This is a genomic window from Flavobacterium sp. GNP010, assembly GCF_056428945.1.
In genome coordinates this window covers 1-114544 of the sequence record NZ_JBWJVK010000010.1, presented here as the reverse complement: position 1 = coordinate 114544, position 114544 = coordinate 1, and the positions used below count along the sequence as shown (strand labels likewise).

Here is a 114544-nt window from a genome sequence, read left to right as displayed (position 1 = left end):
CCTTTTTTTATTTGTTAGGTAGTGAACTTATTATTTGAACATTCTGAAATACAATTGCACCTTTTACAACACCAGCTATTGTACTCCGTAGCGCATCAATAATCTGAATTTTTAATTCGCTTTTTGGAAAAACAAGACTTATTTCTCTTGCAGGTTTTGGTTCCTTAAAGTGACGTAGTTTTAATTTGTCTTTCTCTTTTAGATCTAATGTATGTAAATAGGGTAACAGTGTAGTTCCTAAACCTTCGTCTGCCAATTTTATAAGTGTTTCAAAACTTCCGCTTTCAATCTGAAAGCGACTGGTTTCATTTTTACTCACGTTTTTACATAGATTTAAAATTCCATCGCGAAAGCAATGTCCGTCTTGCAACAACAAAATTTCATCTATGTTGAGATCTTCTATTTCGATTTCTTCTTTTTGAAAATGATGATGACTTTCTGGAATGTATGCCACAAAAGGTTCGTAGTACAAAACGACTTCCTTTATTTTATCTTCCAATAAAGGCGTTGCAGCAATGGCTGCATCCAAATGGCCATTGTTTAGTTTTACAATAATTTCGTCGGTATTCAATTCCTCGATAATGAGTTTTACTTTGGGATATTTTTTGATAAAATTAGTCAAAAACATGGGCAATAGCGTAGGCATTATTGTAGGAATTATACCTAATCTAAATTCACCACCAATAAATCCTTTTTGCTGTTCTACAATATCTTGAATGCGATCAGCTTCGATAACGATATTTTTTGCCTGATTTACAATTTTTTGACCTATGTCAGTTAATTGAATTGGTTTTTTGGTTCTGTCAAAGATCTGAATACTTAATTCTTCTTCTATTTTTTGAATTTGCATACTCAAAGTAGGTTGAGTTACAAAACATTTCTCAGCAGCCAATGTGAAATTTTTGTGTTCGGCTACCGCCAAAACATATTTTAGTTGAGTGATTGTCATTTTTTATAGTAATATCTAATGCAAATATAAAAACAATCAATTTAAGGTACTCTATAACGGTAGTTTAATTGTATATTTTTGTTGAAATATAAAACTATGAAAACTAATATCTTAGGGTTACCCGTAAAGGAATCAGAATTGATTGGCAATGAATTAAACATTTTGTTATCAAATTTTCAAGTGTATTATCAAAATTTAAGAGGAATTCATTGGAATATTAGAGGCAAAAGATTTTTTGATTTACATGTAAAATTCGAAGAGTTATACACTGATGCCCAGATAAAAATTGATTTAATTGCCGAAAGAGTTCTTACTGTTGGTGGAACACCGCTACATACCTTTGAAGATTACTTAAATAAAAATCAGTTGATTGTGGGTAAAAATATATCAAACGATGAAAAAGCGGTACACTTAATTGTTACGTCATTGACTCATTTGTTAAAAATTGAAAGAACCATTTTAGCGCAATCAGCAGCTATTCATGATGAAGGTACTAATTCTATGATGGGTGATTTTATATCAGAACAAGAAAAAACAATTTGGATGATGCAGGCATGGCTTGAAGAAAGTTTGTAGTAAATAGAGAGCATTTGTATCTCTAATAATTCAATAAAAGTATTTTTACAGTGTTAATTATTTAAAAAATTTACACTTGTGTGTATTTTTGTTTAACACATTTTATATATTTTTGCGACAATGAAAACAGTTGCAAAAATATTCTTAATTCTTTTTATTGCCTTTCTCACCACACCAACAATAGTTACTGTGATTGAGAAAAGTTCGGATATTTCTGTTTTTTTCAATATGTCTGAGGAAGAACATTTTCACAAAGAAATTATAGCAGCAGTTTCACTAGAACATTTTTTGCATGTTCATACTATCTCAGAAGCGTTATCAACGATCATACTTTCGGAGAAGTTATCCAAACATGATAAAATAAGTGAATCCATATTTATACCTCCGCCTAACGCATTGTAATACAGTTTCTTGTATTCTTCATAACGAATTCCAGCACAATAGTATGTGCAACATTTTGTATTCAATTTTTAGTTAGGTATTATGACAAAAAAAGTTAATCTTTTTGCTAATCTAAAATCTGATTTCGCATCAGGTTTAGTAGTATTTCTAGTAGCGTTGCCGCTCTGTCTTGGCATCGCTTTGGCCAGCGGTGCGCCACCATTGGCTGGTGTTATTTCGGGTATTGTTGGTGGTATTGTTGTTGGCTATTTGAGCCAATCCCATATTAGTGTTTCGGGACCTGCAGCAGGCTTAACAGCAATTGTCCTAACAGCAATTACTGAATTGGGTTCTTTTGACTCTTTTTTGTTAGCAGTTTTAATAGCTGGTGCTATTCAATTAGCATTGGGATATTTAAAAGCGGGTAGTATTTCCAATTACTTTCCAAACAATGTAATTGAAGGGATGCTGGCAGGTATTGGTGTTATTATAATTTTGAAACAAATCCCGCATGCTTTTGGTTACGATCCAGATTTTATTGGGGATTTGTCATTTGCACAGCCTGATGGTAAAAATACGTTTTCTGAAATATTTAATATTGTAAACCATGTACAATTGGGTTCTATACTGATAGCTCTCATTTCGTTAGTGATTTTGATTTTTTGGAATAAAGTTAAGTTTTTACAAAAAATTAAATTGGTTCCACCTGCTCTAGTTGCAGTGGTTGTAAGCATCGTGTTGAATGAATTTTTCATACAATCTGGAAGTACTTTGGCAATTGCCAGCGAGCATCTAGTGCGATTGCCAGTTCCAACAAATTTGCAAGAGTTTAAAAATATAATTGTCACACCAAATTTTTATGCTATTACCAATTCAAAGGTTTGGATTGTAGGTGTTACCATTGCAATTGTGGCATCAATTGAAACGTTATTGTGTATTGAAGCATCAGACAGAATGGACGCCTTGAAGCGATATTCCAATACTAATGTAGAGCTAAAAGCGCAGGGAATTGGTAATATAATTAGTTCACTTCTAGGTGGATTGCCTATGACATCAGTTGTAGTAAGAACAACTGCAAATAATGCAGCTGGAGCAAAGTCGAAGATGTCTGCTATTATTCATGGTGTTCTCTTACTGGTAAGTGTGTTGGCAATCCCCGCAGTTTTGAATCGAATACCATTAGCAACTTTGGCTGCCGTACTACTTCTAGTTGGTTATAAATTAGCCAATCCTAAAACAATTATCCATTTTTGGAAAAAAGATAAAATATATCAATTTATACCTTTTATTGCTACTTTTGTTGCTGTAGTTGCTACTGATTTGCTAAGAGGTGTAGCGCTAGGAATGATAATTAATATTATTTTTATTTTAATTGGAAATTCAAAAAGAGCCTATAATTTTAATATCGAAGACTATCGAGACGGCGATGTTATAAAAATAGATCTTGCGCAGGAAGTTTCATTTTTAAATAAAGCAGCAATTAAAGATACATTGAATAAAATTCCACAAAATTCAAAAGTAGAAATAAATGCAAGTTCAACAGTTTATATTTCGCACGATGTTTTAGATTTGATTACCGAATTTAAAGAAATTAAAGCAAAAGATTTAAATTTGAAAGTAAAATTATCTGGTTTTAAAGATGGTTATGATATTGAAAATTCCGAAGGATATCAAAACGCAATAACAATTGAACATGTTTACAATCCACTTAAAAGAAAAATAGAAAAGAAAGTAATCGAAAAAAATAATTAGAAAATAAAGATAATATGAGTTCAGATTTTTATAAAAAAATATTAGACAACAACAAGCTTTGGGTTGAATCTCAATTGGCAATTGATAAAGAGTATTTCAAGGATTTGGCTAAAGGACAGCAACCCCCATTGCTTTGGATTGGATGTTCTGATAGTCGTGTTCCTGCAAATGAAATTATTGGCGCAAAACCTGGAGAAGTTTTTGTTCACAGAAACATTGCTAATATGGTTATTCATAGCGATATGAACATGTTGAGTGTTTTGGACTATGCAGTAAATGTTTTAAAAGTAAAACATGTTATTGTTTGCGGACATTATGGATGTGGTGGTGTCAAAGCCGCCATGGGCAATCAATCGATAGGATTAATTGATAACTGGATAAGACATATCAAAGATGTGTATCGATTACACGAACACTATTTAAATACTTTCGAAGATGAAGAGGAACGTTTCAATAAATTTGTTGAAGTGAATGCGCAAGAGCAAGTATTCGATTTAGCCAAAACATCTATTGTTCAAAATGCTTGGAGAAACGGACAAGATCTTACGCTTCACGGTTGGACTTATGGTTTAAACTCAGGATATGTAACTGATTTAGGGGTTAACATGGGATCAAATTCAGAGTTAGACGAAGTGTACAGACTAAAATTCTCTAACTAAAATTAGCAATACATTATTATCGAAATATAAATTGGCATTCCTAAAGTAATATTAAAGGGAAAAGTTACTGCTAAGGCCATTGGTAGGAACAAACCTGGATTTGCTTTAGGAACGGCAATTTTCATTGCCGCTGGAACCGCAATATAAGAGGCACTAGCAGCAAGAATGGCCAGTATAAATCGGTTACCAATGTCAGTAGTTACCAATTGGCTTGCAAATGCGACTAAACAACCGTTGAACAAAGGTATTGCCAGAGCAAAGATTACGGCAAACCAACCACTTTTTACAAAATCGCCAAGTTTTCGGCCGCTTACAATTCCCATGTCTAAAAGGAATATGGCTAGAAATCCCTTGAATAAATCATTCGTAAAAGGTTTAATTCCAAGTGCTTGTTCATCACTTGCTAGCATACCTATTATTAAACTTCCTAAGATCAAAAGTACACTTCCGTTTGTAAAGGAATGTTGGATCAGAGATCCCAAAGACGTTTTTGACTCTTGTTTTTTGTCGAACATTCGAATTAGAATAACTCCTACAATGATAGCTGGTGCTTCCATTAAGGCCATAACGGCAACCATGTGTCCGCTGAATTTTAAGTGTTGAATTTCTAAAAAGGACGCAGCCGTCACAAAAGTTACGGCACTTACGGATCCATATGCCGCTGCTATTGCTCCAGAATCAAAAATATTGAACTTTCTGCGTAAGATAAAAAAACAATATACCGGAATAATGATGGCAATAAGCACCCCAAAGATGACAGACCAGACGATTTCGAGTGTAAAATGACTGTGTGCTAATTCTTGCCCACCTTTAAACCCTATTGAAAAAAGTAAATAAAGTGAAATAAATTTTGAGGAATTTGGAGGTATTTCTAAATCGCTTTTTAGTTTAACAGCTATAACGCCCAACAGAAAAAATAATAAAGCTGGATTGGTAAGGTTTTCAAGTAGTAAATCAATATTCATTTGGAATTATTTTTTAGTTGCGCGTTCTAGGCGATCATTAATTGATGTTCCCAGTTCTGTATCAGGAAATCGTTGGGCAATAATTAAGTCTAATTTTTGGTTGTCTAGTCGGTGCATTGCAGCATATAAATGAGCAGTTGCCTCTTTTAAATCTCCTTTTTTTGAAAGGACCTCGGTCACAACATGTTGTAAATTGGTTATAGTATCTTGAAATACTAAGAGGCCAACTTTTGCATTTGGATATTTTTTCAATTCTAATTCAGCATCATCAACAAGTATTGTTTTTGTCTTTGGAGCATAATGTCGTGAGAGCATTCCAGGCGCATTGGGTGCACTTTCTTTGTTGTTTCTTATTTGAATAGGCCCTATTACTCTCTCAATTTCTTCTATTGAAATAGAACCTAAACGATACAATACCGCTTCATTATTTTCAAAACCAATAATGGTTGATTCAATACCATTTTTACAAGCACCACCTTGTAGAACCAGTTCTAAATCAAGAGGAAAGTAGTTTGCTACGTGTTCAGCAGTTGTAGGACTAATCGATCCAAAAGGATTTGCACTTGGTGCTGCCAGAGGAAAATCTAATGACCGTAACAGTTTTAAAGTTAAATCATGATTGGGCACACGAACTGCTACAGTATCTTTTCCAGCAGTAATACTATCAGGAATATGAGCATTCTTTTTTAAGACCAATGTTAAGGAACCAGGCCAGAATGAATCTGCCAATTGTTGTGCTTTTTCAGGTATTTCTGATGCTATTTCTTTTAGCTTATCTGTAGAAGCAATGTGTACAATTAAGGGATTAAATAAGGGTCTTTTTTTTGTTTCAAATATTTTTTGAATGGCTTTTTCACTATAAATATTTCCCGCTAAGCCATAGACGGTTTCTGTAGGGATTGCCACTAATTCTTCATTTTCAAGAATTTGTTTGGCTTTTAATATATCGGTTGTAATGTGTATCATAAATTAAGGATTACAATTGTCGCAATAGGTAGGATCTTCAAATTGAATTCCGCGTGGATACAATTTATTTTCGGTATGATTGCATTTTTTACATTGATACAAATAACTTAAAGTAGATCGAGTGGGCAAGGAGCAATTTTCGCAGGGCAAGCCAGCTTGTGCTGTAACAATATCAAATCCAGGTGTACTGCAATTAGGACATAAGTGTTTTATTTTTTCAATTAGATTTTGTGTAGCTTTTTCGATTACTTTCATCCGTGTAGGATTGAATAGTGCTCTCATATCGGTTTCTGCATAAACGGAGACAAACTCAGCTTTTAATTCCCTATAATGCTGAAGCAATAGCTCATGAGTTACAATTCCTTTGTGCATTTTTGTGTACACTTTTTCAGCGGGACGCAATATGATACCATGAGAGGGAAATTGTATTTGTTCTGCAAACGCTAGTAATTCATATTCAGAAGTTATTGTTTTTCCATTAAAATTGGTTTCCATGCTGATTTCTCGTGCTACAATTTCAATATCATCTTTAAAATCTTTAAGCATTACTAATTCAACATTTGCATTTGCAAAAAAAATCGAAGGATGCGCGCCAAAAGATCCTTCACTAGCGAGTATTAAATCACAATTATTTGCAATCGATGCACCAATGCACTTATTTCTTAATGTAGTCAATGCATCATCTTTTCTTTGTAATTCTCCAGAAAAAGTACCTAGTAAATCAGTATCAAAAACATCAGAAGTATAGCATTTAACTGCCAATTCTTTTTCAAGAATAGGCGCTATTGTCATCTCCTTCTGATGTTTGGTAGCAATAAGAAGCTTTCTCCCTGTAAACATATTATTTCTCTAAACGGATGGTAATGTTACTATTTATAATTAGATTGTATCCTTCTTTTTTCGATTCTTGAATCATTTTTTTAATATCATCTTTAGTACTATTGAGTTCTTGGATTCGTTTTTTAGAATGCTCGATGCTTTGATTAAACCGAATGTGGTTGCTGAAATCCTCTCTGTTATGATAATCGATTTTGTAATTTAGTAAAGTTGTAAGAACTTTTTCTGCTTCTTCAGCAGTGAAAATTCCATCTATTAATTTAAAATTTTGATCTTGTTCCATATTTATTTTTTTTGAAGTTTCATAATGCTATAAGTGCTAATAAAAACGCAAATTCCTAAAATTCCATTGTTCAGTATAGAATTGTCAAAAAAGGTCACACAAAGTGCTACCAAAGAAATTACTAGCGAAAAAGTTAAGCGTTTGTTAGAAATTAAATTTAAATTATTGTTCTCTCTCATCTTTTTTCCTATTGGCCTTGACCTAATGAATAGCCCGATTTCCCATCAAATTCATATAAGTTTTCTGTTTTTATTACATCTATTTTAGCTTCTATCGCAAGAGATAACAAATTAATAATGTCTTCTTTGCAGAGAATTTTGTCTTGTGATGGTTTGAATCTGCAACGCCAATGGTCTGTGCAATAGGTTTCATTAAATCCATCAGGCCACACTTTAATCCCACGATTTGTGATCATTGTTAAGTGCTTATTTTCTAAATTGATGCTTTGCATGATAGCTGCCAATTCATTCGGATCTGTTCCATTCCAGTGAACAAAAATGTCTATGCCAACTAATTCTTTGTTTTTAGCTGGTTTTTTTACATACTTCGGTAGATTTAAAACAGCGTCTTTTGCATATGATACTGATTTTAATTGCGATGGCTTTTTATCTAAATTTGAAATAACAGCCTCAGCAAATTCTTTTGTTCCTACTTTCTCTTTACTAATGCCTTCATTATAAATATCGTAGGTATGAATTCCGTCTTCGATAGTTTTTAACCAAGCGTTTTGTACTTTTTCTGCTATTACTGTTTGTCCAATATGATTAAGCATCATCACTGCACCTTCTAATAATCCGGATGGGTTTGCTAAGTTTTGACCTGCACGTCTCGGCGCCGAACCATGAATGGCCTCAAACATTGCACATTCTTCACCAATATTAGCAGATCCTGCTAATCCTACGGATCCTGCTATTTGTGCCGCAATATCAGAAAGAATGTCACCATATAGATTTAGTGTAACGATGACATCAAAAATTTCTGGAGTATCTGCCATTTTTGCTGCACCAATATCGATAATCCAATGTTCATTTTCTATTTCGGGATATTCCAAGGCAATTTCATCAAAAACTTGGTGAAACAATCCGTCAGTTTGCTTCATGATGTTGTCCTTTGTAAAGCAGGTCACTTTTTTTCTACCATACACTTTGGCATATTCAAATGCATAGCGTACAATTTTTTCACAACCAGGTCTACTGATCAATTTTAAACATTGAATTACTTCGTCCGTTTGTTGGTGCTCGATACCTGCATACAAGTCTTCTTCATTTTCGCGGATAATCACGATATCCATTTTAGGATGTTTAGTCTCAACAAAGGGATGTAAACTCATACAGGGTCTTACATTAGAATAGAGTCCAAGGAATTTTCTGGTAGTTACATTTAAGCTTTTGTAACCTCCACCTTGAGGAGTTGTAATGGGTGCTTTTAGAAAAATTTTGTTAGTTCTAATAATGTCCCAAGATTCTGAAGTGATACCAGATGTATTGCCGGATAAATAAACTTTTTCTCCTACTTCTATTTCATCAATTTCTAATTGAGCACCAGCTGCCAAAATTATTCTAAGAGTTGCATCCATGATTTCAGGACCAATACCGTCTCCTTTTGCTACTGTAATTCGAGTCATGTTTTTGTTTTATAAGTTGATGGTGCAAATTTGGAATTTTTAATTAATAAATTTTTATTTATATATTTAATGAAAAACATAAAAAATATTAATTAATAATAAAACAGTAATTCTTTAAAAAATTTTGGATTGAACACAGCCTTTAATAAAATACTTGAAGTTCAAGCTTTGAGTGATTTTTAGTATTCTTTTAGCCTAGTAAAACATAAAGATGCTTCAAATGTTAGATTATAAAAAGCAGCTAAAATTTTATTTTCACTTCTAAATTTTAAAGAAAATGCTATTAATCAATGAGTGTTTAAAAGAAGTTGTTTTTTTAAAAATAGGATATAAGATCCTTCTTCACAAAAAGGAATCGCTTAATAAAACGGGAGTAAGTTTATAAAATTCGTGCTTTTAATTAGTCAAATCCTTCGTAAAGTAAAAGATACTTTGATGGTATTTTTTTAATGCAAGGAAAAAACTATGCACTCGCTTCGTTGAAGTATTGTAAAGGGATTTTATTCTTCTAAATTTTCATTAAAAGCAGAAGGAAGTAGAGTTGGAATAAATTTAATTAAAATAGGAAGCAATAAACTGCCGCCTGGAAGCAAAAAAATAGTAAGTGAAGGAATGGTTTTACAAATTTCTAAGAGTTGTTTTTTTACTTTTTTCTTTTCTTTTTCATCTAGATCTCTAAGCGTAGAATGGGCCAAAAGTACCATCAACTCTTTGCTTTGCATTATTTCCTTAAGTAAGCGATTTTTGTTACGACTTACTAGTGTTGCTACACTTTGGGTCGTGTGATCGTAAAAATGCTTTACGGGATTCGAATAATTGAAATAAGGAATCTCTTTTTTATGTTTTGCAATAAACGCATCTGTACTTAGGATACTTTCTTTTACAAAGGCATCTGGAACTGAAATAATGTCAGCAAGAGAATGTAAAAAGTAAGCTTCATTATTTTCGATTTTTCCATCGCTCCATAATGCCATTCCGGCAATATCTACAAAATAATAATGTTCCAATTCATGCGTAAAATAATCGAGTTGCAGCGTTTCCAAACTTGGTAATGAGATTCTCGAGAATTTACTGTACCGAATGGATGCCTCAAAAAGTTTAATCAATAAATCATCGTATTGCGATTTTTCAGATTTAATTTTTAGAGCTAGTGTAACAATATTGACAATAGTTTCTTCAATTTTTTTTAAATATTTTTCGGGTATTGCGCCATTCAATAAGTACTGTCGAAAAGCCAAAACATCTATAAATAGTAGTGCGTTAGTTACTAAATGGGAAAAATTTTTGCTAATTATACCATCGTTTGTTTGAACGCGCTCGTCAATTATTTTTTCTAAAGTTAAAGAAATAGAATTTTTTGGAAGAATTTTTTTTAACAAACTGAAACCTTCAGGATTCATTTGGTTGTAAAAGTTTACGACTTGCTTAATGAAATTTTCCGGACTACTATCATCACAAGTAATACAAAAAATTCCATATAAAGTATTTAACAGTGCCACTTTAGAAATTTCTTCTTTGAACCAACCTTTGGTTTCAACCGCATTTGCAGTATCAAATGAAATGATATGACCATATATAAAACCTGTTTCTCTAAGTTTTTGATAAAAAGTATCTGTAGTTTTAGGAAACGTTTTTTCTAAAGGTTTTTGTTCATTAAAAAATTTATCAATCCAACCAGATGCCGAGGGGTTAATCATTACTTTTCTTTAAAGGTACAAAGCTATATTTTTTTATGGTTTTCACGTTGAATTTAAAATTAAAAAACCATCTCGTTAGTATTAAGAGACGGCTATTTGAACGGATTTAAACATTATCGTATTAATGCAGAACAAGCAACTCTAGCTCCTGCATTTCCTGCTGGTTGTGAAACATAATCATCTGCGCCCTGATGCACAATTAATCCTTTACCAATAATATTTTTGGTTTCATCTGCAGAACTAATTCCCCATTCACTTGTTGTAAATGTGATCGAACCATTACCTTTTGAATCAGCCGTAAAATTACCAATATCGCCTTTATGTGCTTCGCCTTCACCTAATTTTCCGTGTTTCTTGAAAGTTGGATTCCAATGACCTCCCGCTGAACTACCATCTGCTGCAGTACAATCTGATTTTTCATGAATGTGTATGGCGTGAACTCCTGGAGTTAATCCTTTAAGTTTTGCAACCATGGTAACAAAACCATCATTTTCAATGAAGGTAGCGGTACCAATAACGGTGCTATTGCTTTTTGGTTCGAAAACAACTACTACTATTTTATCATTACTTAGTATAGTACCAGTCTTACAACCAATTAAAACAGCCAAAACAATTCCGAATAGTACAACTAATTTTTTCATAGTAGGTTTTATTTCAAAGATAAGACTTTTTGAATTGTAGATAATTAGATTTTTATGTGAATCATAACAAAATGTAGGAATTATATAAATTACATTTTTTATTGGTATTAAATAACTTTGTAATTTTAATTCTTCAACCTATGCATTAATGGATATAGCTTTATGTTGTTTTTAAACATTAGATTATCCAGATAAATAGGTTTATCCTAAATCTCAGATTTGTAAAATGAAACATAAAGAAATTGCCTTAACTACTTGGACTCTTTTAAAACGTACCTATCACGAATTTGATGACGATAATGCCATAAAATTAAGTGCATCACTTTCCTATTATACTATCTTTTCTCTTCCGCCATTATTAATTATAATTCTTTCTATTTTTAGTTTTTTCTTCGGTAGAGAAGCGGTTACAGGTCGATTTTTCGGACAAATTAATGGTATGGTTGGGAATCAAGCAGCGATTCAAATTCAAGAAACAATCAAGAATATCGAACTAAGCGATAGTAATACCTTTGCTGCTATTTTTGGGGGAATTATGCTTTTAATAGGTGCCTCAGGTGTCTTTGCAGAAATACAAAGTTCGATTAATTTTATTTGGGGTTTAAAAGCCAAACCCAATAAAGGCATTATGAAGTTTATCAAAAACCGATTGATGTCATTTTCTATGATAGCTTCTGTTGGGTTTTTACTAATGGTGAGTTTAATGGTAAATACAGTAATGGATGTTATTAATACGCGCTTACTTGTTTATTTTCCCAATACAACAGTTTACATATTTTATATTTTTAATATCATCATCTTGTTTTTAACCACTACAATTTTATTTGCTATTATTTTCAAAACCTTGCCCGATGGCGATATTGATTGGAAAGATGCGCTTATAGGATCGAGTTTTACTTCATTTTTCTTTATGATCGGTAAATTTGGAATTGGTTTTTACTTGGGAAGTTCCACTGTGGCTACAGTTTATGGTGCTGCAGGATCTGTAGTTATTATTTTAATTTGGGTCTATTACTCAGCGATCATACTGTATTTTGGTGCAGAATTCACTAAAGTGTATGCTAATGCTCATGGTAATAAAATAATCCCAAACGGATATGCAGTTGCAATAAAGGTTGAAGTCGTTGAGTTGAAAAAAAATGCTAAGGCAAAGGCAATCGAACAAAGCGAAAAAGAATAGTTTACGATTCAATGAAATAAAATATCCGACTAAGTTGTGAACGATCTTTTGAATTTGCAATGACGAAAATAGTAAAAGGATATTGCATAAAAAAACCGTCTCGTTTTGAACTTGACGGTTTTTTAACAACTAAAATACTAAAAACAAAATTTTCTACAATTAGAAACAGTATGTATTTTCTGCTACTAATTTTGTTGTAATTACTTCTCTTAACGCTACAATATTTGGCATATTGGTGTATTTTGTAAAACGACGTAAACCCATTAGCATCATGCGTTGTTCATCTCCTTCAGCAAAAGAAATTACACTTTCTTTCCCTTTTTGAGTTACAATGTCAACTGCTTTGTACAAGTATAATTTAGCCATTGCTATTTGCTCTTGTACTTTTGCTTCTCCTTCTTTTTTAGCCATTTTTTCAGTTCTAAGGATTGTGCTTTCAGCCATGTAGATTTCAATTAAGATATCGGAGGCAGCCATAAGCAACTGTTGGTGTGCATCTAAATCTGGACCATATTTTTGAACCGCTCCACCTGCTACCATTAAGAACGCTTTTTTCAATTTGCCAATCATTTCTTTTTCTTCTGCAAACAATTCAGAATAATCAGGAGTTTCAAAAGATGGAATTCCCATTAATTCTTCTTGAACTTTTGAAGCTGGTCCTAGTAAATCTACGTGACCTTTCATAGCTTTTTTGATCAACATTCCTACAGATAACATTCTGTTGATTTCATTGGTGCCTTCATAGATACGAGCAATTCTAGCATCTCTCCAAGCGCTTTCCATCGGTGTATCCTCTGAGAAGCCCATTCCTCCAAAAATTTGAATCCCTTCATCAGCACAATTTTGTACATCTTCAGAGACCGCTACTTTCAATACGGAACATTCGATAGCATATTCTTCAACCCCTTTTAATTCTGCTTCTTGATGAGAAATTCCTTCTGCTTCACGAGCAATAATACGATCTTCAATATCTTTAGCAGCACGGTAAGAAGCACTTTCTCCTGCATAACAGCTAGTTGCCATTTCAGCTAATTTAGAACGAACTGCACCAAATTGAGCAATGGCTGTATTGAACTGGATTCTTTCATTAGCATATTGCACTGCACCAGAAATCACTCTTCGTTGTGCATCCAAGCAAGCAGCAGCCAATTTGATACGACCTACGTTCAAAGCATTCATGGCAATTTTGAAACCATTTCCTCTTTCAGATAACATGTTTTCAACAGGCACTTTAGTTTCATTAAAGAAAACTTGTCGTGTAGAGGAAGCACGAATACCTAATTTATGCTCTTCTTCACCCATTGAAATTCCATTGTCTGAAGTGTTTTCTACAATGAAACCGGTAATATTTTTGTCATCTCCAATACGAGCAAAAACGATAAATACGCTACAGAAACCTGCATTCGAAATCCACATTTTTTGCCCTGTGATGGTATAGTATTTTCCATCTTCAGATAAAACAGCTTTTGTTTTTCCCGAATTTGCGTCAGATCCAGCACCTGGCTCTGTCAAACAATACGCACCAAACCACTCACCTGAAGCAAGTTTTGGAACATATTTTTGTTTTTGTTCTTCCGAACCATACAAAGTAATTGGCATAGTTCCAATTCCAGTGTGTGCACCAAAAGCAGTCGAGAATGAACCTGTTGCCCCAGAAATATAGTCGCAAACTAACATTGTCGATACGAATCCCATTCCTAATCCGCCATAAGCCTCTGGAACTGCAACTCCTAAAAGTCCAAGCTCACCAGCTTTTCTCATGGATTCTTCCGTGTAAGCATAATCCTTTTTTTCAAAACGATCTTTGTGTGCCCACAACTCTTTGTCTACAAACTCTTTTACAGAGTCACGCATCATTAATTGCTCTTCTGTGAAATCTTCAGGTGTGAAAATATCTTCACATTTTGTTTCTTTAACTAAAAACTGACCACCACGGGTTACGTTTTTTTCAATTGTATCTGCCATTTTTTTATTTTTTAATATGTTTTTTATTTAAAATCTAAGCTTACAAAAGTTCGTAAACACCTGCAGAGCCTTGTCCAGTACCTACACACATACTTACAATTCCGTACTTACTTCCTCTACGTTTCATTTCGTCGAATAACTGAACAGATAATTTAGCTCCAGTACAACCCAGTGGGTGACCTAATGCGATTGCTCCACCATTTACATTGATAATATCTGGATTCAAGTTCAACTCACGAGTTACTGCTAACGCTTGTGAAGCAAAAGCTTCGTTTAACTCAATTAAATCGATGTCATTCAAAGTTAATCCAGCTTGTTTTAATGCTTTTGGAATTGCTTTTACGGGACCAATTCCCATGATTCTTGGCTCCACTCCTGCAGAGGCGAAGTTTACCAAACGTGCTATTGGTGCCAAGTTTAATTCTTTTACCATTTCTTCGCTCATCACTAGAACAAATGCGGCTCCATCACTCATTTGCGAAGAGTTTCCAGCTGTAACACTACCATCAGCAGCAAAAACTGGTCTTAAACCCGCCAATGCTTCAAGTGAAGTTCCAGCTCTAGGACCTTCATCTTTAGTTACAACATATGATTTGGTTTCTTTTTTACCATTTTCATTGATAAAAGTTTGCTCTACTGTAATAGGTACAATTTGTTTATCAAATTTTCCTTCTGCTTGTGCTTTCAAGGCCTTATTGTGTGATTGAAAAGCAAATTCATCTTGATCTACACGCGAGATGTTAAATTGCTTCGCCACTGCTTCGGATGTTAATCCCATTCCCCAGTAGTAATCCTCGTTTCCAGCTTTTGCGACAGCATAATCCGGAGTTGGTTTGTAGCCTCCCATTGGAATAAAACTCATGCTTTCAGCTCCACCAGCAATGATGCAGTGTGCCATTCCAGATTGAATTTTTGCAGTTGCCATTCCAATAGTTTCTAGCCCTGAAGCGCAATATCTATTCACGGTAACTCCTGGTACATCATCTACTTTCAATCCCATTAAAGAGATTAATCGTCCTACGTTCAAACCTTGTTCTGCCTCCGGCATGGCATTTCCTACCATAACGTCGTCAATACGGGTTTTATCAAAATCAGGCAATTCATTCATCATGAATTCGATGGTTTCGGCAGCCAATTCATCAGGTCTTTTAAACCTAAAAACTCCTTTTGGTGCTTTACCTACGGCTGTTCTGTATGCTTTTACGATATATGCTGTTTTCATAATTATTATTTTGAATTTTGAATTTTAAATCCTGAAATAATTGAAAGGCATTTAAAATTCATAATTTATAATTTAAAATTAATTGCGAAGTGGTTTCCCTTTGGTTAACATAAACTGGATACGCTCTAGTGTTTTTCTTTCGGTACAAAGTGACAAGAATGCCTCGCGCTCAATGTCTAATAAATATTGTTCAGATACCAAAGTGTGTTCTGATAGATCTCCACCAGCCATTACATACGCCAATTTGTTTGCAATTTTTAGATCGTGTTCCGAGATGTATTTACCAGCAACCATTTGATTGGTTCCTACTAAGAACATTCCTAAGGCTTGCTTACCCAAAACTTTCACATCCGTTCTTCTAATTGGTTGTGTATAGCCTGCTTCGGCCATTAATAAGGCATGTTTCTTAGCTTCGGCAATTTGACGGTCTTTATTTACCACTACAATATCTTTACCGTGTTGTAAAAGTCCAGTATCAAATGCTTCGTAAGCCGAAGTCGATACTTTTGCCATAGCGATAGTCATGAAATATTCTTGTAAAACATTCAATTCCACATCATTTTTACGGAATAAATCAGATGCACGCATCGCCAATTCTTTCGAACCTCCGCCGCCAGGAATAACCCCAACACCAAATTCAACTAGACCCATATAGGTTTCGGCTGCAGCAACCACTTTATCTGCATGTAAGCTCATTTCGCAACCTCCACCAAAAGTCATTCCGTGTGGAGCAACTACTACTGGAATTCCAGAATAACGCACTCGCATCATCGTGTCTTGGAACATTTTGATGGCCATATTCAACTCATCATATTCTTGCTCTACTGCCATCATGAAAATCATTCCGATATTGGCTCCAACAGAGAAATTTGCTGCTTGATTTCCAATAACCAAACCTTGATATTCTTTTTCGGACAAATCGATCGCTTTATTGATAGCAACCAAAACATCACCTCCAATGGTATTCATTTTAGATTGGAATTCTAAATTCAAAATTCCATCTCCCAAATCTTGGATGATAGCACCGCTATTGCTCCAAACTTTTTTCGTTTCGCGAATGTTGTTCAGGATGATAAAAGCATCTTGACCCGGAACTTTAGTTTGTGATTTAGTTGGAATATTGTAGAAATAGGTAGCTCCTTCTTTAATAGTGTAAAAACTTTTACTTCCAGAAGCAATCATTTCAGTAACCCAAGCAGCAGGCTCAAGACCTTCGGCTTTCATGATTTCAATTCCTTTTTCAACACCAATAGCATCCCAAATTTCGAATGGTCCATTTTCCCATCCAAAACCAGCTTTCATGGCATCGTCTATTTTGTATAATTCATCAGATATTTCAGGAATACGGTTCGAAACATAAGCAAACATTCCAGAGAAACTTTTTCTGTAGAATTCTCCTGCTTTGTCTTTCCCTTTTACAAGAACTTTAAATCTATTGATGGGTTTATCAATAGTTTTAGTTAACTCTAAAGTTGCAAATGAAGCTCTTTTGGCTGCTCTATATTCTAAAGTGTCTAAATCTAAAGTAAGAATATCTTTTCCTTCTTTTTTGTAGAAACCTTGATTTGTTTTGCTTCCCAACCATTTGTTTTCCATCATTTTATTGACAAATTCTGGAAGTTTAAACAACTCGTGTTGTTCGTCATTTGGACAATTTTCGTAAATTCCATTGGCAACATGTACCAAAGTATCCAATCCAACTACATCTACAGTTCTAAAAGTAGCCGATTTTGGACGACCAATAACTGGGCCAGTCAATTTATCAACTTCTTCAATCGTTAATCCCAACTCTTTTACCAAGTGAAACAAACTTTGAATTCCGTAAATACCAATACGGTTCCCAATAAATGCTGGAGTATCCTTCGCAACAACCGAAGTTTTTCCCAAGAATTTTTCTCCGTATATAGTTAAGAAATCCAAAACCTCTGTTGAAGTTTGTGGACCAGGGATGATTTCGAATAATTTTAAGTAACGCGCTGGGTTAAAAAAGTGTGTCCCGCAAAAGTGTTTTTGGAAATCTTCACTGCGTCCTTCGCTCATAAAGTGAATTGGAATCCCAGAAGTGTTTGATGTTACCAAAGTTCCTGGCTTTCTAAATTTTTCAATTTGTTCAAAAACCAATTTTTTAATATCCAAACGCTCCACAACTACCTCGATAATCCAATCTACATTAGCAATCTTAGCCATATCATCCGTTGTGTTTCCAGTAGTAATTCGGCTAGCAAATTTTTGACTGTAAATAGGAGAGGGCTTCGATTTTAAAGAGTTGGATAAATGCTCATTCACTAATCGGTTTCTTACTACTTTGCTTTCCAGCGTAAGACCTTTTTTTGCTTCTGCATCTTTCAATTCTCTCGGAACAATGTCCAATAATAGGACTTCTACCCCAATATTGGCAAAATGGCAAGCAATTCCTGAGCCCATAATTCCGGATCCAATCACTGCAACTTTTTTAATTGTGCGTTTCATACTTTGTTATATTTGTTTGGTATTTGAAAAGATTTCGTTCAAAAGCATCACTACTTTATATTATGAGATTTCGTTTTCTATTTTCTCTGTTAATTCGTTGACACTTGTAGGATTAAAAATATTTTTATCTATAATTAATTCATTAATGGTATCTGCAACTTCTATAAAGTGTTGCAGTTTCTCTTCTGAAATATGCTGCTTAACCGTTTCATTAAATTTCAAAACGGTATTTTTAGATAATTCTCTTTTTTCTTTACCAAAATCAGTAAGGTAAATCAATACACCGCGACCATCTTCCGGGTTTTTCTTTCGAATAATTAGACCTTTTTCCTCCATTGATTTTAAGGTTCTTGTCAAGCTTGTTGCTTCCATCCCCATCTTTGGACCTAAAGAAGTCGATGGCGTTCCACCTTCCTTGTCTATACTCAATAAAGCAAATCCGGTAGCCATACTCGCATCGTATTTCGACGCTTCCTCATTATACATTCTAGCCACAGCTTGCCAAGTGGCACGTAAAATATAATCTATCGTTTTATCTTTCATAAGTAACTATATCGATTTCAAATATAATAAAAAATACTATGCACGCATAATATATTCGACTATTTTTTTGTTAAAAGATATTAAATATAAAAAAACTACACTGAAATAGAGTTCTTTAAACTAATTTTTCGAATTATTTTTTTTGGGCGTATCCCTGCGGGTCGGGCGCTCCGTTATATCTTTTATAAAATCCCAAAAAAAAATGGGATTTTATAAAAGGATACCACTTCGGTCCCTTACGCAAATAAAAAGGAAGAAATAATCCAAAATGAGTTCAACTACAGACTTTTTTTATGATAAGTAGTAATAGTTTAGCAATGTTGGGAATCGCTATTTTTTAGATAGTAAGTAAACCGTTTTATAGTTTTTATTCTCTTAGTAAAATCAAAAAACCACGAAGGCTTTTCGTGGTTTTCAATTGAAATTATTTTTAAGATGTTTTAAAACTTCCATTGTCCACATCTTTTAAAAACTTGATTACTCCTGGAAAATAGGTTTTGGGATCATCATACTGCGAAAGGTGACTTCCGTTAGGGCAAAACAAGAAACGTCCGTTTTGAACTTCGTTAGCAATCCATTTCATGTGTTCGGGATCCATCGTGTCGTATTTAGAGCCAATACTTAAGGTAGGAACTGTTAGGGTTTTCAGTCTGGCTTTTACATCCCAATTTTTAAGGGTTGCATTACCGGTGATACCAAATTCACTGTGACCTTGCATATACACATATACATTAGGATTAATGTGCTTGAAACAACGGTTGATGGATTCTGGCCATTTCTCGAGTGGCATTCTCAAAATATGTTCGGTGTAGTAATATTTGAATAGTAATTGACTGTATTTTGGATTATCAAAATCATTATTATTCTCGATATCCTGCAATTGTTTTTGGATTTTTGGATCCATTTGCGGAGCCAGAACGTCTTTTGCGTAAGCATTATATTCCGCTGCACTCGCCATCATATTAGAGATAATCAAGCCTTTTAGGTTTTTTTGATATTTCAAAGCGTATTCCATTGCGAGGATTCCGCCCCAAGATTGTCCCATCAGGTAAAAATTAGAACTGTCTAAGCCTAATGCGATGCGTACTTGCTCTACTTCATCTACAAAACGTTCATTGGTCCATAAACTGTTATCTTTCGGTTGGTCACTGTAATACGAACCCAATTGGTCGTAATAGATGTATTCAATGCTTTCGTTAGGAAAATACCCATCAAAAGATTCATAGAGTTCGTGCGTCAATCCCGGCCCACCGTGTAATAGCAACACTTTTATTTTTGGATTGTTGCCCACTCGTTTTGTCCAAACGTTGAATGTGCCTTTAGGCGTTTTAATCGGAATCATTTTGATGCCACCAGTTAGCTGGTCGTCCCGTTTAGAAAAGTCTAAATAATTGTCCTTTATGGAATCTTGCTTTTGTTTTTCTTGACAATTAGAAAAAAAGAACACACTTATAACGGAGCAAATCAAGACTTTTAGTTTCATAGCGGAACGGTTTTATTAAAGGCTAATTATAGATTTTATGGAACAAATCAATATATTTCTCCATCACTATTTTTCGTTTCAGTTTTAGAGTTGGAGTGAGCTGTCCGCCTTCAATAGACCACACGTCAGGTGTAAGTTCAAAACGTTTTATCTTCTCCCAATTTCCAAATTTTTCATTGAGACTCTCAATTTCTTCCTGAATTCTGGCAATAACTTTTTCATTAGAAACAATTTCTTCATTGCTTTTTCCAACATCAATTCCATGGATAACGCCCCATTCTTTGATGAACTCAAAACTTGGTTGAATGAAAGCTGCTGGCATTTTTTGACCATCACCAATCACCATAATTTGTTCAATAAAACGAGATTGTTTCATTGTATTTTCAATTAATTGCGGTGCAATGTATTTTCCTCCTGAGGTTTTGAACATTTCTTTTTTACGATCGGTGATCTTCAAGAAGCCTTGATCGTCAAAAATTCCAATATCTCCTGTATGGAAGAATCCGTTCGTAATTACTTCGCTAGTTAATTTTTCGTCTTTGTAATATCCCATCATCACATTAGGTCCTTTACAAAGAATTTCGCCGTCTTCTGCAATTAGCACTTCGACATTATCAATTACTTTCCCTACGGTACCAACCTTGAAACCGTTATTTCTAATATCGTTAACGGATATTACAGGAGAAGTCTCGGTTAAACCATATCCTTCCATTACTGGAATTTCTGCTGCTGCAAATATTCGAGCCAATCGTGGTTGTAAAGCGGCACTACCTGAAACCATTAGATCAAGATTGCCACCCAAACCTTCTTTCCATTTGCTAAAAATAAGTTTGCGAGCAATTTTTAGTTGGAACTCATACCAAAAACCATTTTTGCCGTAAGGTTCATAACGCAGTCCTAAATCTATTGCCCAAAAGAATAAACTCTTTTTGATGCCTGTTAACTCAGTTCCTTTGGCGTAAATTTTATCGTATACTTTTTCTAAAAGTCTTGGAACAGCCGTAATGACAGTTGGTCTAACTTCTTTTAGATTGTCACTAATTTTATCAATTGATTCACCAAAATATATTGAAACTCCATAGTATTGGTATAAATATAATATCATTCTTTCAAAGATATGGCAAATAGGTAGAAAGCTTAGTGCACGGGTTTTTCCTGCTTCAAAAGGAATTCTGGAAGCACTGTCCAATACGTTTGAAACAATATTTTGATGTGATAGCATCACTCCTTTTGGTCTTCCTGTTGTGCCAGAAGTATATATGATAGTGGCCAAATCTTTGGATTGCACATTGTTTTTTCGATCCTCAACTTCGCTTTGATTTCCAGTATCAACACCTAAAATTAGTAAGTCGTTCCAGTTTTTACAGCCTTCAATTTCGTTGAAAGAATAGACTTCTTTCACATTTGGAATTTTATCACGAATTAAATTTATCTTCCTTAAAATTTCTGCATCTGATACAAAACAGTAGATTGCGCCAGAGTGATTCAGGATATATTCGTAATCATCTTCAGAAATTGTTGGGTAAATGGGAACAGTTTGCGCACCAGTTTGCAACACACCAATATCCATAATATTCCATTCGGTTCTATTATTAGTAGAAATAATGGCAATTTTATCGTCTTTTTGAACATTCATTTTCAAAAGTGCTCTCGAAACAGCATTTGCTTTTGCAATGTATTCTTGTGTAGAAGTTTTTATCCAAACTCCATTTTGCTTTGTTGTTAAAGCATCTGGAATTGAAGTGTATTTATTTTGTTGATAATAGGGAAAATCAAAAAGTCTGGTGATTGAAGTCATTATGCGAAAATTGAATTGACGCGCAAATTAAATAAAATTTAATAAAAATTGTTAAATTTCAAAAATTAAATGAAAAATTAAACTAGAAATGACACTTTTTACGAAATCGTTTTCTTTGAATTAAGTGTAAAAAGTTGATAGTAAACTACGAATTTGATTTTCATAGGTTTTCTAAATGAATTCGTTACCAAGATGACTTCTTACTTTTTTACAGAAAAGTAAACAGCTATTTTTATAAAATCTTCTAAGTAGCTGATGATATTTCGATTTTAGGTGTCTGTGCCACCTTAAATATTGCTGGGTATTTATGGCAACGTTTATTCTTAAGAACTTAATTTTTTGTATTTGGAGATTAAATAGTACCCTATTTATTGGATTTAAAGTATGAAGTTTTGAACTTTAAAAGGGAATGATAATTGAGTGCTAGTGTCGCAATTATAATGTGGTTAAAGTTTTGAAATACGAAAGGGAATAAATGCTGGTTTTGAAGTTTTCTTAATTGGTTTTAACCAAAAATTAGACTTCGAAGCAATGCAAAAAAAATAAATGAAGGTAGTAAGTAATTATTTAAAAAACCATTTCTAGGTTTGAATTTACTTTTTGAATCATAAAAAAGAATTATTCGCTTAACTGAATATAATTTTCAGTTAAGCGAATATAATAAACTTCTCCATGCAAAATCATTATCTTAGTATTTGGCTACTAATTCAAAATATTAGAAAATGTAATGATAGAGAGTTTGTTTATGGCACACTTGGTGCGGTAGTTCTGTTTATTTTAGCTATTTACTTAAAAAGATAAATATAATTATATAATATTAAATTTATTCAAATAAAAAATTAAATAATTAACAATAAAGATAGTTATTCTTTTTGGTTGTTTTTTATTTACATTTGTAATAGTTATCATTAAATTAATCTATGAATTATACTTTACATCAACTTCAGATATTTTTAAAAGTTGTTAAAACGCAGAGTGTCACTAAGGCCTCAGAGGAACTTCACTTAACGCAACCAGCTGTTTCTATTCAACTTAAAAATTTTCAGGATCAATTTGATATTCCATTAACTGAAGTGGTTGGTAGAAGATTGTATGTAACTGAGTTTGGAATTGAAATTGCTGAGGTTGCTCAAAACATAATCGATCAGGTAGAGACTATCAATTTCAAAACCATGGCCTATAAGGGGCAATTAACAGGACGATTAAAAGTATCTATTGTTTCAACTGGCAAATATGTAATGCCATATTTTCTAGCTGATTTTATGAAAGTAAATTCTGGAATTGAATTGCAAATGGATGTTACCAATAAGAGTCGTGTAATCAGTAGTTTGGAGAAAAATGAAATTGATTTTGCACTAGTATCGGTATTGCCTGCTTCTTTAAATATTGAAAAATTAGATTTATTGCAAAACAAATTGTTTTTGGTTGCCAATAGCAAAACAGATTCTAAAAGGCTTGAAAATTCAAAAGACATATTTACAGAAATACCACTTATTTATAGAGAGAAGGGTTCTGGAACACGTCAAATGATGGAAAATTTTATTGAGAGAAATACTGTTTTAATTCGAAAAAAAATGGAGCTCACTTCAAATGAAGCGGTTAAACAGGCAGTTATTGCAGGTTTAGGATGTTCTATTATGCCATTAATAGGAATAAAAAACGAACTCATAAACAAGGAATTACAAATCATTCCCTTTAAGGGTTTGCCAATTAAAACTACTTGGAGTTTGATATGGCTCAAAGGGAAAAAACACTCTCCTGCAGCTGGTGCACTATTAGACTATATTAAAAAGGAAAAAAGTAATATTGTAAAAGAAAAATTCAATTGGTCTGAAGATTACTAATTTTTAATATCGTTGTGCATATGTTGTTTTAATTATGTAAAAAAAGCGCTCCCTTTCGAAAGCACTTTGCATATTATAATTAAATTAATTTTTCTCAACCCATTTTCTAGCATTTACAAAAGCTTCATGCCAAGGCGAAACTTCATCATTCCTATCTTTTGGATAATTTGCCCAGTTCCATTGAAAAGTAGAACGCTCAATATGCGGCATCATCACCAAATGGCGACCAGATTTGTCACATAGCATAGCCGCATTAAAATCAGAGCCATTAGGATTTGCTGGATAACTATTGTAAGCATATTTAGAGACAATAGTATAATTTTCCTCTGGCTCAGGTAAATTGAACTTTCCTTCCCCGTGCGAAACCCAAACACCTAAAGTGCTTCCCGCTAAGGTAGACAACATTACCGAATTGTTTTCTTGAACCGTTACTGATGTAAAAATGCTTTCGTGTTTTTGACTGTCGTTGTGCAACATTTTCCCATGAACTTTATGTTCTGGATTGATTAATTCCAATTCCATAAACAACTGGCACCCATTACAAATTCCAACCGATATCGTATCTTCTCTTTTAAAGAAATTCTTCAAAGCTGTATTTGCTTTTTCATTATATTTAAATGCTCCAGCCCATCCTTTGGCAGAGCCTAAAACATCAGAGTTAGAGAAACCTCCAACGGCTCCAATGAACTGAATGTCTTCCAGGGTTTCGCGACCAGAAATTAAATCGGTCATGTGAACGTCTTTAACATCAAAACCGGCCAAATACATAGCATTTGCCATTTCACGTTCCGAATTACTTCCTTTTTCACGAATAATTGCCGCTTTTGGTCTATCTCCCATCTCCTTTGGAGAGGGGCTGGGGGTGAGGATTCCGTCAAAATGTAATGGGAAAGTAAACTGTAAAGGTTGATTCGCGAAATTTTCATAACGCTCTAATGATTTGCCATTTTTGGTTTGTTTCTGATCTAATAAGAAGGATGTTTCATACCAAATTTCTCTATATTTTTTTGAAGAAAATTTAAATGTATCTTCATGATTCACAATAGAAATAGTATCCGAATTAGTAACCGTTCCAATATTGAAAATTTCAACGCCATTCGCTTTAAATATGGCTTCTACTTCCGCATCTGCTTGGAAAACTACTGCAATATTTTCTGAAAATAATAATTTAGTAGAATCGATTTCATTAATAGAAGTTAAGTCGAAATTTGCCCCTAAATTCACATCGGCAAAACACATTTCTAATAAAGTTGTGATTAATCCACCGCTTCCAATATCGTGTCCGGCTTTGATTTTTCTTTCTTTAATTAAATCTTGTAACGTATTAAATGCTGTTTTAAAGAACGCAGCATTTTTGATAGTAGGCGTTTCATTACCTATTTTATTTTGTGTTTGATTGAATGACGAACCTCCCAATTTAAAAGCATCTTGAGATAAGTTTAAGTAGTAAATATTTCCGCCATTATGTTGTAAAACTGGCTCTACAACTTTCGTAATATTTGAACAATTTCCAGCAGCTGAAATAATAACCGTTCCTGGTGCAATTACTTCATCATTCGGATATTTTTGTTTCATCGAAAGCGAATCTTTTCCGGTTGGAATATTAATTCCTAATTCGATAGCGAAATCAGAACAACTTTGAACCGCTTCATATAAACGAGCATCTTCACCTTCATTTTTACAAGCCCACATCCAGTTTGCAGATAAAGAAACTGAATCTAATCCATCTTTCAATGGTGCCCAAACTAAGTTAGAAAGTGACTCAGCAATAGCATTTCTTGTACCAGCAACTGGATCAATTAAAGACGAAATAGGAGCGTGCCCAATGGATGTGGCAATTCCTTCTTTTCCTTTGAAGTCTAAAGCCATTACACCTACATTATTTAAAGGTAATTGTAACGGTCCAGCACATTGTTGTTTGGCTACTTTTCCACCTACACAACGGTCGACTTTGTTCGTTAACCAATCTTTACAAGCCACAGCTTCAAGTTGTAAAACTTGCTCTAAATAGGTTGGAATTTCTTTCGAGTTATATTCTGAATTGCTATAATTTCTAGCAATTGTTTTGTCATTCATAATTGTTTTTGGGGAACTTCCGAAAAAGTCTTCCAAAGCATAATCCATAGGTTTTAAACCTGTAGATTCGGATTGGAAGGTAAATCTATGATCATTAGTAACCACGCCCACTTCATACATTGGAGAGCGTTCTCTATCGGCAATTCGTTGTAAGATGTCCATGTCTTTCTCACCAATCACTAATCCCATTCTTTCTTGAGATTCGTTCCCTATGATTTCTTTGGCAGAAAGTGTAGGATCTCCAACTGGCAATTTATCTAAATCGATTAATCCTCCTGTTTCTTCAACTAATTCAGATAAACAATTCAAATGTCCACCTGCACCATGATCGTGAATAGAAACAATTGGGTTGTAATCACTTTCCACTAAACCACGAATGGCATTAGCGGCACGTTTTTGCATTTCTGGATTCGATCGTTGGATCGCATTTAATTCAATTCCAGAACCAAAAGCTCCTGTATCTGCAGATGAAACGGCAGCTCCACCCATTCCAATTCTATAATTCTCTCCACCAAGAATGACAATTTTATCACCTTCTTGTGGTTTCTTTTTAATCGCTTGATCTAATTTTCCGTACCCAATTCCACCTGCTTGCATGATTACTTTGTCATAACCTAACTTGCGGTTTTTTAATTCCCCTTCTTTGGAGGGGTTAGGGGTGGTTTCTTCGTGTTCGAAAGTTAAAACCGAACCTGTAATTAATGGTTGTCCGAATTTGTTTCCGAAATCTGAAGCTCCATTTGAGGCTTTAATCAAAATATCCATTGGTGTTTGATACAACCAAGGACGTTCCGCCATAGCTTCTTCGTGTTTACGATTGTTGGTCAATCTCGAATAGGAAGTCATGTAAACCGCTGTTCCTGCTAATGGTAATGAACCTTGTCCACCAGCCAATCGGTCACGAATTTCTCCTCCAGAACCTGTTGCAGCTCCGTTGAAAGGTTCCACAGTTGTTGGGAAATTGTGTGTTTCTGCTTTTAATGACAATACCGATTCAAATTCTTTTTCTTCGTAAAAATCTGGTTTGTCAGCACTTTTTGGTGCGAATTGTGTGGCTTTCGGACCTTTAACAAAAGCTACGTTGTCTTTATAAGCTGAAACAATATCTCTAGGATTTTGTTCCGATGTTTTTTTGATTAATTTGAATAATGAAGTTGGTTTTTCTTCGCCATCCACTACAAAAGTTCCATTAAAAATTTTATGACGACAGTGTTCAGAATTGGCTTGTGAGAAAGCAAAAATTTCAGAATCCGTAAGTTTTCTGCTTAATTTGGTTGCCAAATTATCTAAGTATTCAACTTCTTCTAAACTTAAAGCTAAACCTTCTTGTTTGTTATAGGCATCAATATCATCAATTTCTAAAATAGCTTCAGGTTCAATATTTACAGTAAATATATCTTGATGTAATTCCGAGTATTTTTGAAGTAACATTGGATCAAAATCAGTAAACTCAGCTGCTACCTTTTCGAATTCTTCAATTCTAATAATTCCAGAAATCCCCATGTTTTGAGTGATTTCTACTGCATTAGTGCTCCATGGTGTAACCATAGCGGCACGAGGTCCAACAAAAAAATCCGTGAGTACGGATTTTTCTAGAATATGTGCGTCGGCAAAAAGCCAATTGAGTTTTGAAATGTCTTGAGCTGAGATTTCGTTTTGCGTTTGTACTGCAAAAACGGTTTTACTTTGGTTTTCAAAGAAATGAATCATTGTTGTGTAGTTTGTTGTATTGCGGTGCAAATTTAATCAATTTTGATTACATTTTGAGCAAAAAAAAAGCGGCAATTTGCCGCTTTTTAATTTAGTTGATTATTAATTTCTTTATGACTGATTCCTGATTGGTACTGATGCGAACCAAGTAGGTTCCTCGAGCAATATTTGGAATTGTAATTTCAGATTTGGTAGTGTTTTCTGCACTGAAAATTTTCTGACCGATTATGGAGTAAACTTCGATAGAATACATTTGGTTCGAATTGTTGATAGTAAAAGTTCCATTGGATGGATTTGGATAAATAACAATGGCATCAAGAGCAACATCAAGAGTAGTTTTTGGCTCCTTTGCAAGCACACGACTTCCTAAGTTATTACAAGTGTCTAATGCAAAGACATCCCATTGAGTAGCTTTGTTAAAAGTGGTTGAAGGCGCCATTACAGTCGCTTTTCTGCGGATGGTTTCATCAATTGAGAAGTTTGCAGTTCCGCCATTGAATGTACCAATGATATCAATCAGAATTCCGTTTTTGAACAGACCCACGGCATCATTTCCATTAAATGCCATTTCGGTAGCAGATGTAGAAAGATTGGCAGCGCTAGTAGCATAACAGGAAGAGGACATTAGACTATTTACGATAGTGAATTTACTACCAGAACTCAAGGTTCCAGATAAAGGTAAGCCTGCGCTCCACGCTCCAGCGCCATTGCTTTGTTTTTTGATGCTGTAGATGGATAAGTTGACTGCTACACCAGTAGCATTTGAAATTTCTAACGCTTTATTATTTGAAGAACCTTCTATGTACTCCGAAAATAATAAATCAGTTGCTGTGTTGTTCGAATTAGTAACTACAGTCAAAGAATTACTCGTTGCAGATAAATTTCCTGCTGCATCTTTTGCTCGCACAGTAAAGGTATAGCTAGTGGCTGCTGTCAAGCTACCCACAACAGTGTTCAAAGTGGTAACCGTTGTTCTCAAAACACCATTTACATATACATTATAGCCTGTTACGCCTACGTTATCAGTAGATGCATTCCATGCAAGTGTTACTGATGTTGTCGTTTTAGATGTTGATGTTAGCGATGTTGGTGTACTAGGAACCGTAGTGTCGGTTGTTCCACCTCCTGTAGTTCCACCCCAAATAGCGCTTACATAAGCGGGATTGTCAATAAAAGGATTTCTATTTCCTTGGCGTGCATAAATAGCATTATTTCTCTCAATTTCTCTTGCACTCACCGGGTCATTGGCATGCCATGAAAGTAACAAATTTAAAAATGCGGTCGTGAATACTTGGTTGCTGCTACCATTAAACATGGCAAAAGGATAGCCAGCTACCGTATTTTCATAACGTGTTGCAAAATAAAAATACATTCGGGCTATATCGCCTTTAAAAGCCGGCGCTGGTTCAAAAACAGTTCCAGTATATCCAGAAACAGCACTTGTGCCTAATTTACTTCCGTTTAAAGTTGTTATTGATGCCGTTGCTACGTTACCATGTGGAAAACTAGAACGTATGCCGTTTACTTTTCCATCAGTTGGCGGAATAAAATGTGCGTCAGATACCATTGGTGCTGCAGAGTTAAAAGTAGATTGTGGAATTACGTGCTCTCTATTGTAGCAATCGCCCTCAACTGAATAAGTACCACATTGTTCTGTTGTAAGAATAAAAGTGTATGGATCGGCTCCGTTTTGATTCTCAGAATACAGGTCGAAAATAGTGTTGTCATTTTCATTTTGATGGTCCCTATCCGATGTAGCATAGGTAGTCCAGAGTCCAGCATACCCTTGATCAGTATGCCCTTTTATTACATTGTATAGTTGGGTTTTTAAAGTGTATCCGGTTCCTGTTGCTGTACTGTAATAGCCGCTCGGTGCTTGTGCTGATGCAACAGATAAGAATAAGAATAATAATGCAGAGTAAATTTTTTTCATTGTTTAAAGTTGTTATGGTTTTTGTAGTTAACTTCAATATTTAAAAACTTGATTCTCAAGTTTAAAATAGTTAAGTCGCACAAATTTATAACTTTAAAGCTGTTTCATGTTAACAAATTGTAAAGGTATTTAAGATTTTTTTAACAAAACTATTAACATTTAAGCTATCATAAGCGAAGTCTTACTTAAATAGAATGAATTCTAATTTTAAACGCTGTAGCAGCATATTTTGGATTACTATTATTTAAAAATACTGCAGCAATTTTTTAATTAGGGAATAAAAAAAGCGGCATAAAAATGCCGCTTTAAATTTCATTATGTTATTAAATATTAGTTCACAATTAGTTTTTTAGTAACCGATTGCGAGTTATTAGTTATTTTAACAAAGTAAATACCTTTTTGTAAGTTGTTAATAGCTGCAGAAGGAATTTCACGAAATGACTTTTCAAACACTTTTTGTCCTAAAACCGAAAATATTTGAACATCATAATTCTCATTGGCATTTTCAAAATTGATTTTTACGCTTCCATGGGATGGATTTGGGTAAATTGTAACTTTTGATTCTTCTAAATCAACAGTAGATAAAGTTGCTAATGCGTGACTTCCTAGGCCATTACAAGTATCTTTAGCATATAAATCCCATTCGGCTGCTTTGTTAAAAGTTACATTTGGTGCAGAAATGCTTGGTTTTCTTCGTAAGGTTTCGTCAGCTGCAAAATTCGCAGTACCACCATTGAAAGTTCCAATTACATCAATAAGGACGCCATTTTTAAACAAGCCCATTGCATCATTTCCATTAAAAGCTTCTTGTGCAGAAGATAAGTTTGCGCTGGAAGCTGCATAGCAGGATAATGCTATTTGCGGATCAACTAAAATGAATACAGCTCCATTATTTAATGTACCCGTTAAATTTAAACCTGCACTCCAAGCTCCGGCGCCATTGGACTGTTTTCTTATGGAATAAACAGATAAGTCAACCGCTGCTCCTGTAAAATTAGCTATTTCTAAAGCCTTGTTAAAACTACTTCCTTCTACATATTCCGAGAAGAATATTTCTGAAGCTGTCGTTCCACCAGTAGGGGCTGCAGTTGTTGTTCCAACTACTGTAGTACTTGCTGGAGACGAATTTCTTTCTGCATCTCGCGCTATTAAATAAAATGAATACGAAGTTGAAGGATTTAATCCAGACACAGTAGCAGTTAAACCAGTTTCTGTAGATTTTAAAGTTCCATTTACATATAAATCATACCCTGTTACTGCAACATTATCTGTAGCTGCTGACCATGATACCGACGCAGTGTTTGATGTAGTTGTTGTTACCATCAAATTAGTAGGCGCAGTTGGTGCCTGCGTATCAACTGGTTCTGTTGTCCAAACAGATGCAACATATTCAGGATGATCAATATAAGGATTTCTATTATTTTGGCGAGCATAAATGGCATTATTACGAGCAATTTCTCTAGCACTTACTGGATCTTGATTGTGCCATGCCAGCAATTGATTTAAAAATGCTGTTGTAAATACTTTATTAGTCGTATTATTGAACATTGCGTAATTGTAGGTTGAAACTGTATTTTCATAACGTGTGGCAAAATAAAAATACATTCTAGCTATATCACCTTTAAATTCATTGATTGGTTCAAAAACGGGCCCTGTATAACCAGTCGTAGTACTAGCTCCCAATTTACTTCCATTTCTTGTAGTCTCTGTAGGTGTTACTACAACAGAATGCGGGTAGTTAGAACGGATCGCATTTACTTTTCCGTCTGTTGGAGTAATAAAATGAGCATCAGAAACCATTGGTGATGCTGAATTAAAAATGGATTGTGGTATAATATGCTCTCGATTGTAACAATCGCCTTCAGCAACGTAATTTCCACATCGCTGGGTAGCAGTTATAGCATAAGTATACGGATCTACTCCTGCAGGATTTTCAGAATACATATCTAAGACAGTGCCATCTTTTTCAAAAAAATTATCGATATCAGAGGTTTCGTAAGTAATGTAAAGGCCCGCGTAATCCTGAACTGTGTGACCTTTAATAATATTGTAAAGTTGCGTTTTTAAGGTATATCCCGTGCCGGTCGCCGTTGTATAGTAGTTTGCCGGTGCCTGACCAAAAGCTACTGTGAAAAGTAATAAAAAGAGCAAGGAGTAAATTTGTTTCATAATTTGATAATTGGTTGAAATTGTTTAAAATTAATTTTGCTTGAGGTGTTAAATTTTGGCAAAACTACTGTTTATTTCCCTATATCAAGTTATTAAATGTTTAATTAAATCAAGCTTAATTTTTGAATTTCAATTCGGTACGCGTTCTTTTATAGTGAGTTATTTAGGAAAAGTCTTATTTTGGTAAGCTCCCAAATCAGGGGGTACAGTTCTAGTATTTCCTAAAATGTCTAATGGAATTAAATACATCGAATTCCCTTTTGCAAAAGCGGCAGAAGTTTCATCGATATTGAACTTATTCTGAGATTGATTAAAATAGTTGGGATCTTTATTCAGAATGATTGCGTTGTAATGTGCTGTGTCGGTACTAAATTGATACAGCGGATTTGTACTAAATTGGTTCGAAATATTATCAAATTTAATTAAACAATTATTGAATTGGTATTCAAAAGCAGCTCCTGTTTTTTTATTTAAACTCATTTCATTGGCGTAGGAACCATAAATGATACAGTTATTGAAGGTTGCAGCACTCAAATCTTTCACTTCAGGAATAGCTCCAGTGATAAAGTTGCTTATTGCAACTGCTACCTGCTGAGAACTGTTCCAATTATTATTGAAGGTACAGTGGGTAAATAAATAAGTACCTCCATAAGAGCACGCTAAACTTGCCAAACCAGCTTTGTTGATGACTAAATTTTCTCCATTAATTTTTGCGGTCTGCGCCAAGATACCGTAGGTACTGCTATTGTAAATTTGGGTATTTTTTATAGCAACTGTAGTATTGTCATTGTTTTGAATTAGCAAGCCGATACTAGCATTTTTGATTGTAAGATGATTCAGTTTATTATTAGCACTTCCATCAGTAAGCCAAATAGTTCCCCATTGTCCCGGTACATCTGAGAAATCAGTTTCTAAACGATCGCCTTCAAAAACAACTTCATTTTCCAACTTGCCTGTAGTTGAGGGTGCTCCATTCACTTGAATCGAAGCTTTGTTGGCTACAATAAGACCAGAATTAGCATGAAAATGAACTCTTGTTCCTGCTTCAAAAGTAGCTGTTTTATTGGAAGGAATGGCGGCATATCCATAGATGACATACGGTTTGTTGTTGTTAAACTGCAACTCATTTCCGTTTACAGGATCATTTTCATCCAAATAAAAACCTTCAATTTTTTGTTCTCCAATAGGTAGCGTCTCTTTTGTTCCGTCAGCAAAGCGCTGTGGATAAAGGAAAACTGCATCTTGGATAAGAGTTACTAATTCAATATTTTGTTGATTGGCACCGCTATCAAACTGAATTTGATCTGTGTACAAAAAATCAGCTGGATTTGCATCAGCGATGTTAGCCGTGGTTTCAATAAAAACATACAAACTGTCTCTTGCTAACAACGCTACATTTGTAAAAATTTTCCCTGCTGTTCCTTGCATGCCATCAATTGTCATGCGGTATTTAGAACTCAATCCTTTACCTAATTTTATACTTGGTATGGTGATGTCATTTTTACTTTTGTTGTATACTTTAAGTCGGTAGGTACTCGACCCTATATTCGAAAAAACGGTATCAAGGTATATAGTATCCTTGGAAAACGCTAAATCGCCTGTGCTTGCTACTGTCTCAAAATCAGAACGGCAGGAACAAAGCGCAAGTGCTATTCCGATAAAAAGTAAAAGTATTTTGGGAGGCATCGAATTGTTTTTTTTGTAAAAATAGGGAAAATCTATTTTCAAAATAAGAATAACAATTGTAATTCCTATTTTGTAAGTCATCTTTTCTTTAATTTTACATTTTTTAAAGCAAATAATATGACATTCGACAAAGAAAAAATACTTCAGTATTGCAATCATGTTTCTAAGAATACTTTAATGCAAACGCTGAATATTGAATATACTGACGCAGGAGAAGATTTTTTAGTAGCCACGATGCCCGTGAATTCTGCAGTGCATCAGCCTATGGGATTGCTGCATGGAGGAGCTACGGTAGCTTTGGCAGAGAGTGTGGGTAGTGCCGCATCGATGCTTTTTGTAAATTCAGATGTGAGTGAAGTACGCGGGATCGAGATCGCAGCCAATCATTTGAAAGCCAAACGCGACGGAATCGTTACGGCAACAGCTAAAATAGTTCACAAAGGAAGAAGCATTCACTTGTGGGAAATTAGAATTACCGATGAAAGAAACAACTTGATTTCACTGTGTAAGCTTACCAATATGATTTTACCAAAAAGGAAAAGCGAAGATAAATAATGGAATCACTTGTAGCGAAAGCAAAAAAACACTTGCAGGAAGAACTTCCTTTTGTTCTGTATTGCAAACCCAATACTCCTGAGGTTGTTGGTTTTTTTCAGCGGGATGCTTCACTTTTTCAAGTTGATGATTTTACAGAAAAAGGATTTGTTATTTCGTCTTTTGATGGAAAAAACACCTTTTTGATTCCTGAAAATGAATCTGAAATTATGCGAGTTTCTTTCGAAAGTAATCAAGATTTATTTTTTTCTGAGAAGCAAACGACCATCGATGAATTGGCTAAAAAGGATTTTAAAGATTTGGTAGCCAAAGGAATTGAATCGATAAGTAAAAGTGATTTTAAAAAGGTTGTGTTGTCTCGAAAAGAAACTATTCCAGTACCTAATTTTGATTTAATAGCAACTTTCCGAAAATTACTCCAACTGTATCCTAGTACTTTTGTCTATTGTTTTTATCATCCTAAAATTGGGATTTGGTTAGGCGCCACACCAGAACAGTTATTGAAAGTTAATGCTGGTGTTTTTGAAACGATTTCTTTAGCAGGAACACAAAAAGACAGCGGAAGTACAGCAATTATTTGGCAGAAAAAAGAACAGGAAGAACAGCAATTTGTAACAGATTACATTGTTAATGAGTTAACTGCTGTTGCATCAGAAGTTTTGGTAACCCAACCTTACAGCATCAAAGCGGGTGAGATCTGGCATATTAAAACGGATATTTCTGGACGTTTGAATGTTCATGAGAGTTTAAAAAAAATCATTGAAATGCTCCATCCTACACCAGCGGTTTGCGGGTTACCTAAAAACAATGCTAAAGCTTTTATCATTCAAAATGAAGATTATGACCGGAGTTTTTACACGGGTTATTTGGGAGAATTGAATAGTAGCATGACTCCAAATGTTGTAAACTCAGATTTGTTTGTAAATTTACGTTGCATGCAAATTGGGGATACTTTAATCAATACTCCAAATACCACTGATATAGTGACTAAGGTTCATGTATACATGGGTTGCGGAATCACCAAGGATAGTATTCCCGAAAAAGAGTGGGAGGAAAGCGTTAATAAATCTATGACGATGAAAAAGGTATTGTAATTAAGAAAGAGACTGTTTTTTGTTCTGCTAAAAAATAATAAAAAAAATGATGAAATTAGACATACTAGCCTTTGGTGCGCATCCAGATGATGTAGAATTAGGTTGTGCAGGAACCATTTTAAAAGAAATTTCTTTGGGTAAAACCGTGGGAATAATCGATTTGACACGAGGGGAATTAGGCACGCGCGGATCGGCAGAAATTAGAGATCAAGAAGCAACTGCCGCTGCTGCTATTTTAGGTGTTTCTGCGCGAGAAAATCTAGAGATGAGAGATGGCTTTTTTGTTAATGACGAAAAACACCAATTGGAAATCATAAAAATGATTCGCAAATACCGACCCGAAATTGTCTTGTGTAATGCTATCGACGACCGCCATATTGATCATGAAAAAGGAAGTAAACTAGTGTCTGATGCCTGTTTTTTGTCAGGTTTAGTAAAGGTCGAGACAGCGATAGATGGAGAGGCGCAACACCCTTGGCGTCCTAAACTAGTATATCATTACATTCAATGGAAAAATATAGTTCCAGATTTTGTAGTTGACATTACAGGTTTTACAGATAAAAAAACTGAAGCGATTTTGGCCTACAGTTCTCAATTTTATGACGCCAACTCTAAGGAGCCTGAGTCGCCAATAACGAGTAAAAATTTCCTGGAAAGCTTAAATTACCGTTCCAGAGATTTAGGAAGACTTACTGGTGTAGATCATGCTGAAGGTTTTACTGTAGAAAGATATTTGGCAGTCAATAGCTTAGGCGATTTGATATAAATTTCACGTTATTTTTTAAAAAAAATATTTGCAAAAGTAAACTTATGTCGTATCTTTGCCACCGCTAAGCAAATGGTGGTTGTAGCTCAGTTGGTTAGAGCATCGGTTTGTGGTACCGAGGGTCGCGGGTTCGAGCCCCGTCTTCCACCCAGAAAGCAAAAGCCTCTCAGTAATGAGAGGCTTTTTTTGTGGGATAAAAAGATCTACATTAGTTCCTTTTATAATTGATTTATTCTAAGCAGGATAAATACTAATTACACAATAAACAGGTTGGCAATATTTACAGCTTGCAAAGTTGTCAAAGGCTCATCATAAGCTTCAGATCCCGCTGCTGCGCCAAAAAGCGTTGCGGTATTATAACCCGCTTGCATGGTAACTTCTTCACCATCATAAACCGCTTGAGTTGCTGCAGGCATTCCCGCACCTCTTTCGTTTCCAGTAATCCATCCTTTTAGTCCTCGCAATCTTCTTACTTCTGAGGCATGTCGTGCTTCTACAGAATGAATTTGCAATGCCGCAGTTAATAAATCTGGAGTAGAAATTAAATTAGCTGCTTGTCCTTTGTAGGCACGAACCCCAGTATCTTCAAAAGCTTGTGCTAGTGCAAGAAATTGCGCGTACGCCGCCGTAGTTCCAATTCCTGTTTTATTGAAAGGATCAAATGCCCCATTAACGGTAAAATCAAAGGTTGGTTTTGCAACAAAATTAGCACTTCCTGCACCACCCAATCCTGCAATTAGGAATGTTACGTGATCGGTTTCATGTGCAGAAATTTGCATAAATACTTTTTCATCTCTTCCGCCAGGTGGAATAACACCTGACGCTAGTCCCATAATATAGAATTCTTTCTCTAAATATTCTAAGACTAACGCAAGTTGCAAGGCGCCTATTGGTGTAGAAGGAGTTGGATTAATATCGGCTGCAAATGCTTTAGTAGAAGTCAAACCTGCAATTCCAAACGGAACTGCGGCTAAAGCAGCATTTTTACCTAAATGTCCAAATAAATTGAAACTATCTCTCCTGGAGGCTTTACCATTCATTAGATTTTCATTGGTAAACGGCTCTAAAAATTTTAATATATTCATAATGATACGTTTTAAGTGTTATTTACGGTAAAAATTTTGCTGTAAAAGCTGTTGTAATAAAGCCAGCAGCGATAGGAATCACCTGTGAAGGAGTTTTTACTACGTCAAGACCAGTTGAAGTATTAATCACATCATCTCCTGCAAAATCAGCTGAATTTGGGTTTATAAGGCTTCGTATAGCAGAGGCATGTCTTGCTTCTACAGAAACTATTTTCCCAGCTAATAACAAATAATCAGGATTAGTCAATAGTCTTCCAGCGCCGTTATATGCAGCAACTCCTGTGTCTTCTAGTGCTTTAGCTGTTGCTAGAACTTCATTACGGCTGTTGAAATTTAGGGTTCCGTAATTGAAAGCTAAATTTGGAAGAAGCTGTTTACTTGGATCTGGTAATGCTCCTGTTAACGCTGCTTTAAAAAACTCTCTGTGAATTACCTCATGATTGTATAAATCTGTCAGAATGGTTTGCTCTGTAGCATTAAACGTGATTCTAAAATTAGTTGCATTGACTACTTTAGTATAAAAGTCAGCTTCTAATTGCTCTAAAGCATAAGCATAACTCAGTACACCAAAATCATTTCCACCTAAATCAAATTTACCATCACGTACGCCTGGTAATTTTTGATCGGTAGCAGGACCGTCATCATCGTTACATCCCATCAAGATCAGTCCCGTGCTGGCGGCAACTAAACCACTGATTTTAAGAAATTCTCGACGGCCTTTCAGGGTCGCAGAACTTACTTCATGAATTTTAACTTCATTTTTCATAATTTAACAATTAAAATTAATACTAGTATTTAACACTTGGTCATAGCGAAAGAGTATTCCCCCAGAACCTAGATTTTTTTAAAAGCAAATAGAACAGAAGTCTTATCCACTTTTTTGTTTTTTAAGCTGTTGTAAAATATTTGCAGTAGCAGAATTAATAGTAGCTGTTATTTTTAAATTTTATATTGAAAGTATTACACTACACAAAATTTGATTTAATAGTTTTCTAACAAAAATTATGGAGAAGCCGCTATTTTTTGATCGCTGCCGAAATCGATTTTTAGTACAATTAGTAAATAATTTATTTCTTTTATTTATTCAAAATTAAGTTTTGTTGAAACAAGAAATTTATATAATTTTTATATTAACTTGTATAATTTATTACCTTTCAGTGGGTTGGCGAATATATTTAGTCTGGATAAAAAAATAATAGCTCAAAATTTAACTTGATGATTAATTTTTAAAAACATTTTCATTCCGTTTTAAATGAATGATAAAGATTTTTGCTCCTTCATTGTTAAATGAATTATTTGGTGATTTTTAAATTAATAGCGGTTTTTCATGCTATGGTTCAATTTTCCATGAACCAGGATGAAAACTATTACTCCTTTCCTTACAGGTTATGTACGAAGTTTTTATAAAGGTGGTTTTGCAGACCTTTTATTAATGAGTCTTAAATAATTACATATTCTTTTGTGTACATTTGTAAGCATTGATTAAACAATTCAAGCAAAAATTAACTTTCATAATTTCAAATAGTAGTTGCAAAATTTAATGAAAAACGATAATACTGTTCCTAAAATTCTTAGAAGTAACTATATTCCCACCGCAGAGTTTTACAGCCAAGTAATAGATAGCTTACAAGATTATTCCATTTTTACTCTTGATAATGATTTTATAATTAATAGCTGGAGTTCTGGATCAACAAGAATATTTGGATATGAACCAGATGAAATTATTGGTAAACATTTTGATATCATTTTCACAGAAGAGGATATACAAAACGGTATTCCGAAAACAGAAATTAATGCTGCATTAATAGAAGGTAGAGCAACAGACAATCGCTGGCATATTTGTAAAGACCGAAGCTCGTTTTATGCTTACGGTCTAGTATTTCCGCTTATTGGAATGGAAGGGGAGATGTTGGGGTACGTTAAAATTCTTCGAGACTTGACCGAGCGAAAAAAATCAGAAGATGCAATCAAAAAATATGTAAAAGAATTAGAAGATCTCAATGCGCATAAAGAGAACGTTTTGGCTATTGTTTCACACGATCTTCGAAGTCCTTTGTCTGGGATAATTGGTACTGCAGAATATTTGAAAGCCAATTTAAATCGACTGGAACCTCATGTAGTTAAAGAAATGCTTGATTTGCTTCATCAAACCGCTGTTGATGAGTTAAACATGTTAGATAACTTAGTAGAATGGGCTCGAATAAAGTATGCTTCAGAAGCTTTTTCACCTACTAAAATTGCGCCTTTTCAATATGTACAAAAGGTTTTTGAATCCCTTGAAAAATCAGCATCGCTAAATGAAATTCATCTTCAAAACGATATTGAAATAAACACTAGTGTATTTGCTGATGAAAAAATGTTTCTTTCTATTATTCAAAATATTATTTCTAATGCTATTAAGCATTCATTTATTGGAGGAACAATTGTAGTCTCTGCAACAGTTGAATCTGAAAAGATAATTATTCAGATAAAAGATTTTGGTATGGGGATGTCTCAGGATGTTCAAGATAAACTTTTTACACCTCAAATGAGTACGTTGTCTAAAGCTAGAAAAGACAATAAAGGAGCCGGAATTGGGTTGTTATTGGTGAAAGGATTTGTAGAAAAAAATGATGGTGAGATATGGGTTGAAAGTAAAGAGGGTATAGGTTCTACTTTTTGTTTTACACTTCCGCTTAATGAGCCTTTATTTAAAATCGATAGTCTTGATTCAATTGAATTTGATAAAAGGGTGTAATTTATTTTTTAAAAAAATCTTGCAGCTTCCTTTAAGAGCCACTAAATTAGTTGTTTCTATTGCATTCAATTGAAAACATAACTATTTGTAAATCCATAATCATTTTTTTTTGTAACAAATAGCAAAACTTTTATGTAGACTATTGCTATTTAATTATAGAATGTTCTACATCTAAATGTTCTCTAAACTACTACTTTAGTATAAAAACAGGTATTGATATTCCAAATATGAATTTGAAACTAGATGAGGTTTTTTTAATTATTTATGTACTTTTTTATCAGTCTATCTCTACTTAACAACAATTCCTTTTAGGTCTATTCACCATTGTTTTTTTACTAAAACGGTCAAAAATGGTAAAAACCCTTTCTAATTTATTCCATTCGAGTGTATATAAAGACTGTGTACCACTCAGTTTTCTACAAATCAAATTTTCGTTGAGTAAATCTTTTAAATGCTTCGAAACCGTAGATTGCGACAACGGCAATTCGGCTACAATTTCTTTACAGGTTCGGTCTTTGTGTTTTGATAATATAGAAATAATTTGAATTCTGGCTGGATGTGCCAAACATTTAGCCATTTGGGATAATTCTAATTCAAAAGAATGAAAATCGATAGTTTCTTTCATATTAATCGTAATTTATAGATGAAATAAAAATTTAAATATTAAACTAGGGTTTTTTAGTAAATTATTAAATACTAGTACTTTGTAATGTTTTCAGTTCAAATTAATCGTAAAAATACGATAAATTTATAAAACCAAAATACAATTAGTTGCGTAGATTTATAAATCTAAACGCAACCAAATAATGAAATTACAAATTACACTTTTTTTTCTTTTGTGCACGGGATTTATTTTTGCGCAAGAAACTACAGGAATTTTAAAGGGAAATATTGTTGATGACCAAAACAACCCCATTCCATTTGCTACTATTTCGATCGTACAAAAATCTACAGGAATAAAATATACAACTCAATCTCAGGCTGATGGATATTATGAGTTTAATCAATTGAAACCAGCTGATGATTATGAAACGCGAATTACGTACGAAGGATTTAGTCCATTGGTTTTGGATGCTATTCAGATTCAATTGGGGAAAACCACAAAACTAGATTTCTCCCTTTTTTCTAAAGTACAAGAACTGGCTGGAGTTGAAGTAATAAACAATTCTACTACTAAAAAAGGGAACGAAAAACGACTGAAAATAGATGTTATAAACAGCCTTCCTAGTGCAAACCGAAGTATTCAAGATGCCACACGTTTGCTTCCTGAAGCTAATTTAAATTCTTTTGGTGGGGCCAATTATAGGTTTAATAATCTATCTATTGATGGTAGTGCCACTAATGATGTTTTAGGATTTCAGGAGCCAGCTAGTGGTGCTACAGGGTCTACAGCATCAGGAACTCCGGGTGGTTTGGCGGGTACACAACCCATCGGTTTTGGTGCCATCAGTGCTTTGTCAGTAAAAACGGCTCCGTTTGATGTTACTTTCGGAAATTTTACAGGAGCAAGTATAAATGCTGTTACTAAAAGCGGTTCAAACGAGACATCTGGTGCACTATACACTTTCGCAAAAAATAGAAATTTGATTGGTCGTTATTCCGATGGATTGAAACAAGAAGCAGCTGCATTTAATGATTACACGTATGGCGTGAGTATTGGTGGTGCGATTGTAAAAAACAAATTATTCTATTTTTTTAATGCTGAATTGGCTGATAGAAATGAAGCTGTTTTAAATGCTCCAGGTAGTTCAACTTCCAATATTTCGCAGAAAACGGTTACTTTAATTGCTGATAGACTTAAATCAAAATACAATTATGATCCAGGTATTTCGTCAAATGCGCAATTAGAGCGCAAGAATACTAAACTTTTTTTGAGATTGGATTATAATATTTCAGATGATCACAAATTAACACTCCGAAATAACTTTGTAAAAGGCTTTGCCGATAATTTAGAGTGGACACCCACGGTTTTTAATTTTGGGAATCAAGGATACCGTCACAATTCAACTACCAATAGTATTGTTGCCGAGTTAAAAAGTAAATTCACAAATACCCTTTCTAACAAACTCACTTTGTCATTATCAACAGTGAATGATGATAGAAGTTATAATGGTCGTGTTTTTCCGCATATAGAAATCACTGATAATACCTCAAATGCAATATTTGCAGGAACGTATCGGGAAGCTTCTGTTTATGGATTGAGTTTGAACACTATTCAATTTACAGACAACATTACGTATTACCACAACAATCATAAGTTTACAATAGGTACTTCTTCAGAAATTAATGCGATCGAATACCGATTCCTAACAGCTTTTAATGGAAGATGGCAGTATAGTTCTGTTGCGAATTTTCTGGCTGACAGACCAAATAGAGTTCGTGGGGTGTACAATATTGAGAATAATGATTTTGAATACAATAAGAAAACACCTTCTGCTGATTACTCGGTGTTATTATCAAGCGTTTATTTTCAGGATGAGATTCGATTTTCTAAAAAGTTTAATCTATTAGCTGGTTTCCGTGTCGATTGGCAAAATACACCTACTGATTTCCCAATTTCTGACCAAATAAAAAGTACACCTGAATTTGCAGGCTATAAAAACAAAATCAACAACATACCAATATTTAACCCACGAATTGGCTTTAATTATACTATAGATGAAGCTGGGAAGTATACTTTAAAAGGAGGATCTGGTTTATTTACTGGAAGAATGCCTTTTGTTTGGTATGCTTATGAATATTATATTTCTGGCACTAAGTACTTTAATATTGATTACAGACCTACTGGTGTTTTACCCTTAAATGAGGATTTGAGCCAATTAGAATCGTTACAAAGCCGTAAATTGACTGAAGTTAATTTAATTGATAATAATTTCAATTTACCTCGTGACTGGAAAAGTAACCTATCTCTTGATGTACAACTCAAAAATAATTTTTCTTTTAATTTTGAAGCTACGTATACCAAAACGTTAGATGGATTATTATTCCAGTCTATTAACCGAAAAGAAGATCAAAAAAGCAATTTTACTGGTGCTGACAACCGACCGTATTACAACACTTCGGCAGAAAGCATTAAAATAAATCCCAATTTTACTAATGTTTTCTTATTAACCAATACATCAAAAGGATATCGCTACAATCTAACTTTTGGTCTAACTAAAACAGAGGATCATTACAACGGATTTTTGGGCTACACCTATGGCGTGAGTAAAGATATTTCGAGCACGAATAGGAATTCCCATGCTGCTAATTTTGAGTGGAATCAAGCCTTGGTTGCTAATTCACCAGAGTTAACCGCTTCTAATTTTGATTTGCGACACAAAATAGTTACCTATCATTTTTACGATACTAAAATAAAATCTAACGATTTGAAATTCGGGTTAATTTACAACGGAAAATCAGGAAGTCCATTTTCATTTGTCTATGAAGGGGATATCAATCGCGATGGATCTGCAAAAAATGATATTTTATACATTCCAAGAAATCAATCTGAAATTAAATTACAAAATATTGTCGATGGTAATAATACAGTACTAGTTTCGGCGGCTGAACAATGGAATCAGTTGGATGCTTACATCAATAATAGCGACTACTTAAATGCGCATCGCGGGGAATATGCTAAGCGAAATGCAGCACGAACGCCTTGGAACCATCAAGTAGATTTAAAAGTCATTTTTGACACAAAATTTTTTAAAAACAAGTTGGAATTTGCTGTTGATATTTTTAATATTGGCAATCTAATTTCTAAAAATTGGGGTACACAAGTCTACGTTCCTAACATCAATAATTCAGGTTATGCACTACTTGATTTTGTACGAATAGAAAATCAACAACCGGTTTTTCAATTCAAAAATCCAAAAGGAAATCCATGGTTGGTAGACAATTTAAACTCCAAGTGGCAAGGACAGGTAAGTGTGAGTTACTTTTTTAATTAATCTATTTGGCCTTTGTAATTAGGATCAAAATCCACCATCCATTCAATTCCAAATTGGTCTCTGAACATACCAAAATAAGAATTCCAAGGACTCTCGCCAATAGGAACTTCAATGGTTCCGCCAGCCGAGAGTCCTTTAAATAGTTGATCGGCTTCTTCACGACTTTCAGCACTAATAGAAATTTTAGATCTGTTTTCATTTTCATTTACTCGCCCCATACTTTCGGGGACATCATTCCCCATCAAAATGTTTTTCCCAATAGGTAAAGCAATGTGCATTATTTTATTGGCTTCATGTGCCGGTATCGGAAATTCATCATTGGCCATGTCTTTGAAACGCAGGACCATTGCGAACTCTCCGCCAAAAACTGATTTATAAAAATGAAATGCATCTTCGGCATTACCATTAAAATTAATATAAGGATTGATAAGTGCCATAGTTTTTGTTTTTAAATTATTTTATCTTTTTCCTAATTGTTTGTATTCAAGTTATTGCACATATTACAGTATAGCATGACGTTAATGTACTCAAAAAAAAGATATGAAGCAGGATTAGCTTTCATAATATAACTTCTTATGATGTATTATGACAATATGAAATGTCATGTTGTCAGATAAAATGGTGTCAATTTTAACATAAACTGACAATTTAATAGAGGGTTTTGTATTGGCACAAAGATTGACTATTTGTGAAAGAGTCATAAAAAACGAACATACATTAAAATTAAATATAGTAAAAATGGGTAAAATAATCGGAATTGATTTAGGTACGACCAACTCTTGTGTTTCTGTAATGGAAGGTAATGAAGCAGTTGTTATTCCTAATGCAGAAGGAAAAAGAACAACACCATCTATCATCGCTTTTGTTGAAGGTGGAGAAATTAAAGTAGGAGATCCTGCTAAGAGACAAGCGGTAACTAATCCAACTAAGACTATTGCTTCTATCAAACGTTTTATGGGACAAGGTTTTGGTGAAGTTTCGGCTGAAGCAAAAAGAGTTTCATACAAAATTGTTAAAGGGGACAACAATACACCACGTGTGGACATTGATGGTCGTTTATACTCTGCACAAGAATTGTCAGCGATGACTCTTCAAAAAATGAAAAAAACTGCTGAAGACTATTTGGGTCAAACTGTAACTGAAGCGGTTATTACTGTTCCTGCTTACTTTAATGATGCACAACGTCAAGCTACTAAAGAAGCTGGTGAAATTGCAGGTCTTAAAGTAATGCGTATCATCAACGAGCCTACAGCAGCTGCACTTGCTTACGGTTTAGATAAAAAAGGTACAGATCAAAAAATTGCTGTTTACGATTTAGGTGGAGGTACATTTGATATTTCTGTTCTTGAATTAGGAGACGGAGTTTTCGAAGTATTGTCAACAAATGGAGATACGCACTTAGGTGGAGATGATTTTGATCATGAAATCATTGACTGGTTAGCTGACGAATTTAAAACGGAAGAAGGAATTGACTTGCGTCTAGATCCAATGTCTTTGCAACGTTTAAAAGAAGCTGCTGAGAAAGCAAAAATTGAATTGTCATCTTCTTCAGAGACTGAAATCAATTTGCCATACGTAACAGCTACAGCTTCAGGACCAAAGCACTTAGTTAAAAAATTAACTAGAGCACAGTTCGAAAAATTAACTGACACATTAGTAAAGCGTTCTATGGCACCAGTGGCTAGAGCGTTGAAAGATGCAGGTTTATCAGTTTCTGATATTGATGAAGTAATCTTAGTAGGAGGTTCAACTCGTATGCCAAGAATTGCTGAAGAAGTAGAGAAATTCTTTGGTAAAAAAGCGTCTAAAGGAGTAAATCCTGATGAGGTTGTTGCTATTGGAGCAGCTATTCAAGGAGGAGTTCTTTCTGGAGATGTAAAAGATGTATTGTTACTTGACGTTACACCTTTATCTTTAGGTATCGAAACTATGGGTGGTGTTATGACTACATTAATTGAGTCTAATACTACTATTCCAACTAAAAAATCGCAAGTTTTCTCTACAGCTGCAGATTCTCAACCAACTGTTGAACTACACGTTCTTCAAGGTGCTAGAGCAATGGCTGCTGACAACAAAACTATCGGTCGTTTCAACTTAGATGGTATTCCACCAGCACCAAGAGGAGTTCCTCAAATTGAAGTTACTTTTGATATTGATGCTAATGGTATCATCAAAGTTTCTGCAACTGACAAAGGAACAGGAAAATCTCACGATATCCGTATCGAAGCTTCTTCTGGATTAACTTCTGAAGAAATCGAAAGAATGAAACAAGATGCTGAAGCTAACGCTGAGTCTGATAAAGTTTTAAGAGCTAAAGCGGAGAAAATCAATGAGGCTGACTCTATGATTTTCCAAACTGAAACTCAACTGAAAGAACTTGGAGCTAAATTAGCTGATGATCATAAAGTGGCGGTAGAATATGCATTAACTGAATTGAGAATGGCGCACCAATCTCAAGATGTTCCAGCAATTCAAACAGCGCTTGATAACATTAACGCAGCTTGGAAAACAGCTACTGAAGCGATGTACGCTCAAGGAGAACAAGGTCAAGGAGAAGCACAACCACAAGGTGAAACTGCTCAAGGTGACAATGTTGAAGACGTTGAATTCGAAGAAGTAAAATAAGCTAATAACTAATTTTGTATATCAAAATTATGTGAATCGTTTATCCGCTTTCTAGCGAAATTTAAAAAACTAAAACCGAGCCAGCAATGGCTCGGTTTTTTTATGCATCTTTATTTTTCGGTTGTTTTTTTTCACCTTGAAACATTCTCGTTATTACGGCTGCATGAGGAAAGGTAATCGCTGCTAAAAACGAGAAAAATAACGCATTAAAGAGTTGCTCTTCTTTTTTACAGATAAAATATATCAAAGCGATTCCTATAACAGAAGCGAGCCAATAGAAACCTGCATTTTTGCAATAGGTTATAAAATGTGGAAATGAGAAAGATCCATTCAAGAATTTAATCTGATCAATTATAGAGGGAATGCTGTGCCAAATCACAAAGTATATAGCAAAGCCCCAAATTAAACTAGAGGATTTAAATAGGATGGTAAATAATATTAAGTAAAAACATTCTAAAAGGAGTTTACTTCTTATTTTTTCAGTTTTCCAATAGGCATACCCGCATAAACTAATAAAAAGTCCAGCTGAAATTTGAAGAAGTCCCAAAAAATAGGGCAGAGGAACCGTTAAGTTTGCAATTTTTGAAATAATATGTTGAACTTGATCGGTATGAAACACAAATAGCAACAATAAAACTACAAAACCATATAAAAACTGAAATAATACCAGCAGCCATTTGGGAAAGGTCTGATTTAAATTTTGCCATTGCTGCTCTCCAAAGTGGTAGCTACTAACAATAATGAATAATAGGAGCGCCATTTGCGGAATTAAATAGAATAAAAGTACTCCCGTTAAAACAATCACCACATAGTATCCCAGAATCATAATCCATGAACGGCTATTTTTTTCTGGATTTATATTTTTTATTAGTAGTAAATCATTGGCCCCGTGCAAGATTCCAAAGGTAAAAATTAAGAAAAATCCAGATATTATTTGAAAGGTTGTAGGTAGGAAGGAATCCATCCATAGCCCGAAAAAGCTCGCCACTATTGCGATATTGGGATAATTTTTCATAAAATTTAATTATTGTTTAAAAATAGGTAAAAAAAAATAAACAAAAATATTTTTTTATCGTTTAACTTTTACTATATTTGATTAAACAAAACCATTTAAAATTTTTTAATTATGACAAATTTTATGTTCATTTCAGGATTAATCGGGAAATTATCCCCAACCGATTACGTAGGGTTTACTTTTTTTGTAGGCTGTATGGCTATGATGGCCGCATCGGCGTTTTTCTTTTTATCCTTAAGCCAGTTTGATAAAAAGTGGCGTACTTCAGTTTTAGTTTCAGGTTTAATTACCTTTATTGCCGCAGTACATTATTTCTACATGAGAGATTATTGGGCTTCATTTGGTGAGTCTCCAACATTCTTTCGTTACGTTGACTGGGTACTAACAGTGCCATTAATGTGTTTAGAGTTCTACCTAATACTAAAAGTTGCTGGAGCGAAACAATCATTACTATGGAAAATGATTATTTATTCAGTAATCATGTTAGTTACAGGTTACTTTGGTGAAGTAGTTGCACCAGAAAGTGCTGCATTGTGGGGAGCTTTGTCTGGAGCTGCTTATTTCTTGATCGTGTATGAAATCTGGTTAGGAGAAGCGTCTAAATTAGCTGCTGCAGCTGGTGGAGAAGTACAAAAAGCGCACAAAATCTTATGTTGGTTCGTACTTGTAGGATGGGCAATTTACCCATTAGGATACATGATGGGAACTACTGGATGGTACAACGGATTAATTCCAGCAGGTAACATTGATGTAGCTTACAACATTGCAGATGCAATTAACAAAATTGGATTTGGATTAGTAATTTATACATTAGCAGTGAAATCTTCAAAAGACTAATTACTTTTTATAATAAATTTAAAACCGAACTAGCGATAGTTCGGTTTTTTTGTGGCTTAAAGTAAGATATAATTTTACAGAGATTTTAATTACTGTAGTACGTTTATAAAATAGAGTCTTGTTAGGTAGGGGTCACTAAGCAATAAGAATGAAACAAACTCGCATTTTTCAAGATATAAGTCATGTGAGTTGACAATTTATTTGTGCTGATAGTATGCTATTCAGCTAAGAACAAGACTATTTAAGGTTCAATGCTTAGATGACTTAAAGGTTAATCAATATTGTTAGATTGTTTAAAGTTTACATATAAATAAAGCAAACTATTTACATTTAAAGCTTAACATACTTTACATGTTCTATTGTTCTTTTAATCAGACTTTTATTATGGTCAATTCAGAAAAAAGCAACATGATTGAGACGCTTCCAGCGTGACAAATAGCAAGAATGATAGCGTGCCTATTTTATCAATATTGAAAACAAAGTGTTTAGATGTTCAATAATCCATGTAACTGATTAATGAAACTCTAAATCTGCGAATCTGTGGCTGTGATTAAAATTTATTAGTCTCAAAAATAGTTAAAACTATGTATTTTAGTGCATTTCCCTTTCAGGTTCTAAAAATATTTACCGCAAATTCGCAAATTATTTTTTACGTTGCAAGTCTTTAAATTTGCGAATTTGCGGTGGATTTTACATTTTAACCTCGCAGACTTTCAGTCTGCCAAACAAAATCTATGGACTTTAAGTCCATAGTGGTTTAGTTTAGTGGTTTATTTCAAAAAAAAAGGGAAAATGTTGTTACACATTTTCCCTTTTCAATCTAGTTTGGTTTGGTATTTATTTAGGATTTAAAGCGTCACCAATTCTAGAAATTAAATCTTGTAAGTGGTATTTACTCATTCGATCTGTCATTCTGGTTGAGGCTAATTTCATCTCATTTTTTAAGCTATTCAATTGACCTCTTGCAATAGAAGGCAAGTCAGTTTGTGCTAGATTTACTCTACGTGTTGTAAAACCATACGTTACTCCAACAGGAACTGATCTTACTACAGTTGTGCCAGGTTTTAGCAATTCAATCATTTTATCAACGTATATCTTTTGAATATTTCTGCGGAAAACATCAATAGAAGTACTTCCATTTAATTCAGAAAAAATTCCATTCTTAAGATCATTAACCAATTCATCAACAGTATAGTTACTTTTATTCATTGAAGAAGTTTCAATAAGGCGAACCATTCTGTCTCCAGCTAATAAACTTGATAAGGTTGCGTCTTGCATTCCTTTGATAGCTTCAACTCCATTATCTGGGTTTATTTTTGAAAGTACATTTTGATCCAATAACCATTTTGGTGTATTGAATAATTGAGTATTCAAGAATAAAACAGCATCTTTTTGTATCGCTCTTGGTACTACCTCAAATTGATTTCCAGTCATGTCATATGTTTTTGGAGAATCATAGATTCCACCCACATTTTTAGTAACATGTCCCATATATCTTCTAAATTGTCCTGTTAGAGCGCCATACAATTCATCTAACTCAGCATAGCTTTCTCCGTTTTCTTTGGTCCAGTCCAATAAATTAGGTAAAATTCTCTTTAAATTTTTAATTCCGTACTCAGAAGCTCTCATTGCGTTATCGCCAATATCTTCTGTTTGGTATCTCGGATCATAAGGACTTGACTCGGTACCAAACCATAAGCGACTATTTTTGTACGCTTCTTTGGTCATCTCATTCAACTTCACTTTTTCTTCCGTTTCCGTTTTAGCTCCGTCAAAATAGGAGTATCCCCATTTGATAGCCCATTTGTCATAATCTCCAATTCTAGGAAATAATGCAGTTACGCCATCCTCTGGTTGTGCTACATAATTAAAACGGGCATAATCCATTATAGAGGAAGTGTGTCCATTTTTAGCTTGATAGTCTTTGTCTCTCAATTTTTCAACCGGTGTTGCAGAACTCGCTCCCATATTATGACGTAGTCCTAAAGTGTGTCCCACTTCGTGTGAAGAAACGAAACGAATCAATTCTCCCATTAGTTTATCATCAAACTTTTTAGTACGAGCAGCAGGATCTACAGCTGCAGTTTGAATCAAGTACCAATTTCTTAATAGACTCATGATGTTGTGGTACCAACCGATATGACTTTCTAAAATTTCGCCACTTCTTGGGTCATGTACATTAGGTCCGTATGCATTTTGAATTTCAGCTGCAAAATATCTCAATACAGAGAAACGTGCATCTTCTAGACTCATCGTCGGGTCGTTTTCTGGCCAATATTCTCCACGGATAGCATTTTTCCATCCAGCTGCTTCAAAGGCGACTTGCCAATCATCAATACCTTGCTTGATGAATTTTTTCCATTTCTCTGGAGTGGCAGGATCTATGTAATATACAATTGGTTTTAAGGGCTCAATTAATTCTCCTTTTTTTTGTTTTTGGGCATCTTCATCTGATTTTGGCTCCAAACGCCATCTCACAGCAAAAACTTTAGTTTCTGATTTTTGAGATTCTTCTTCAAAAACGCCGTATTCATTTGCAAAATAACCTACACGTGCATCAAACTCTCTTTTTCGCATCGGAGTTTTTGGCAGTAAAATCATCGAAGTATTCAACTCTACAGTTACTACTCCAGCATCTAATGCAGATGGTAAATTAACTCCAATTTGTGGTGTTGGCGTTACTGAAATACGAGGCGGTGTAGTTGTAAATGTTTTTACGCTTCTAATTTCAGTGTTAATAGGATAACTGCTAATTTTTGAAAGAAATGATTTGTCTTTTTGAAAAGCTACGATGTTTAATAACTGTTTTTTAATTGGATCTAATGAAAAAGTTTGAATATCACCATCAAAAGTACTCGTTAAATCGATTACGTAACCCGTATTATTCTTTCCAGTCGAATCTTTTTTGAAAGCTAAAATATCATAGTTTCCAATAATTGGGTCTGAGGTAGAATTTTTAACTGCTTGAGCCATTGGTTTATCAGTATCTGGCGACATGATAACATAAGTAACAGATCTTAACAGAATGTTGTTGTTTAATCCTTTTTCCCAACGAACAACTTGTCTGTTTATTTCTTCTCCTCCAAAAATTCCTCCTCCTGCTGGAGTTTTAGAATATCGGGTAATAGTCATTATTTCACTTCCTAAAAGGGAGTCAGGAATTTCAAAAAGATATTTGTCATTGATTTTATGAATGTCAATTAATCCTTTTTGTGTTACTGCGGTAGAATCAATAACTTTTTTATACGGTTTTGGTTCTTTTTTCCCGTCTTTAGATTCGGGTGCTTTAGCTTCTACTTTAGCTGGAGCATTTTTGTCTGCTCTTCTCTTTTTTTTACTTTGTGCAAATGTGCCTTGCGCAAAACAAAATAGCAAACAGGTAATAATTAGAGTTAGTTTTTTTTTTACCATTTAGTTAATTCGTTTATTCAGTTTATAATTTGTTAATACTACTTTGTCGTTCGTAATTGCGATACGTTACGACTTTAAACCAAATTTATTCATATAATTTCATATTAACGTCATTTTGAGGTCTAATTTTACAGAATTAATACTTTTTAACAATTTTGAACAGTTTTGTTTCAATACCAAAATAATTTTATAAGTCAAGGAGTTATTATTTACACGTACCTTTATTTTTAGGTAGTAGAAAGTTGGCAGTTTTTCATAAGTTTTGAATGCATCAAAAGCAATTGAAAACAATTTTTTTCAAAATTTTTCGTAATATTACTACATAAATGTGTTGGCATGAGAAAAATAAAATACAAGAAAGGAAAAAAAATGCAACCCTATTCTTTAGAATATACTGGTGTTCATAAAAGTAAGGAATCAGAGTTGCAATTATTTGTTTATGATGATTTGAATCTTATCGAATATGAGGATTTTAAGGTTTCAGATTTAGATAAATATATTGAGGTTCAAAAAACAAATTGGATTAATATTCACGGTTTAAATAATGTGGAATGGTTAAAATCAATTGGTCATTATTTCGAAATCGATAATTTCATTTTGGCGGATATTTTAAATACCACACGAAGAACTAAACTGGAAGAGTCTCATGATTTTTTGTTTTTTAATATAAAATCGCTTTTACCAACAGAGCATTCAGATAATATAAGTGTAGAACAAATTAGTTTTTTGTTAAAAGACGGAATTCTAATTTCTTTTCAAGAAAAGCGAAGTGATTTTTTTACGCACATACGAGAGCGCATCAGAACGCATTCTGGACTAGTAAGAACCAAAAAAGCGGATTATTTGTTATACATTTTACTTGACGCTATTATAGAGAATTTTTACGTTACGATTGAGAACGAAGAGGATAAAGTAGAGGAATTAATCAATCTTACAAAGCAAAATCCGGATCCCGTTATTTTAGAGCGTATAGAAAAACACAGAGATAATTTTAATTTCTTAAAGCGTTCCATCATTCCGTTGCGGGATTCGTTGTATGATATCAAAAGCATCAAGGATGATACTATTTTTAACGCTGTAGAAGCTGATACATTCAGTTTGTTTTCGCGTTTGCATCAAAAGACTTTGGAGTTATTGGAACAAATAGAATCGGATATGAGTTCCTTAGAAAGTGCTTCTAATTTCTTTTTTTCGGCGCAAACTCATAAGATGAATGAGATTATGAAAACGCTTACTATTGTATCGGCAATATTTATTCCGCTCACGTTTATAGTAGGTGTGTACGGAATGAATTTTGATTACATGCCAGAACTCAAACGTCATTATGGCTATCATACCGTTATGGGGGCTATGTTTTTAATAGTGATTGGAATGATTATTTATTTTAAAAAACGCCGTTGGTTTTGAAAGTAATGAAGAATACAATCAATTGATTTTGAATTAAATTAAAAAATAAAAAAATGAACAAGGCCATATACATTGCAACAAGCGAGCAAAATAGTGGAAAGTCAATTATTACGTTGGGATTGATGAGTATGCTTATTGGTAAAATGGCCAAAGTAGGTTATTTTAGACCCATTATTGAAGATTTTGAAGAAGGAGGTTTTGACAATCATATAGAAACCGTGATAGGACATTTTGGAATGGACATCGAGTTTGAAGATGCGTACGCCATTACTAAAAGTAAATTAATTAAAAAGAAAAATAAGGGAAAAATAGGAGAGGTTCTCGATTTAATTATTGAAAAATATAAAAAATTGGAAGAACGCTTCGACTTTGTTTTGGTTGAAGGAACTAGTTTTACAGGAGAAGGTACAGTCATCGAGTTAGATATGAATGTACTGATTGCTAAAAATCTAGGAATCCCAACGATTATTGTTGGCTCTGGAGTAGGGAAAACATTGGAGGAATTACTCGATAGTCTTTATCTTGCGTACGATTCATTCAAAGTAAAAGATGTAGAAGTTTTGGCCGTTATTGCTAATAAAGTGCAACCTGAGAATATAGAATTAGTAACCAACGGTTTAAAGAAAAGCTTGCCGAAAAGCATATTAGTAAATTCGATTCCTTTAATTCATAATCTAAACAATCCAACTGTACAGGAAATTGTAAAAGAGTTGGATGCCAAAGTTTTATTTGGATCGGCTCACTTGAACAATCAAACCGGAAACTTTAGCGTGGGTGCCATGCAATTGTGTAATTATTTGTTGCATCTAAAAGAGAATAGCTTGGTGATTACTCCCGGAGACCGCGCTGATATTATTCTAGGTGCCTTGCAAGCCAATGAATCTCTGAATTATCCTACTATTTCTGGAATTGTTCTAACAGGAAATATTTTGCCGGAGATTAGCATTTTAAAGTTGATCGAAGGACTTTCTCCCATAGTTCCAATTATTGCCGTCGAAGAAGGGACGTATTATATTACCAATAAAATAGGATCCATAAAATCTAAAATTTACGCGAATAACAAACAGAAGATTGAAATTTCGATTACTACTTTCGAAAAATATGTAGACTTAGACAACTTGGCTGAAAAGCTGATCACTTTTGAAGCTGAAGGAATGACGCCAAAAATGTTTCAATATAATTTGGTTAAAAGAGCCAGAAAACACCGGAAACATATCGTATTACCAGAAGGAAATGACGATAGAATTATTATGGCTGCAGCCCGCTTAATTGAAATGGATGTGGTTGACATTTCGATCATTGGCAACAAGAAACAAATAGAAAGTAAAGTTGCAGAGCTGGGACTTGCTTTAGATTTTTCTAAAATACAAATCATAAATCCGATAGAATCGGAGCATTATGATGAGTATGTAAACACCTATTATGAGTTGCGTAAAGCAAAAAATGTAACTATAGGAATGGCTAAGGATTTAATGGAGGACGTTTCCTATTTTGGAACAATGATGGTGTACAAAGACCACGCTGACGGAATGGTTTCTGGAGCGGCTCATACTACGCAACACACTATTTTGCCTGCCTTGCAGTTCATTAAAACAAAACCGAATTCCTCTGTAGTTTCTTCTATATTTTTTATGTGTTTAGAGGACAGAGTTTCGGTTTTTGGAGATTGTGCTATTAATCCAAATCCTACTGCGGAGCAATTAGCAGAAATAGCAATTTCCTCTGCCGATTCTAGTTTGGCTTTTGGTATTGAACCAAAAATCGCCATGCTTTCATATTCATCTGGTTCGTCAGGAAAAGGAGATGAAGTCGATAAAGTAAGAGCTGCAACTGAAATAGTGCGACAAAAACGCCCCGATTTAAAAATCGAAGGCCCTATTCAATATGATGCTGCGGTTGATATGGCTGTTGGAAAAAGTAAAATGCCAAATTCAGAAGTGGCAGGACAGGCCAGCGTTTTGATTTTTCCGGATTTAAATACAGGAAACAATACCTATAAAGCAGTACAAAGGGAAACAGGTGCCTTAGCAATTGGTCCGATGTTACAAGGATTGAACAAGCCGGTTAATGATTTAAGCCGCGGTTGTACCGTTGATGATATTATAAACACAGTCGTGATTACGGCGATTCAAGCACAAGGATTATAAATCAATTATGAATGGTGAATTATTAATTATCAATTTTGCTTCTTTAAGCCTTTAGCAAAAAAAAATAGCAACTTAGCAACTTAGTACCTTAGAATCTTAAAAAAAAATGAAAATAGTAATTATAAACTCAGGTAGTTCCTCCATAAAATACCAATTAATCAACATGCCGGCGAATGAAGTTATTTGTTCGGGAATGATTGATAGAATAGGATTGGAAACTTCGAATCTAACGTATGTAACGGCTACTACTAAGTTAGAAGAAACCTTGCCTATTGCCAACCATAAAATTGGGTTAGAAAAAATCGCACAACTTTTGATGGATGAAAAATTTGGTGTTATAAAAAGTACGGATGAAATTGAAGCTGTTGGGCATCGTGTGGTGCATGGCGGAAGCGCTTTTTCAAATACGGTAATCATAACGAGTGAAGTAAAAGATAAAATCAGGCAACTTTTTGATTTGGCACCTTTGCACAATCCTGCCAATTTAGAAGGGATAAATGTTGCAGAAGAAATTTTCAGTTCAGCAAAACAAGTAGCAGTTTTTGATACGGCTTTTCACCAAACAATTCCAGTTGTTGCACACAAATATGCGGTACCCAATTACCTTTTGACTGAAATTAAGATTCGTGTTTATGGTTTTCATGGAACAAGCCACAAATATGTTTCGGAAAATGCGATTCATTATTTGGAGCAAAACTCGAAGAATAAAGGTTCAAAAATCATTACCATACATTTAGGGAATGGTTGCAGTATGACCGCTATAAAAGATGGAAAAAGTATCGATCATACGTTGGGTTTTGGTCCAATGAACGGATTGATTATGGGAACCAGAAGCGGTGATGTAGATCAATCTGTGATTTTTTATCTAGTTAATACGTTGGGGTATTCCCTGGAAGCTGTCAATACCATGTTACAAAAACAAAGTGGTATGCTTGGTCTTACCGGTTACAGCGATTTAAGAGACATAGAAGCGAATGCAGAAAACGGAAATGCCAATTGTCAATTGGCTTTAGCCATGAATGCGTATCGAATAAAAAAATATATTGGTTCTTACGCGGCTGTTTTAAATGGCTTGGATGCTATTATTTTTACAGCAGGAATTGGAGAAAATTCGACTTATATTCGGAAATTAGTTTGCACTGATATGAGTTATTTTGGAATTGAACTGGATGCATCCAAAAATGAAATTCGTTCGAAAGCAATTAGAGAAATCAACACCGATGATTCTAAGACTAAAATATTGGTTATTCCTACCAATGAGGAAATAGAAATTGCCAATCAAGTCTTTGAGTTATTAACAAATGCATAAAATAGTAACTATTGATTTTGCATTTAAAAAACGCATAATATTATTTGAAATGAATCATCATATATTCTCAAAGAATTACGAAATTGCTCAATCTACTGAAACCTAGAAAACCTAATTATTACTGTTTAAATTATGAAAAAATCAATTGTTTTAGTCGCACTTTTATTTGGTGGAATAACAGTATTCGCACAAACTAAAGATGAGCTAGCTTTAAAAGAAATTTATAAATCTTCCTTAACCAATGCTAAATGTTATCCTTGGTTGGAGCATTTGTCCAATACGATTGGTTCTCGATTATCTGGTTCAACTGGAGCTGAAAAAGCAGTTTTATACACTAAAGCACAATTGGAAACGCTCGGATTAGATAAAGTGTATTTGCAGGAAGTTATGGTACCAAAGTGGGTGAGAGGAGATAAAGAAATTGGGTATTTACAAGTGGGAAAACAAAAAATGACATTTCCGATTTGTGCGCTTGGTGGTTCTGTAGCAACCCCTAAAACGGGTATTAAAGCAACTGTTATTGAAGTAAAGAGTTTAGAAGAATTAACGGCGCTAGGCGAAGCAAAAGTCAAAGGAAATATTATTTTTTTTAATAGACCTATGAATCCAGAATTTGTAGAAACTTTTAAAGCCTACAGCAGTTGCGTAGATCAAAGATCATCAGGTGCTAAAGAGGCAGGAAAACTAGGTGCTTTAGCCGTAATCGTACGGTCGATGAATTTGCGTTTAGATGATCTGCCACATACTGGCGCTACTAATTATGGAGATATTGCTATTAGTCAACGAATTCCGGCAGCTGCTATCAGTACAAACGGTGCGGAACTTTTGAGTAAAAGTTTAAAAACAAATCCTAATGCTACTTTTTATTTAAAACAATCGTGTCAAACCTATGATGATGTATTGTCCTATAATGTTGTTGGAGAATTAACAGGAACGGAGCATCCAGAACGAATAATGGTTGTGGGAGGTCATCTTGATTCTTGGGATTTAGGAGACGGATCTCATGACGATGGAACGGGATGTGTACAAAGTATGGAAGTATTGAATATTTTTAAAAACATGGGCTACAAGCCAAAAAACACAATACGTGTTGTGTTGTTTATGAATGAAGAAAACGGGGTACGTGGCGGAAAAGAGTATGAAAATCAGTCTAACAAAAATAAAGAAAACCATATTTTTGCTTTAGAGAGTGACTCGGGTGGTTTTTCACCAAGGGGTTTTTCAATCGAAGCTGACGAAGCCAATTTTAATAAAATTAGTAGTTGGGCTTCTTTATTTGAACCGTACTTAATTCACAAATTTGTAAAAGGACACTCTGGAGTTGATATCGGACCTTTAAAATCCAATTCTATTGTGAAAGTTGGGTTACAACCTGATTCACAGCGCTATTTTGATTACCACCACGCGGCTAATGACACTTTTGATGCCGTTAATAAAAGAGAATTAGAATTGGGAGCAGCAACTATGGCTTCTTTGATGTATTTGATAGATCAAAATGGTATAGCTAAGTAAAAAAAGCAATAGTTTTTGGTTTTAAGCAATACGAATAAAACAATGTCGATTTTTTTTTACCATATAAGTCATAAAAGTTTAAGTTTTACTTATGTTGAGCTTATATAACTTATGTAGCAATAAGGTCATTTAAGTTTTAATACTTACATGACTTATATGTTAAAAATTATTTCAATCTTTATAGTGCGACATTAAATATTTTCAACTTATTACAATCATTATTTTTTAATATCTAAAAGAAATAGTGAATGTAGCACCTTCATTTATTTTACTCTCGACCGCAATGCGACCTCCCAAACTGGTAATATGATTGTACACTAAATACAATCCGATACCAGTGCTTTCTTGATTATCATGAAACTTCTCATACAACCCAAAAATCTTATTTTTTACTTTATCCAAATCAAAACCTAAACCTTGATCAGAAAAAATGAGCTGGTGAATGCCATCTGTTACTTTTGATTGGATATCGATCATAGGTGGACTATCTGCTTTAGCGTATTTTATTGAATTAGTGACCAAATTCAAAAAAATACTTTTCATATACGCTTTATTAAAGTCAATAACTTTAAAAGCGTCAAAACATACTTTAATAATTGCTTTTGAATCAAAAACCAGTGAATTAATGGAAATTAGAACTTCATCAAGTGATTCTTGTAAATTGATGGTTTCAATTTGAGTATTTATATTTTCATTTTCAATCAATTGGTCAATCGAGTCATTCAAAGTGTTTTTTAAATTTTCACTAGTCAACTTTAGTAGATTTACTAATTCTAATGTTTCTGGATCAATGATTTTAGAAACATCAATAAGATTAAAAACCGATAGCATATTATTAATTGGAGATTTTAAATCATGGGATGTCTTGTGGGATAATACAGTGAGTTCTTTATTAATTTGTGTCAGATTGGATAATAATAAATTTCGCTCTTTGTCCACTCGTTTACTGTGAGTTATATTTTTAGCAATAGCATAAACCAGTTTTTCAGATTCCATAGGCATAGAGGTCCATGATAACCAAATAATCTCCCCCGTTTTTGTAACATAGCGATTTTCAAAGTTTAACAGTGGATTGTTTTTGTATATCTGTTCCCTCGTTTCAATGGTAATTTTTAGATCGGGCTGGTAAACAAAACTACTTATTGGTCGCGCGTACAATTCCTCTTCGGTGTACCCTAACGCTTTAGAAACAGCAGGATTTATTCTTTTGAAATAACCATCAAATCCAGCAATACAAATAAAATCAGCGGAAATATTAAAGAAATTATCAAAGTGATAAATTCCTTCAGGATCAGGATTAATTTTGTTTTGAGTCATTTGAGGAATGAACTAATTAGTTTTGTGTATAAAAAATAATTTTATGAATTGTTTGATTTATAGCTTGTTAACATTGAGCTACAAAATCAAATTTAGCTATTAAATACCGATTAATATCAAAAACGAGTACAAATTTTAATTTAAATGTCGTTAAACAAAAAAGGCTGTCGTATTACAACAGCCTTATCTTAAGTATTTAAAAAAAAATTAAATGCTGAATTTTCCTCCGAAAGAAATAATACGTTGAAAAAAGAAAAAGTCTTGAGCGGCACTATCCTCTACACTGTTTGTAGTTCGAATGTTCTGCATGTTGATGTAACCTCCTTTTAATTCTCCTTGAATGTAAAAGTGCTTAAAAAAAGTAATATCTAAACCTGCTTTTAATGATGTTCCATAACCAGCAACATTATAATCATCATGGCGGTCTTTTCCTAATAATGTAGAATTGGTTTTTGGGTATAAAAATCCCGCACCAGCGCCTTCCGTTAAGTTTACTTGGATCTTATCGGTATTTTTAATTTTGAACAAGAAAGAAATATCATCATGTCTTGAAAATTCAGTATTTACATAATTCAAACCATCTGTATGTTCGAATCTTAAAAACGCTTCTGTAAGTACAATTGGAGAATTATTGTAAACCCCATCATAAGGAGTGCCTCCCGCAATTGTTCCCGTAATATTGGCAGTTTGATCTTGTGTTACAACATATTTCATATGGTCTGCACCTAAAGCTATGCTGTAATGATCATTAATAAAATACCCCATTCTAAAATTAGTTTGAGGAATAGTCATTTTAGCAGGATTAATGTAATCTACATGCCAACCTTTTGGTTTATCGTGTGATGCAACATTGTCTAAAGTAAAGTTGTAGTCTTTACCTTTAAAAGTCAAATCTGACTTGGTATAACTATCTCTATTTCCTCCCCATGAAACAAAGAATTTTCCTTTATTGTGAGCAGTGTATTTATCTTGAATCTTAATATCTCCTTGTGCACTTACAGTATTTATTAACCCAAACGCAAAAAATGCTGCATATAATAGTTTATTTTTCAATGGACTCTTTATCTAGTTAAAATTTATTTACAGTTTGTCTAATAGCTACTAATTTGTTCATCAACCCTTCGAAATAATCTAAATGAAGCATGTTGGCACCGTCACTTTTGGCATTAGCTGGATCAAAATGGGTTTCGATAAAAATACCATCCACACCTACAGCAATTCCTGCTTTGGCAATGGTTTCAATCATGTCTGGTCTTCCGCCTGTAACACCAGCCGTTTGGTTGGGTTGCTGCAAGGAGTGCGTTACATCCAGCACCGTCGATGCGTAGTGTTGCATGGTTGGAATTCCTCTAAAATCAACAATCATGTCTTGATATCCAAACATTGTGCCTCTATCAGTCACCATTACATTTGTATTATTGCAATCCAACACTTTCTGAACGGCATGTTTCATGCTTTCAGGACTCATAAATTGACCTTTTTTTAAGTTGACAACTTTTCCAGTATTGGCAGCAGCCACTACTAAATCAGTTTGACGCACTAAAAAAGCTGGGATTTGAAGCACATCTACATATTGAGCAGCCATTGCAGCATCTTCATTAGTATGAATATCAGTCACGGTTGGAACACCAAAAGCCTCCGACACTTTTCTCAAAATTTTTAATGCTTTTTCGTCACCAATTCCTGAAAAACTATCAATTCTAGAACGGTTTGCTTTCTTGAAAGATCCTTTAAAAACAAAAGGTATTTGTAAAGCATCAGTAATACCCACTAATTTTTCAGCAATTCGCATTGCCATTTCTTCTCCTTCAATAGCGCAAGGGCCTGCCAATAGGAAAAAATTACCGCTTTCAGTGTGCTTGATTAAAGGAATATCGTGTATGTTCATAATGTGTTGTTTTTTAAAAGTGCAAAGATAGTTAGGATTTACGAGTTACCTTTTAATTTTATTTTTTTTGGGAGCTATTTCCTGCTATTCGTTACAATCTTTTCCTTTTAAAAAAAAAGGAAAAGGATTTCCACTGCTATCAGGGCTAAAGCTTCCGTTAACAAATCCTACTTTTTTACTGTAAGACCAACCGGAACCATCAAAATTCCTTTTTCATAAATATTTAAGTAAAGTAGCGTAGGTTTTTTTTGACCGTTCCACTTCAATTCATAAACGTCTAAAAATCCTGCGCCCATCTCGCTCCTTTTAGTAGGGAACGGACAACAGCTTTCGAGTTTTGTAAAACTTATTTTTTCACCTTTTGGCCCAGCCAAAGCATTCAAAAAGCGTTCTTGATTTATGGTTTCGTTTGCTGTATTATTAAAAAAAATATTAACAGGATAATCTTTGTCGTACCCATACTTTTTGTCAGTACTATATTGTTGTATTACAAAAGTATTGTTAGCAGAGAGTAAAAGATCAGGAGCATTATCATCGGTATTTTGTAAAGTAGATTTTGTACTTGTACAAGCAGTAATACTCAATAGCATGGTAATATAAAGAATTGATTTTTTCATGATTTAGATGCGTTTTAAAAGGATATAATTCACAGATGATGTGGTATGTTACAGCGGTACAAATATAAACAGAACTTTAAACCTTTGCTTTGTTCTTAGGTGAATTAATCCCATTTTTTCTGATTTTTAAATAATGGAAGGTATCTCATAAAATGCTTCTTATCTTTGCACAAAAATAATAGTATGGAAATAATTTTTCAAACGTGGTCTTGGTACGTTTCTGGTTTTTTAATTGGTATGATCATGCTGGCACTTACTTATTTCGGAAAAGCGTTCGGAATGTCTTCTAATTTGCGTTCGCTTTGTTCTATGGCAGGCTTGGGAAAACGTGTTGCTTTTTTCGATTTTGATTGGAAAGCACAGCGTTGGAACTTAGTGGTTGTTTTGGGTGCTATGATAGGCGGGTTTGTTGCCGTTCATTTTATGAGTGATGTTTCAAATGTGGCCATTAATCCTAAAACTATTGCACAATTAGCCCAACTCGGTATTGAAGCTCCTAATGGGAAACTAATGCCAGATGCACTTTTTGGAACAGCTATTTTAACATCGCCTAAAAGTATTCTTATTCTTTTAATTGGCGGAATCTTAATTGGTTTCGGTTCTCGTTATGCAGGTGGTTGTACTTCGGGTCACGCGATTTCAGGATTAAGTAATTTGCAACTACCATCATTAAAAGCCGTGATTGGCTTTTTTATTGGCGGACTGATAATGGCGCATTTTTTATTGCCATTGATAGTTAATTAGCACTCCATTTTTTGAAATAGTATAGAATTTAAAATAAAAAATATGAAAAACATATTAAAATATCTATTAGTTGGATTTGTTTTCGGAATCGTACTTACTAAATCGGAAGCCGTTTCTTGGTATCGCATTTATGAAATGTTCCAGTTTCAATCCTTTCACATGTATGGCATTATAGGTGTAGCCATTTTTACTGGTGTTGTTGGAATCCAAATCATAAAACGAAACAATATAAAGGATATAAAAGGTAACGCCATCGCAATTCCGGATAAAGAAAAAGGATCTGCTCGCTACTGGATTGGCGGATTGATTTTTGGATTGGGTTGGGCTTTAGTCGGTTCTTGTCCCGGACCAATCTTTATTTTATTAGGAGCTGGTTTTTGGACTGTATTGATTGTTCTTTTTGGAGCACTTTTAGGAACATATCTCTACGGATTATTGAAAAATAAATTGCCTCATTAATAATTTAAAGTTTATAAAAAGTAGCATTTTCAAACGGGAATGCTACTTTTTTTATTCAACTCTAAAATGCCAACAACAATTAAAAATTGTGCAACCAAATAAGTAGACATAATCAACAGTGCACTATGTTGTAAGGGTGCATAAAATTTATCAAACGCCAAAATGCTATCTGAGGCAATAAATACAATAGCTCCAATTAAGATATGACCGTTAGAAGGTCGGTGCCAATTCAGGTACCCTTTGAACGCAAATAATAACATAATCGAAATTGTTAGCGCATACACAAAAACAGGGATTTTCAGGTCGCCTAAACTTGGTAATAAAACGAGCATCACCACCATAAGGTACATCGTGATTGCTGTAACTCCTACCCAATAAAGGAACTTACTTTTCTTTAAATATACCTTTAACTGCTTGCTAAATAGTATAATGTAGCACACATGCGAAATCAGAAAAGCAATCAGTCCAGCAATGAAATACAATTTTCCTTTATCCGCAAACAGTAAAATAATATCTCCAATCCAAGACATCGTTAAAGCAGCTAATAATATATTTTTGGTGCTAAATTTTTTATGAAAATGAACTGCTAATAGTAGGAAAGGCAAGAGGAATGGTTTTAAAAACCAAGCAATTTCATCTTTCCCTAAAAGAATTAGTAGAAGATAAACTAAACAGAAACCGATAAAAATTTTAAGAATAGTATTGCTTTTCATTTTCTATATGTGTTTAAGCTACAATTAAGGTCTCTTTTTCAAAATTTGTGCTAACAAAATAGATAGTCACTACCAATGATAAAATGAGATAACTAGCAATAATAATACTAGCAAACGAAAAGAACTGATTCATTCCAAACCAATCTCCAAAATACAAAAGCAGGCCAATTCCAAACACAAATCGAGTGCTTTCCCAGAACACAGAGATTTTTCGGGTATCCATTAATTCAGTATAACTATAAACCGTTAGAAAAATAAAGGCACCATAAATAAAAACATTTGGCAAGCCTATTAATGCTATAGAATTATACAAATAACTAATGAGTAGCAATGTTACAATAGCTTGAAAAAGGGACCAATACATGAGTTTGTTAGAATGTTGTGTACTGTATTTTTCAAAATTATACACATTTTTAATCTTGGTTACAGGATATTTTTCTTCAAAATTTTCTGGACGCCATCCTGTTGGTTTAAACCAAATAGTAAATTTATCTTGCCATTTTTCTGCGCGCCAAGCATCGGAAATTAGCAATGATAAATGTTGAAAATTAATCCGAATGGGATTCCACGTTCTAGCTGGTCTGGTAATTCCAAAAACAGGAGGAACCGAATCTAATTCCGCTTGGAAAGTACCAAAAAGTTTATCCCAAAAAATAAATATTTGCGAATGGTTTTTGTCCATATATTCGGGATTGAGAGCATGATGCACACGGTGATGCGAGGGAGAAACCAGAATATTTTCTAGGAAACCAATTTTTTTTATATGCTTGGTATGATACCAAAATTGTAAAAATAAATGAATAGGAAGTGTTATTGCTATGACTTTGGCGGGAACGCCCAATAATGCTGCCGGAATTAACAAAAAAGTAAAAAGATTGACAAAACTTGAAATCGGTTGGCGCAAACCACACGCAAGATTAAATTCTTCACTGCTGTGATGAATCGCGTGTTTGTTCCACAAAAAATTGATTTGATGTGATAAGCGGTGACTCCAATACCCATAAAAATCAATAGCAATAAAACCGATAAGATAGGTTAATACAGTTGCTTCTAATTCGAATAGAGCAATCTTAGAGGCAATCCAATCATACGAAATCAGTGTGATACTCAGTCCCAAGACATCTTTTAGAGAATTTACCATTCCAGAGCTCACGCTAGAAACTGCATCCATGTTTGGAGCAGTATCTTCGCCTTTGTAATGCCCGTATAGTTTTTCGATAATAATCAATATCAAAAATACAGGCATAACAAAAACTAAAATTTTACCATACTCTTCCATAAAAACATTCTTTTACTCAAATATAGAATAAAAGAGGTTGTTTTTGAATTATTTACATGGATTTGTTTTAGGAAGTAACTATACTGTATTATATAATTTCGGCATTAATCCCAGCCTCTAATAACTGGGTGCATTGTGGTTTTAATTTATCGTATGGACCCGTTTTTACGGTACACTTCCCATTATAATGAACAATTAAAGAACATTGTTCTGCTTGCTCTGGGGTGTGATTACAAACGCGAATCAAAGTTTCAATAACGTGATCAAAAGTATTTACATCATCGTTGTAAACAACTATTTCATTGTCTAAACTTATAGCTTCTTTAATACTTACTCTTTCTCTTACTTTTTCTTTAGTACTCATTTTGTAGGTTTTTGTACTTTCGTAGTTAATGAAAATTTGTATTACTAATTTACGTATTTTAAAGATACCCAATTGTTTCTTTCCAGTTTTTTAACATAAGTTAAACCCTTTTCAATACATGATGAATCAATAAAAGGAATGTCTTCTTGGTAGAAACCACTTAAAAGTAATGTTCCGTTTGGGTTGAGACAATCTACATAGCTTTGCATATCATTCAATAATATATTTCTATTGATGTTAGCAATAATTAAATCGTATTTTTTACCTTTTAATAATGCTGCTTCACCTTCATAAACTGTAATGTGTTTACAATTATTGCGTTGTGCATTTTCAATTGAATTCAGATAACACCAATTATCAATATCAATTGCGTCAATGGGTTGTGCTCCTTTCATCTCGGCAAGTATTGCTAAAATGGCAGTTCCGCATCCCATATCCAGTGTTTTCATTCCAGTAACATCTATCTCCAGTAAATGTTGAATCATCATATGAGTGGTTTCGTGATGTCCTGTACCAAAACTCATTTTTGGTTCGATAACAATATCAAATTCGGCATCAGTTTTAGGGTGAAAAGGGGCGCGAACATGACAATTCCCATCTACATCAATCGCCTCAAAATTCTTCTCCCATTCTTCGTTCCAATTTACTTGCTCGATTTCTTCGAATGTATAATCAATCTTAAATTCCTCTGATTGTAAAATATGTATGTCCTCTAAAATAGTTTCATCCCATAAATCCTTTTGTACAAAAGCTGAAATTCCAGTTTCCGTTTCGGTAAAACTTTCAAATGCTTTTTCCCCTAATTCAGCAATTAGTATTTCTGATCCTAATTGCTTTGCCTCTTCGCTATTGCTTGTACCTTTTGGAGTGATAGTAAAGTGATACCCTATATAAATGTTTGACATGTTCCTTTTTTTTGCAAAGGTAGCAATCACTATTTAAACCGCATTTATAAATCAAATTTTATTTTACATTTGCAGCACTTAGATACAATTTCACAATGAAAAAAATCATTTTATTTTATGTTTTTTTGCTTAGTATTGGTAGCAATGCTCAAGTTACTATAAAACAAAATAAACAAGATAATGACTTAAAATTATCTGCACTTCCTTATTATAGCTTTGGTAAAGGAATTGGAATAACGTCTCCGGACAGTTTATACCAATTAAATATTCGTTTCCGAATGCAAAACAGAGTTACTTATCTAGAGAATGAAGGAGAAGATGGCAGCTATGATGGACAAATCAGACGCCTTCGTTTGCGATTAGATGGATATGTAGGAACTCCAAAGCTATTGTATGCGATCCAATTATCATTTGCTCCTGGCGATGTGGGTGAGTTTAGAGAAGGCGAAAACATAAATATTATTCGGGATGCAGTAGTTTTTTACAGACCTAATAAACATTGGAATATCAGTTTTGGTCAAACCAAATTACCCGGAAATCGACAGCGTGTGAATTCTTCAGGAGGCCTTCAATTAACGGATCGCTCGATTAATAATACCAGATTTACAATAGATAGGGATTTTGGCTTTCAAGTGCATAACATGAACGAATTTAAAGACAAATTTTCCTATAATTTCAAAACTGCAATTTCAACTGGTGAAGGTCGTAATGTTACAGGAAATGCGGATGCCGGCGTTGCAATAACAGGAAAAGTAGAGTTGTTGCCTTTTGGCGCTTTCTCTAGGGACGGGACCTATTTTGAAGGAGATATTGTAAGAGAAAAAAAGCCAAAACTGATGCTCTCAGGAGCTTTTCAGCAAAATAATCATGCCAAAAGAACGCAAGGGCAATTGGGTAATGATTTGTTTGAACAACGCACTATGAAATCAGTTTTGCTAGATGCTATGCTAAAATATAATGGTTGGGCTGCCATGTCGAGTTACATGTCCAGAACTACTTCTAGCAATGCTGTTACGGTAAATCCAATCGATAGCTCACAATCAAATTATGCATTTGTAGGGAATGGATTTGACCATCAGTTGAGTTATAATTTTCCTTCAAACTATGAAATTATCGCTAGGTATTCTACTCAAAAAGTAGGAGAGGATATTAGGGCTTTGGCTGCAAATTCTAAACAATATACTGTTGGTGTAACCAAATATATTTGGGAACATACTTTTAAATTACAAAGTGAATTGACATTTGATACTTTAAATTATTTTGATGGAAGTACTAAGAACAATTGGTATTTGCGTTTTCAAGTCGAAATAGGAATTTAAAAAAAAGCGGTAAAATAAATCACCGCATTTTTTATAAAGTTTAAATTTGAAATTTAGATAGCATTTACAATTGCTACAAAATCGTCTGCTTTTAGTGCAGCACCACCAATAAGACCACCGTCTACATCTGGTTTTGAGAATATTTCTTTGGCATTATCAGGTTTTACGCTTCCGCCGTAAAGGATAGATACGCTTTCAGCAATGTCACTTCCAAAAGCTTTTCGAACGGTTTCTCTGATGAATTCATGCATTTCCTGTGCTTGTTCCGGAGAAGCTGTTTCTCCTGTCCCAATTGCCCAAACTGGCTCGTAAGCCAAAACAATACTTTCCCAATCTTTTGATTCGATATGAAACAATCCATCTCGCAATTGGTTTTCTACCACATTAAAATGATTTTCTGATTGGCGGTCTTTTAATTCTTCTCCAAAACAAAAAATAACTGTCATGTCATGTTCCAAAGCTGTATTTACCTTATTAGCAATTAAAGCATCGGTTTCATTAAAAATCGCTCTGCGTTCTGAATGTCCTAAAATTACGATGTCTACTCCAACACTTTTTAACATATCTGCAGAAATTTCGCCAGTAAAGGCGCCACTTTCCGCTTCATGTACGTTCTGTGCAGCTACATCTATAGTAGTGAATTCTAAATGATCAACAGCAGAGGCTAAATTCACAAAGGTAGGAGCAACAATAACTTGGGCTTTTGTATCCGTAGGTATTTTTGCAATTAATTCATTTAACAAATCTTCAGTTTGCTCTGAATTTTTATGCATTTTCCAGTTTCCAGCAACAATCTTCTTTCTCATTGTAGTGATCTTTAATTTAATATTTTATATTTTAAATATTGTTTTTTATACCTGTTATTGTAATTTTTTCAAAGTTTCATTAATCTTGTCAAAATCAGTTTCAATGGCGCGGTACAAGACAATTTTACCATTTTTATCTACGATAATGTATCTTGGAATCCAATCTACGTCTATAGCTTTTGCAAATACACCTTTCATTTGATCATTGGCCATAAAGTGATCTCCTTTTAATTCGTGTTTTTCAATACCTGCTTTCCATTTTTCTGCCGTTTTATCCATAGAAAGAAATAGGTAGGATACGTTAGGGTTGTTAGCTTGTAAATCCTTAAGTTTTGGCATTGCTTTTACACAATCGCCGCACCAAGAAGCCCAAACTTCAATAACCAAAGTTTTTCCTTTGTATTTTTTTAAAATATTTTTGAATGAAACTTGGCTTCCATCTGTAGCTAATAATGTTGTCGAAAGCGCTTTTTTGGAGAATTCTGTTTTTTGTGCATTTGAAGTGCAGGAAAATGTTGCAAATGCAACCAGTAGTGCTATTATTCTTTTCATTTTAGATATGTTTTTAACAAAGTTAAACAAACAATTTGAATGCGGTATAAAGAACAAGAAATTTTGAAAACATTATTCGAAAATGATAATGCAATATCGTTATAGTTTGTTAATACTGTAATGATTTTGATTCTCTGGTTGTGTGTTGAAAGTATCTTGCTATTTATACAAATCAAAAGTCGTAAAGTTTCAAAAAAGAGACTTTACGACTTTAAATTTTGAAAGTCTATTTTTTAAAATTTTAAATCAGCGCTATCGTTATGATGTACTTTTTGTACTATAGTTCCTTTTTCGAGTAAAACAAGACTTGGATTGGCTCTTTCGATCGTTTTTACAGTTATTGCATCGCAAAAATAGAAGTCAAATGTCAATCCGAATTGTTTTTTTGAAGCACCTATTTCTTCTGGTGAAGAGGCAGTCATTCCAACCACCTTGTATCCTTTGGCTGAAGCATCTTTATTTAGTTGCTCTAATTTTGCCATTCCATTTTGATCAGCATGCGCTAAATCATAAGCGGTGATCAATAAGACTTTTGGAGCCTCAAGAAATTCCTCTTTAAAGTCAGAACCGTCTTTTTCCATTGTAAAATCATGAATAGGAGGAACGTACCCTTCTGTGATTACTTTGTCTTTTCGGTCAACGAAAACAGCCCCTTCTGGAATTGCCATCAAGTCTTTTTCAGTAAATTCTTTATCGACACCACCAACTTTGTAAATAAAGACCATTTCTACCACTGATTTTTCTGCTCCGTCAGGAATTCGCATTCCTTTTTGAATATTATTCCCCACTTTGTACGGTCTAAAATCTATTAACGGCAAATGATTTAAAACCCAAACGCCCATCAGAGAGGACAAAACGATACTGGCATAAATAACTATGTTTTGTACATTATTGGTAAACAATGGTTGTACCAACTTTTGATTGAAAAACAAGATTAAAATAAAGAAAAGTAAAACGATGTCCTTGGTAAACGATTGCCAAGGTGTCAGTTTTAAAGCATCACCAAAACAACCACAATCTTTTACCACATTAAAATAAGCAGAGTAAAAGGTTAGGAAAGTAAACAATACAATCAGGACTAATAAACTCCAAATCGTGAATTTAGTTTTGTAACCAATGAGTAACATAATACCCAGAACCACTTCAAGAATTACCAGAAATAAGGCTGTCCCGAGTGCAAAGGGTACAAAAATCGGCATGTTGAAAACGGGTTCACTGAAATATTCGGCCAGTTTATAGGAAAACCCGATTGGGTCATTTAGTTTAATTAATCCTGAGATAATGAATAGGATTCCAACGAAAATTCTAGAAAATTGAGTACTTATATTTTTCATAATGCGTTATTGCTTTTTTTATTTAGTTCCAAAACCCATTAGAATCAATGCGAAAATTGAATAATTAATCATGTCTTGATAATTAGCATCGATTCCTTCAGAGACGAGAGTTTTTCCTTTATTGTCTTCAATTTGTTTAACACGAAGTAGTTTTTGTAAAATCAAATCAGTTAGTGAACTTACACGCATTTCGCGCCAAGCTTCTCCATAATCATGATTTTTATCTTCCATTAAATCTTTGGTCAGTTTGACTTTGGCATCGTATAATTCAGTTGCTTTCGCCACCTCTAAATCAGGTTGATCTACAACTCCAAGTTCCAATTGTATCAAAGCCATAATCGAATAATTAATAATCCCTATGAATTCACCCGTTTCATCTTCATCAATTTTACGAACCTCGTTTTCTTGTAAGCTTCTAATTCTTTGTGCTTTGATATAGATTTGATCCGTCAAGGAAGGCAGTCTTAAAATACGCCAAGCACATCCGTAATCTTTCATTTTATTAATAAACAGTGCACGACAAGTCGCAATTACTGAATCGTATTCTTTTGAAGTATTCTTCATTATTGGTGTATATTTGTATTCAAATTTTTTCAAAAATAAGATAATTTTTTTTAATGTAGATTCTTGATGTATTTAAAACTGTAAACGAATGACGATTAACTGCAAAGGTATACTTGTTGATCTTGTTACCCCAAAAATAATGGGTATTTTGAATGTAACACCCAACTCTTTTTTTGATGGTGGTAAATATAAAAATGAAACTGAAATTCTATCTCAAGTAGAAAAAATGCTGCTCGATGGCGCTACTTTCATAGATGTTGGAGCCTATTCCAGCAAACCAAATGCAGAATTTGTATCGGAACAAGAAGAAATTTCGAGAATTGTTCCAGTAGTAAATTTAATCCTAAAACATTTTCCCGAAACCATAATTTCGATTGACACCTTTAGAAGTGAAGTGGCAAAAGCTTCTATTGAAAGTGGTGCAGCTATCATAAACGATATTTCAGCCGGAAATTTGGACGATAAAATGCTGGAAATAATAGCAAAATATAATGTTCCTTATATTATGATGCACATGCGTGGCAATCCGCAAACGATGCAAACATTGACAAATTATGAGGATATTGTAAAAGAAATGTTGTTTTATTTTTCGGAGAAAGTGGCTATGGCAAGAAGTTTTGGAATTAATGATTTGATAATCGATCCGGGCTTTGGCTTTGCCAAAACAATAGCTCAAAATTACGAAGTTTTTCAAAAGATGGAATTGTTTAATATGCTTGAACTTCCACTTCTTATTGGAGTCTCCAGAAAATCCATGATATATAAAACGCTAGATACTTCTATTGAAAATGCGTTAAACGGAACAACGGTTTTAAATACTTTGGCATTGACCAAAGGAGCCAAAATTTTAAGGGTTCACGATGTAAAAGAAGCCATGGAGTGTGTTACATTGTTTAATAAAATCAATTTGTAAAAATGAAATATTATACTCTGATTGTTCTTTTTGCTTTGTTTAGCTGTGGAAATAAAGAAGATGTTTTATTGCCAAAAGCCGCTGTAACAATTGTCAAAAATGTAGATGATCTCTCTCCAATTTATATATTTTTTAGAACAAAAGGAAGAGATACGCTGGCTGAAGTAAACCGGAAGAACAGTATTATTTCGACTAATTGGATTCTGAATGTAGATAAGCGTTTGCCGTTGCGACTTGTTATTCCAGAAATTATGAAGTTGCAACAAAAAAAGCGCGAAGAAAAAGCACACAAGAATGAGAATGCCGAGAATTATTATTCCTACGCAGATACGATTGGTAAAAACCTAGCTTTTTTGCCATTCACGAAAGTGTATTATACAATTGGAGAACCTGCAGCTGGTAATATGATAATTAGATTTAAAAAAAGAAATGATTTAGTGAAAGTTGGTGATAAAGAGATTCAAAAGAGTGAACTTGTGAATTATGTTTATAGTATAGATCATATAGTTCAGCCTATAATATTCTTGGTTTTTGATAAAAATATGTCTTATAAAGAATATATTCAGACTAAAATTTTAGTTAGAAAATTTGATTCCTATAATGATGAAGTTCCAAAAGAATTCATCTACTAAAATTTTAAAACGTACCTTTTACTATCTCAACTAATGATTACTAAAAACTGACCACTGACAACTTTTACTGATGGTGATACGGTTCGTTTCTCAAAATTGTGAAGCCGCGGTACAATTGTTCGATAAAAAACAACCTCACCATTTGATGGGAGAACGTCATTAAAGACAATGATATTTTTCCTTGTGCTTTGTCATAAACGGTATCCGAAAAACCATAAGGACCGCCAATAACAAAAACTAAAGTCTTTACTCCAGAGTTCATTTTCTTTTGTAACTCTTCTGAAAAACCTACACTAGAAAATTTTTTTCCGTTTTCGTCCAATAAAATCAATTGGTCTGTTGGCGTGATTTTAGCTAAAATCAATTCACCTTCTTTTTCTTTTTGTTGACTTTCAGATAAGTTTTTTACGTTTTTGATATCGGGAATAATATCCAAATCAAATTTGATATAAAACGATAAACGCTTGGTATAATCATCAATCAATGATTGAAGGGATTTATTATCAGTTTTACCAATAGCAATCAATTTGATGTTCATATTTGATATGTTTCAGAATCGCAAATATAAGGAACTTCAGCATTTTATTAAATGAAAAAAAATATTTGGGTTCCTCTTTTATTCTACAACAATAGCATCAATTAGTAATTCAAAAGATTCTTCTTTTTTGTTACCAATTAAAAAAGTGATTTCTGATACAATTGTACCTTCGAAATTTGGTAAGTCTAAATTTTGGCCTCTAAATACTGGAGACAATTTTGAAAATGGAATTTTAATAGTTTGCCAGTGAGTATCCGTCTTGAAGGGAAAAACATAAGAATGGGAATCATTTTTATTAGACTTCATTCGAAATTGATAAGTAGTTCCATCGCCTTTGATGCGGATAGAAAAATGAGTTGTTCCTATTAATTCAATTGGTTCAAGAACATATTTTACGGCACAAAAACCGCCGTTATTTGCTAATGAAACCTCACCTTCAAAAGCTCCCTCTCCGCTAGAATTCAAATAGAATTTGCTTTTGGAAATGCCTCCCATGACAGAATCATTTACGATTTTCCAGTTTTGTAGGTTGCTTTTTAAATCAAAATCAAAGATGACAACAGGATACATTAGATTGGTTTTATATAAATTTATGATTTAGGTAAGGGCGCACCTACAGCAATATCGCATCTGTGGTTCGTTTGACCATGTGGCGGATTCATACCCTCAGGAGCTGGAGTTGTTGCAACCGCAGGTGCAGCTGGGACTACGTTAGGAACCGTTATTGATTGCGTATGTTGTTGTTGTACTGCAGGTTTAGGTGTTGTTGTGGCTGGTGGAGAATTTAAAGGTGCGCCTACGGGAATATCGCAACGATGTGATGGTTGTCCATGTGCCGGATTTTTTCCATCTGCTACTGTAGCAGTAGTTGTGGGCATTACATTTGTTGAATTTACCTTGTTTGTTGGTTGTTGTGCCTGATTTGCTATGGCTTCATTTTTCATTTGGTTACCAACTTCAGTAAAGGGAACCACGTTTGTTGGTGTTGCGCTATTTTGCGCCTCTGTTTCTTTTTTACAAGAGGTTAATACAATCGATGATGCAAAAAGAAGTGTTAAAAAGGATTTCATGCTCTGTTTTTTAGTTTCACAATCAAATATAAGGATTTAATTAATAAACTACTCTAAGGAATAATTGATTTTATACAGCTGAAGAAAGTGAATTTGATTGTATGTTTAAAAATAATAGTTTTAAACATTACTTGTAAAAATGATTCTTTGTTGTAAGTCATTGAATTCCCCCTTTTTTTAAAATAACCAAGCATTCCTGTTTTCAAATCCACAAAATATATCATACTTTAGCATTCTATAAATTTCTTATAAAATGATTAGCGATATACAGTTCAAAAATGAGTTAAATCTAGTAATACAAAATGCCATTCGGGAAGATGTAGGTCCTGGTGATTTTAGTTCTTTGGCTTGCATCCCATCGACAGCAAAGGGGAAAGCGAAGTTATTGGTTAAGGAAAATGGTATTATTGCAGGTGTAGCTTTTGCCAAAATGATCTTTGAATTCGTTGACCCTACTTTGCAAATAGAAATTTTTATTGAGGACGGGAGTTTGGTGCAAAAAGGAGATGTCGTTTTTCATGTTTCTGGAAGTTCCCAATCTATCTTGAAAGCAGAACGGGTAGTTCTTAATTCCATGCAAAGAATGTCTGCAATAGCTACCAAAACGCAAGAATATGTTCAATTGTTAGAAGGAACTAAAGCTAAAATTCTTGATACACGCAAAACCACACCGGGATTTAGAGCTTGTGAAAAATGGGCAGTAAAAATTGGTGGTGGTGAAAATCATCGTTTTGCTTTGTATGACATGATTATGCTAAAAGACAATCACAATGATTTTGCTGGAGGTATAACGTTGGCCATTACCAAAACTAAAGCTTTTCTAAAAGCAAATAACCTCGATTTAAAAATTATAGTCGAAGCAAGAAATCTCGATGAAATAGCCGAAATATTAGAAAACGAAGGTGTTTTTAGAATTTTAATTGATAATTTTAATTTTGAAGATACTAAAAAAGCAGTAGCTTTGATAGGCGATAAGTGCCTGACTGAATCTTCTGGAAATATTAATGAAAATACCATTCGTCATTATGCAGAATGTGGTGTAGATTATATTTCTTCAGGAGCTTTAACACACTCTGTCTATAACATGGATTTGAGTTTAAAAGCGATATGAGTACAGAAATAGAGATTAAATTGCAAAGAATTCCAATAATTCGGAATTTAGTAAATGTGCTAAAAAAAGTTGAGCTTCCATGGTTGCAAGGTTTGTCATTGTATGATTTGCTGGAACTGTACGGACTTGGAATTGTAGAAAGCGCTTTAACGTATCATGCTAGTGCTATTGCATTTAGTTTTTTTATGGCCTTATTTCCCTTTGCATTATTCATTTTAAATCTCATTCCATTTATACCTATTGAAGGTTTTCAGGAAGATTTTTTGTTGTTTGTAAAAGATGGCGTTCCGCCCAATACATACGATGCAATTTATAAAATCATTAGTGATATTCTAAACAATAGTGATTCTGGTTTGTTATCTTCTGGGTTTATATTGTCTATATTTTTGATGGCAAATGGATTAAACGGAATTTTAGGTGGTTTTGAAACCTCTAGGCACGTTCTAATTAAAAGAGGTTTTATTCGGCAGTATATAGTAGCATTAGGAATGTCCTTATTATTGTCACTTTTACTAATAGTTACAGTATCGATAATTGTTGTTTTTGAAGTACTTATACAAAAAACAGTGTTTAGTGATCAAGTACAACTTATCGTTTTAGGACGTTATGCATTTGTTATTTTGATGATTTTAATAACTACATCTGTATTGTTCAAGTTTGGCACAAAACACGATAAAAACAGAGCATTTATATCAATAGGTTCGGTCTTTACAACTATATTGATACTTTTAGATTCGTATGCTTTTGGGATATGGGTTATAAAATTTTCAAAATACAATGAATTATATGGTTCGATAGGTACATTATTGATTTTGATGTTTTACATTTGGATCAATTGTATGATTTTACTTTTGGGTTTTGAATTGAATGCAACAATAAATAAGTTAAAGGTTAAAAATAAATAAATTATTAAAATTAAAAAAGGCTTCATAATAAGATGCTATTTACTGATCCCGACATAAGAATACTTTTAAATCTGATCTACCTTTAGAGTAACAGAGAAAAATATTTTTACTAGAATCAGGGCTAAAAATTAAAAAATGAAAAACACTATTACAATTCTCGCTTTATTTATTTCAATGGCTTTTTATGCGCAAAGCCACAGTGTTATTGGTAAATGGAAGACCATTGATGATGAAACGGGCAAAGCAAAATCAGTTGTGGAAATTTACGAGCGTTCTGGTAAAATCTATGGCAAAATTGTCGATATAGTAGATGCCGAAAAGAGAAAAAGTTTATGTACTGCATGCTCTGGCGAGGAAAAAAACAAACCAGTAATGGGACTCGTTATTATCAAAGGACTCAAAAAAGACGGTAAAGAGTACAACGATGGAAAAATTTTAGATCCAACAACAGGAAAACTATACAAATGTTTTCTAGCGCTTGAAGGACATGACAAATTAAAAGTCCGCGGTTATATTGGCGTGTCATTATTTGGTAGAACACAAATCTGGAATAGAGTAAAATAATTATAAGTATTGAGGTATTGATGCAAAGCATTATAACTACTAGAAATTTATAACCAATACTAAAGTACAAATGCATTTCGTTGATGTAATTTTACCACTTTCACTAGCTAAAACCTTTACTTATAGCGTCTCTGAAGCAGAATTTCATTTTATAAAAATTGGAATGCGGCTAGCAGTTCCTTTTGGTAAAAGTAAAATCTATACGGCATTAGTAATTGATATACATCAAAACAAACCCGCTTTGTACGATGCCAAGGAAATTCATCAAATTTTAGAGGAACAACCAATCGTTACTGAAATTCAAATTGCACATTGGAAATGGATTGCTTCCTATTATATGTGTTCCATTGGCGATGTGTATCGAGGAGCTATGCCGAGTGCGCTTTTGCTAGAAAGTGAAACGGTAATTTCTCAAAAAACGAATACTATTGCAGATACTAGTCTGCTTTCTGATGATGAATTTTTAGTTTACGAAGCTTTGCAACAGCAAAGTGCTCTAAAAATTCTGGATATTATTTCTATTTTGAACAAGAAGAATATCTTTCCTGTCATTCAAAAATTAATCGATAAAAATTTAGTTGTTTTACAAGAAGAAATTCAAGAAACGTACAAACCGAAAGTAGTACGTTATATTCGTTTGCATTCTAAATATGAATCAAATGCAGGATTAGGTGATTTGTTAGAGTTACTCAAAAATGCCAATAAACAAAAAGAAATTGTACTACACTATTTTCAATTAACTGCTATTGAAAAGACCCGAGGGGAAGCCGAACGTAGCGGAGCTAAACCAATCTCGGTAAAAAAACTTCTTGAAACGTCTAATTCTTCTGCAGCCATTATTAAAGCATTAATTGAAAAAGAGATATTCGAAGATTATTTTATTCAAGAAGATCGCGTGCATTTTAACGGAAAAATTCGGGAAGATCAATTGCTACTCAGCACGGCTCAACAAATAGCGTTTGAAGGGATTAAAGCAAGTTTTATTCAAAAAGATGTTTCTTTATTGCATGGCGTTACTTCGAGCGGAAAAACAGAAATTTATATTAAGTTAATCCAAGAATATTTACAAACTGGAAAACAAATCTTGTATTTGTTACCTGAAATTGCTTTAACGACACAGTTAGTTGGTCGTTTGCGAACTTATTTTGGAAATAAAGTAGCCGTTTTTCATTCTAAATACAGCAACAACGAACGGGTTGAAGTTTGGAACCAAGTTCTGATCAATTCTGAGAAAGCTCAAGTGGTAATTGGAGCAAGGTCGTCATTATTTTTGCCTTTTTACAACCTCGGATTCATAATTGTTGATGAGGAACACGAACAAACTTTTAAACAAGTCGATCCCGCACCGCGGTATCATGCAAGGGACGCTGCTATTGTTTTGGCGCAATCGCATCAAGCAAAAGTACTTTTGGGTTCGGCTACGCCAAGTATTGAAACCTATTTTAATGCCAAATCAGATAAATTTGGTCTAATAGAAATAACGGAACGTTTTGGAAACGTATTGATGCCTACAATTGAATTGGTAGATTTAAAAGACAAGTACTTTCGTAAAAAAATGATAGGACATTTTAGTGATGTTTTAATTGAAGCAATAAATACTGCATTATCATTAGGAGAGCAAGTGATTTTATTTCAAAACCGAAGGGGTTATTCACCTATTATTGAATGCATTACTTGTGGTCACGTGCCGCAATGCCAGCAATGCGATGTAAGTTTAACGTATCATAAACATAAAAATCAATTGCGTTGTCATTATTGTGGATTTACCATGGCTAAACCTACGCATTGCCAAGCTTGTTCTAGTGTTGATTTGACTACAAAAGGTTTTGGAACGGAGCAAATAGAGCAGGAGCTGGTCACTATTTTCCCAAACGCAAAAATTGGGAGGATGGATCAGGATACAACTCGAGGTAAATTTGGTTTCGAAAAAATTATCGACAGTTTTAAGAATAGGGAAATGGATGTTTTAGTAGGCACCCAAATGCTCGCTAAGGGTCTGGATTTTGATAATGTTAGTTTGGTTGGGATTATGAATGCCGATAATATGTTGTACAATCCAGATTTTAGGGCATTTGAAAGAAGTTTTCAAATGATGACACAAGTTGCAGGTAGAGCAGGACGCGCCGCTAAGCAGGGGAAAGTAGTGATTCAAACCTATAATCCCGCCCATAATACCATTCAGCAAGTGACCAATACGGATTATGTAGGGATGTATAAGGAGCAGCTGTATGACCGCCAGATTTATAAATATCCTCCGTATTTTAGGATTATAAAGCTCACCTTGAAACAACGTGATTTTGATAAATTAAAAGAAGGTTCGATGTGGTTGTATCAAGTATTAAGTCAAAATTTAAATATGCCCGTGTTAGGACCTGAAGAACCAGCAATTAGCCGAATTAGGAATGAATACATACGAACAATCATTATTAAAATACCACAAAATATATCGATAGTAACCACAAAAAAAACTATCCAAAAAATATTGAATAGTTTTGAGGCTGTAGCTCAATACAGAGCTATAAAGGTTGCGTTAAATGTAGATTTTTATTAAAACTGATTGCTTATGAAACGGCAAGTGCTTTTACTAAATCTTCTTTTTTATGGCGACTTAATGGAATTTTAGTTACTCCAATTTCAGCAAACTTACTATTAAATCGTTCTACTTTATCAATATTAATGATGTATGATTTATGAACACGAACAAATTTTTCCTTAGGTAAATCGCTTTCAAAAGCTTTCATGGTAGAAAGTACTAGATTGCTATCTTCTTCGGTAACAACTCTAACGTAATCACCAAAGGCTTCAATCCATTTTATTTTAGAAGTGAATATTTTTAACTTTTTTAGATTACTTTTTATAAAAATATGTTCGCCTTCTTCTTCTTTATTTTCTTTCTTTAACAAATGCAAATCGATAGCTCTTTTCACCGATGCGTTGAACCGATCGATTGCAATAGGTTTTTGCAAGTAATCCGTGGCATCATAATCAAAAGCTTTCATCGCATACTCTGCTTTTGAAGTAATGAAAACAATTTGTGGTTTAACTTTGAGTCCATCTAAGAAATCAAAACCGCTAATAACAGGCATCTCTATATCTAAGAAAATAAGATCTACATTATGAATAGACATACAACTCCTGGCTTCAATTGCATTTGAAAAATCACCAATTAAATTCAGATTTTGATGATTATTTACTAACTTCGCGATAATCATTCTTTGTATAGAACTATCATCTACTACAACACAGTTTAGTTTCATAAATTTGATTTTTAGCTTTGACTGAGTAAATATATTACTTTTTCGGATATCTACCATCAATTAAGCGGATTTTTTTACCTTACATCGAATAAAATCAAATCAAACTTGTTTTCTAAGTTTTATTGATTACTTTTGCACCCAAATAACAAATAAATATATATTTATGAATCATTATGAAACTGTTTTCATTTTAAATCCCGTTTTATCTGAAGTTCAGGTAAAGGAAACAGTAAGCAAATTTGAAGATTTTCTTACTAGTAGAGGAGCAGAAATGGTGTCGAAAGAAGACTGGGGCCTAAAGAAAATGGCTTACGAAATTCAAAACAAAAAATCTGGTTTTTACCACCTTTTCGAATTCAAAGTAGCTGGAGAAGTTCTGATTGCTTTTGAAACTGAATTTAGACGTGACGAAAGAGTTATGCGTTTCTTGACTGTAAGTCTTGACAAACACGCTATTTCTTGGGCTGAAAGAAGAAGAACTAAATTAAAATCTACAAAAGCTTAATTATCATGGCAACATTACAACAATCGGCTTCAGGAAAAAAAGACGGAGATATCAGATATCTTACGCCTTTGAACATAGAAACAAACAAACAAAAGAAATATTGTCGTTTCAAAAAATCAGGAATCAAATATATTGATTATAAAGATGCTGATTTCTTATTGAAATTTGTTAATGAGCAAGGAAAAATTCTTCCTCGTCGTTTAACAGGTACTTCATTAAAATACCAAAGAAAAGTTTCAGTTGCTGTGAAAAGAGCACGTCACTTAGCTTTAATGCCATATGTGGCGGATTTACTTAAATAATTATTAAAATCAGTTGTTGGTTTTCTGAAACATGAAATCGCTTTCAAAAAAAGAGTTTGTTGTAAAACAAACAAAATTTAAAAAGCGATAACATATGTTACCTATAAAAAGTAACATTTAAACATATGAAACCTAACTTCTATAACAAAGGACAACAACATGGAACTTATTTTAAGACAAGACGTTCAAAATTTAGGATTTAAAGATGATATCGTTTCTGTGAAAAATGGATACGGTCGTAATTTTTTAATCCCACAAGGATTTGCTCATTTAGCTACTTCATCTGCAAAGAAAGTATTAGCTGAAAACCTAAAACAAAGAGCGCATAAAGAAGCTAAAGTAGTTGCTGATGCAAAATCATTAGCAGAAGCTTTAAAAGCTATCGAAATTAAAATCTTTGCAAAAGCAGGTGGTGAAAAATTATTTGGTTCAATTACCAATATAGACATCGCAGAAGCTCTAGCTAAAGGTGGTCAAAGCATTGATAGAAAATTCATAACTAGCGGAATCGTTAAGCGTACTGGTAAATATACTGCTAGTGTTCGTTTGCACAGAGATGTTATCGTTGAATTAGATTACGAAATTGTTGCAGAAAAATAAAAAAACATTAACTTTCTGTTAATAAAATATTAAAATCACTCTTCGGAGTGATTTTTTTTTGCCTAATTTTGCGCCACAAATAACACACAAACAAACAAACAAATGAAAAAAATTATCACACTACTGCTGATTTTTTGTAGTTCTGTTACCATATTGGGGCAAACGACAACATCAAGTATTAAAGGAATTGTAAAAAGTACGGCGGGTGAAACACTTCCAGCTGCTTCTATTTTAGCTATTCATACTCCTACAGGGTCAAAGTACTCGGGAGTTTCAAATGTAGATGGTAGATACAATATGCTAAATATGCGTATTGGCGGGCCCTACAAAATTACCATTTCCTTTGTAGGTTATGAATCTCAAGTATACAATGAAGTATATTTAGAGTTAGGTAAACCATTAATTTTGGATGCGCAACTAAATGATGTGAGTCAGCAACTTACTGAAGTAAAAGTTACAGGTTCTAAGAATAAAGTATTTGGTAATGGAAGAACGGGTGCCGAAACTACTATTGGAAGGAAAGAATTAACTTCGTTGCCAACAATATCAAGGTCAGCGGATGATTTTACACGTTTAGAGCCATCTGCAAGTGGAGGTTCTTTTGGTGGTCGTAATGATCAATACAACAGTTACTCTTTAAACGGAGCTGTTTTTAACAATCCATTCGGATTAGATGCTGCTACTCCGGGAGGACAAACTGGTTCGCAACCTATTTCATTGGATGCAATAGAGCAAATTCAGGTGGCTACAGCGCCTTATGATGTCACTTTATCTGGTTTTACTGGTGCATCTGTAAATGCTGTTACTAAATCAGGAACAAATGAATTTCATGGAACTGCTTATGCTTTCTTTAGAAATCAAGATCTAACAGGAAGTAAAATAAAAGGACAAGAGATTTTTGTACCTTCTTTAGAACAAACGCAAGCTGGTTTTAGCTTTGGAGGTCCGATTGTAAAAGACAAGTTGTTTTTCTTTGCCAATTATGAAATCGATAAGCGTAGTGACTTAGGATCAAATTTTGTTGCTAATAATGGTGATGGTGTAACAGGTGTAAATGAATCAAGAGTTTTAGAATCTGATTTGGTTGCAGTATCTGCTGCTTTAAGTAGATTGGGATACAATACAGGAGCTTACCAAGGTTTTAAACATAATACCAATTCTAATAAAGGGATTATAAAATTAGATTGGAACATTAATGACAACAATAAGCTTGCTGTCATTTATAACTTTTTGAATGCTGCAAAAGACAAACCAGCTCATCCATCTGCTTTAGGATTTAGAGGTCCAGATGCAAACACACTTCAATTCGAAAAATCAGGATATCAAATTAACAACGAATTAAGATCTGTGTTAGTGGAGCTAAACTCAAAAATAAGTGAAACTGTTTCTAATAAATTACAAGCTGGTTATACCCATTTTAATGATTTTAGAAATCCTTTTTCTGAACCAGCTCCGGTAATAAATATTCAAAGTAATGGTTCAAATTATATCATTGCTGGTCACGAACCTTTTTCAATAAACAATACATTAGATCAAAAAGTATTTCAAATCACGAATAATTTAAGTTATAATGTAGGGAAACATGCTTTTACTTTTGGTGCTTCTTTTGAGAAATATCAATTTGAAAATTCATTTAACTTAGCAGGTTACGACAATTTTGGGAATCCAAATGGGTACGCTGGAACCTTTTTCTCTCCATACTTTAGTGTTCAAGACTTTTTGAATGATGCTGCTAAACCATTTGCAACAAGTATTATTGCTCAAAATTTATTATATGCACAAACTACTGCTGCAGATAAAAATAACTTTAAAGTAGGTGCAGATAATGGATGGAAATTAGCAGAACTTAATGTAGGTCAAGCTGCATTATATGCTCAGGATGATTGGAATATCACCGATAATTTCAAACTTTCTTTAGGATTAAGAGTTGACAAACCGTTGTATTTTGATACTTCTGATTTGATTCAAAAATACATTGACACTCAAAACGGAGCTACAAGAAATAACAGTGTCTTGTATTACAATCCTAAAACGAAGGCTAATGAAACATTAATTTCAACTACATTACCAACAGATCAATTACTTTGGTCACCAAGAATGGGTTTCAACTGGGATGTTAATGGAGAAAAAACTACTCAAATACGTGGTGGATCTGGTGTATTTACTGGAAAACTTCCATTTGTATGGTTAGGAAATCAAGTGAGTGGTGCTGATGATGGTTTCTTTCAAATCATGGATAAAAACTTTAAGTGGCCTCAAGTGTGGAGATCAAGTTTAGGTTTAGATCACCGTTTTGAAAACAATTATATTGCAACTTTTGATATGTCGTACAACAAAGATATAAATGGTGTTCATGTGCAAAACTGGGGTTTAAGTACTCCATCTGGAATTCTTGCGGGTGTTGATAAAAGAGTAATTTACAATGCTACAGATAAAGGCGCTAATAACGCGTATGTAATGACTAATTCTAATAAAGGATATGTTTTAAACACATCATTTAAGTTACAAAGAACTTTTGATAACGGTTTATTTGCGAGTTTAGCTTATAATTATTTAATAGCTAAAGATGTGAATTCTATCGAAGCAGAAATTACGGGTGACGCTTTTGCATTTAATCCAGCTTTGGGAAATGTAAATGATGCCGTTTTGTCTAATTCAAAATACGGAGATACGCACCGTTTTATTGGTGTAGCATCTAAGAAATGGAAATACGGTACAAATGACAAATGGGCTACTACTGTTTCTACACTTTTTGAATATGCACAAGGTGGTCGTTTTAATTATATCTATGGAGGTGATATTAATAATGACGGATCTGTTAATAATGATTTAATTTATGTACCCACGACGGCTGAAATTGGAGCTATGACATTTAGTGGGCCAGGACAAGGAGCAGCGTTTGATGCTTTTATCAATCATGATAAATATTTAAGTGAAAGAAGAGGCCAATACGCTGAGCGTTATGGAGCTTTAGCGCCTTGGAGAGGAAAATGGGATATGAAATTAATCCAAGATTATAATTTTAAACCTTCTTCAAGTTCAGATAAAACAAATACAATTCAGTTTAGTGTTGATATATTAAATGTTGGAAATTTATTAAATTCTGATTGGGGATTAGTACAAGTTCCTACTAGTATACAACCAATAGGAGTTTCTGTTGATCAAAACACAAAAGAGCCTACTTACACTTTTAATGGAACTCAAACTAAAACATTCAATTACGACGCTAGTTTATTGTCCAGATGGCAAGCGCAATTTGGAATTAGATATATTTTCTAATTTTTATAAATAGTTCTCTAAAGCCTTCTTGAAAAAGAAGGCTTTTTTGTTTTTAAAATTATAAATTTGCACTCATTTTTATATTCAATAAAGACCATAATAGGAAATACAGCAAAATTATAATTCATGAAATATTCAAGATTAACAAAAGAACAATTTGAAGAATTAACACAAGAATTTACAAATTTTCTAGCTACTCAAGCAATAGATAAAGCAGAGTGGGACAAGATTAAAGCAGAAAAGCCAGAAGTTGCCGAGCAAGAGTTAGATGTATTTTCCGATTTGATCTGGGAAGGTGTACTGTCAAAAGCAACGTATTTAGAACATTTTTCTAAAAACCATATTTTCTTATTTCATTGTTTTGATACGTATGTGCAGTCCATTGTTTTGAAATCATTAGTTACCGATGTTGATTTTTTAACTAAAGATGGTTTACAATGGCTTAGCGATAATATGTTTACCGAAACTATCGAAATGAAAATAGGAAAAAAAGAGTTTACTGAGGAACGCAATAGTTCTATTTTTGAATTGATTCAGCAAGGCTCATTCCTAAGTGACGGTCAGTTATACCAACAAATAAATACGATTATCACCTCATAATTGTATTGCTATTTATTTTTAATTGGTTATTTTAGTACACTTTTTCAAAACTAAAATAGCCAATTTTTATTTCTATGGATATTCAAAATTCAATTCAAAAATTAAGGGAAGAATTAAACCAACATAACTACAATTATTATGTGTTGGACACACCATTAATTTCAGATTATGATTTTGATATAAAATTAAAAGAACTTCAGGATTTAGAAAATAAATATCCAGAATATTTTGATGCCAATTCACCATCACAGCGAGTGGGTGGTGCTATTACAAAAAATTTTCAAACAGTAGCTCACGATCATCGCATGTATTCCCTAGATAATTCCTATTCGAAGGAAGATTTAATAGATTGGGAAAATCGCATTCAAAAAGTTTTAGGAGCAGTTCCTCTCGAATATACGTGTGAGTTAAAATATGATGGTGCATCGATAAGTATTACTTATGAAAATGGACAATTGAAACGTGCCGTGACTCGAGGCGATGGTTTTCAAGGGGATGATGTAACCAACAATATCAAAACTATAAAATCGATTCCGTTGCAATTGAAAGGCAATTTTCCGCCTATATTTGATGTTCGTGGTGAAATTATTTTACCATTTGCTGCTTTCGAAAAAATGAATCAAGATTTGATAGAAATTGGTGAAACACCGTATTCTAATCCCAGGAATACAGCTTCTGGGAGTTTAAAATTGCAAGATAGTGCCGAGGTGGCCAAAAGATCCTTAGATTGTCTCCTGTATTTTTTAATTGGAAATAACCTTCCTTTTCAATCGCAGTTTGATGGATTGCAAACTGCCAGAAATTGGGGTTTCAAAGTTCCAAAGGAAACTAAACTAGCTCAAAATTTATCAGAGGTTTTCGAATTTATAGCATTTTGGGATGTTCATAGGCACAATCTGCCATATGAAACAGATGGAGTTGTGATAAAAGTAAATTCTTTTCACCATCAAGAGGAATTAGGGTATACTGCAAAATCACCGCGTTGGGCTATTGCCTATAAATTCAAATCAGAACAAGTTGCTACTCGGTTGAATTCAATTTCCTATCAAGTTGGTCGTACCGGATCTATAACTCCTGTCGCCAATTTAGAACCAGTGCAATTAGCGGGAACAATTGTAAAAAGAGCTTCGTTACACAATGCAGATCAAATTGAAAAATTAGACATTCGAATAGATGATACTGTTTTTGTAGAAAAAGGAGGAGAGATTATTCCTAAGATTATAGCTGTTGATTTAAGCAAACGCCCAGTTGATACAGAGCCAACAAAATACATTACACAATGCCCGGAGTGTCAGACGGAATTAGTGAGAAGTCAAGGCGAGGCAAACCATTATTGTCCCAACTTTTATGGTTGTCCACCGCAGATTATAGGGAGGATCCAGCATTTTATTTCGAGGAAAGCAATGGATATAGAAGGACTTGGAGGCGAAACGGTAGCTTTGCTTTTCAATAACGGATTAGTTCATAATTATGCTGATTTATACGAATTGACAGTAAATCAAATTCTACCTTTGGAGCGAATGGCTCAAAAATCAGCTGAAAATTTGGTAAAAGGAGTAGCAAACTCAGTACACATACCTTTCGAAAGTGTATTGTTTGCATTAGGCATTCGATTCGTAGGAGAAACGGTCGCTAAAAAACTGGCCAAGCATTATAAAAATATTGACGCCTTGAGTCACGCATCGGTATCCGATTTGGTTTTAGTCGATGAAATTGGAGATCGAATTGCGCAAAGTGTAGTTGAATTCTTTGAAAATCAAGAAAATATAGTAATCATTGAGAGGCTCAAGAAATTCGGTATTCAATTTGAAATTATAGAGAAGATAAATCTAAATGCTACTGAAAAACTTTCCGGAAAAATCTTTGTAGTTTCAGGAGTTTTTGAAAAATTTTCTCGTGATGATTTAAAAAAGGCAATTGAAGATAATGGAGGAAAAGTAGGAAGTTCTATTTCTGCTAAAACAGATTATGTAGTTGCAGGTGATAATATGGGTCCAGCCAAATTAGAAAAAGCGAATAAACTAAATGTCTCAATAATTTCAGAAGATGATTTTATGAATTTAATTCAGTGAAAAAACATGAAAATACAAACTCCAAAAAATAGTTTTTTACATGACAAGACCATTGTTTGGTTGTTTTTTGCGGTTGTTATTGTTGAAGTTTTAGCTAATTTATTTTCATTTGAAGCAATTGTTTTTGCATTCAAACCATTGGTAGCACTGCTGTTAATGTATTTGTATTGGATAAGTTCTAAGGAAAGAAGTTGGCTTTTTTTATGTACTCTGTTTTTTTTGTTGTTGACCAGTATTTTTATTCTTTTTGATTCAGAACTCTTTTTAAATATAGGATTGGTTAGTATTATGGTTCACAGGATATTAATTGTATTTTGTGTCGTTAAATTAAATAAAATAAAAGATTTTGTGCCAGTTATAATCGCGACTGTTCCCTTTATTTTTGTTTTTTCATATTTACTCACCATTTCAGATGAAATTACAAAAGACAGTTTTTTTCCGTTGGTAGCACAAAACATTTTAGTATCTATTCTTGCTGGCCTTGTTTTGTCTAATTATTTTATGAATCTAGACAGTTATACTCCGTGGTTATCCATTTTTGGATTAGTGTCGATAGCCTTGTATTTTATAGTTTTTATTGAAAAATGTTTTTTATCTGATTTTCCGCCAACCTATTTAAGGCCGTTGGGTATGGTTTTGTTTGCCACTAGTTATTATACTTTTTACAAATTTGTGATGGATGCTGAGCAATTAAACGACTTTCAAAAAGCAAGTAGTTAATAGGGCCATTATTAGTAACAAAAAACTGAAATAAATCGATTACTGTTAAACAATAATCGATTTCCCTTCAAAGGCTTTAGCTTTATCGTTGTCTAGATAAAAATCAATTCTTCCAAGGTTAATACCGTAACATCCTACTTGGTTTACTAATACTTCTTTGCCAACTTGATTTTTTACTACAGTTGGTTTATCGAGGAAAGTATGTGTGTGTCCACCAATAATTAAGTCAATATCCTGCGTCATTTCGGCCAACTTCAAGTCACAAAGTTTATTAGGCTCATCTCGATATTTATATCCCAGATGCGACAAACATATCACTAAATCACAATGTTGCTCTTTTTTTAATATACGTATCATATCCTGAGCGGCCTCAATAGGATCATTATAAACGGTTTCCTTGTACATGCCTTTGTCAACTAATCCTGCAAGTTCAATCCCAAGTCCAAAAACACCTACTTTTATACCGTTTTTATTGAAAATTTTATACGGTTTTACCTGTCCATCCATAACTGTATTTTTAAAATCGTAGTTGGCAGATAGAAACTCAAATTTAGCATGCGGTAGTTGTGCGTACAGGCCTTCTACACCATTATCAAAATCGTGATTTCCTATGGTCGATGCATCGTATTGCATCATACTCATCAATTTAAATTCTAATTCTCCACCATAATAATTAAAGTACGGAGTTCCCTGAAAAATATCGCCTGCATCAAGTAGTAATACATTTGGGTTCTCTTTTCTAATGGTTTCAATTAAGGCTGCCCTTCTTGCTACACCGCCCATATTAGCATTTCTTGGATGATCCGCAGGAAATGGATCAATATAACTGTGTACATCATTTGTGTGTAACACGGTCAGGTGTTTCTTCTGTGAAGTTTCAAAACTACTTAATGATAAACCTAAACTAAGTAAAGCTGAACTCGCAGCTGTTTTTTCTATAAATTCTCTTCTTTTCATTTTATATTTTTTTGGAGCTATTTCCCGCTTTTTGGTGCAATATTTTTTATTGTGAAAAACGATAAAAAATGATTTTCCCTTCAATCGGGGCTAGGGCTTTATGTTTTCTAAAACTATTTTATTATCTAAATTCGAATTTTTTATTCTTCTGTAATTCTGATATCCTTTATTACAGTTATGGTATCCACTTCTTTAAAATAATCAATTAGTATATTTCGCAACTTGTATTGTAGATCAAATTTTTGAACTCCTTTTTTAAAGAAGTTCATATTGTCCCCACCATTAGACAAGTAGTCATTGGTTCCTACATAATAAATAGTTTCTTTTTGAACTGGCTTTCCTTGCACGAAAATATTTTTGGCAACTTTATTTTTGTCTATTGTAAAAGTGACTCCTGCTAACGGATGTGATTTTTTTTCAGCGATAAAGAAATCAACCATTTCAATTATTTGATCTCCTTTTAATGCAATGACAACCAAACTATTTTCAAAAGGCATGATTTCAAAAGCGGTTCTAGCTGTAACATTACCTTTTGGTAGTATCGAACGAATACCGCCGCTGTTCAGTAAACAAATATCTATATTCTTTTTTTCGCGGGATTGAAAAACAATGTTTCCTCTACTTAACGTAACATCAGCCATTAGGTTTCCAATTGTAGTTTGCCATTTTCCAGTACTTTTATCTAATGTTTCTGGGCAATAGGCTAGAATACTGTCTAAATCATTATTGATATGTTCTCGATATGGTTTGATAAAATTTTCAATTTCAGGAACTTGGTTTTCTTTTTCAGTAATTGTGATCCGTTTTCCTTCGATCTTAGTAACGTTGTAGTTTTGTTTGCTGCAGGAAGCAACAAAAAAAAATGTTAAGAATATAACAAAAAGTTTAGAAACATCGTTATACTTTTTTAGATTTACCATTTTAAATGCGACTTAATTAATTAATTTTGTAATCAAGTAAAAGTACTATGTTTTTAAATTATTTTAAAGATTTTATTGTAAAAAAAACATTAAAAAAAAGCTTTCAAAATTTAAAAAATAGTGAATCTACTCAGGCTATAAAAAAAATAGGTCTACTTGTAGATGCAAGTGTTTTTAGCGAGACAGAATCTTTAGTGAAACAGCTGGAAGTCAACGGAATCCTTGCGGCGAATATAACGGTCATCATTTACAGTGATACTTTTAATACATTAGAAACTAAAAAACGAATTGCTTTTGGAGCAAAGCATTTAAGATGGAATGGAAAAATATCTTCGGCAGAAGTCAATGATTTTATAAATAAAGAATTCGATTTATTAATAAGTTATTACGATGCAGAAAAGACAATCCTTTTAAAAGTTACTCACAGTTCAAGAGCATTATTCAAAGTTGGATTTTCGTCGATTGATAAAAGATTGAATCATTTTATGATTCAAACAGATGGGAGTGATTTTAAACTTTTCATAAGCGAGTTATTCAAATATTTAAAAATACTTAACAAAATATAAATATAATATGCAAGCATTAATAGGAACTGGTGTTGCTCTTGTGACCCCATTTAAAGAAGACTTTTCTGTAGACATCGAAGCATTAAAAAGAATTGTACATTTTTCGATAGACGGAGGAATTGAGTATTTGGTGGTTTTGGGTACAACGGCTGAAAATGCAACATTATCCCAAGATGAGAAAGAAATAGTAATTAAAACTGTAATCGAAGCTAATAATGGTAGTTTGCCATTAGTGCTTGGAGTAGGGGGAAACAATACCTTAAAAGTTGTTGAAGAGTTAAAGACAAGAGATTTATCAGCATTTGCGGCGATACTTTCTGTTTCTCCATATTATAATAAACCTACGCAGGAAGGAATCTATCAGCATTTTAAAGCAGTTGCTGAAGCATCGCCAATCCCTGTAATTTTATATAATGTTCCAGGAAGAACTGCTAGTAATATTTTACCTTCTACAGTAGTGCGTTTAGCCAACGATTTTGCAAATGTTGTAGCCATAAAAGAAGCGGCGGGCGATATGGTACAAGCAATGCAACTATTAAAAAACAAACCCGAAGATTTTCTAGTAATTTCTGGCGACGATATGATCGCTTTACCAATGGTTTTGGCTGGTGGTGCAGGTGTTATTTCTGTAATAGGGCAAGGTTTTCCCAAAGAATTTTCCGAAATGATTCGGTTGGGTTTAAATCGCAAAGTCGATGAAGCATTCAAATCGCAGTACCTTTTGGCAGATTGTATTGATATGATTTTTGAGCAAGGTAATCCAGCAGGAATCAAACAGGTTTTTCATTCTTTAGGAATAGCAGAAAACACTGTGCGTTTACCGCTTGTAAAAGTAGACAATTCACTTGCTGTTAGAATTGATGAATTTGTCCAAAAAATCAGTAAAAAAGGATAAAAAAGAAGCTTTTTTTTAAACAAAAAATATATTTTGAAGTCGCTAAATTAATAACTAAATTTGCCACCGAAACTTCGGTATGATTTTAAGGATTATTTCAACCAAGAAATCATCAAAAAAGTAAAAAAATGAAAAAAATAGTATCTCTATTACTGCTCGTAGCTTTGTTTAGTTCCTGCAACGAATATCAAAAAGCATTAAAATCGGAAGATGTCGCTGTAAAATTTGAAATGGCTACTAAATTGTATGACGCTGGAAAATATTCTAAAGCTATTCTTATTTTTGAGCAAATTGCCCCAGCTTATAGAGGTAAGCCTCAAGCAGAAAAATTGTTTTATATGTTCTCTCAATCCTATTACAAAACAAAACAATATACATTAGCAGGGTATCAATTTGAAAGTTTTGTTTCGGGTTATCCAAAAAGTGAAAAACTTGAAGAAGCTGCTTTTCTAGGAGCAAAAAGTTATTCAATGTTATCACCAGTGTACAGCTTAGACCAGGCAGACACGACTAAAGCATTAGATAAACTACAAGCCTTTATTGATAATTATCCAAACTCACAATACTTAGCAGAAGCAAATGCCGCTGTAAAAGTACTAAGCGAAAAAATTGAACAAAAGGTATACGAAAATGCAAAAGGGTACAACACCATTTCTGATTACAAATCAGCAATTGTTGCTCTAGAGAATTTTGTAGCTGATTATCCAGGAACTCCATACAAAGAAGATGCGTTGTATTACAAATTGGATTCAGCTTATAAATTAGCAATTAATAGTGTTCCTGCAAAAATGGAAGAGCGTTTAAATGTTGCAAAAGCAGCTCAAATAAACTTGATTAAGTTTAAAGCAGATACTAAGTACAAGCAAGAAGCAACTGAGATGTTAGCTCGAATAGATAAAGATTTACAAAAATTTACTAAATAAATAAAGTCATGGATTTAAAAAAGACGAATGCTCCAGTAAATACTATAACATACAACAAAACTGTTATAGAAGAGCCTACTGGTAATGTGTATGAAGCGATAACAATTATGGCTAAAAGAGCAAACCAAATTAACTCTGAAATTAAAAAAGAATTGACTGAGAAATTGGAAGAATTTGCTACATATAATGACAGTCTTGAAGAAGTTTTTGAAAACAAAGAACAAATTGAGGTTTCAAAATTTTATGAAAAATTACCTAAGCCACATGCTCTAGCAGTTCAAGAATGGTTAGATGGCAAAATTTACCACAGAGATTCAAATAAATAATAGTTCTATGTCAGTTTTAAGCGGTAAGAAAATTCTACTTGGAATTTCTGGTGGAATTGCAGCCTATAAAACAGCAACATTAGTTCGACTTTTTATCAAAGCAGGTGCACATGTCCAAGTGATAATGACACCTGCTTCTAAGGATTTTGTTACTCCACTTACATTATCAACGTTATCCAAAAATCCAGTACATTCCAGTTTTTATAATCAAGATGATGAAAATGAAAAATGGAACAATCACGTTGAATTAGCACTTTGGGCTGATTTGATGGTTGTTGCACCAGCTACGGCAAATACCTTGTCTAAGATGACAAATGGTACGTGTGACAATTTATTAGTAGCGGCGTATTTATCAGCTAAATGTCCTGTTTATTTTGCTCCTGCAATGGATTTAGATATGTACAAACATCCCTCTACTATTGCAAATTTTTCTAGTTTAACTCAATTTGGTAATACAATAATTCCTGCTGAAAGTGGTGAACTAGCAAGTGGTTTATCAGGTGAAGGAAGAATGGCCGAGCCAGAAAATATAGTTGCTTTTATTGAAGATGATCTCAACAGTAAACTGCCACTGAAAGGTAAAAAAATCTTAATCACTGCCGGTCCCACATACGAAGCAATTGATCCAGTTCGCTTTATAGGCAATCACTCATCAGGTAAGATGGGTTTTGATATAGCCATTAGTGCTGCTAATTTAGGAGCGTCTGTAATTTTAGTTTCAGGTCCTACTAATTGTAAAGTTTCAAATCCATTGATACAGGTCATTAATGTTGTTTCTGCACAAGAAATGTATGATGCCTGTCATGATGTATACAATGATATAGACGTGGCAATTGCTGCAGCTGCCGTTGCCGACTATCGACCTAAAAATGTTGCGAACCAAAAAATAAAAAAGACAGCAGATAATTTTTCAATTGAGCTCGAAAAAACGAAAGATATTTTAGCCTCTTTGGGAGAGCGCAAGATAAATCAGTTTTTGATTGGTTTTGCTTTAGAAACAGAGAATGAAATTGAAAATGCTATCTTGAAAATTCAGAAAAAAAACTTAGATTTGATTGTTTTAAATTCGCTTCAAGATCAAGGGGCAGGTTTTGGTAAACCAACAAATAAAGTTACCTTTATTGATAAGTATTTGAATATTGAACCCATGGAATTGAAATCGAAAGAAGCAGTTGCTGATGATATTTTACAAAAAGTAAAAAATCATTTATCGAAATAAGTGAAACGGATTTGTAATACAAATGCTAGGTTTGAACAATTGCCAACCGTTCTACAACTATACAAATCTACAGATGAAAAAAATAATTATTTTTTTGCTCCTTTTTACTTTTGGATTTACAAAGGCACAACAATTGAACTGCATTGTAACAGTGGATTCCCAGAAACTGAGCGTAACCAATCAACAAGTTTTTAAAACGTTGCAAACTTCAATTAGTGAATTTGTAAACAAAACAGATTGGACAGGTCAAGCAGTAAAGCAAAACGAAAAAATTAATTGTTCGATGTACATTACGGTTTCGGCTAATAGTTCTGATCAATTTACAGCAACCATTCAAGTTCAATCGTCTAGACCAATATTTAATTCGTCGTATTCTTCACCAGTATTAAATTATAACGATAAGGATTTTAATTTTAGATATACCGAGTTTGAAAATTTAGTATTTAGTCCGACAACATTTGATTCAAATTTAGTTTCGGTTTTGGCCTTTTACAGCTATATGATTTTAGGATTGGATGCAGACACATTTGTTTCTGAATCTGGAAATTTTTACTTCGAAACGGCTCAAAACATACTAAACGTTGCTCAACAAGGCGGTTCAAAAGGATGGAGTCAGGCTGACGGAAATCAAAATCGGTACTTTTTAGTTAACGATATTTTATCTCCTGCTTTTAAACAAATACGTCAAACCATGCTAGACTACCATACGGGTTTAGATTTGATGCATCAAGATTTGAAAGCCTCCAAAGACAAAGTAAAAGGATCTGTTAGTGATTTAGTTAAACTAAATACTGCACGGCCAAACGCTTTTTTGACTCGTGTTTTCTTCGATGCTAAATCAGATGAAATTGTGTCTATTTTTTCTGGTGGTCCTAGCATCACCATTTCAGATTTGGTCAATAATCTGAATAAAGTCTCTCCTTTGAATTCAAGTAAATGGATGCTGATAAAATATTAATTGGTTTTCAATTTTTAGGTAATTCAGTTTCACATCACAAAATACAACAGTAAATGATAACGTCACTTTCGATAAAAAACTATGCTTTAATTGAAAAATTGTCCATCGATTTTTCAAAAGGTTTTTCAATTATAACTGGAGAAACTGGAGCTGGAAAATCAATTATATTAGGAGCAATAGGTTTGGTTTTAGGTAAAAGAGCCGATTTAACTTCTTTGAAAAACAAAGAAGAAAAATGTGTTATAGAGGCACATTTTGAAATTTCAAAATACAATTTGATTCCATTCTTTGAAGAAAACGATTTAGATTATGAGAATGAAACCATAATTAGACGTGAAATTCTTCCTTCGGGGAAATCTCGTGCTTTTATCAATGATAGTCCGGTCAACCTTCAAGAACTTCAGGAATTGAGCTTGTTCTTGATTGATATTCATTCGCAACAGCAAACTCAAGAACTTTCAGATGAAAATGTACAGTTCGAGATTATCGATGCGATTGCCAATAATAAAGAATCAATCCTTGAATATCAGGCGGTTTTAAAAAGCTATAAATCGGATAAATCGAAATTAAATTCGCTTTTAAAAAAACAAAGCGAATCTAAAAAAGAACAAGAATACAATACTTTTTTATTAGATGAGTTAGTCGCTGCACAATTAAAAGCAGGGGAACAAGAATTGCTTGAGGCAGATTTTGAGCAGTTGAACAATGTAGAAGTGATAAAAGAAGCAATTGATAAATCGTTGGCTATTACCAATGAAGATCAAATAGGAGTATTGCATAATTTGAATGAAATTAAGGTTTCCTTACAAAAGATTGCTCCATTTTCTTCAGAATATCATTCTTTGTTGGAGCGAATTACGAGTATCACCATCGAGTTTGATGATATAGCTAGCGAAATGAATCGCAGTGCAGAAAAGTTGATTAATGATCCGGAGCAATTAGATTTGATTAGTCAAAAGCTTCAAGTGATTTTTAATTTGCAAAAGAAACACCAAGTTGCAACTATAACTGAATTATTAGAAATACAATCTAATCTCGAAAATTCAGTTTTAGAATTAGGCAACATGGAAGAAGATATTGCGGCGTTAACGGTTGCTATTGAGCAAAAAACAATGGAGCTAGACGCTTTTTCGAATACAATTCATGCTAATAGATTGGATTCTGTACCTGTTTTATCGCAACAGCTTACCACGATTTTAGAAACTCTGGGAATGCCAAATGTTCGATTCAATATTGATATTAATGCAACTGAAACCTATTTTCAAAATGGTAAAGATTCCCTTCAGTTTTTATTTTCTGCAAATAAGGGAACTGATTTTGGGTTATTAAAAAAAGTTGCTTCGGGTGGAGAAATGTCGCGAATTATGCTCGCTGTTAAAGCCATATTAGCGAAATATTCGAAATTACCAACGCTGATTTTTGACGAAATTGACACGGGAGTTTCTGGAGAAATTGCCATTAGAATGGGAGAAATCATGAAAGAGATGAGTCTGGAAATGCAAATTTTTGCCATTACACATTTGCCTCAAATTGCTGCCAAAGGAAATGCGCATTTCAAAGTATTTAAATCTACGGTTGGCGATGATACATTATCCGAATTAAAGTTATTAAATAACGAGGAACGATTGGTAGAGATTGCTCAAATGTTATCAGGAACCGTTGTCTCTGATTCGGCCTTAAATCATGCCAAAGCCTTGTTGAACTAATATTTTCTTCTATATTTGTTTCTTTTAAAACGAGTCTTTTTTTAATTATAATCGAACAATTTCAATAAAATTTATAAAAACGAACAAGCAAGAATATGATCATAGAACCAAGAATGAGAGGATTTATATGCACGACTTCTCACCCTATAGGATGCGCGCAAAATGTTAAAAATCAAATAGAATATATCAAATCAAAAGGAGCGATAAACGGAGCTAAAAAAGTCTTAGTAATTGGAGCTTCAACTGGATTTGGTTTGGCTTCGAGAATCACAAGTGCGTTTGGTTCAAATGCAGGAACTATTGGGGTGTTTTTTGAAAAACCTCCAACCGAAGGAAAAACAGCTTCGCCAGGTTGGTACAACTCTGCAGCATTTGAACAAGAGGCGCATGCTTCTGGTTTGTATGCTAAAAGTGTTAACGGAGATGCCTTTTCTAATGAAGTAAAGCAACAAACAATAAACCTTATAAAAGCCGATTTAGGGCAAGTGGACTTAGTTATTTATAGTCTAGCGTCACCTGTGCGTCTGCATCCAGTTACTGGAGTTTTGCATCGTTCTACTTTGAAACCAATTGGAGGTACATTTACTAATAAAACAGTCGATTTTCATTCGGGTAAAGTTTCTGAAATCTCTATTGAACCATGTAGTGGTGACGATATTGAAAACACAGTTGCCGTAATGGGCGGTGAGGATTGGGCAATGTGGATTGATGCTTTAAAAGCAGAAAACTTGCTGGCTCCTGGCGCTACAACTGTAGCCTATTCTTATATTGGACCCTCATTAACAGAGGCAGTGTATAGAAAAGGAACTATTGGTCGTGCCAAAGATCATCTTGAAGCAACGGCATTTGCAATCACAGATAGCTTAAAAGCCATTGATGGAAAAGCTTTTGTTTCGGTAAATAAAGCGCTGGTAACGCAGGCTAGTTCGGCCATTCCGGTTATTCCATTGTATATTTCTTTATTATATAAAATAATGAAAGAAGAAGGAATACATGAAGGATGTATTGAACAAATTCAACGCTTGTATCAAGAAAGATTGTATACTGGTACTGAAATTCCAGTTGATGAAAGTGGAAGAATTCGCATCGATGATTTAGAAATGCGTCCTGATGTTCAAGAAAAAGTAGCTAAATTGTGGATTGAGGCTGTAACTGAAAATTTATCTGAAATAGGAGATTTAGAAGGATACAGAAAGGATTTTCACAATTTATTTGGATTTGACGTAGAAGGAATTGATTATAAAACGGATACAAATGAATTGGTTCACATTGACAGTATAAGTTAATGGTACTTTAGCAAACGAAATATATCTAAAACCATCACTTAATTGTTGATGGTTTTTTTATGGATAAAGATTATCTTTGTTAAAATTTTTTGAGCTTTAAAATTTCTTTAATACCACATTTCTACGTTATGTTATTTTCCTTAATTATTCCAGTTTATAATCGTCCAGATGAAGTGGATGAACTTTTAGAGAGCTTGTCCCAGTCTACTTATAACGATATTTTTGAAATTGTTTTAATAGAAGATGGATCTACGTTAGCCTCCAAGGATGTTGCTAGTAAATATGGAGACAGGCTTGATATTTCCTATTATTTTAAGGAAAATTCAGGACCTGGAGATTCTCGAAATTATGGAATGAAAAAAGCCAGAGGTGACTATTTTATCATCTTTGATTCAGATTGTATTATTCCAAAAGAGTATTTATCAGCAGTTGATGCAGCTTTAAGTAAAAACTTTGTAGATTGTTTTGGTGGTCCAGATAGGGCTTTAGACAGTTTTTCAGATATTCAAAAAGCGATTAATTTTGCAATGACTTCTTTCTTGACTACTGGCGGAATTCGCGGTGGTTCAGAGAAAATAGATAAGTTTCAACCTAGAAGTTTCAATATGGGGTTGTCTCGAAAGGCATTTGAAGCTTCAAAGGGTTTTGGAAATATTCATCCTGGCGAGGATCCTGATTTGTCTATCCGATTGTGGAATTTGGGTTTTGAAACCAGACTCATTCCTGATGCCTACGTGTACCACAAGCGAAGAATTGATTGGGATAAATTTTCTGTTCAGGTGAATAAATTTGGCAAAGCAAGGCCAATACTTAACAGTTGGTATCCAAAACACAATAAGCTTACTTTTTTCTTTCCATCCGTATTTATAATTGGACTCTTTTGTTCCTTTCTAGTAATGCTTATTTTTAATTTTGATTTGCCCTTACAACTGTATTTTGTCTACTTTTTGGTGCTATTTTTAACATCAGCATACCAAAATAAAAGTATTAAAATTGCATATTTATCGCTGATAGCGGTTTGGAAACAATTTTACGGATATGGAACAGGTTTTATGAAATCGTATTACAAGATTATTATTTTGAAGCAGAAACCACAAGTTGCATTTCCAGAATTATTTTTTAAAGTGTAGTATGACTAAAATAGTAGGTTTAACTGGAGGTATTGGAAGCGGGAAAACGACCATTGCAAATCATTTTAAATCACATGGTGTGCCTGTTTATATTGCTGATGATGAAGCTAGGAAAATTATGGAATCTCAAACCATTATAGCCGAAATCAAAAAAGTCTTTGGCACTAGTGTATTTGATCATGATACATTGAACAGAGAAGAATTAGCCAAAATTGTATTTAATAATACTGAAAAATTAGAAAATCTTAACAGTATAGTACATCCAGCAGTTCGAAAACATTTTTCGCAGTGGTTATCTAAACAGCAAGATCATCCTATAATTATTTATGAAGCAGCTATTTTATTTGAAAGCGGTAATTATAAAAATTGTGACTATATAATAACTGTCACAGCTCCTTTAGAATCAAGGATACAGCGCGTAATTGCTCGAGATCACACTACAAAAGAACTTGTTTTGAAGCGGATTAAGGCGCAGTGGACTGATGAACAGCGCATTTCAAAAAGTGATTTTATCATTCAAAATATCACGATCGAATCTACAGAATTAGAAGTTGATAAAATTCTTAAATTATTAAAGATTACATAAAAACAACCATAGGTGTTAATGTTTGGTTAATGTATTATTTAATATATCGTTAAAATACTAAATTTGTTTCAATGAATAAATTTTTTTTTAAATTACTTGTTGTTTTAATGAGTTTATCCCTAATTGGGATAATTCTTGTTCAAGTGTATTGGTTTAATACTTCTTTCAAAAATAATGATGAGCAGTTTAAATTCCATGTTACGCAAATTATTGGTAATGTGGCAGATAAACTTCAGAAGCAAGAGTCATATAATTTTTATGATAAAATAAATCATTACAAGGATAGTACGGGGAAAGTTCCCAAAAAGGATGATATTTTAGAGTTTTATTATGTTCAAAAAAATCCACGAACTAATAAAACAATAATATACTCTAACAGTATCATTTCTGAAGATTATAATATTTCGCCAACGTTTCTTAATAAAAAATTTGATAGTGAAAAATTTAAAAATTTTAGTTCCAAACGAGTAACCGAAGTTTACAACAACAATAATCTAGATAAATCTGGTGTTAATCAGAGTTTGATACCAGATGTAAGAATTGAGAAGTCTGGAAATTTGGATATTTTGGATAACGCTCTATTTGAAATCTCGGCTAAGGATGTTTTATCAGCAATGCCCTTAGACGAACGTGTTTCTACTGACGTTTTGCAAAAATTGATTAAAAAAGAATTAGAGGAATATGGTATCGAAACAAAATTTGAATTTGGTATTTACAGTGGCAATTTAGCTACTAATATAAAGTCTAACGATTTTGAATACGATAAAGATGCTACCTATACCATTCCAATTTTTACGGATAATGAAGGAAATAGTAAATACCAATTATTGGTTACTTTTCCCTTAAAAAAGAAATTTTTATTGTCGGAACTTGTTAGTATTACTGTGCTTTCTATTGTTTTTACATTAATTATTTTGATTGCGTATACAAGTGCATTGAATCAATTAATTCGTCAGCGTCAGATTTCTGAAATCAAGAATGATTTTATAAATAATATGACTCATGAATTTAAAACACCAATTGCAACAATAAATTTAGCTTTGGATGCGATAAAGAATCCAAAGATAATAGATGATAAGGAGAAGGTTTTAAGATACCTTCAGATGATTAAAGATGAAAATAAACGCATGCATGCTCAAGTAGAAAACGTATTGCGAATCTCAAAATTAGAAAAGAAAGAGTTAGATATAACGAAAGAATCAAATAATATTCATGAGACTATTGAAGATGCAATAGATCACGTGAATTTAATTTTAGAAGATAGGCAAGGGACAATAACCTGCTATTTTAAAGCCATTAGAACAACAGTTTTAATTAATGACGTTCATTTTACTAATGTGATTGTGAATATTTTGGAAAACGCTATCAAGTATTCTCCTAATGTTCCCGAAATTGAAATTTATACCGAGAATGTAAAAGACATGATTATTATCAAAGTAAAAGATAGTGGTCTAGGTATGAGTAAAATAGCTCAAAAAAGAATTTTTGAAAAATTTTACAGAGAGCATACGGGAGATATTCATAATGTAAAAGGACATGGTTTAGGTCTAGCTTATGTAAAGCGAATTGTTGAAGACCACAATGGTCAAGTATATGTAGAAAGTGAAAAGGGAAAGGGAAGTACCTTCATAATAAAATTACCATTAATAAATTAGTATATGGAAAATGTAAATAAAAAAATACTTTTAGTTGAAGATGACTTAAATTTTGGTGCGGTTTTAAAAGATTATTTAATGCTAAATGATTTTGATGTAACCTTGGCAAAGAATGGGATGGAAGGATTTGAAAAGTTCAAAAAGGATACGTATGACCTATGTATTCTGGATGTGATGATGCCGTATAAAGACGGTTATACCTTAGCAAAAGAAATTAGAGAGAAAAATAATGAAGTTCCAATTATATTTTTGACAGCAAAATCAATGAAAGAAGATGTGCTTAAAGGATATAAAGCTGGTGCTGATGATTACTTGAATAAACCTTTTGACTCTGAAGTTTTGCTTATGAAAATTAAAGCAATAATTCAAAGAAAAGCATCTGATACGAAGGCTGAGCAAGTTCAATTTGAATTTAATATTGGTAAATTTCATTTGAATTCTAAACTACGTTTTTTAACTTTCAGTACTGAAGAACCAATAAAATTATCTCCAAAAGAGAATGAATTATTGAAAATGTTGATTCTTCACGAAAATGATTTGATGCCAAGAGAGTTAGCATTGACAAAAATCTGGAGAGATGACAACTATTTTACATCTAGAAGTATGGATGTTTACATCGCTAAGTTAAGAAAATATCTAAAACTGGATGAAGATGTAGAAATTTTGAACATTCACGGAGAAGGATTTAGATTAGTGGTTAAGAATAAAGTAGCACAATAAATGATACAAGCCTCAAGAAATTGAGGCTTTTTTTTGAAGCCATTTCCTGCTATTCGTTTCAATCTTTTTTCTCTTTAAAGAAACGAGAAAAAAGGATTTTCACTGCTATCAGGGCTAGGATTTTGTAGAATAAAGTACTTTTATTTTATAGCAGAAATTTTCGGAAAAATTCCAAATGAAATTGTGCTATCTCCAGTTCAATTGTAAAGCAAAACAGGTCTTGTCCTCTTTTGTAATACTAAAAACCGTTTCAGTTTTAGAAATACTTTCATGAATTATCACTTTATCTTTTAGAGATAATTCTTTTAAAAAGTTCATTTCAAAACTTTTAATTTTTTGATTTAATATTATATTTTCATCAACCATATCCAAGCACCATTCTAGGTATTTGACATTATTGACATGGTTTACAATATCTAAATCAGATAGGAATACTATTTTTTCAAAAAGGATTTCCTTCTCATTATTGAAGTTTATTTTAGAAAAACCATTTAGTGTAGCTCTTTTTTCAGGATATAATTCAAAATGTTCATACGGTAAAGCCAACCCTTCTGGCCGACGTTTTTTTGTATTAAAAACTGCCCAAAAAGTTTCAGAACCCACAATTTTTTCTCCATTTACATGCATTTCCAATGCCCGAACGGAACGCGAGTTCTCTAAGGAGTTGATCCATGTTGTTACGGTTACAGTATCTCCCCATTTTGGTAATTTAGAGATTTCAACACGCATTCGGCTCAAAACCCATGCTTGGTCGAATTCCTGCATGTCTGTAAAACTGATGCCACCCACTTCTGAATGTGCTGCCGCCGTTAACTGCAAAATATTACACAGATCTGTGAATTTTAAATAGCCATTTGGTGTGCATTGTGTAAAGTTGATTTCCCAGTCTTTGCTTAAAATTGAGGTGAAATTTGGAGAGATAGGCATGTTGAGAATTATGAATTATAAATTATAAGTTTTAATTGTAGGTATAGAAATTATGGATTATTTCTTTGAATTTATGTATGCAACAACAGTTTCATAAGGCGTTTCAAAATCAAACCATTTTGTATTTTCGTTTCTTTTAAACCAAGTCAGTTGGCGTTTAGAAAATCGTCTGGTGTTTTTCTTTATTTCTTCGACAGCAAATTCTAATGAAATTTCTCTATCAAAATAACTGAATAGTTCTCTGTAACCCACGGTTTGCAGCGCATTCAGCTCTTTATTTGGGAATAACGTTTTTGCTTCAGCTAGAAGTCCTTCATTTATCATGAGATCTACGCGCTGATTGATTCGGTTATAAATTACCTTTCTGTCGGCTTCCAGACCAATTAAAATAGGTGTAAAGCTGCGACTGTTTTGTTTCTGATTTATAAAGGAAGAGTATGGTTTTCCTGAACCTATGCATACTTCTACAAAACGCATCATGCGTTGCGGATTTTGCAAGGTTTGTGGATTTTCGATGGATAGTGTTTTATAATAATTAGGGTCTAGTACTTCGAGATTTTGTTGTAAATATCCGATGCCCAGTTTTTCGTAATTAGTGTTTATAGTAGCGCGAACTGAAGCGTCTATTTCTGGAAATTCATCAAAACCTTTTAAAATAGCGTCTACATACAAACCAGATCCACCTACTACTATGGCATAATCATTTGTTAAAAATAATTCGTCTAGTTTTGTAATTGCTTCTTTTTCGAAATCACCTACCGTATAGATTTCAAAAATAGATTTATTCTGGATAAAATGGTGTTTTACAGTCTCAAGCTCTGATTTGCTTGGCACTGCTGTCCCAATTGTCATTTCCTTGAAAAACTGTCTACTGTCGCAGGAAATGATTTCGCATTTGAAGTAATTAGCCAAAACGATACTTAAGGAAGTTTTCCCGATGGCTGTTGGTCCGATAATAGTGATTAAGTATTTCATTTTTCTTAGCCCAGATGGAAGCGAAAACCCCGGAATTATGAAAGTTAGTTTTTATGGGTTTAAAAGAACGACCAAAGGAAGTTCCTTTTATGCCCTAGAAAAACAACTGGAATAATGAGGAGTTGCAGTGTACAGCTGGAATAGCTACAAATTAAATTAGACTTTTAAAATTTTATTATTTTTAGCGTTTTGTTTCTTCGTACATGACCTTGAATGATGTTTTTTGTGTCACGATTATTTTGCATTGGGATGATAATGTTACGGAGGATCTCTACATTATTGATTTGGTAATTTAAATCGTAAAAGGCAAATCCTTTATAGATGCCGTTTTCGATCATAACAACTGATCGTTCGCTGATGGTTCTTCCTTTATCGATAAGCAGCATATTTTGGTTTTCGAAACTATTTTTATCGATGAAATTTTGTACTCTGGCGTTGTATTCTTCTGAGGATACTGATCCAATACAGGCACCATCACATTCTTTTATAGTATATTGAAAACAGTTGGTTTTAGTGACATACAAGCCAGTCAATTTTTGACATAATTGATAATGAGACGTTATTCTAAACAGGGCGTTTTTTCCTTCTTGGATCGAAGTAAAAGAGGTGATTTCTTTTTTTCGACCGTCTGCTTTCTGTAATTTTAGGTTAAGATAGCCCTTTTCATCTTTCTCGGCATATAAAGCGAGTTGAAAAATACTTTTTCGTTGTGCTCTGTTATAAATTGGTTTATTGATTTTTATTTCCTCACTTTCTTTGAGTAAGGCGATCAATTCACTACCTGTTTCATCATAGGTAACTGTAAATACTTCATCTTGTATTTTCTTGCACTTTGTAGTTGTCCCAGTAAAATGCTGGTTAATTCGCTTTTTTATGTTTCGGCTTTTGCCAATATAAATCAATTTTCCTTTTTCGTTGTGGATGTAATAGATTCCTGTTTTTGCAGGTAGGCTAGCCACGATATCCAGTAATTTTGGAGCAATTCCTTTCTCGATTTCGAGCTTTATAAAATCCTTGACAATCTCTTTTTCTAAATCTTTTTCTAAAAGAATTTTAAATAATTTGACTGTTGCTAATGCGTCTCCGCTGGCTCTATGTCTATCTGCCATTGGGATGCCAAGTGCGCGAACTAGTTTTCCTAGACTGTGGGAAGGTTGTTCTGGCAATAATTTTTTTGATAATTCTACGGTGCAGAGCGTTCGTGCTTCAAAATCGTATCCTAATCGTCTAAACTCTGTTCGTAGGATTCTGTAATCAAAAGATGCGTTATGAGCCACAACAATACAGTCATTGGTCATTTCGATGATGCGTTTTGCAACCTCAAAAAACTTGGGAGCACCCTGCAACATGGTGTTGTTGATGCCAGTAAGTTTGACTACAAAGGGTTGAATTGGGATTTCAGGATTGACTAAACTGATGAATTGATCCACTATTTCATGACCATCAAATTTATAGATAGCGATTTCAGTGATTCCCTCTTCGTTGAACTGTCCTCCAGTGGTTTCTATGTCTAGTATTGCGTACAAATTTTTTGTTTAATGTTTAATGTTTCAAGTTAAGAAACATCTGAAATGATTCGCCAGTTTACTATAGCTAGCGTCAAAAATCGTTAATCAAAAATCGTTAATCAAAAATCGTTAATCAATTTCGTCCTCCAAAGATACTACTTCCTATACGAACCATGGTACTACCGCACTCTATTGCTAATTGGTAATCGCCTGACATTCCCATAGAGATAATTTCTAGTTGGCAATTTTCAATTTTTAGTTTTTTTGTTTTGTCGAAAATTGATTTCAAAAAGGTGAATTCATTTTTTATTTGGTCGTTATTGTCTGTAAAAGTTGCCATTGCCATTAAACCGACCACGCGAATGTTTTTCAGTAACTGAAATTCATTTGATGCTAGTATTTCATCTAGTTCAGCTTGATCAAGTCCAAATTTAGTGTCTTCTTTAGCTATGTAAATTTGCAGTAAGCAGTCTATTACTCGGTTGTTTTTTAGTGCTTGTTTATTGATTTCTTGTAGTAATTTAAAACTTTCGACTCCATGAATTAAGCTTACAAACGGAGCCATATATTTTACTTTATTGGTCTGAACATGACCTATCATGTGCCATTGAATGTCTTTAGGCATCGCTTCCCATTTCTCTGCCATTTCCTGAATTTTATTTTCTCCAAAAATGCGTTGACCGGCTTCATAAGCTTGCATTAAGTCAGGAATTGGTTTTGTTTTAGAAACGGCAACAAGAGTAACATTTTGCGGTAAAGATGCAAGTATATTTAGTAATTTTTGAGCTATTGACATTTTTAAATTTTTTTATTTTTTAAATAGTAGCATTATTATTAAAGTTCGTAAACCACTAATCCGCTTCTAAATTTAGGTTCAATATAGGTACTTTTTGGCGGCATGATAAGATTAGCGTCGGCTAAAGCTTTTATCTCACTTATATTTGAAGGATACATAATAAAACCAATTTCAAATTCTCCTTGATCTATTTTATTTTTTACTTCTTGCACAGATTGCTTTCCAGAGAGATACTCAATTCGTTCATCGTTACGTAAATCTTCGATTGCAAGAATAGGAAGTAACACTTTTTTATAAAGAATCTGAGTGTCTAAACTGTCTAAGGCAGTTTCAAAATTTTCATTTTTAGATTTTAAATCTAAACTATAGAATTCATTATCAAGATACATCCCAAATTGATGCTTCTCCGTTGGCTGAAATGGTTGCTGTAATTTGTTGTTTACAGTGAAATCCTTTGCAAGGGCTATTAAAAAATCCTCTTTTGATAGTCCGTTTAAATCTTTTACTAAGCGATTGAACTCATATATTTTTACATTATTCTCAGCAATTAAATAACTAAGAATATGATTTGTTGCTTGATTTTCAGTACCCTTATTTTCTTCGGATAGCAATTTTAAAGCTTCAGTTCGATGATGCCCATCTGCGATATAAAGACTTTCCGTTTTTTCGAAAATGTTCTGAAGCCAATTTATTTCTAAGGTATCCTCAATTTTCCACAGATAATGAATTTCTTTTTTTGTTGTCGAAAATTCAAAATCGGCTAACTTTTGTGTACAATTATAAATCCAGTTTTCAATGGTTTTATTGTCAGGATAGGTCATTAAAACCGGTTCGGTATTGAACTTCGAATATTTCATATACTCTTTCAATAATCGAACTCTAAAAGCAATAATATCTTCGTGTTTTTTGATGATATCATTTTGGTAATCAGCTACACTTGTTCCTGCAATAATCCCTGTAAAAGATTGTGTTTTGGTTACAATTTTATGAATATATAAGGCTGGTTTTTTATCTTTTACTAAAATGACCTCATTTTTGAAATCTTCATATTTTTGATGTACCTGTCGGTATCGTTTCTCAAAAGATACGCTTTCTTGGTTGGTATATGCGGGTTTTAGAATGTGTAAAAAAGATAGCGGATTAAAATCCAATTGCGCTGCAAGCTCTGCATTTACGTATTCTTCATAAGATCTACATGTTACGAGACAAACTTTGTCACGCGTAGGTCTTACTGCTTTAAAAGGAACTATTTTAGCCATAATTATGTCAAAAGTCTTAAAGTCCTAAAGTCGAATGTCTAAAGAAACGGACTTTAAGACTTTCCACTTTTAAACATTGAGACTATATAAATTGTTTAGAAATCTTCTCGGCTTTTTTACTTTCAGAATAATCATAGAAACCTTCACCGGATTTCACTCCCATTTTTCCTGCTCGAACCATATTGACTAATAATGGGCACGGCGCATATTTTGGATTTTTAAACCCATCATACATCACATTTAAAATAGCTAGACACACATCAAGCCCAATAAAATCAGCTAATTGTAATGGCCCCATAGGTTGACCCATTCCTAATTTCATTACGGTATCAATTTCATAAACTCCAGCTACTTTGTTGTATAATGTTTCGATTGCTTCATTAATCATCGGCATCAAAATTCTATTGGCAACAAAACCAGGATAATCATTTACTTCAACAGGTGTTTTTCCCAGTTTCTCTGAGAGTGTCATGATGGTTTTTGTCACTTCAGCACTAGTATTGTACCCACGAATGATTTCTACCAGTTTCATAATTGGCACTGGATTCATAAAATGCATTCCGATAACGCGTTCTGGATGTGTCACAACCGCTCCAATTTGAGTAATGGAAATGGAAGACGTATTGGTTGCTAAAATGGTATCGTGAGAACAAGCATCATTCAATTGCTTGAAAATATTTAGCTTTAATTCTACGTTTTCAGTAGCTGCTTCAACCACTAAATCGACACCTACAACACCATCTTTTATATCGGTATAGGTTATTATGTTAGTTATTGTTTTGGCTTTATCTTCCTCGGTGATCGTTCCCTTTGCGATCATTCGATCTAAATTTGCGGCAATAGTAGCCATTCCTTTGTCTAATGATTGCTCAGAAACATCGATTAATTTTACGGTAAAACCACTTTGAGCAAAGGTATGAGCAATTCCATTCCCCATTGTCCCTGCTCCGATTACGGCTATTGTTTTCATTATTTATTTTGGATTTAAATATTTTAAAGTTTAAAATGGAAAGATTATCTCTTAAAACAATCAATAATTTGATAGGCTACACGAAGTGCTTCTGTAGCTTGATCTAAAGTCACTGTTGGAGTTGAGTTAGTATTGATAGCATCGGCAAACGATTCTAATTCATCCAGAATGGCATTGTTTTGTTCTACATCTGGATTCGAGAAGTAAATTTGTTTTTTTACACCTTCGGCATTTTGTAAAATCATATCAAAATCGCCTGGAACTTCCGGAGCATCTTTCATTTTTACCACTTCACATTTCTTTTCCAAGAAATCCACTGAAATGTATGCGTCTTTTTGGAAAAAACGAGATTTACGCATGTTTTTCATCGAAATTCGGCTTGCTGTTAAATTAGCTACGCAACCATTTTCGAATTCAATTCTAGCATTTGCAATATCTGGTGTGTCACTAATAACCGAAACGCCGCTGGCACTAATATTTTTTACTTTAGACTTAACAACACTCAAAATAGCATCAATATCATGAATCATTAAATCTAAAACTACAGGAACATCGGTACCACGAGGATTAAATTCAGCCAGACGGTGTGCTTCAATAAACATTGGGTTTTCAATCATGTTTTTTGTAGCTATAAATGCTGGATTGAAACGCTCCACATGACCTACTTGCCCTTTTACATTGTATTCATTGGCTAGAGCGATAATTTCTTCAGCTTCTTCAACGGTATTTGAAATGGGTTTTTCGATAAAAACGTGTTTGCCCGATTTAATAGCAACTTTTGCACATTTATAATGAGAAAGCGTTGGGGTTACAATATCAATTACATCTACTGCGTGAATAAGAGTGGCGATGGTACTAAAATGTTTGTATCCAAATTCTTTCGAAACCTTTTCTGCATTTTCTTGATTGGGATCATAAAAACCAACCAATTCGTATTGATCAGATTGTTGTAATAAACGCAAATGTATTTTTCCTAGGTGACCAGCACCTAATACTCCAATTTTCAGCATAACGATGTAATTTTTACAAAAATAGCAATAAAATGATTAATCTATTATCGATATGAGACAATTATTCCGTTAAATTTAATTTTATAATCCAACATTTGAAATCAGAAATTCTTTGCTATTTTTACCAAAATAAAATAGTAAATTTTGAAAGATACAGCCAAGAATCAAGGACTTCGCAATCAATTAGTAAGCGTTTTAGAGCAAAAAGGGATTGTCGATAAAAATGTTTTGGATGCTATAAAAAAAATCCCAAGACACTTATTTTTGAATTCCAGTTTTGAAGATTACGCTTATCAAGACAAAGCGTTTCCCATTGGCGCAGGTCAAACAATTTCCCAACCTTATACTGTTGCTTTTCAATCTCAATTATTAGAGGTAAAAAAAGAGCATAAAGTTTTAGAAATCGGAACAGGTTCAGGATATCAAACTGCTGTTTTGTGCTTATTAGGTGCTAAGGTTTTTAGTATTGAAAGACAGAAAGAATTGTTCAAACAAACTTCAATACTATTTCCAAAATTGAATATTCGTCCCAAACATCTCTCTTTTGGTGATGGTTACAAGGGCTTACCAAGTTATGCACCATTTGATAGTATTATAGTTACAGCAGGAGCGCCGTTTATTCCTCAGCCGTTGATGGCGCAATTAAAAATAGGAGGTAGGCTTGTTATTCCGTTAGGAGAAGATGTTCAAATAATGACCTTACTTATTCGAAAAAATGAAACTCAATTCGAAAAACATGAATTTGGTGAATTTCGATTTGTTCCTTTATTAGAAGATAAAAACTAAAATTCCATCTTTAACATTCTTCCAAAGGGAAATCAGCTAAAGATGGATTTTATTGACCAATAATACTCAAATAGCGTTCTAGACTTTCTTTTTCTATTTGAGCGATGAATAGTAAAAAATCTTCTTTATAGTTTTTAGTTTGTGCTGTTTCCAGTGTTTGATAGTAGCGCATTCTACTTTCATAATATCCTTTGATATTGGCAATGATGTAGCCATGTTGCAATAAAACCAAGTTCATGACTAAGCGCGAAGTCCTACCATTGCCATCAATAAAGGGATGAATAGTAACCAAACGTTCATGCATTTCTGCTGCCAAAACTATCGGATGTAGAGTTGATTTATTAGTTTCATACCAAATAAAGAAATCTTCCATTTCCTTAGCTACCAAAAAAGGTTGGGGTGGCATGTGACTGCTTCCTTGAATCATTACTTGAACTTTTCTATAACGCCCGGCATCTTCGGGTTGAATGCCTCTCAAAATAAGATTGTGTATAGACAGTACTTCGCGCTCATTTATAGAACTATTTCTTTGCATCAAATCCTTGATGTAAGCAATTGCCTCTTGATGATTAATGACTTCTAGATGTTCCCGCATACTTTTTCCGGAAATCGTTAAACCTTCATTGATAACTAAATCTGTTTCGCGCAAAGTCATTGTATTTCCCTCGATGCGATTACTTTCAAACGTATATTCTAGCTCTAATGCTTGTGCGATCCTATAGCTATCAAACTGGCGAAACCCATCTAGTTGTGTCTTTAAAGTATCTATTTCATCTAAAATTTTTTGAAGTGTAGTAGATACTTTTTTCTTTGTGGGTTTGCTTTGATATCTAATTTCCTGCTCTGCAACTAATAATGCTTTTAGTGCGAACTCATCTTGACCTATTTCGTAAAGAATTTTTTCTTTCAGCCAAGCAACCATAATCGTTTCTAAGTCAATATCAAGAAGTGTTGCGAGCTTGACCACCTGTTCTCGAGTGGGTTTTCTAGTGCCACTTTCAAACTTGCTTATTAAAGCTTGGTCAATTCCTAAAAGTTGCGCCACTTCTCTGGTTTTGAGCCCTTTTTGTTCTCTTGCATTTTTGAGAAGTGTTTTCATTTTAAATGTGTTTTAAATTGTCTTGACAAATTTAGTCATTTTTTTGAAAAATAAAAAAATTTAATTCATTCTTTTTTCAATTTAAAATGATTTTTTGATTCGGTCTAAGTCGCGTTTTGTGTCTTGTTCTTTTAGGGATTCGCGTTTGTCGTAGGTTTTCTTTCCTTTGCAAAGTCCAATTTGTAGTTTTGCCAATCCTTTTTCATTGGTAAACAATTTCAAAGGAACTATGGTAAGACCTTTGGCTTGAACACTTTTTAGAAGCCCTTTCAATTCCTTTTTTTTCAAAAGTAATTTCCGTTCGCTTCTCGCTTTGTGGTTGAATTGGTTTCCAAAAGTATATTCTTCGATATATGTATTTATTGCAAAAAGTTCGCTGTTGCTGAATTCACAAAAGCTCTCAGTGATATTCGCTTTTCCCAACCGAATGGATTTTATTTCGGTACCTGCTAAAACAATTCCAGCATTGAATGTTTCTATTATTTCATAGTCGAATTTAGCTCTCTTATTGAATATGTTTACAGTTTTTAGCATAATACAAAGGTAACAAAAATTAAAGATTTAGCAACGGTTTAGGGCAATTTCAAGAGTTGGTGCGTAATCACATCACCTATTATAGTCACAATATAAATATTTCCAAAAGTACTATCAGGAATGTCTGTATATATATTTTGGTTGATTATTTGATTGACAAAATTTGGAGTAGTATTACTGTGTCCAACAATAAGAATTGTTTTACCTACAGTTTCTGTAAGGAAATCATTTTTAATTATGTTTTTAGGATTGTATAGTTTGATTTCTATTTTTTTTGCAGCCGCAGTCACACGAGCAGTTTGAACTGTTCTCTTATAATCAGTAGCATATATTTGATCAAAATTAATTTCAGCAAATATCTCGTTCCAAAGTTTGGCTCTTTCTAAACCTTTTTCGGATAGGTCTGGATTTTGAGAATTATCTACTTTTTCAGCATGTCGAATGAAGAAATAAGTAGTGACTTTTTGTTGTGCAAAATTCAATTGGAAAATAAAAAAAGCGAATATCAAAAGTAGTTTTTTCATAAAAATGAATTTAAAAAAATTAGTATTTACTGATTTTATATCTTTACAAAATGGAAAATTTAAAATCAAAAGATCCGCTTCACGGTATTACACTTCAAAAAATAGTAGAACAATTAGTGGCACATTATGGGTTTGACACTTTGGGGGAACTCATTAAAATTAAGTGTTTCACTGCTAATCCAAGCGTAAAATCTAGTTTAACTTTTCTACGCAAAACGGATTGGGCTCGAAAACAAGTTGAAGATTTATACCTTAAATCGCATTCTAAGTTCGTTCAATAAGTTTAGTTTAATTTATAAGAGACCATTACGCCTCCACGATAAGGCAACCATTCGCCACTTTTATTATAGTTCGTTACGGTTTCATAACGCTCTCCTGTACTGATATAATAACCTTTATAGTATCCTTGATGCCAACCACCTCCTAGAAAACAATCTAACATAAATTTCTCATTTATTTTCACTTGATAACCAATTGTGGAGCCAATAAAGTATCCAAAACCCTTTTCATATAGATCTGTATTTAGATAGTTCCATTTTTGAAAATTATAAATACTTGCCCCAATGTGTGCACCTGCATAAAAGCCATTATGCTTTTCTTTGAAATGGTATCGATATTCAGGCGTGAACGTGTAAAATTCCCGAGGTTTACCGTTTACTGATTTCCAAAACGACGCTAGCACATCAACTTGTAACGTCGATTTTTCTCCAATGCTCGTTTCGATACCTATATTGGGTAGCGTCAAAATTGTTGTAAAAGCATTTGCTTTTATATAGGTTTGTGCCGTTAATAGCATAGAACTGAATACCAAATAAAGTATAAATAATTTTTTCATAGGTTGTAAAATCGTACTTTTTATGTTTTACGGAGTTTAAAAGAAACGCAAATGTAGCGCTTAATGTTTTGTTTAGTTTTAAGTTTTTGTGCTTCGTGTATGTTTTAACGTATGATAAAATTTTAAATTGTTACGACTGTGGAAACTATTTATTTAGAATAGAATAAATTACAGTGTCTAAAAATCGTCCTTCAAAAAATCCATTTTCTTTTAAATGCGCTTCTTTTACAAAGCCATTTTTTTCTAAAACCTTTGCAGATCCATAATTTTCAGGGTCAAGGACAGCCTCGATAGAATGTAATTTCATCACCTCAAATCCGTATTTAACCACTTCTTTCACTGCTTCAGATACAATTCCTTTTCCATGGTATTCTGGGAGTAACATATATCCAATTTCTGCACGATAGTGTTCTGGCTTTATCATGTAATGACCAATTATTCCAATTAATTTCGCATTATCTTTCAACTTAATCGCCCAATTGATCCCTTCATTACTGTCTATTTTGCCATCTATCATGGCAATGTGTGCTAAAGCTTCTTCATCGGTTTTTACCAAAGGCCTTGGTATGTACTTCATCGTTTCCGGATTGGATCGCAAGGCGAAAATCTCCTTTATGTCATTAGAATCTACTCTTCTTAATAGCAGGCGTTCGGTTTCTAAATTTGGAAATGGATTGAAATTTATAGTTAACATATTTGCATTTTTTAATTAAAGGATTTCAATACTGAATTTTGAATGGAAAGTTGCATTGGATTCTAAAACTTGAATTCCTTCTTTTTCAAATAAATTTCCAGAATTTTCATTGGTGTCAGAGTAGCCAAACCAAGGTTCAATACAAATAAAGGGCGCATTCATTTTTGTCCAAATTCCTAAACTTGGAAAATCCTCAAAATGTACTCTTAAAATTGGATTTTCATTTTCTAAAATAGTCAACGATTTAGATTGTATTGTTTTGAATATCAAAGCGTCGTTTTTAAACAATTCATACGTCAGCGGAATTTGTTTATTCTGAACGTCTAATTGCTTCGTTTTATTCGAAATTAAATCATTCTCCAAAAGGTAATATTCCAAAGATTCATCTGAATCGAAAGCAATAGCATAGTTTTCAAATTTGTTTGGTAAAGCAAAAGCAGGATGCGCACCAATAGAAAAAGGCATCGTAGATTTCCCTTTGTTATTTACTTTATATACAATGGATAAATTATTTTCCTCTAATGTGTAAATCAAATGCAATTCAAATTCAAAAGGATATGCTTTTAATGTTTCTTCAGAAGATTGAATAGAGAAAGTTGCGCTATTTTCTGTCGAATCAATTAATTGAAATTCCATTTCCCTAGCAAATCCATGCCTAGATAATTCGTAGTTTTTTTCATTATGATGAAAAGTATTGTTTTTTAGAGTGCCAACAATTGGAAATAAAACTGGAGAATGTTTTCCCCAAAATTCAGGATTTCCCTCCCAAATGTATTCTTTCCCTTGATTCGATTTTAATGAAATCAATTCAGCTCCTAAATGTTGAATTTGCGCGGTAAGCGTATTGTTTTTCAGTGTAGTTATCACAAGAGGTATTTGAAGTTAAATTTTATTGTAAATATATTTTATAATTTTTAATTCTGATTCTACCGCACCAAGATTTTATGGTTTTGATCACAGCTATCCGAAAGTTTTACTAAATAATAGAAAAACTGCCTCGACCCTTTA

At 33.6% G+C, this 114544-nt stretch carries 102 protein-coding genes and 1 tRNA gene; 48 read left to right on the top strand and 55 right to left on the bottom strand.

Annotated features, from left to right (window positions below; translation table 11 throughout):
- Positions 1-7: 7 nt before the first annotated feature.
- Positions 8-949: a LysR substrate-binding domain-containing protein gene (locus tag AC061C_RS06340; RefSeq protein WP_478290461.1), complete on the bottom strand. Its 942-nt coding sequence runs from the start codon at positions 947-949 to the stop codon at positions 8-10.
- Between the two features lie 96 nt (positions 950-1045).
- Here AC061C_RS06340 and AC061C_RS06335 point away from each other — a divergent pair, with 96 nt between their 5' ends.
- The 4 genes from AC061C_RS06335 to can all read left to right on the top strand — a co-directional run bounded on the left by AC061C_RS06335 (position 1046) and on the right by can (position 4317).
- A complete protein-coding gene (locus AC061C_RS06335; RefSeq protein WP_309758827.1) occupies positions 1046-1525 on the top strand; it encodes a Dps family protein in 480 nt (159 codons plus the stop codon).
- A 120-nt stretch (positions 1526-1645) separates the two neighbouring features.
- Entirely contained in the window at positions 1646-1927 is a 282-nt protein-coding gene (locus tag AC061C_RS06330) for a hypothetical protein (protein WP_478290460.1), read from the top strand.
- Between the two features lie 81 nt (positions 1928-2008).
- Complete coding sequence (locus tag AC061C_RS06325) at positions 2009-3658, top strand: SulP family inorganic anion transporter (RefSeq protein WP_478290459.1); 1650 nt, start codon at positions 2009-2011, stop codon at positions 3656-3658.
- A gap of 14 nt (positions 3659-3672) precedes the next feature.
- Positions 3673-4317, top strand: coding sequence for a carbonate dehydratase (gene can, locus AC061C_RS06320; RefSeq protein WP_417943377.1), 645 nt, complete (start codon positions 3673-3675; stop codon positions 4315-4317).
- A gap of 2 nt (positions 4318-4319) precedes the next feature.
- On the opposite strand, the gene AC061C_RS06315 is transcribed toward can, so the two are convergent.
- The 7 genes from AC061C_RS06315 to AC061C_RS06285 all read right to left on the bottom strand — a co-directional run bounded on the left by AC061C_RS06315 (position 4320) and on the right by AC061C_RS06285 (position 11330).
- The gene (locus AC061C_RS06315) at positions 4320-5282 is read right to left on the bottom strand and encodes a sodium-dependent bicarbonate transport family permease (protein ID WP_417943376.1); all 963 of its coding nucleotides are present in this window, start codon (positions 5280-5282) and stop codon (positions 4320-4322) included.
- Between the two features lie 6 nt (positions 5283-5288).
- Positions 5289-6248: an L-threonylcarbamoyladenylate synthase gene (locus AC061C_RS06310; RefSeq protein ID WP_478290458.1), complete on the bottom strand. Its 960-nt coding sequence runs from the start codon at positions 6246-6248 to the stop codon at positions 5289-5291.
- A gap of 3 nt (positions 6249-6251) precedes the next feature.
- Positions 6252-7040, bottom strand: a complete 789-nt coding sequence (locus tag AC061C_RS06305; RefSeq protein WP_478290457.1) for a DUF6671 family protein — start codon at positions 7038-7040, stop codon at positions 6252-6254.
- Positions 7041-7089: 49 nt separating this feature from the next.
- Positions 7090-7368: a hypothetical protein gene (locus AC061C_RS06300; protein WP_478290456.1), complete on the bottom strand. Its 279-nt coding sequence runs from the start codon at positions 7366-7368 to the stop codon at positions 7090-7092.
- A 187-nt stretch (positions 7369-7555) separates the two neighbouring features.
- On the bottom strand, positions 7556-8992 hold the full coding sequence (locus AC061C_RS06295; RefSeq protein WP_478290455.1) for an NADP-dependent isocitrate dehydrogenase: 1437 nt from the start codon (positions 8990-8992) through the stop codon (positions 7556-7558).
- A gap of 500 nt (positions 8993-9492) precedes the next feature.
- A complete protein-coding gene (locus tag AC061C_RS06290) occupies positions 9493-10689 on the bottom strand; it encodes an LETM1-related biofilm-associated protein (RefSeq protein WP_478290454.1) in 1197 nt (398 codons plus the stop codon).
- Positions 10690-10802: 113 nt separating this feature from the next.
- Positions 10803-11330 (bottom strand): superoxide dismutase family protein, encoded by a 528-nt coding sequence (locus AC061C_RS06285; protein ID WP_478290453.1) that lies wholly within the window; start codon positions 11328-11330, stop codon positions 10803-10805.
- Positions 11331-11556: 226 nt separating this feature from the next.
- Here AC061C_RS06285 and AC061C_RS06280 point away from each other — a divergent pair, with 226 nt between their 5' ends.
- The gene (locus tag AC061C_RS06280) at positions 11557-12510 is read left to right on the top strand and encodes a YihY/virulence factor BrkB family protein (RefSeq protein WP_478290452.1); all 954 of its coding nucleotides are present in this window, start codon (positions 11557-11559) and stop codon (positions 12508-12510) included.
- A 159-nt stretch (positions 12511-12669) separates the two neighbouring features.
- Here the strand turns inward: AC061C_RS06280 and AC061C_RS06275 are convergent, their stop codons facing one another.
- From AC061C_RS06275 to AC061C_RS06250, 6 genes are all read right to left on the bottom strand, one after another.
- Entirely contained in the window at positions 12670-14475 is a 1806-nt protein-coding gene (locus AC061C_RS06275) for an acyl-CoA dehydrogenase FadE (RefSeq protein WP_417943370.1), read from the bottom strand.
- Positions 14476-14515: 40 nt separating this feature from the next.
- Positions 14516-15697, bottom strand: coding sequence for an acetyl-CoA C-acyltransferase (locus AC061C_RS06270; RefSeq protein ID WP_417943369.1), 1182 nt, complete (start codon positions 15695-15697; stop codon positions 14516-14518).
- Positions 15698-15775: 78 nt separating this feature from the next.
- Positions 15776-18166: a 3-hydroxyacyl-CoA dehydrogenase/enoyl-CoA hydratase family protein gene (locus AC061C_RS06265; RefSeq protein WP_478290451.1), complete on the bottom strand. Its 2391-nt coding sequence runs from the start codon at positions 18164-18166 to the stop codon at positions 15776-15778.
- Between the two features lie 60 nt (positions 18167-18226).
- Entirely contained in the window at positions 18227-18709 is a 483-nt protein-coding gene (locus tag AC061C_RS06260; protein ID WP_478290450.1) for a MarR family winged helix-turn-helix transcriptional regulator, read from the bottom strand.
- A gap of 430 nt (positions 18710-19139) precedes the next feature.
- Entirely contained in the window at positions 19140-20192 is a 1053-nt protein-coding gene (locus tag AC061C_RS06255) for a proline iminopeptidase-family hydrolase (RefSeq protein ID WP_478290449.1), read from the bottom strand.
- Between the two features lie 22 nt (positions 20193-20214).
- Positions 20215-21990, bottom strand: coding sequence for an AMP-dependent synthetase/ligase (locus tag AC061C_RS06250; RefSeq protein WP_478290448.1), 1776 nt, complete (start codon positions 21988-21990; stop codon positions 20215-20217).
- Between the two features lie 920 nt (positions 21991-22910).
- On the opposite strand from AC061C_RS06250, the gene AC061C_RS06245 reads away from it, so the two are divergent.
- Entirely contained in the window at positions 22911-23834 is a 924-nt protein-coding gene (locus tag AC061C_RS06245; protein WP_478290447.1) for a LysR family transcriptional regulator, read from the top strand.
- An 84-nt stretch (positions 23835-23918) separates the two neighbouring features.
- Here AC061C_RS06245 and purL read toward each other — a convergent pair whose 3' ends face one another.
- From purL to AC061C_RS06225, 4 genes are all read right to left on the bottom strand, one after another.
- Positions 23919-27620 carry a phosphoribosylformylglycinamidine synthase gene (gene purL, locus AC061C_RS06240; RefSeq protein ID WP_478290446.1) on the bottom strand — a complete coding sequence of 1234 codons (3702 nt, stop codon included), beginning with the start codon at positions 27618-27620 and terminating at the stop codon, positions 23919-23921.
- A gap of 91 nt (positions 27621-27711) precedes the next feature.
- Complete coding sequence (locus AC061C_RS06235; RefSeq protein WP_478290445.1) at positions 27712-29553, bottom strand: endonuclease; 1842 nt, start codon at positions 29551-29553, stop codon at positions 27712-27714.
- A 330-nt stretch (positions 29554-29883) separates the two neighbouring features.
- Positions 29884-31722 carry an endonuclease gene (locus tag AC061C_RS06230; protein WP_478290444.1) on the bottom strand — a complete coding sequence of 613 codons (1839 nt, stop codon included), beginning with the start codon at positions 31720-31722 and terminating at the stop codon, positions 29884-29886.
- A gap of 159 nt (positions 31723-31881) precedes the next feature.
- Positions 31882-33408: a hypothetical protein gene (locus tag AC061C_RS06225; RefSeq protein WP_478290462.1), complete on the bottom strand. Its 1527-nt coding sequence runs from the start codon at positions 33406-33408 to the stop codon at positions 31882-31884.
- 117 nt (positions 33409-33525) lie between these two features.
- Between AC061C_RS06225 and AC061C_RS06220 the strand changes: the two genes are divergently transcribed.
- The 4 genes from AC061C_RS06220 to AC061C_RS06205 all read left to right on the top strand — a co-directional run bounded on the left by AC061C_RS06220 (position 33526) and on the right by AC061C_RS06205 (position 35973).
- Positions 33526-33963: a PaaI family thioesterase gene (locus AC061C_RS06220; protein WP_478290443.1), complete on the top strand. Its 438-nt coding sequence runs from the start codon at positions 33526-33528 to the stop codon at positions 33961-33963.
- Positions 33963-35057 carry a chorismate-binding protein gene (locus AC061C_RS06215; RefSeq protein ID WP_478290442.1) on the top strand — a complete coding sequence of 365 codons (1095 nt, stop codon included), beginning with the start codon at positions 33963-33965 and terminating at the stop codon, positions 35055-35057. Before AC061C_RS06220 ends, AC061C_RS06215 begins: the two co-directional genes overlap by 1 nt.
- 49 nt (positions 35058-35106) lie before the next feature.
- On the top strand, positions 35107-35823 hold the full coding sequence (bshB1, locus tag AC061C_RS06210) for a bacillithiol biosynthesis deacetylase BshB1 (RefSeq protein WP_417977397.1): 717 nt from the start codon (positions 35107-35109) through the stop codon (positions 35821-35823).
- Positions 35824-35897: 74 nt separating this feature from the next.
- Positions 35898-35973 (top strand) — tRNA-His (locus AC061C_RS06205).
- A 104-nt stretch (positions 35974-36077) separates the two neighbouring features.
- Here the strand turns inward: AC061C_RS06205 and AC061C_RS06200 are convergent.
- Together AC061C_RS06200 and AC061C_RS06195 are read right to left on the bottom strand one after the other, a co-directional pair.
- Positions 36078-36908 (bottom strand): ferritin-like domain-containing protein, encoded by an 831-nt coding sequence (locus AC061C_RS06200; RefSeq protein WP_478290441.1) that lies wholly within the window; start codon positions 36906-36908, stop codon positions 36078-36080.
- Between the two features lie 22 nt (positions 36909-36930).
- Positions 36931-37674 (bottom strand): ferritin-like domain-containing protein, encoded by a 744-nt coding sequence (locus AC061C_RS06195; protein WP_478290440.1) that lies wholly within the window; start codon positions 37672-37674, stop codon positions 36931-36933.
- Between the two features lie 774 nt (positions 37675-38448).
- On the opposite strand from AC061C_RS06195, the gene AC061C_RS06190 reads away from it, so the two are divergent.
- A complete protein-coding gene (locus AC061C_RS06190; RefSeq protein ID WP_478290439.1) occupies positions 38449-39645 on the top strand; it encodes a PAS domain-containing sensor histidine kinase in 1197 nt (398 codons plus the stop codon).
- Positions 39646-39937: 292 nt separating this feature from the next.
- Here the strand turns inward: AC061C_RS06190 and AC061C_RS06185 are convergent, their stop codons facing one another.
- Positions 39938-40270: an ArsR/SmtB family transcription factor gene (locus AC061C_RS06185; RefSeq protein ID WP_417971868.1), complete on the bottom strand. Its 333-nt coding sequence runs from the start codon at positions 40268-40270 to the stop codon at positions 39938-39940.
- A 181-nt stretch (positions 40271-40451) separates the two neighbouring features.
- On the opposite strand from AC061C_RS06185, the gene AC061C_RS06180 reads away from it, so the two are divergent.
- On the top strand, positions 40452-43580 hold the full coding sequence (locus AC061C_RS06180) for a TonB-dependent receptor (protein WP_478290438.1): 3129 nt from the start codon (positions 40452-40454) through the stop codon (positions 43578-43580).
- Here the strand turns inward: AC061C_RS06180 and AC061C_RS06175 are convergent.
- Positions 43577-44017 carry a VOC family protein gene (locus tag AC061C_RS06175; RefSeq protein WP_309759423.1) on the bottom strand — a complete coding sequence of 147 codons (441 nt, stop codon included), beginning with the start codon at positions 44015-44017 and terminating at the stop codon, positions 43577-43579. The two genes, AC061C_RS06180 and AC061C_RS06175, sit on opposite strands and share 4 nt — an antisense overlap.
- Before the next feature lie 301 nt (positions 44018-44318).
- Here AC061C_RS06175 and dnaK point away from each other — a divergent pair, with 301 nt between their 5' ends.
- Positions 44319-46205 (top strand): molecular chaperone DnaK, encoded by a 1887-nt coding sequence (gene dnaK, locus AC061C_RS06170; RefSeq protein ID WP_417943355.1) that lies wholly within the window; start codon positions 44319-44321, stop codon positions 46203-46205.
- 100 nt (positions 46206-46305) lie between these two features.
- On the opposite strand, the gene AC061C_RS06165 is transcribed toward dnaK, so the two are convergent.
- Positions 46306-47220, bottom strand: coding sequence for a Brp/Blh family beta-carotene 15,15'-dioxygenase (locus AC061C_RS06165; protein ID WP_478290437.1), 915 nt, complete (start codon positions 47218-47220; stop codon positions 46306-46308).
- Between the two features lie 111 nt (positions 47221-47331).
- Between AC061C_RS06165 and AC061C_RS06160 the strand changes: the two genes are divergently transcribed.
- Positions 47332-48057 carry a bacteriorhodopsin-like gene (locus AC061C_RS06160; RefSeq protein ID WP_417943353.1) on the top strand — a complete coding sequence of 242 codons (726 nt, stop codon included), beginning with the start codon at positions 47332-47334 and terminating at the stop codon, positions 48055-48057.
- A gap of 837 nt (positions 48058-48894) precedes the next feature.
- Here AC061C_RS06160 and AC061C_RS06155 read toward each other — a convergent pair.
- A complete protein-coding gene (locus AC061C_RS06155) occupies positions 48895-51468 on the bottom strand; it encodes a zinc-dependent metalloprotease (RefSeq protein WP_478290436.1) in 2574 nt (857 codons plus the stop codon).
- A 336-nt stretch (positions 51469-51804) separates the two neighbouring features.
- On the opposite strand from AC061C_RS06155, the gene corA reads away from it, so the two are divergent.
- From corA to AC061C_RS06135, 4 genes are all read left to right on the top strand, one after another.
- The gene (gene corA / locus AC061C_RS06150) at positions 51805-52875 is read left to right on the top strand and encodes a magnesium/cobalt transporter CorA (RefSeq protein ID WP_478290435.1); all 1071 of its coding nucleotides are present in this window, start codon (positions 51805-51807) and stop codon (positions 52873-52875) included.
- A gap of 53 nt (positions 52876-52928) precedes the next feature.
- Positions 52929-55022 (top strand): phosphate acetyltransferase, encoded by a 2094-nt coding sequence (gene pta, locus AC061C_RS06145; protein WP_478290434.1) that lies wholly within the window; start codon positions 52929-52931, stop codon positions 55020-55022.
- Between the two features lie 106 nt (positions 55023-55128).
- Entirely contained in the window at positions 55129-56331 is a 1203-nt protein-coding gene (locus AC061C_RS06140) for an acetate/propionate family kinase (RefSeq protein WP_478290433.1), read from the top strand.
- A 132-nt stretch (positions 56332-56463) separates the two neighbouring features.
- Positions 56464-57843 carry a M28 family peptidase gene (locus tag AC061C_RS06135; RefSeq protein ID WP_478290432.1) on the top strand — a complete coding sequence of 460 codons (1380 nt, stop codon included), beginning with the start codon at positions 56464-56466 and terminating at the stop codon, positions 57841-57843.
- Between the two features lie 225 nt (positions 57844-58068).
- Here the strand turns inward: AC061C_RS06135 and AC061C_RS06130 are convergent, their stop codons facing one another.
- The 4 genes from AC061C_RS06130 to AC061C_RS06115 form a co-directional block, all read right to left on the bottom strand.
- The gene (locus tag AC061C_RS06130; protein WP_478290431.1) at positions 58069-59160 is read right to left on the bottom strand and encodes an ATP-binding protein; all 1092 of its coding nucleotides are present in this window, start codon (positions 59158-59160) and stop codon (positions 58069-58071) included.
- Between the two features lie 207 nt (positions 59161-59367).
- Positions 59368-60213: a hypothetical protein gene (locus AC061C_RS06125; protein WP_478290430.1), complete on the bottom strand. Its 846-nt coding sequence runs from the start codon at positions 60211-60213 to the stop codon at positions 59368-59370.
- A 16-nt stretch (positions 60214-60229) separates the two neighbouring features.
- The gene (gene kdsA / locus AC061C_RS06120; RefSeq protein WP_478290429.1) at positions 60230-61048 is read right to left on the bottom strand and encodes a 3-deoxy-8-phosphooctulonate synthase; all 819 of its coding nucleotides are present in this window, start codon (positions 61046-61048) and stop codon (positions 60230-60232) included.
- Between the two features lie 167 nt (positions 61049-61215).
- Positions 61216-61665: a 2-dehydro-3-deoxyphosphooctonate aldolase gene (locus AC061C_RS06115; RefSeq protein WP_478290428.1), complete on the bottom strand. Its 450-nt coding sequence runs from the start codon at positions 61663-61665 to the stop codon at positions 61216-61218.
- A gap of 183 nt (positions 61666-61848) precedes the next feature.
- Between AC061C_RS06115 and AC061C_RS06110 the strand changes: the two genes are divergently transcribed.
- Together AC061C_RS06110 and AC061C_RS06105 are read left to right on the top strand one after the other, a co-directional pair.
- Entirely contained in the window at positions 61849-62409 is a 561-nt protein-coding gene (locus AC061C_RS06110) for a YeeE/YedE family protein (RefSeq protein WP_478290427.1), read from the top strand.
- A gap of 42 nt (positions 62410-62451) precedes the next feature.
- Positions 62452-62868 carry a DUF6691 family protein gene (locus tag AC061C_RS06105; RefSeq protein ID WP_478290426.1) on the top strand — a complete coding sequence of 139 codons (417 nt, stop codon included), beginning with the start codon at positions 62452-62454 and terminating at the stop codon, positions 62866-62868.
- 29 nt (positions 62869-62897) lie between these two features.
- Here AC061C_RS06105 and AC061C_RS06100 read toward each other — a convergent pair whose 3' ends face one another.
- From AC061C_RS06100 to prmA, 4 genes are all read right to left on the bottom strand, one after another.
- Positions 62898-63581 carry a lysoplasmalogenase gene (locus AC061C_RS06100; protein ID WP_478290425.1) on the bottom strand — a complete coding sequence of 228 codons (684 nt, stop codon included), beginning with the start codon at positions 63579-63581 and terminating at the stop codon, positions 62898-62900.
- A 13-nt stretch (positions 63582-63594) separates the two neighbouring features.
- On the bottom strand, positions 63595-64860 hold the full coding sequence (locus tag AC061C_RS06095; protein WP_478290424.1) for a sterol desaturase family protein: 1266 nt from the start codon (positions 64858-64860) through the stop codon (positions 63595-63597).
- 88 nt (positions 64861-64948) lie between these two features.
- Positions 64949-65224: an ATP-dependent Clp protease adaptor ClpS gene (locus AC061C_RS06090; protein ID WP_417943339.1), complete on the bottom strand. Its 276-nt coding sequence runs from the start codon at positions 65222-65224 to the stop codon at positions 64949-64951.
- A gap of 44 nt (positions 65225-65268) precedes the next feature.
- On the bottom strand, positions 65269-66129 hold the full coding sequence (gene prmA / locus AC061C_RS06085) for a 50S ribosomal protein L11 methyltransferase (RefSeq protein ID WP_478290423.1): 861 nt from the start codon (positions 66127-66129) through the stop codon (positions 65269-65271).
- 95 nt (positions 66130-66224) lie between these two features.
- Between prmA and AC061C_RS06080 the strand changes: the two genes are divergently transcribed.
- Entirely contained in the window at positions 66225-67448 is a 1224-nt protein-coding gene (locus AC061C_RS06080; protein ID WP_478290422.1) for a porin, read from the top strand.
- 53 nt (positions 67449-67501) lie between these two features.
- On the opposite strand, the gene tpiA is transcribed toward AC061C_RS06080, so the two are convergent.
- The 4 genes from tpiA to AC061C_RS06060 all read right to left on the bottom strand — a co-directional run bounded on the left by tpiA (position 67502) and on the right by AC061C_RS06060 (position 70704).
- Complete coding sequence (gene tpiA / locus AC061C_RS06075; RefSeq protein WP_309757197.1) at positions 67502-68254, bottom strand: triose-phosphate isomerase; 753 nt, start codon at positions 68252-68254, stop codon at positions 67502-67504.
- A 54-nt stretch (positions 68255-68308) separates the two neighbouring features.
- The gene (locus AC061C_RS06070) at positions 68309-68806 is read right to left on the bottom strand and encodes a TlpA family protein disulfide reductase (protein WP_478290421.1); all 498 of its coding nucleotides are present in this window, start codon (positions 68804-68806) and stop codon (positions 68309-68311) included.
- Positions 68807-69039: 233 nt separating this feature from the next.
- Positions 69040-70140: a BT_3928 family protein gene (locus tag AC061C_RS06065; RefSeq protein ID WP_478290420.1), complete on the bottom strand. Its 1101-nt coding sequence runs from the start codon at positions 70138-70140 to the stop codon at positions 69040-69042.
- An 18-nt stretch (positions 70141-70158) separates the two neighbouring features.
- Complete coding sequence (locus AC061C_RS06060) at positions 70159-70704, bottom strand: DUF1599 domain-containing protein (RefSeq protein WP_417943334.1); 546 nt, start codon at positions 70702-70704, stop codon at positions 70159-70161.
- A gap of 88 nt (positions 70705-70792) precedes the next feature.
- Between AC061C_RS06060 and folP the strand changes: the two genes are divergently transcribed.
- Positions 70793-71617 (top strand): dihydropteroate synthase, encoded by an 825-nt coding sequence (folP, locus tag AC061C_RS06055; protein WP_478290419.1) that lies wholly within the window; start codon positions 70793-70795, stop codon positions 71615-71617.
- Between the two features lie 2 nt (positions 71618-71619).
- On the top strand, positions 71620-72249 hold the full coding sequence (locus AC061C_RS06050) for a hypothetical protein (RefSeq protein WP_478290418.1): 630 nt from the start codon (positions 71620-71622) through the stop codon (positions 72247-72249).
- A gap of 64 nt (positions 72250-72313) precedes the next feature.
- On the opposite strand, the gene rlmH is transcribed toward AC061C_RS06050, so the two are convergent.
- From rlmH to AC061C_RS06035, 3 genes are all read right to left on the bottom strand, one after another.
- Entirely contained in the window at positions 72314-72787 is a 474-nt protein-coding gene (rlmH, locus tag AC061C_RS06045; RefSeq protein WP_478290417.1) for a 23S rRNA (pseudouridine(1915)-N(3))-methyltransferase RlmH, read from the bottom strand.
- 78 nt (positions 72788-72865) lie between these two features.
- A complete protein-coding gene (locus AC061C_RS06040; protein WP_478290416.1) occupies positions 72866-73357 on the bottom strand; it encodes a CIA30 family protein in 492 nt (163 codons plus the stop codon).
- A gap of 20 nt (positions 73358-73377) precedes the next feature.
- Positions 73378-73857 carry a hypothetical protein gene (locus AC061C_RS06035; RefSeq protein ID WP_478290415.1) on the bottom strand — a complete coding sequence of 160 codons (480 nt, stop codon included), beginning with the start codon at positions 73855-73857 and terminating at the stop codon, positions 73378-73380.
- Positions 73858-74110: 253 nt separating this feature from the next.
- Here AC061C_RS06035 and nadC point away from each other — a divergent pair, with 253 nt between their 5' ends.
- From nadC to priA, 4 genes are all read left to right on the top strand, one after another.
- On the top strand, positions 74111-74968 hold the full coding sequence (nadC, locus tag AC061C_RS06030; RefSeq protein WP_478290414.1) for a carboxylating nicotinate-nucleotide diphosphorylase: 858 nt from the start codon (positions 74111-74113) through the stop codon (positions 74966-74968).
- Positions 74965-75873 (top strand): YihY/virulence factor BrkB family protein, encoded by a 909-nt coding sequence (locus AC061C_RS06025; RefSeq protein WP_478290413.1) that lies wholly within the window; start codon positions 74965-74967, stop codon positions 75871-75873. The genes nadC and AC061C_RS06025 overlap by 4 nt, the downstream gene beginning before the upstream one ends.
- A gap of 135 nt (positions 75874-76008) precedes the next feature.
- Positions 76009-76437 carry a DUF2147 domain-containing protein gene (locus AC061C_RS06020; RefSeq protein ID WP_309757181.1) on the top strand — a complete coding sequence of 143 codons (429 nt, stop codon included), beginning with the start codon at positions 76009-76011 and terminating at the stop codon, positions 76435-76437.
- A gap of 70 nt (positions 76438-76507) precedes the next feature.
- On the top strand, positions 76508-78988 hold the full coding sequence (gene priA, locus AC061C_RS06015) for a replication restart helicase PriA (protein WP_478290412.1): 2481 nt from the start codon (positions 76508-76510) through the stop codon (positions 78986-78988).
- Between the two features lie 10 nt (positions 78989-78998).
- Here the strand turns inward: priA and AC061C_RS06010 are convergent, their stop codons facing one another.
- Positions 78999-79694, bottom strand: coding sequence for a LytR/AlgR family response regulator transcription factor (locus AC061C_RS06010; RefSeq protein WP_309757176.1), 696 nt, complete (start codon positions 79692-79694; stop codon positions 78999-79001).
- A gap of 163 nt (positions 79695-79857) precedes the next feature.
- Here AC061C_RS06010 and rpsF point away from each other — a divergent pair, with 163 nt between their 5' ends.
- The 7 genes from rpsF (at position 79858) to AC061C_RS05975 (ending at position 87772) form a co-directional block, all read left to right on the top strand.
- Positions 79858-80199 carry a 30S ribosomal protein S6 gene (rpsF, locus tag AC061C_RS06005; RefSeq protein ID WP_035671622.1) on the top strand — a complete coding sequence of 114 codons (342 nt, stop codon included), beginning with the start codon at positions 79858-79860 and terminating at the stop codon, positions 80197-80199.
- Positions 80200-80204: 5 nt separating this feature from the next.
- Positions 80205-80501 (top strand): 30S ribosomal protein S18, encoded by a 297-nt coding sequence (gene rpsR / locus AC061C_RS06000; RefSeq protein WP_066077030.1) that lies wholly within the window; start codon positions 80205-80207, stop codon positions 80499-80501.
- Between the two features lie 159 nt (positions 80502-80660).
- Positions 80661-81101 carry a 50S ribosomal protein L9 gene (gene rplI, locus AC061C_RS05995; protein ID WP_309757156.1) on the top strand — a complete coding sequence of 147 codons (441 nt, stop codon included), beginning with the start codon at positions 80661-80663 and terminating at the stop codon, positions 81099-81101.
- A gap of 102 nt (positions 81102-81203) precedes the next feature.
- Positions 81204-84380: a TonB-dependent receptor gene (locus AC061C_RS05990; RefSeq protein ID WP_478290411.1), complete on the top strand. Its 3177-nt coding sequence runs from the start codon at positions 81204-81206 to the stop codon at positions 84378-84380.
- A 126-nt stretch (positions 84381-84506) separates the two neighbouring features.
- Entirely contained in the window at positions 84507-84980 is a 474-nt protein-coding gene (locus AC061C_RS05985) for a DUF6495 family protein (RefSeq protein ID WP_417984653.1), read from the top strand.
- Between the two features lie 74 nt (positions 84981-85054).
- Positions 85055-87052: an NAD-dependent DNA ligase LigA gene (ligA, locus tag AC061C_RS05980; RefSeq protein ID WP_478290410.1), complete on the top strand. Its 1998-nt coding sequence runs from the start codon at positions 85055-85057 to the stop codon at positions 87050-87052.
- A 6-nt stretch (positions 87053-87058) separates the two neighbouring features.
- Positions 87059-87772, top strand: a complete 714-nt coding sequence (locus tag AC061C_RS05975) for a hypothetical protein (protein ID WP_478290409.1) — start codon at positions 87059-87061, stop codon at positions 87770-87772.
- A 45-nt stretch (positions 87773-87817) separates the two neighbouring features.
- Here the strand turns inward: AC061C_RS05975 and AC061C_RS05970 are convergent, their stop codons facing one another.
- On the bottom strand, positions 87818-88729 hold the full coding sequence (locus AC061C_RS05970) for a bifunctional metallophosphatase/5'-nucleotidase (protein WP_417977135.1): 912 nt from the start codon (positions 88727-88729) through the stop codon (positions 87818-87820).
- Positions 88730-88869: 140 nt separating this feature from the next.
- A complete protein-coding gene (locus tag AC061C_RS05965; protein ID WP_478290408.1) occupies positions 88870-89649 on the bottom strand; it encodes a 5'-nucleotidase C-terminal domain-containing protein in 780 nt (259 codons plus the stop codon).
- A 47-nt stretch (positions 89650-89696) separates the two neighbouring features.
- On the opposite strand from AC061C_RS05965, the gene AC061C_RS05960 reads away from it, so the two are divergent.
- The 12 genes from AC061C_RS05960 to AC061C_RS05905 all read left to right on the top strand — a co-directional run bounded on the left by AC061C_RS05960 (position 89697) and on the right by AC061C_RS05905 (position 101619).
- Positions 89697-90215, top strand: coding sequence for a DUF6913 domain-containing protein (locus AC061C_RS05960; protein WP_478290407.1), 519 nt, complete (start codon positions 89697-89699; stop codon positions 90213-90215).
- Between the two features lie 7 nt (positions 90216-90222).
- Positions 90223-91110, top strand: a complete 888-nt coding sequence (dapA, locus tag AC061C_RS05955) for a 4-hydroxy-tetrahydrodipicolinate synthase (RefSeq protein WP_478290406.1) — start codon at positions 90223-90225, stop codon at positions 91108-91110.
- Between the two features lie 128 nt (positions 91111-91238).
- Complete coding sequence (locus tag AC061C_RS05950) at positions 91239-92033, top strand: outer membrane protein assembly factor BamD (RefSeq protein WP_478290405.1); 795 nt, start codon at positions 91239-91241, stop codon at positions 92031-92033.
- A gap of 8 nt (positions 92034-92041) precedes the next feature.
- Complete coding sequence (locus AC061C_RS05945; protein WP_026709525.1) at positions 92042-92359, top strand: DNA-directed RNA polymerase subunit omega; 318 nt, start codon at positions 92042-92044, stop codon at positions 92357-92359.
- A 7-nt stretch (positions 92360-92366) separates the two neighbouring features.
- Complete coding sequence (gene coaBC, locus AC061C_RS05940) at positions 92367-93578, top strand: bifunctional phosphopantothenoylcysteine decarboxylase/phosphopantothenate--cysteine ligase CoaBC (RefSeq protein ID WP_478290404.1); 1212 nt, start codon at positions 92367-92369, stop codon at positions 93576-93578.
- Positions 93579-93651: 73 nt separating this feature from the next.
- Entirely contained in the window at positions 93652-94536 is an 885-nt protein-coding gene (gene porD / locus AC061C_RS05935) for a type IX secretion system protein PorD (RefSeq protein WP_478290403.1), read from the top strand.
- A 53-nt stretch (positions 94537-94589) separates the two neighbouring features.
- A complete protein-coding gene (gene recN / locus AC061C_RS05930) occupies positions 94590-96242 on the top strand; it encodes a DNA repair protein RecN (protein WP_478290402.1) in 1653 nt (550 codons plus the stop codon).
- 95 nt (positions 96243-96337) lie between these two features.
- On the top strand, positions 96338-97528 hold the full coding sequence (gene fabV, locus AC061C_RS05925; RefSeq protein ID WP_478290401.1) for an enoyl-ACP reductase FabV: 1191 nt from the start codon (positions 96338-96340) through the stop codon (positions 97526-97528).
- Positions 97529-97656: 128 nt separating this feature from the next.
- Positions 97657-98658: a glycosyltransferase family 2 protein gene (locus tag AC061C_RS05920; RefSeq protein ID WP_478290400.1), complete on the top strand. Its 1002-nt coding sequence runs from the start codon at positions 97657-97659 to the stop codon at positions 98656-98658.
- 1 nt (position 98659) lies between these two features.
- Positions 98660-99244, top strand: coding sequence for a dephospho-CoA kinase (gene coaE / locus AC061C_RS05915; protein WP_478290399.1), 585 nt, complete (start codon positions 98660-98662; stop codon positions 99242-99244).
- Between the two features lie 71 nt (positions 99245-99315).
- Complete coding sequence (locus AC061C_RS05910) at positions 99316-100899, top strand: sensor histidine kinase (RefSeq protein ID WP_478290398.1); 1584 nt, start codon at positions 99316-99318, stop codon at positions 100897-100899.
- Between the two features lie 3 nt (positions 100900-100902).
- The gene (locus tag AC061C_RS05905; protein WP_309759815.1) at positions 100903-101619 is read left to right on the top strand and encodes a response regulator transcription factor; all 717 of its coding nucleotides are present in this window, start codon (positions 100903-100905) and stop codon (positions 101617-101619) included.
- A 186-nt stretch (positions 101620-101805) separates the two neighbouring features.
- Here AC061C_RS05905 and AC061C_RS05900 read toward each other — a convergent pair whose 3' ends face one another.
- The 7 genes from AC061C_RS05900 to AC061C_RS05870 all read right to left on the bottom strand — a co-directional run bounded on the left by AC061C_RS05900 (position 101806) and on the right by AC061C_RS05870 (position 109064).
- Complete coding sequence (locus AC061C_RS05900) at positions 101806-102546, bottom strand: acyl-[acyl-carrier-protein] thioesterase (protein WP_478290397.1); 741 nt, start codon at positions 102544-102546, stop codon at positions 101806-101808.
- Between the two features lie 57 nt (positions 102547-102603).
- Positions 102604-103521: a tRNA (adenosine(37)-N6)-dimethylallyltransferase MiaA gene (miaA, locus tag AC061C_RS05895; protein WP_478290396.1), complete on the bottom strand. Its 918-nt coding sequence runs from the start codon at positions 103519-103521 to the stop codon at positions 102604-102606.
- 164 nt (positions 103522-103685) lie between these two features.
- On the bottom strand, positions 103686-105047 hold the full coding sequence (locus AC061C_RS05890; RefSeq protein WP_478290395.1) for an exonuclease domain-containing protein: 1362 nt from the start codon (positions 105045-105047) through the stop codon (positions 103686-103688).
- A 115-nt stretch (positions 105048-105162) separates the two neighbouring features.
- The gene (locus tag AC061C_RS05885) at positions 105163-105825 is read right to left on the bottom strand and encodes a YggS family pyridoxal phosphate-dependent enzyme (protein ID WP_478290394.1); all 663 of its coding nucleotides are present in this window, start codon (positions 105823-105825) and stop codon (positions 105163-105165) included.
- 38 nt (positions 105826-105863) lie between these two features.
- Positions 105864-107084: a DUF1015 domain-containing protein gene (locus AC061C_RS05880; RefSeq protein WP_478290393.1), complete on the bottom strand. Its 1221-nt coding sequence runs from the start codon at positions 107082-107084 to the stop codon at positions 105864-105866.
- An 82-nt stretch (positions 107085-107166) separates the two neighbouring features.
- Positions 107167-108054 carry a 3-hydroxyacyl-CoA dehydrogenase family protein gene (locus tag AC061C_RS05875; protein WP_417947120.1) on the bottom strand — a complete coding sequence of 296 codons (888 nt, stop codon included), beginning with the start codon at positions 108052-108054 and terminating at the stop codon, positions 107167-107169.
- Between the two features lie 44 nt (positions 108055-108098).
- On the bottom strand, positions 108099-109064 hold the full coding sequence (locus AC061C_RS05870) for a Gfo/Idh/MocA family oxidoreductase (protein ID WP_417967897.1): 966 nt from the start codon (positions 109062-109064) through the stop codon (positions 108099-108101).
- A gap of 144 nt (positions 109065-109208) precedes the next feature.
- Here AC061C_RS05870 and AC061C_RS05865 point away from each other — a divergent pair, with 144 nt between their 5' ends.
- On the top strand, positions 109209-109850 hold the full coding sequence (locus AC061C_RS05865) for a protein-L-isoaspartate(D-aspartate) O-methyltransferase (RefSeq protein WP_478290392.1): 642 nt from the start codon (positions 109209-109211) through the stop codon (positions 109848-109850).
- A gap of 49 nt (positions 109851-109899) precedes the next feature.
- On the opposite strand, the gene AC061C_RS05860 is transcribed toward AC061C_RS05865, so the two are convergent.
- The 3 genes from AC061C_RS05860 to AC061C_RS05850 all read right to left on the bottom strand — a co-directional run bounded on the left by AC061C_RS05860 (position 109900) and on the right by AC061C_RS05850 (position 112007).
- Positions 109900-110949 (bottom strand): Fic family protein, encoded by a 1050-nt coding sequence (locus AC061C_RS05860; RefSeq protein ID WP_478290391.1) that lies wholly within the window; start codon positions 110947-110949, stop codon positions 109900-109902.
- A gap of 81 nt (positions 110950-111030) precedes the next feature.
- Entirely contained in the window at positions 111031-111483 is a 453-nt protein-coding gene (gene smpB / locus AC061C_RS05855; RefSeq protein WP_309760254.1) for an SsrA-binding protein SmpB, read from the bottom strand.
- Between the two features lie 38 nt (positions 111484-111521).
- Positions 111522-112007 carry a SixA phosphatase family protein gene (locus AC061C_RS05850; RefSeq protein ID WP_478290390.1) on the bottom strand — a complete coding sequence of 162 codons (486 nt, stop codon included), beginning with the start codon at positions 112005-112007 and terminating at the stop codon, positions 111522-111524.
- 50 nt (positions 112008-112057) lie between these two features.
- Between AC061C_RS05850 and AC061C_RS05845 the strand changes: the two genes are divergently transcribed.
- Positions 112058-112288 carry a VF530 family protein gene (locus AC061C_RS05845; RefSeq protein WP_478290389.1) on the top strand — a complete coding sequence of 77 codons (231 nt, stop codon included), beginning with the start codon at positions 112058-112060 and terminating at the stop codon, positions 112286-112288.
- Positions 112289-112290: 2 nt separating this feature from the next.
- Here the strand turns inward: AC061C_RS05845 and AC061C_RS05840 are convergent, their stop codons facing one another.
- From AC061C_RS05840 to AC061C_RS05830, 3 genes are all read right to left on the bottom strand, one after another.
- A complete protein-coding gene (locus AC061C_RS05840; RefSeq protein WP_478290388.1) occupies positions 112291-112842 on the bottom strand; it encodes a DUF3575 domain-containing protein in 552 nt (183 codons plus the stop codon).
- A gap of 145 nt (positions 112843-112987) precedes the next feature.
- Positions 112988-113536 (bottom strand): GNAT family N-acetyltransferase, encoded by a 549-nt coding sequence (locus AC061C_RS05835; RefSeq protein ID WP_478290387.1) that lies wholly within the window; start codon positions 113534-113536, stop codon positions 112988-112990.
- Positions 113537-113551: 15 nt separating this feature from the next.
- Complete coding sequence (locus AC061C_RS05830) at positions 113552-114403, bottom strand: aldose 1-epimerase family protein (protein WP_478290386.1); 852 nt, start codon at positions 114401-114403, stop codon at positions 113552-113554.
- Between the last annotated feature and the right edge of the window lie 141 nt (positions 114404-114544).

What these genes read in the sequence shown, in the direction of transcription:
- AC061C_RS06195 (WP_478290440.1), bottom strand. Translation starts at nt 37,674, where the DNA reads ATGAAAAATGAAGTTAAAATTCATGAAGTAAGTTCTGCGACCCTGAAA.
- AC061C_RS06215 (WP_478290442.1), top strand. Translation starts at nt 33,963, where the DNA reads ATGGAATCACTTGTAGCGAAAGCAAAAAAACACTTGCAGGAAGAACTT.
- dnaK (WP_417943355.1), top strand. Translation starts at nt 44,319, where the DNA reads ATGGGTAAAATAATCGGAATTGATTTAGGTACGACCAACTCTTGTGTT.
- AC061C_RS06060 (WP_417943334.1), bottom strand. Translation starts at nt 70,704, where the DNA reads ATGAAGAATACTTCAAAAGAATACGATTCAGTAATTGCGACTTGTCGT.
- AC061C_RS06295 (WP_478290455.1), bottom strand. Translation starts at nt 8,992, where the DNA reads ATGACTCGAATTACAGTAGCAAAAGGAGACGGTATTGGTCCTGAAATC.
- folP (WP_478290419.1), top strand. Translation starts at nt 70,793, where the DNA reads ATGACGATTAACTGCAAAGGTATACTTGTTGATCTTGTTACCCCAAAA.
- AC061C_RS06330 (WP_478290460.1), top strand. Translation starts at nt 1,646, where the DNA reads ATGAAAACAGTTGCAAAAATATTCTTAATTCTTTTTATTGCCTTTCTC.
- AC061C_RS06155 (WP_478290436.1), bottom strand. Translation starts at nt 51,468, where the DNA reads ATGGTAAAAAAAAAACTAACTCTAATTATTACCTGTTTGCTATTTTGT.
- AC061C_RS06285 (WP_478290453.1), bottom strand. Translation starts at nt 11,330, where the DNA reads ATGAAAAAATTAGTTGTACTATTCGGAATTGTTTTGGCTGTTTTAATT.
- coaE (WP_478290399.1), top strand. Translation starts at nt 98,660, where the DNA reads ATGACTAAAATAGTAGGTTTAACTGGAGGTATTGGAAGCGGGAAAACG.
- AC061C_RS05945 (WP_026709525.1), top strand. Translation starts at nt 92,042, where the DNA reads ATGGATTTAAAAAAGACGAATGCTCCAGTAAATACTATAACATACAAC.
- AC061C_RS06245 (WP_478290447.1), top strand. Translation starts at nt 22,911, where the DNA reads ATGAATTATACTTTACATCAACTTCAGATATTTTTAAAAGTTGTTAAA.
- AC061C_RS06260 (WP_478290450.1), bottom strand. Translation starts at nt 18,709, where the DNA reads ATGAAAGATAAAACGATAGATTATATTTTACGTGCCACTTGGCAAGCT.
- AC061C_RS05885 (WP_478290394.1), bottom strand. Translation starts at nt 105,825, where the DNA reads ATGTCAATAGCTCAAAAATTACTAAATATACTTGCATCTTTACCGCAA.
- pta (WP_478290434.1), top strand. Translation starts at nt 52,929, where the DNA reads ATGAACAAGGCCATATACATTGCAACAAGCGAGCAAAATAGTGGAAAG.
- dapA (WP_478290406.1), top strand. Translation starts at nt 90,223, where the DNA reads ATGCAAGCATTAATAGGAACTGGTGTTGCTCTTGTGACCCCATTTAAA.
- AC061C_RS06160 (WP_417943353.1), top strand. Translation starts at nt 47,332, where the DNA reads ATGACAAATTTTATGTTCATTTCAGGATTAATCGGGAAATTATCCCCA.
- AC061C_RS06135 (WP_478290432.1), top strand. Translation starts at nt 56,464, where the DNA reads ATGAAAAAATCAATTGTTTTAGTCGCACTTTTATTTGGTGGAATAACA.
- AC061C_RS06230 (WP_478290444.1), bottom strand. Translation starts at nt 31,722, where the DNA reads ATGAAACAAATTTACTCCTTGCTCTTTTTATTACTTTTCACAGTAGCT.
- AC061C_RS06105 (WP_478290426.1), top strand. Translation starts at nt 62,452, where the DNA reads ATGAAAAACATATTAAAATATCTATTAGTTGGATTTGTTTTCGGAATC.
- bshB1 (WP_417977397.1), top strand. Translation starts at nt 35,107, where the DNA reads ATGAAATTAGACATACTAGCCTTTGGTGCGCATCCAGATGATGTAGAA.
- AC061C_RS05950 (WP_478290405.1), top strand. Translation starts at nt 91,239, where the DNA reads ATGAAAAAAATAGTATCTCTATTACTGCTCGTAGCTTTGTTTAGTTCC.
- AC061C_RS06070 (WP_478290421.1), bottom strand. Translation starts at nt 68,806, where the DNA reads ATGAAAAGAATAATAGCACTACTGGTTGCATTTGCAACATTTTCCTGC.
- AC061C_RS06175 (WP_309759423.1), bottom strand. Translation starts at nt 44,017, where the DNA reads ATGGCACTTATCAATCCTTATATTAATTTTAATGGTAATGCCGAAGAT.
- AC061C_RS05870 (WP_417967897.1), bottom strand. Translation starts at nt 109,064, where the DNA reads ATGCTGAAAATTGGAGTATTAGGTGCTGGTCACCTAGGAAAAATACAT.
- AC061C_RS06265 (WP_478290451.1), bottom strand. Translation starts at nt 18,166, where the DNA reads ATGAAACGCACAATTAAAAAAGTTGCAGTGATTGGATCCGGAATTATG.
- AC061C_RS05920 (WP_478290400.1), top strand. Translation starts at nt 97,657, where the DNA reads ATGTTATTTTCCTTAATTATTCCAGTTTATAATCGTCCAGATGAAGTG.
- AC061C_RS06340 (WP_478290461.1), bottom strand. Translation starts at nt 949, where the DNA reads ATGACAATCACTCAACTAAAATATGTTTTGGCGGTAGCCGAACACAAA.
- tpiA (WP_309757197.1), bottom strand. Translation starts at nt 68,254, where the DNA reads ATGAGAAAGAAGATTGTTGCTGGAAACTGGAAAATGCATAAAAATTCA.
- AC061C_RS05845 (WP_478290389.1), top strand. Translation starts at nt 112,058, where the DNA reads ATGGAAAATTTAAAATCAAAAGATCCGCTTCACGGTATTACACTTCAA.
- AC061C_RS06190 (WP_478290439.1), top strand. Translation starts at nt 38,449, where the DNA reads ATGAAAAACGATAATACTGTTCCTAAAATTCTTAGAAGTAACTATATT.
- AC061C_RS06040 (WP_478290416.1), bottom strand. Translation starts at nt 73,357, where the DNA reads ATGTATCCTGTTGTCATCTTTGATTTTGATTTAAAAAGCAACCTACAA.
- AC061C_RS05985 (WP_417984653.1), top strand. Translation starts at nt 84,507, where the DNA reads ATGAAATATTCAAGATTAACAAAAGAACAATTTGAAGAATTAACACAA.
- coaBC (WP_478290404.1), top strand. Translation starts at nt 92,367, where the DNA reads ATGTCAGTTTTAAGCGGTAAGAAAATTCTACTTGGAATTTCTGGTGGA.
- AC061C_RS06065 (WP_478290420.1), bottom strand. Translation starts at nt 70,140, where the DNA reads ATGAAAAATATAAGTACTCAATTTTCTAGAATTTTCGTTGGAATCCTA.
- AC061C_RS06115 (WP_478290428.1), bottom strand. Translation starts at nt 61,665, where the DNA reads ATGAAAAAATCAATTCTTTATATTACCATGCTATTGAGTATTACTGCT.
- AC061C_RS06325 (WP_478290459.1), top strand. Translation starts at nt 2,009, where the DNA reads ATGACAAAAAAAGTTAATCTTTTTGCTAATCTAAAATCTGATTTCGCA.
- AC061C_RS06110 (WP_478290427.1), top strand. Translation starts at nt 61,849, where the DNA reads ATGGAAATAATTTTTCAAACGTGGTCTTGGTACGTTTCTGGTTTTTTA.
- AC061C_RS05860 (WP_478290391.1), bottom strand. Translation starts at nt 110,949, where the DNA reads ATGAAAACACTTCTCAAAAATGCAAGAGAACAAAAAGGGCTCAAAACC.
- AC061C_RS06225 (WP_478290462.1), bottom strand. Translation starts at nt 33,408, where the DNA reads ATGCCTCCCAAAATACTTTTACTTTTTATCGGAATAGCACTTGCGCTT.
- prmA (WP_478290423.1), bottom strand. Translation starts at nt 66,129, where the DNA reads ATGTCAAACATTTATATAGGGTATCACTTTACTATCACTCCAAAAGGT.
- rpsF (WP_035671622.1), top strand. Translation starts at nt 79,858, where the DNA reads ATGAATCATTATGAAACTGTTTTCATTTTAAATCCCGTTTTATCTGAA.
- AC061C_RS06090 (WP_417943339.1), bottom strand. Translation starts at nt 65,224, where the DNA reads ATGAGTACTAAAGAAAAAGTAAGAGAAAGAGTAAGTATTAAAGAAGCT.
- AC061C_RS06025 (WP_478290413.1), top strand. Translation starts at nt 74,965, where the DNA reads ATGAGTACAGAAATAGAGATTAAATTGCAAAGAATTCCAATAATTCGG.
- AC061C_RS06315 (WP_417943376.1), bottom strand. Translation starts at nt 5,282, where the DNA reads ATGAATATTGATTTACTACTTGAAAACCTTACCAATCCAGCTTTATTA.
- AC061C_RS05990 (WP_478290411.1), top strand. Translation starts at nt 81,204, where the DNA reads ATGAAAAAAATTATCACACTACTGCTGATTTTTTGTAGTTCTGTTACC.
- can (WP_417943377.1), top strand. Translation starts at nt 3,673, where the DNA reads ATGAGTTCAGATTTTTATAAAAAAATATTAGACAACAACAAGCTTTGG.
- AC061C_RS05975 (WP_478290409.1), top strand. Translation starts at nt 87,059, where the DNA reads ATGAAAATACAAACTCCAAAAAATAGTTTTTTACATGACAAGACCATT.
- AC061C_RS06250 (WP_478290448.1), bottom strand. Translation starts at nt 21,990, where the DNA reads ATGACTTCAATCACCAGACTTTTTGATTTTCCCTATTATCAACAAAAT.
- purL (WP_478290446.1), bottom strand. Translation starts at nt 27,620, where the DNA reads ATGATTCATTTCTTTGAAAACCAAAGTAAAACCGTTTTTGCAGTACAA.
- nadC (WP_478290414.1), top strand. Translation starts at nt 74,111, where the DNA reads ATGATTAGCGATATACAGTTCAAAAATGAGTTAAATCTAGTAATACAA.
- AC061C_RS06165 (WP_478290437.1), bottom strand. Translation starts at nt 47,220, where the DNA reads ATGAAAAATTATCCCAATATCGCAATAGTGGCGAGCTTTTTCGGGCTA.
- AC061C_RS06180 (WP_478290438.1), top strand. Translation starts at nt 40,452, where the DNA reads ATGAAATTACAAATTACACTTTTTTTTCTTTTGTGCACGGGATTTATT.
- AC061C_RS06100 (WP_478290425.1), bottom strand. Translation starts at nt 63,581, where the DNA reads ATGAAAAGCAATACTATTCTTAAAATTTTTATCGGTTTCTGTTTAGTT.
- AC061C_RS05970 (WP_417977135.1), bottom strand. Translation starts at nt 88,729, where the DNA reads ATGAAAAGAAGAGAATTTATAGAAAAAACAGCTGCGAGTTCAGCTTTA.
- AC061C_RS06255 (WP_478290449.1), bottom strand. Translation starts at nt 20,192, where the DNA reads ATGAAACTAAAAGTCTTGATTTGCTCCGTTATAAGTGTGTTCTTTTTT.
- AC061C_RS05835 (WP_478290387.1), bottom strand. Translation starts at nt 113,536, where the DNA reads ATGTTAACTATAAATTTCAATCCATTTCCAAATTTAGAAACCGAACGC.
- AC061C_RS06140 (WP_478290433.1), top strand. Translation starts at nt 55,129, where the DNA reads ATGAAAATAGTAATTATAAACTCAGGTAGTTCCTCCATAAAATACCAA.
- fabV (WP_478290401.1), top strand. Translation starts at nt 96,338, where the DNA reads ATGATCATAGAACCAAGAATGAGAGGATTTATATGCACGACTTCTCAC.
- AC061C_RS06275 (WP_417943370.1), bottom strand. Translation starts at nt 14,475, where the DNA reads ATGGCAGATACAATTGAAAAAAACGTAACCCGTGGTGGTCAGTTTTTA.
- AC061C_RS06050 (WP_478290418.1), top strand. Translation starts at nt 71,620, where the DNA reads ATGAAATATTATACTCTGATTGTTCTTTTTGCTTTGTTTAGCTGTGGA.
- AC061C_RS05965 (WP_478290408.1), bottom strand. Translation starts at nt 89,649, where the DNA reads ATGGTAAATCTAAAAAAGTATAACGATGTTTCTAAACTTTTTGTTATA.
- AC061C_RS05900 (WP_478290397.1), bottom strand. Translation starts at nt 102,546, where the DNA reads ATGCCTATCTCTCCAAATTTCACCTCAATTTTAAGCAAAGACTGGGAA.
- AC061C_RS06290 (WP_478290454.1), bottom strand. Translation starts at nt 10,689, where the DNA reads ATGATTAACCCCTCGGCATCTGGTTGGATTGATAAATTTTTTAATGAA.
- ligA (WP_478290410.1), top strand. Translation starts at nt 85,055, where the DNA reads ATGGATATTCAAAATTCAATTCAAAAATTAAGGGAAGAATTAAACCAA.
- AC061C_RS05875 (WP_417947120.1), bottom strand. Translation starts at nt 108,054, where the DNA reads ATGAAAACAATAGCCGTAATCGGAGCAGGGACAATGGGGAATGGAATT.
- AC061C_RS06035 (WP_478290415.1), bottom strand. Translation starts at nt 73,857, where the DNA reads ATGAAATCCTTTTTAACACTTCTTTTTGCATCATCGATTGTATTAACC.
- AC061C_RS06010 (WP_309757176.1), bottom strand. Translation starts at nt 79,694, where the DNA reads ATGAAACTAAACTGTGTTGTAGTAGATGATAGTTCTATACAAAGAATG.
- AC061C_RS05960 (WP_478290407.1), top strand. Translation starts at nt 89,697, where the DNA reads ATGTTTTTAAATTATTTTAAAGATTTTATTGTAAAAAAAACATTAAAA.
- AC061C_RS06080 (WP_478290422.1), top strand. Translation starts at nt 66,225, where the DNA reads ATGAAAAAAATCATTTTATTTTATGTTTTTTTGCTTAGTATTGGTAGC.
- AC061C_RS06280 (WP_478290452.1), top strand. Translation starts at nt 11,557, where the DNA reads ATGAAACATAAAGAAATTGCCTTAACTACTTGGACTCTTTTAAAACGT.
- kdsA (WP_478290429.1), bottom strand. Translation starts at nt 61,048, where the DNA reads ATGAACATACACGATATTCCTTTAATCAAGCACACTGAAAGCGGTAAT.
- AC061C_RS06020 (WP_309757181.1), top strand. Translation starts at nt 76,009, where the DNA reads ATGAAAAACACTATTACAATTCTCGCTTTATTTATTTCAATGGCTTTT.
- AC061C_RS05850 (WP_478290390.1), bottom strand. Translation starts at nt 112,007, where the DNA reads ATGAAAAAACTACTTTTGATATTCGCTTTTTTTATTTTCCAATTGAAT.
- corA (WP_478290435.1), top strand. Translation starts at nt 51,805, where the DNA reads ATGAGAAAAATAAAATACAAGAAAGGAAAAAAAATGCAACCCTATTCT.
- AC061C_RS05840 (WP_478290388.1), bottom strand. Translation starts at nt 112,842, where the DNA reads ATGAAAAAATTATTTATACTTTATTTGGTATTCAGTTCTATGCTATTA.
- AC061C_RS06235 (WP_478290445.1), bottom strand. Translation starts at nt 29,553, where the DNA reads ATGAAAAAAATTTACTCTGCATTATTATTCTTATTCTTATCTGTTGCA.
- porD (WP_478290403.1), top strand. Translation starts at nt 93,652, where the DNA reads ATGAAAAAAATAATTATTTTTTTGCTCCTTTTTACTTTTGGATTTACA.
- rplI (WP_309757156.1), top strand. Translation starts at nt 80,661, where the DNA reads ATGGAACTTATTTTAAGACAAGACGTTCAAAATTTAGGATTTAAAGAT.
- AC061C_RS06220 (WP_478290443.1), top strand. Translation starts at nt 33,526, where the DNA reads ATGACATTCGACAAAGAAAAAATACTTCAGTATTGCAATCATGTTTCT.
- AC061C_RS06335 (WP_309758827.1), top strand. Translation starts at nt 1,046, where the DNA reads ATGAAAACTAATATCTTAGGGTTACCCGTAAAGGAATCAGAATTGATT.
- AC061C_RS06300 (WP_478290456.1), bottom strand. Translation starts at nt 7,368, where the DNA reads ATGGAACAAGATCAAAATTTTAAATTAATAGATGGAATTTTCACTGCT.
- rlmH (WP_478290417.1), bottom strand. Translation starts at nt 72,787, where the DNA reads ATGAACATCAAATTGATTGCTATTGGTAAAACTGATAATAAATCCCTT.
- AC061C_RS06095 (WP_478290424.1), bottom strand. Translation starts at nt 64,860, where the DNA reads ATGGAAGAGTATGGTAAAATTTTAGTTTTTGTTATGCCTGTATTTTTG.
- AC061C_RS06310 (WP_478290458.1), bottom strand. Translation starts at nt 6,248, where the DNA reads ATGATACACATTACAACCGATATATTAAAAGCCAAACAAATTCTTGAA.
- smpB (WP_309760254.1), bottom strand. Translation starts at nt 111,483, where the DNA reads ATGCTAAAAACTGTAAACATATTCAATAAGAGAGCTAAATTCGACTAT.
- AC061C_RS06270 (WP_417943369.1), bottom strand. Translation starts at nt 15,697, where the DNA reads ATGAAAACAGCATATATCGTAAAAGCATACAGAACAGCCGTAGGTAAA.
- AC061C_RS06305 (WP_478290457.1), bottom strand. Translation starts at nt 7,040, where the DNA reads ATGACAATAGCGCCTATTCTTGAAAAAGAATTGGCAGTTAAATGCTAT.
- AC061C_RS05910 (WP_478290398.1), top strand. Translation starts at nt 99,316, where the DNA reads ATGAATAAATTTTTTTTTAAATTACTTGTTGTTTTAATGAGTTTATCC.
- AC061C_RS06200 (WP_478290441.1), bottom strand. Translation starts at nt 36,908, where the DNA reads ATGAATATATTAAAATTTTTAGAGCCGTTTACCAATGAAAATCTAATG.
- AC061C_RS05880 (WP_478290393.1), bottom strand. Translation starts at nt 107,084, where the DNA reads ATGGCTAAAATAGTTCCTTTTAAAGCAGTAAGACCTACGCGTGACAAA.
- miaA (WP_478290396.1), bottom strand. Translation starts at nt 103,521, where the DNA reads ATGAAATACTTAATCACTATTATCGGACCAACAGCCATCGGGAAAACT.
- AC061C_RS06130 (WP_478290431.1), bottom strand. Translation starts at nt 59,160, where the DNA reads ATGACTCAAAACAAAATTAATCCTGATCCTGAAGGAATTTATCACTTT.
- AC061C_RS05905 (WP_309759815.1), top strand. Translation starts at nt 100,903, where the DNA reads ATGGAAAATGTAAATAAAAAAATACTTTTAGTTGAAGATGACTTAAAT.
- rpsR (WP_066077030.1), top strand. Translation starts at nt 80,205, where the DNA reads ATGGCAACATTACAACAATCGGCTTCAGGAAAAAAAGACGGAGATATC.
- recN (WP_478290402.1), top strand. Translation starts at nt 94,590, where the DNA reads ATGATAACGTCACTTTCGATAAAAAACTATGCTTTAATTGAAAAATTG.
- AC061C_RS06185 (WP_417971868.1), bottom strand. Translation starts at nt 40,270, where the DNA reads ATGAAAGAAACTATCGATTTTCATTCTTTTGAATTAGAATTATCCCAA.
- priA (WP_478290412.1), top strand. Translation starts at nt 76,508, where the DNA reads ATGCATTTCGTTGATGTAATTTTACCACTTTCACTAGCTAAAACCTTT.